This is a genomic window from Cupriavidus sp. UME77, assembly GCF_014170355.1.
GTDB classification, from domain to species: Bacteria; Pseudomonadota; Gammaproteobacteria; order Burkholderiales; family Burkholderiaceae; genus Cupriavidus; species Cupriavidus basilensis.
The window spans coordinates 1-87155 of sequence record NZ_LZZU01000025.1 but is presented as its reverse complement, the minus strand read 5'-3'; the positions used below and the strand labels follow the sequence as shown (position 1 = coordinate 87155).

Annotated in this window: 68 protein-coding genes; 42 read left to right on the top strand and 26 right to left on the bottom strand. The window is 66.0% G+C overall.

What is annotated here, in order from left to right:
- Nucleotides 1-232: transposase (locus A9975_RS10960; RefSeq protein WP_183032710.1), on the top strand; the 232-nt coding region annotated here is incomplete at its 5' end.
- 484 nt (nt 233-716) lie between these two features.
- On the opposite strand, the gene A9975_RS10955 is transcribed toward A9975_RS10960, so the two are convergent.
- From A9975_RS10955 to A9975_RS10920, 8 genes are all read right to left on the bottom strand, one after another.
- A complete protein-coding gene (locus tag A9975_RS10955; protein ID WP_183032709.1) occupies nt 717-2300 on the bottom strand; it encodes a hypothetical protein in 1584 nt (527 codons plus the stop codon).
- 150 nt (nt 2301-2450) lie between these two features.
- Entirely contained in the window at nt 2451-2681 is a 231-nt protein-coding gene (locus tag A9975_RS10950; RefSeq protein ID WP_183032708.1) for a hypothetical protein, read from the bottom strand.
- A gap of 128 nt (nt 2682-2809) precedes the next feature.
- A complete protein-coding gene (locus A9975_RS10945) occupies nt 2810-3346 on the bottom strand; it encodes a hypothetical protein (protein WP_183032707.1) in 537 nt (178 codons plus the stop codon).
- A gap of 34 nt (nt 3347-3380) precedes the next feature.
- The gene (locus tag A9975_RS10940) at nt 3381-3662 is read right to left on the bottom strand and encodes a hypothetical protein (protein ID WP_220810701.1); all 282 of its coding nucleotides are present in this window, start codon (nt 3660-3662) and stop codon (nt 3381-3383) included.
- A gap of 194 nt (nt 3663-3856) precedes the next feature.
- On the bottom strand, nt 3857-4333 hold the full coding sequence (locus A9975_RS10935; RefSeq protein ID WP_183032706.1) for a hypothetical protein: 477 nt from the start codon (nt 4331-4333) through the stop codon (nt 3857-3859).
- Nucleotides 4330-14862, bottom strand: coding sequence for a hemagglutinin repeat-containing protein (locus A9975_RS10930; protein ID WP_183032705.1), 10533 nt, complete (start codon nt 14860-14862; stop codon nt 4330-4332). The genes A9975_RS10935 and A9975_RS10930 overlap by 4 nt, the downstream gene beginning before the upstream one ends.
- A gap of 499 nt (nt 14863-15361) precedes the next feature.
- Nucleotides 15362-16624: a M20/M25/M40 family metallo-hydrolase gene (locus A9975_RS10925; protein WP_183032704.1), complete on the bottom strand. Its 1263-nt coding sequence runs from the start codon at nt 16622-16624 to the stop codon at nt 15362-15364.
- 143 nt (nt 16625-16767) lie between these two features.
- Nucleotides 16768-18027, bottom strand: coding sequence for a glutamate carboxypeptidase (locus tag A9975_RS10920; protein WP_183032703.1), 1260 nt, complete (start codon nt 18025-18027; stop codon nt 16768-16770).
- A gap of 131 nt (nt 18028-18158) precedes the next feature.
- Between A9975_RS10920 and A9975_RS10915 the strand changes: the two genes are divergently transcribed.
- The gene (locus A9975_RS10915) at nt 18159-19262 is read left to right on the top strand and encodes a GlxA family transcriptional regulator (protein ID WP_183032702.1); all 1104 of its coding nucleotides are present in this window, start codon (nt 18159-18161) and stop codon (nt 19260-19262) included.
- 69 nt (nt 19263-19331) lie between these two features.
- Here the strand turns inward: A9975_RS10915 and A9975_RS10910 are convergent, their stop codons facing one another.
- Together A9975_RS10910 and A9975_RS10905 are read right to left on the bottom strand one after the other, a co-directional pair.
- Nucleotides 19332-20063, bottom strand: coding sequence for a BON domain-containing protein (locus A9975_RS10910; RefSeq protein ID WP_183032701.1), 732 nt, complete (start codon nt 20061-20063; stop codon nt 19332-19334).
- Nucleotides 20064-20262: 199 nt separating this feature from the next.
- Entirely contained in the window at nt 20263-20688 is a 426-nt protein-coding gene (locus tag A9975_RS10905) for an OsmC family protein (RefSeq protein WP_150988105.1), read from the bottom strand.
- Nucleotides 20689-21125: 437 nt separating this feature from the next.
- Here A9975_RS10905 and A9975_RS10900 point away from each other — a divergent pair, with 437 nt between their 5' ends.
- From A9975_RS10900 to A9975_RS10865, 8 genes are all read left to right on the top strand, one after another.
- Nucleotides 21126-22211: a calcium:proton antiporter gene (locus A9975_RS10900; protein WP_183032699.1), complete on the top strand. Its 1086-nt coding sequence runs from the start codon at nt 21126-21128 to the stop codon at nt 22209-22211.
- A 145-nt stretch (nt 22212-22356) separates the two neighbouring features.
- Nucleotides 22357-23616, top strand: a complete 1260-nt coding sequence (locus A9975_RS10895) for an NAD(P)/FAD-dependent oxidoreductase (protein ID WP_183032698.1) — start codon at nt 22357-22359, stop codon at nt 23614-23616.
- Nucleotides 23617-23685: 69 nt separating this feature from the next.
- Complete coding sequence (locus A9975_RS10890) at nt 23686-24609, top strand: LysR family transcriptional regulator (RefSeq protein WP_150988114.1); 924 nt, start codon at nt 23686-23688, stop codon at nt 24607-24609.
- A 177-nt stretch (nt 24610-24786) separates the two neighbouring features.
- Nucleotides 24787-25164, top strand: a complete 378-nt coding sequence (hpxZ, locus tag A9975_RS10885) for an oxalurate catabolism protein HpxZ (RefSeq protein ID WP_183032697.1) — start codon at nt 24787-24789, stop codon at nt 25162-25164.
- A 157-nt stretch (nt 25165-25321) separates the two neighbouring features.
- A complete protein-coding gene (locus A9975_RS10880) occupies nt 25322-26395 on the top strand; it encodes a porin (protein ID WP_183032696.1) in 1074 nt (357 codons plus the stop codon).
- Between the two features lie 219 nt (nt 26396-26614).
- Complete coding sequence (locus A9975_RS10875) at nt 26615-27295, top strand: uracil-DNA glycosylase family protein (RefSeq protein ID WP_183032695.1); 681 nt, start codon at nt 26615-26617, stop codon at nt 27293-27295.
- Between the two features lie 223 nt (nt 27296-27518).
- Nucleotides 27519-28076 carry a nucleotidyltransferase domain-containing protein gene (locus A9975_RS10870; protein ID WP_183032694.1) on the top strand — a complete coding sequence of 186 codons (558 nt, stop codon included), beginning with the start codon at nt 27519-27521 and terminating at the stop codon, nt 28074-28076.
- The gene (locus tag A9975_RS10865) at nt 28076-28513 is read left to right on the top strand and encodes a hypothetical protein (protein WP_183032693.1); all 438 of its coding nucleotides are present in this window, start codon (nt 28076-28078) and stop codon (nt 28511-28513) included. The genes A9975_RS10870 and A9975_RS10865 overlap by 1 nt, the downstream gene beginning before the upstream one ends.
- A gap of 215 nt (nt 28514-28728) precedes the next feature.
- Here A9975_RS10865 and phaP read toward each other — a convergent pair whose 3' ends face one another.
- From phaP to A9975_RS10850, 3 genes are all read right to left on the bottom strand, one after another.
- On the bottom strand, nt 28729-29232 hold the full coding sequence (gene phaP, locus A9975_RS10860; RefSeq protein WP_183032692.1) for a phasin family protein: 504 nt from the start codon (nt 29230-29232) through the stop codon (nt 28729-28731).
- Between the two features lie 197 nt (nt 29233-29429).
- Nucleotides 29430-37985 carry a GH36-type glycosyl hydrolase domain-containing protein gene (locus A9975_RS10855; RefSeq protein WP_183032691.1) on the bottom strand — a complete coding sequence of 2852 codons (8556 nt, stop codon included), beginning with the start codon at nt 37983-37985 and terminating at the stop codon, nt 29430-29432.
- Nucleotides 37986-38150: 165 nt separating this feature from the next.
- Nucleotides 38151-38306 (bottom strand): DUF3309 family protein, encoded by a 156-nt coding sequence (locus tag A9975_RS10850; protein WP_183032690.1) that lies wholly within the window; start codon nt 38304-38306, stop codon nt 38151-38153.
- A gap of 873 nt (nt 38307-39179) precedes the next feature.
- On the opposite strand from A9975_RS10850, the gene A9975_RS10845 reads away from it, so the two are divergent.
- From A9975_RS10845 to A9975_RS10790, 12 genes are all read left to right on the top strand, one after another.
- Nucleotides 39180-39974, top strand: coding sequence for a class II aldolase/adducin family protein (locus A9975_RS10845; protein WP_183032689.1), 795 nt, complete (start codon nt 39180-39182; stop codon nt 39972-39974).
- An 82-nt stretch (nt 39975-40056) separates the two neighbouring features.
- Nucleotides 40057-41622 carry an ABC transporter substrate-binding protein gene (locus A9975_RS10840; protein ID WP_150988135.1) on the top strand — a complete coding sequence of 522 codons (1566 nt, stop codon included), beginning with the start codon at nt 40057-40059 and terminating at the stop codon, nt 41620-41622.
- A gap of 31 nt (nt 41623-41653) precedes the next feature.
- Complete coding sequence (locus tag A9975_RS10835; protein ID WP_183032688.1) at nt 41654-42628, top strand: ABC transporter permease; 975 nt, start codon at nt 41654-41656, stop codon at nt 42626-42628.
- Complete coding sequence (locus A9975_RS10830; protein ID WP_174428021.1) at nt 42625-43467, top strand: ABC transporter permease; 843 nt, start codon at nt 42625-42627, stop codon at nt 43465-43467. The genes A9975_RS10835 and A9975_RS10830 overlap by 4 nt, the downstream gene beginning before the upstream one ends.
- Nucleotides 43464-45152 carry an ABC transporter ATP-binding protein gene (locus A9975_RS10825; protein ID WP_183032687.1) on the top strand — a complete coding sequence of 563 codons (1689 nt, stop codon included), beginning with the start codon at nt 43464-43466 and terminating at the stop codon, nt 45150-45152. Before A9975_RS10830 ends, A9975_RS10825 begins: the two co-directional genes overlap by 4 nt.
- Nucleotides 45149-46153: a 2-hydroxyacid dehydrogenase gene (locus tag A9975_RS10820; RefSeq protein ID WP_370564350.1), complete on the top strand. Its 1005-nt coding sequence runs from the start codon at nt 45149-45151 to the stop codon at nt 46151-46153. Before A9975_RS10825 ends, A9975_RS10820 begins: the two co-directional genes overlap by 4 nt.
- A 78-nt stretch (nt 46154-46231) precedes the next feature.
- A complete protein-coding gene (locus A9975_RS10815) occupies nt 46232-47659 on the top strand; it encodes an aspartate aminotransferase family protein (RefSeq protein ID WP_183032686.1) in 1428 nt (475 codons plus the stop codon).
- Nucleotides 47659-48609, top strand: a complete 951-nt coding sequence (locus A9975_RS10810; RefSeq protein ID WP_183032685.1) for a DMT family transporter — start codon at nt 47659-47661, stop codon at nt 48607-48609. The genes A9975_RS10815 and A9975_RS10810 overlap by 1 nt, the downstream gene beginning before the upstream one ends.
- A gap of 4 nt (nt 48610-48613) precedes the next feature.
- Entirely contained in the window at nt 48614-49339 is a 726-nt protein-coding gene (locus tag A9975_RS10805) for a GntR family transcriptional regulator (RefSeq protein WP_183032684.1), read from the top strand.
- Nucleotides 49336-50364, top strand: coding sequence for a histone deacetylase family protein (locus tag A9975_RS10800; protein WP_183032683.1), 1029 nt, complete (start codon nt 49336-49338; stop codon nt 50362-50364). The genes A9975_RS10805 and A9975_RS10800 overlap by 4 nt, the downstream gene beginning before the upstream one ends.
- A complete protein-coding gene (locus A9975_RS10795) occupies nt 50361-51422 on the top strand; it encodes a phosphotransferase (protein WP_183032682.1) in 1062 nt (353 codons plus the stop codon). Before A9975_RS10800 ends, A9975_RS10795 begins: the two co-directional genes overlap by 4 nt.
- Before the next feature lie 20 nt (nt 51423-51442).
- Complete coding sequence (locus A9975_RS10790) at nt 51443-52750, top strand: aspartate aminotransferase family protein (RefSeq protein ID WP_183032681.1); 1308 nt, start codon at nt 51443-51445, stop codon at nt 52748-52750.
- A 63-nt stretch (nt 52751-52813) separates the two neighbouring features.
- Here the strand turns inward: A9975_RS10790 and wrbA are convergent, their stop codons facing one another.
- Nucleotides 52814-53434 carry an NAD(P)H:quinone oxidoreductase gene (wrbA, locus tag A9975_RS10785; RefSeq protein ID WP_150988161.1) on the bottom strand — a complete coding sequence of 207 codons (621 nt, stop codon included), beginning with the start codon at nt 53432-53434 and terminating at the stop codon, nt 52814-52816.
- Between the two features lie 232 nt (nt 53435-53666).
- Here wrbA and A9975_RS10780 point away from each other — a divergent pair, with 232 nt between their 5' ends.
- Together A9975_RS10780 and A9975_RS10775 are read left to right on the top strand one after the other, a co-directional pair.
- On the top strand, nt 53667-53927 hold the full coding sequence (locus A9975_RS10780; RefSeq protein WP_150988164.1) for a UBP-type zinc finger domain-containing protein: 261 nt from the start codon (nt 53667-53669) through the stop codon (nt 53925-53927).
- A 66-nt stretch (nt 53928-53993) separates the two neighbouring features.
- Nucleotides 53994-54515 (top strand): DsbA family protein, encoded by a 522-nt coding sequence (locus A9975_RS10775; protein ID WP_183032680.1) that lies wholly within the window; start codon nt 53994-53996, stop codon nt 54513-54515.
- Between the two features lie 84 nt (nt 54516-54599).
- On the opposite strand, the gene A9975_RS10770 is transcribed toward A9975_RS10775, so the two are convergent.
- The 5 genes from A9975_RS10770 to A9975_RS10750 form a co-directional block, all read right to left on the bottom strand.
- On the bottom strand, nt 54600-55598 hold the full coding sequence (locus A9975_RS10770) for a 2Fe-2S iron-sulfur cluster-binding protein (RefSeq protein ID WP_183032679.1): 999 nt from the start codon (nt 55596-55598) through the stop codon (nt 54600-54602).
- A gap of 266 nt (nt 55599-55864) precedes the next feature.
- The gene (locus A9975_RS10765) at nt 55865-56344 is read right to left on the bottom strand and encodes a heme-binding protein (RefSeq protein WP_174428033.1); all 480 of its coding nucleotides are present in this window, start codon (nt 56342-56344) and stop codon (nt 55865-55867) included.
- Between the two features lie 52 nt (nt 56345-56396).
- Nucleotides 56397-57857 (bottom strand): aldehyde dehydrogenase family protein, encoded by a 1461-nt coding sequence (locus A9975_RS10760; RefSeq protein WP_183032678.1) that lies wholly within the window; start codon nt 57855-57857, stop codon nt 56397-56399.
- 83 nt (nt 57858-57940) lie between these two features.
- Nucleotides 57941-58672 (bottom strand): TenA family transcriptional regulator, encoded by a 732-nt coding sequence (locus A9975_RS10755; RefSeq protein ID WP_183032674.1) that lies wholly within the window; start codon nt 58670-58672, stop codon nt 57941-57943.
- 194 nt (nt 58673-58866) lie between these two features.
- Nucleotides 58867-60405 carry a hypothetical protein gene (locus A9975_RS10750; protein WP_183032677.1) on the bottom strand — a complete coding sequence of 513 codons (1539 nt, stop codon included), beginning with the start codon at nt 60403-60405 and terminating at the stop codon, nt 58867-58869.
- Between the two features lie 328 nt (nt 60406-60733).
- On the opposite strand from A9975_RS10750, the gene A9975_RS10745 reads away from it, so the two are divergent.
- The 8 genes from A9975_RS10745 (at nt 60734) to A9975_RS10710 (ending at nt 66660) form a co-directional block, all read left to right on the top strand.
- A complete protein-coding gene (locus tag A9975_RS10745) occupies nt 60734-61486 on the top strand; it encodes a sulfite exporter TauE/SafE family protein (RefSeq protein ID WP_183032676.1) in 753 nt (250 codons plus the stop codon).
- 76 nt (nt 61487-61562) lie between these two features.
- Entirely contained in the window at nt 61563-62495 is a 933-nt protein-coding gene (locus tag A9975_RS10740) for an ornithine cyclodeaminase family protein (protein WP_183032675.1), read from the top strand.
- 172 nt (nt 62496-62667) lie between these two features.
- Nucleotides 62668-63399 carry a TenA family transcriptional regulator gene (locus tag A9975_RS10735; protein WP_183032674.1) on the top strand — a complete coding sequence of 244 codons (732 nt, stop codon included), beginning with the start codon at nt 62668-62670 and terminating at the stop codon, nt 63397-63399.
- 88 nt (nt 63400-63487) lie between these two features.
- Complete coding sequence (locus A9975_RS10730) at nt 63488-63856, top strand: 2Fe-2S iron-sulfur cluster-binding protein (protein ID WP_183032673.1); 369 nt, start codon at nt 63488-63490, stop codon at nt 63854-63856.
- Nucleotides 63857-63885: 29 nt separating this feature from the next.
- The gene (locus tag A9975_RS10725) at nt 63886-64239 is read left to right on the top strand and encodes a ferredoxin (protein ID WP_183032672.1); all 354 of its coding nucleotides are present in this window, start codon (nt 63886-63888) and stop codon (nt 64237-64239) included.
- Nucleotides 64240-64299: 60 nt separating this feature from the next.
- Complete coding sequence (locus A9975_RS10720) at nt 64300-64635, top strand: 2Fe-2S iron-sulfur cluster-binding protein (RefSeq protein ID WP_183032671.1); 336 nt, start codon at nt 64300-64302, stop codon at nt 64633-64635.
- Between the two features lie 152 nt (nt 64636-64787).
- Entirely contained in the window at nt 64788-66281 is a 1494-nt protein-coding gene (locus tag A9975_RS10715; protein ID WP_183032670.1) for a gamma-glutamyltransferase family protein, read from the top strand.
- Between the two features lie 232 nt (nt 66282-66513).
- Nucleotides 66514-66660, top strand: a complete 147-nt coding sequence (locus A9975_RS10710; protein WP_370564343.1) for an IS4 family transposase — start codon at nt 66514-66516, stop codon at nt 66658-66660.
- A 51-nt stretch (nt 66661-66711) separates the two neighbouring features.
- On the opposite strand, the gene A9975_RS10705 is transcribed toward A9975_RS10710, so the two are convergent.
- The 3 genes from A9975_RS10705 to A9975_RS10695 form a co-directional block, all read right to left on the bottom strand.
- Nucleotides 66712-67623 carry a M35 family metallo-endopeptidase gene (locus A9975_RS10705; RefSeq protein ID WP_183032669.1) on the bottom strand — a complete coding sequence of 304 codons (912 nt, stop codon included), beginning with the start codon at nt 67621-67623 and terminating at the stop codon, nt 66712-66714.
- A gap of 253 nt (nt 67624-67876) precedes the next feature.
- Nucleotides 67877-68563 carry a GntR family transcriptional regulator gene (locus A9975_RS10700; protein WP_183032668.1) on the bottom strand — a complete coding sequence of 229 codons (687 nt, stop codon included), beginning with the start codon at nt 68561-68563 and terminating at the stop codon, nt 67877-67879.
- An 81-nt stretch (nt 68564-68644) separates the two neighbouring features.
- Nucleotides 68645-68893, bottom strand: a complete 249-nt coding sequence (locus tag A9975_RS10695; RefSeq protein WP_183032667.1) for a hypothetical protein — start codon at nt 68891-68893, stop codon at nt 68645-68647.
- Here A9975_RS10695 and pdxA point away from each other — a divergent pair.
- From pdxA to A9975_RS10670, 5 genes are all read left to right on the top strand, one after another.
- Complete coding sequence (pdxA, locus tag A9975_RS10690; protein ID WP_183032666.1) at nt 68892-71318, top strand: 4-hydroxythreonine-4-phosphate dehydrogenase PdxA; 2427 nt, start codon at nt 68892-68894, stop codon at nt 71316-71318. The genes A9975_RS10695 and pdxA overlap by 2 nt on opposite strands.
- A gap of 30 nt (nt 71319-71348) precedes the next feature.
- A complete protein-coding gene (locus A9975_RS10685) occupies nt 71349-72329 on the top strand; it encodes a tripartite tricarboxylate transporter substrate binding protein (protein WP_183032665.1) in 981 nt (326 codons plus the stop codon).
- Between the two features lie 92 nt (nt 72330-72421).
- Nucleotides 72422-73189 carry an HpcH/HpaI aldolase/citrate lyase family protein gene (locus A9975_RS10680; protein WP_183032664.1) on the top strand — a complete coding sequence of 256 codons (768 nt, stop codon included), beginning with the start codon at nt 72422-72424 and terminating at the stop codon, nt 73187-73189.
- A gap of 48 nt (nt 73190-73237) precedes the next feature.
- Nucleotides 73238-74269, top strand: coding sequence for an aldo/keto reductase (locus A9975_RS10675; RefSeq protein ID WP_183032663.1), 1032 nt, complete (start codon nt 73238-73240; stop codon nt 74267-74269).
- 78 nt (nt 74270-74347) lie between these two features.
- Complete coding sequence (locus A9975_RS10670; RefSeq protein ID WP_183032662.1) at nt 74348-75337, top strand: tripartite tricarboxylate transporter substrate binding protein; 990 nt, start codon at nt 74348-74350, stop codon at nt 75335-75337.
- A gap of 39 nt (nt 75338-75376) precedes the next feature.
- On the opposite strand, the gene A9975_RS10665 is transcribed toward A9975_RS10670, so the two are convergent.
- Both A9975_RS10665 and A9975_RS10660 read right to left on the bottom strand, forming a co-directional pair.
- Nucleotides 75377-76564: an OpgC domain-containing protein gene (locus A9975_RS10665; RefSeq protein ID WP_255503156.1), complete on the bottom strand. Its 1188-nt coding sequence runs from the start codon at nt 76562-76564 to the stop codon at nt 75377-75379.
- Nucleotides 76565-76979: 415 nt separating this feature from the next.
- A complete protein-coding gene (locus tag A9975_RS10660) occupies nt 76980-77726 on the bottom strand; it encodes a hypothetical protein (RefSeq protein WP_183032660.1) in 747 nt (248 codons plus the stop codon).
- Between the two features lie 760 nt (nt 77727-78486).
- Here A9975_RS10660 and A9975_RS10655 point away from each other — a divergent pair.
- The 5 genes from A9975_RS10655 to A9975_RS10635 all read left to right on the top strand — a co-directional run bounded on the left by A9975_RS10655 (nt 78487) and on the right by A9975_RS10635 (nt 83964).
- The gene (locus tag A9975_RS10655; RefSeq protein ID WP_255503155.1) at nt 78487-79785 is read left to right on the top strand and encodes an MFS transporter; all 1299 of its coding nucleotides are present in this window, start codon (nt 78487-78489) and stop codon (nt 79783-79785) included.
- A 165-nt stretch (nt 79786-79950) separates the two neighbouring features.
- A complete protein-coding gene (locus A9975_RS10650; protein WP_183032659.1) occupies nt 79951-80442 on the top strand; it encodes a hypothetical protein in 492 nt (163 codons plus the stop codon).
- Between the two features lie 268 nt (nt 80443-80710).
- Nucleotides 80711-82264, top strand: a complete 1554-nt coding sequence (locus A9975_RS10645; protein WP_183032658.1) for a class I adenylate-forming enzyme family protein — start codon at nt 80711-80713, stop codon at nt 82262-82264.
- A gap of 121 nt (nt 82265-82385) precedes the next feature.
- Nucleotides 82386-83552 carry a thiolase domain-containing protein gene (locus A9975_RS10640; RefSeq protein ID WP_150988223.1) on the top strand — a complete coding sequence of 389 codons (1167 nt, stop codon included), beginning with the start codon at nt 82386-82388 and terminating at the stop codon, nt 83550-83552.
- Nucleotides 83553-83556: 4 nt separating this feature from the next.
- Nucleotides 83557-83964, top strand: a complete 408-nt coding sequence (locus A9975_RS10635) for a Zn-ribbon domain-containing OB-fold protein (protein WP_183032657.1) — start codon at nt 83557-83559, stop codon at nt 83962-83964.
- A 425-nt stretch (nt 83965-84389) separates the two neighbouring features.
- On the opposite strand, the gene tcuB is transcribed toward A9975_RS10635, so the two are convergent.
- Nucleotides 84390-85565: a tricarballylate utilization 4Fe-4S protein TcuB gene (gene tcuB, locus A9975_RS10630; protein WP_183032656.1), complete on the bottom strand. Its 1176-nt coding sequence runs from the start codon at nt 85563-85565 to the stop codon at nt 84390-84392.
- Nucleotides 85552-86979, bottom strand: coding sequence for an FAD-dependent tricarballylate dehydrogenase TcuA (gene tcuA, locus A9975_RS10625; RefSeq protein WP_183032655.1), 1428 nt, complete (start codon nt 86977-86979; stop codon nt 85552-85554). Before tcuA ends, tcuB begins: the two co-directional genes overlap by 14 nt.
- Nucleotides 86980-87155 lie beyond the last annotated feature (176 nt).

Here is an 87155-nt window from a genome sequence, read left to right as displayed (position 1 = left end):
CGAAAGTGAGCAAGGCCGGCTGAAGCTGTTCTACCTGCCGCCGTATTCTCCTCACCTGAACCCCGACGAGCAGGTGTGGGCGCACGTGAAGCGGCAAGTCTCCAAGCGTTTAGTCCAGGGAAAGAACGAAATGAAGAAATTGGCGAGAAGTGCGTTACGTCGCATTCAACGACTGCCTGAGTTAGTCAAGTCGTTCTTTCGCCAGCCGGAGTGCCAATACGCTGCGGCCTGACAATACTTTCTGAAAACTTAGTAAGTTTCATTTTTCATACTTCATACAAGACCGAAATATCAACCAAAAACGTTGACTGACATCTCAAAAACGTCTCAAATTCCATCGATGAAACTCATTAAATTATGGGCGAGAAATCCTTCATGATCGGCCGATCATAATATTTCACTTGCCGCCATACGTGCCGCAGACATCAACGACCTGATTGCCTTTTTTCGCTATACCAAAGGGGGAGCGCCGTGACTAACGTAAGCATCGCTACCGCCTTGATATACTTTACGATTTCCGTCAATTCTGGCCACTCGTACGTAGAATTAATAAAAAACCATCTCAAAAACGGGACGAAGATAAGCAAAAAAAATGCTCCCGCAAAGAGATATACAACACCAGAAAGTAAAACAAAATAACTCAGCGCCATCAATTCTTTCTTCAATTTAGACCTCACATCACTTCCCACTTTTAATTATATTTATAGAATTTCCAGTTACTTCCTGCCCGAATGCGCTAACGCCACCGCCAAGCAATGACGGAATCGGGCTCTTTGGAACAGCAGAAGAAATCCCAAATCCAAGGCCTTTCCATTGTGAACGATACCAAGGATTAAAGACCTTGCTTGGTAATTTTCAACTACTGATCCGAACCCATAGCCAACGGCTGTGCCGACTGCTGCCCCCAGCATTCCTCCATTTGGGTTATCCCCCTTAATGCCAGATGCTGCCAATGCGCCGCCAGTATTGGTCAAGAGTGAAGGCAGTAGCCCTGTTCCGTAAGTCAGCGCACCTGTGAGCGTTCCAAATGCGACGTCTACAGGATTCACTGAGCCGTTATTGAACGCTGCCTGCATACTGGCGTTGGCCACGCCTCCAATGGTGCCGCCGGTTGCCATCCCAGCAAGCGTCGGTACTCCACCTGCTGTCACGACACCTAGTCCAATCATTCCCGCACCTGCCAAAGTGGCCCCAACGGGGTCCTTCTTGATATTACTGTCTGCCAACTGACCGGGCGTCTGCCCGGTATTGATCTGTGCGGCGCCGAGATCATATCCCCGCTGATTGGACGCTATGTATTGCGAATTGTAGTTGCGGTTCCCGTAGTTCGAGTCGGTAGCCGACGCATTGCACTCCAGCATTTGGCATCCAAGAATCGAGCGCACCGAGTAATCGTGCACACCTCCGCTGGCTTGGGCAGTTTGCCCATCCACGTTGCGCTGCAGTTCCGCAACAATTCTGCCTTCAGCTTGATCAACAGGAATGCCCAACTTGTCAGCTACTAGCTTTCCATATCGTCTTGCGATGTCATATTCGCCAGGGTGCAACTGGCGATTGTAGGCATCCGCCATCCCAGCCGTAGCCGCCGCAGCACTCCCCTCAGCCCCGCCTCCCCCCACAGCCCCCGCAACCAACATCCCAACGGTCTGCAGCACAGCGTTGCGGTCATCCTCCGATAGCCCCATGCTGCCCAGCTTGTCATTCAGCAACGCAATCGCCGCCGTACCGGCAGCTACTCCCGCGACACCCTTGCCAAAGTCGCCTCCGAGCGCTTGACTGACCAGGCCACCAACCAACGCGTGGACCGCAACCTTGATGGCCTCAGGCTGCCCCTGCAACGCGGTGCCAATACGCTGGTACACCATCGGCATCACCTGCTGCACGATCTGCGCCTGCAGCTTGTTTGCCTCCTGCTGCTCCTTCACCTTCTTCGCATCAAAGATCTTATCGAGAGCCTGGTTAGCGCCATCCGTATCCCGATTCAAGCTGGCAAGCACTTCTTCCACCGTCTTGCCAGTCTTCTCCTTCTGCGCCTCAGCATTGGTGATAGTGACCGTGCCATTGGCAATAGCGCTCTTGGTAGTGCCGGCGGCATCGCCTTCGATTGCCTTTTGCGCACTCCCTGCCGCCGTGGCCGCAAGGGTGTTCACGCCGTTCTTCAGCAGGCTCTGACCACTGTCGAAGCTGCCGGCAATGGTCGACGAACTGCTGCTGTACTCCGCCTTGTTCTCAATATCGCTGGTGGTCAGCGTGCCGGTGGTGAGGCTGTTCTTGCCAGCGTCAGCGGTACTGGCCAGCACCGCCCCCTTCAGGTCCGTGTTCTCCTTGACGTTGACCTGGAAGCCGCCACTGCCCGCATATTTCAGCGCAACCGATGTCGCTGATCTGCAAACACACTCCAATCAGACGATTGAGTCTCGCTCGGCGTATTCGGAAATTTCTCCACATCATCATTCGGGGGACGAGGCACCCTCGCTGATACCTTTGGCCTTCCGTACCGCTTCCAGCCAGTCATTCCAAGCTGCAGGATCGGCTGGGCCATGCCCACCCTCCCACACCTGCCAAGAGAGGGATCCGAGTATTCCCCCGAGCTCATCCGATTTTGTCAACTCGTACTCATGCTCAAGAAAATAGAACATTGCACGATACGCTTGCTCAATGGTCAATTCTGACTCGTTCATTGTCTCCACCTCAGGTGACTGGAACTATTCAGGCAGCGTTCTCGGTGCTTTTCCCGGATGTCCAAAAAGGATCAACCGAACGAGTATCCGCTTCCTTCAAGCGAAGTAACTAGAAACTTACCTTACAGTTATTCACCGGAAAATACAGAGCGAACATGCGAAACCAACCCCAAAAGATCAGCATAGGCTATCGGCCAAAACTCCGGATAGTTCAGTGCCATATAATGACCAACCACCGTGCCAGCGTCGAGAGCGATTTTCCGAGATTCAGATGTTCTCTTTGGATAGATAACCCAGTTTGTTGTTCCCGGAAACATTTCTCGCGAGTGTCCTTCCATGACCCACTCAATCTCTCCGCTGTATGTTTCTACCGCGAATCCAAGTCTATGAACTACTTCCGGGTGTTCATTCTCAAATCGAAAGCTAGTATAAGGCGGCATCGCCGACCTATCTTCCATTTTCGGTTGCTGACCTCTAAATTGAATTTCTGGATACCTGGATTCAAATTTTTGCCAGGCGAGCCGGCCGAGTTCTTCAATAAAATCAAGCAAATCTCGCCCTTGGTTTGTATCTTCTGATCGCACTACTTCCGCCCCTGCTCGCCCTTCACCTTCTGTGCATCGAATATCTTTCCGATAGCCTGGTTGGCGTTGGCCTTGATCCATCTCTGATTATCCGGAATGTAGCTGCCGATTTTGGCTATTGGCTCTTGCGCATTAACTCTTCTATTTCGCGATCAAGTTCTGGCGCAATCGGATCGTCCAAAAATAACTCCACGAATGCCTTACAATCAATTTTTGTGAGCATTGCGCAAAGCCGGTTGAATACATCCACTGCGATAAACCCCGATTCCAATAAACCAGATAGATGGCCGCGCCAGATCAGTGCAACTATCTCAGTTTTTCCACGCCATCCAAGTTGAAATTCTATCTTTTCGCGCAACTCGCTTTCCGTCGGATACCCGTAAACTATAGCTGTCATTGCGGTAACGCCGTAACGTGCACTGCCCCCTGATTAATGATAGTAATATTCTTAATCTTGGCACCAGATCTTGAATCTGCCGAGTATGCACGGTTTAGCGATATCTGCCTGTAAACCCGGCCGATTCCGTGCGTCAATAATAACGTCGGCAAACTGCCCCCGCGCATCCATTGCTGCACTGGATACTGATTGCCTCACTCGAAGGACGGCTTCATCCACAAACCGATGAGTTTCTCCCCTGATAAAGAGGCTCCCACATTTTCTCCAAATCCGATTACTATCTCTGCAGGCTCCTCGGTTCCGGTATAGATCCACCCAGACAAGCTATCAAAATAGGTTTTCCAATCGCCAAATCCAATCAAATCAACTCCCCCTCCGCAAACCAAAATCGATGGATCCATAAGAAAAATTCTCCCACCCTCGAAGATCGGTGTTTTTAGCGTCACCTCTTCCCACCTCGTCGCTGGAAACAAGCCCCAAGGAAACAGTACCTCACCAGTCAAAATTGATAATTCTAATTGCAGAGTTCCAATCGAAATACAACCTGTCCCCACATCACCAACCTTGCTCTTAATATCTTTTTCTTCTGGAATAAAATCAATTGAATAATCAGCACGGTAATACACCAATTGCCCGCTCAGTTTTGACCCAAAATTCCACGCGAATTTCATTTTTTATCAGCTTTAAAAAGAAAATGCAAAACAGTTTTTGTACTCGGATTCACAACCAATTCATACGTACCACGTCTTCCGTTGAGTGTACCAGCGGTGTCCCAGCGTAAGGCGCCGGGAACTCCGCCAGGATCGGGTATTGATGCGGTCGAGTCCATAATACTCTGCATTAATATTCGAGAGTCACCGTATGGGCGGCTCGCGTTCCCGCCACTCATGTCCCCAAGGTGGTTCTGCACGGTTCTGGACAATTGGAGATCCGTCGCCCTGAGCCCGGCATTGTTTGCGATGACACCGCTCTGGGGAGGTTTACCTCCACCAACCGTGGCCCCAAATCCTGGCACCGCGCCAATCCCAATCTCTGCCACCAACTTGGCCGTTTCCTGCTCGCCAAGCGCCGTGCTTCCAGCCAATCTTGCCGCGTTGCCCAAAGCCACACTACGCATCTGATTGATGCTAGTGTCGCCAAAGCGGAGATCAGCATATTCAATGCGTTCAGCCTCCGTCCAATTGCCTGGCCCCTTTGCCTGTAAGTCGGCCATGCGCTGACCTTGTTCCTGCTGCTCAATCCGCAGGGATGTGGCGATAGACAGGCATTCGGACTGGCTCGCACAATTCTCGACGCTCGCGCGATTTTTCTCCCATTCCTTCGCAAATTCCGCCTGCACTTGCTGTCTACAAGCATCGTCTTTGCACTCTGCCTGCGCTTCGGCTCGCTCACGCTTCTGTGCGTGGTTCAGGTAGTTGTTCTCCGTCGCCACTTTCCCAATATTCGCACCCGCAGCAACATCTGCAACCGACCCACCTGCCGCGCCACCGGCCACCCCACCAACCACCAACCCAGCCAACTGCACCAACGCCTTACGATCGCTATCACTCAAACCAGGCTGATCGAGAAGCGCCTTACCAAAAGCCTCCATTGCCAGCGAGGCCGCCGCCCCACCTGCAGCACCCGCAGCGAAGCTGCCGCCGGCCGCCTGGGCAAGCAGACCGCCCACCAGAGCATGGACAGCGGCCTTGGTGTCAGGAGAGGAGCCCACCAGCATGTCGCCGACCTTGCTATAAACCATCGGCGCCAACTGCTGCACCAGTTCGGCCCGGACCTTGTTCTCCTCCTGCTGCTCCTTTACTTTCTTCGCATCAAAGATCTTATCGATCGCCTGATTAGCGCCATCCGTATCCCGATTCAAGCTGGCAAGCGTTTCGTCCACAGTCTTGCCAGTCTTCTCCTTCTGCGCCTCGGCATTGGTGATAGTGACCGTGCCATTGGCAATGGCGCTCCTGGTAGTGCCGGCGGCATCGCCTTCGATTGCCTTTTGCGCATTCCCCGCCGCCGTGGCCGCAAGGGTGTTCACGCCGTTCTTCAGCAGGCTCTGACCACTGTCGAAGCTAGCTGCAATAGTCGACGAACTACTGCTGTACTCCGCCTTGTTCTCAATATCGCTGGTGGTCAGCGTGCCGGTGGTGAGGCTGTTCTTGCCAGCGTCAGCGGTGCTGGCCAGCACCGCGCCCTTCAGGTCCGTGTTCTCCTTGACGTTGACCTGGAAGCCCCCATTGCCCGCGTAGATGCCGCTTTGCTCCCTGACCGAGTTGTAGGTGCTGTCGGTGTTGCCGCTCGACACACTGACGCTGCCGCTGACCGTGGTGCCGTAGCAGATCGGGGGCACGCACAGGCTGGCCTGGAAGCCGGATGACGATTCGCGGCTGTGGTAGTTGTCGGTGTCTTGCCGGCTTTCTACATTGAGGTTGCGCCCCACGTCTGCCCGCACGATGTCGCCGGTGACTTGCGCGCCCTTGAGGTTGGTGTCGCGCCCGCTGGTGATAGTGAGCTGGTCGCTGGCGCTGACATGGCTGTTGTGGTTGGTGACGGAGTCGCCGTCGCCCTTGGCCTTGTTCTGGCTGGCGGCGAGTTCGAGCGTGAAGCCGTTTTGCTGTCCGCCGAGTGCGAGGCCCACGCCGATGCTGGCGTTGCTGCCGCCGCTCTTGCTGCTTTGGCTGGCGGCGTCTTGCGCGCTTTCCAGGTTGACGTCGCGGGCGGCGCTGAGGGTGACGGTTTTGCCGTCGATCTGTACGCCGCGCCCGGTGATGTCGCCGTCGGTGGCGTAGCCGTTGGCGTCCTTGCCGCCGGAGCCGGCGGCGACGATGGTGACGGCGTTGCCGGCCTTGACGGTGATGCCTTGGTTGGCGCTGGCCTGGCTGCGGGATTCGGCCTCGGAGCTGCCGCCGCCGATGCTGACGGTGGCTTTGATCAGCGCGGTGCCGCCGGTGCCGCCGCTGGCGAGGTCCCGGACGGTGCTGACGCCGTTGGCGACCGCGAGCGCGGCCTGCGCCGCGTAGAGCCCGCGCAGGCGGTCGTTCTTGCTGTCTTCCATGCCGCGGGCGGCGTTCTCGATGGTTTGCGCGGCGGTCACCGCGTAGCCGGACAGGGCGAGCGTGACGCCGTACTGGCTGGTTTTGTCGACCTGGTGGCTGTTTGCGGTGTCCTTGCCGGGGTCAAGCACCACGTTCTTGCCGATCAGCGTGACGTCTTTCCCGGCGGCGATGTCGGCGCCGCGTGCGGTGAGGTCGTCCTTGGCGCTGATGGTGACGCTGCCGTTCTGGCTGACCACCTGGCTGCGAATGGTGTTTTCGGTGGTCTGCGCCGTGTCCAGGTGGTGGGACTCGGTGCGGATGCCGACGGTGCCGGTGTAGCCGGTGCCACCCAGGTCGCCGATCTGGCGGCTGCTGCTGTCGCTGCGCTTGGTCTTGCTGTCCTGGCCGGAGAGGATGTCGACCTTGCCTTGCAGGGCGGCTAGCGTGAGGTCGCCTTCGGCGGACAGGCCGCTGCCGGCGATGGTGATGTCGCCGCTGCGGGCCTTGACGGCGACGGTGTTGCCGGTGACCACCGTGGCGTTTTGCCGGGCGGCGCTGGCGTCGCCGCTGGCGCTGGCTTTCTGGTTGCCGTACGGCAGCATGGAGACGCCGCCGTTGTTGGGGCCACCGCCGACAAAGCGGCCGACATCGCCAAGCGAGGGCGCGGCGGTGCTCAGGCTCCAGCCGCTGCTGCTGGAGCTGGTGGCTTCGCGGTAGCTGTCGGTGGAGGCTTGCAGCAGGACGTCGCGCTGGGCGTCGAGGATGGCGGCGGCGCCGGCGCTGACGGTGCTGCCGGCGATCAGGATATTGCCGTCGGTGGCTTTGCCGTTGGCGTCCTTGTCGCCGTTGCCGGTGGCGCGCAGGCGGATATCGCCGGCGGCGGTGAGCTGGCTGCCGCGCTGGGAGATCGATTCGGTCTGCACCTGGCTGCTGCTGCGGTTGCTGCCAAAGGTGATGCCCACCTGCGGCGCGGTGAAGGCGGCGGCGCCGAGTTCATTGAGCGTTTGCTTGGCGCGGGTGACGGTGCTGGGGTTGCGCTGGATGTCCTGGAGGTTGCGCGCCGTGTCGAGCGGCGTGCCGGTGAGCGCCATGGACAGGCCGCTGGAGCGGCTGCTCTGGCTGCTTTCCTGGGTGATGTGGTCCACGCCGGCCAGCACGGCGATGTTCTGCGCCTGGATGTCGATATGGCCGGCGGTGGTGTTGCCTTCCTTGCGCCCGGCGATCAGGTCGCTGCCGAGGATGGTGGCGTCGCGCCCGGCGCTGATGGTGACATTGCCGTTGGTGGCGCCCACCGTGCTGCGCGCATCGCTCTGGGTGACGGCAAGTGCGTGCCCGGCGCTGTTGGCCTGGTTGCTGCCTGCCGAGACGCCGATGCCGCCCTTGCCGGCAAAGGCGGAGAGGCCGGAGGATTTCTGCTCGTGCGCGTAGCTTTCTTCGCGGGTGTTCTGGCCGGCGGTGATCAGCACGTTGCCTTTGGTGGCGGCCAGGGACACGCCGTCGGTGGCGGCGATGCCGCTCTGGCGCACGGTGAGGTCGTTGCCGGCGGTCACGCGCACGGTGTCGCCGCTGACCAGGCTGCCTACGCCAAGGTCGGCATGGCTGCTGGTCTGGTCGTGGCTGGCGCTGCGCGAGAGCAGGCCGCTGCTTCTGCTGCGGCTGTCGTAGCTGGCGTCGTGCACTTCCCGGGCTTCGCCGATGGTGATGTCCTGGGTGGCGACGATGCTGACGCCGGAGCCGCTCACGCCGCTCGCGCCAGTCACGCCGGGCTTGCCGGCGCTGACTTCCGAGCCGGTCAGCGTGACGCTGCCCTTGCCGGTGCCTGTGACCGGCGCGGCGGTGATGCCGTTGGCTTCCAGCAGGCCGGCTGCCAGCGTTGTTTGCCCGGCTGCCAGGGTGGCGCTGGTGCCGCCTTGCACGGTGCTGCCGCGCACGGTTTCGTCATAGGCGGACTGCGTGTAGGACGCGCCCTTGCCGCCCAGCGAGCCTTCGCTGTGGGCGGTGGTGTCTTTCGCGGCCGTGACGGTGAGATCCCGCCCGGCGATCAGGGAGACATCGCCGCCCGCCCCCACCGTGGACCCCGCCAGCGCGGCGTCGCGCCCGGCCACCGCCACCACACTGCCGCCTGCCTGCACCGTGCTGCCGGCCACCGTGCTGGTCTTGTCGTGGGCATAGCTTTGCCCGCCGCGCGAAACTGCATCCTGCGTGGTGCCGAGGGTGACCGCGCCAATGGTGAGGTCGCGGCCGGCGCCGATCAGTGCGCCCTTGCCGGCTTCGAGCACGGCGCCGCTGAGGGTGACATCGCGCCCGGCCAGCACCACGGCGTTGCCGGTTGCCGAAATGGCCGCCACCGCGGCCACGCCCGTGGCGCCCGCGCTGTAGCCGTTGGGCCCGATCGTGCGGACTTCCGTGACGGTCTGCGTTTCGTTGACCACATCGCGCCCGGCTTGCACCAGGACGTCCTGGCCGCCGATGCGCCCGCCCAGGTTGCGCACGTCCTGCAGGGCCTGGACCACGGTGGTGCCGGTGGTGTCGCCAATGGCGCCGCGGTTGACGATGTTGTTGCCAAGCACCTGCGTGGCGACGTCGCCAACGATGCGCCCGCTGTTGTTGACGTTGCCGGTGGCATTGAGCGCGACGCTGTTGCCGGTGACGAGCGCGCCGGTGCTGTTGAGGTCGACCGCGTTGGACTGCGCCAGGTAGACCTTGGGCACCAGCACCGATTGATGCGTGCCGTCGGGCAGTGTCACGTCTTGCGCTACCAGCCAGACCATGTCGGTGGTGAGCTGGCGCATCTGGTCATCGGACAGGCCTACGCCGGGAGACAGGCCGAAGGATTTGGCGTAGGTCACGCCGCTGTTCATCAGGGCCTGGTATTCCTTCAGCTGGTCGGTGTAGCCGGCCAGGAAGGTACGGCCGGTTAGTGCCGTGACCTGGTCGCGGACGAGCTTTTCTTCATAGAAGCCGTCGCCGAGGCGCTTTTGCACCTGCTGCGGGTCCAGGCCGAGGGCGCCCAGCATGTAGTCGCTGGAGAGGAAGGTCTTGTACTGGGTGAAGCGTGAATCGGTCTCGATCAGGTAGGGCGTGGCCGGGGCCGGGCGCAGCGTGAACAGGCCGTTGACGGGCAGCGTCAGGTTGGGGATGCCGCCGGCGGCGGTGCCGAGCGTCTGCGGGCGGTTGGTGGTGCCGGTGGCGGCCGCGACGGGGCCGGCGCCGAGCGTTGGCGCGGCGCCGGCCGTGCCCGCGAGGCTGTCAAGCTGCGTGCCCGAGGCGCTGCCGCCGGCCACGCCGCTGCCAGTGACAGTCTGGCCGACGCGGTTGACGGAGCCGACGGTGATGTCCTGCGCGGTGGTCTGCACCGCCTGGTTGGCGGTGGCAAGGGCCGGCAGCGCGGCTACCGTGGTGGGCGCCTGGGGCGTGGTCGGATACGGCACCGTTTGCTCATCGCTGTTGCCGCCGGATTTCTGGTGCCAGTAGAACGTGGAGGTGTCGGTGGTGCTGACCGTCTGCTGGAGCACCGTGCCGACGTCCTGTACCCCGCCGCCGGCAGCGCGCCGGGACAGGTTGCCGCCGGCGGCCATGATGGACGACTGGTTCAGGATGCTGCCACCGTCGCTATTGATGCGGATCGAGCCCTGGGCCTGGACCTTGGCCGCGGGGGTCGCGCTGACCAGGCGGTCGGTGGCAACAGTGGTGACGGTGGTGCGGGAAGTCTCGCTGTAGTCGTGAACGTCCGGGCCGAGGTCGTAGCGCACGCGCACCTGGTCCGGGCGGAGGTGCTTGGCAGGGTCCCAGTCAGGCCAGAAGGTGATCCTGTAGGTGGTGCCGGTGTCCTGGATGTCCTGGTAGTACTGGGTGGGGTTGGTGGCAAACGGGCGCCCGCCCGGACCGTCTCCGCCGGTGCAGCCGTTGTCGTTGCAGATCGGGCCGAAGTAGCCGCCGTATGTCTCAAAGGGCGGCTCCGTGAAGGAAAGCGTCTTGGCCGTGGTATTGAGATTGACCACCTTGGACTTCGGCACTTCGAGCGTGACCGGGGCGCGCAGCGCGTTGACCATGTCCCCGCTGATGCTTGCCGCCGTAGTGCGCCAGGCCCATCCGGGGAACGTGGCACTTAAGTGACCATTGGTTTCTCCGTCACCCAGCCCGGCGAGCCAGAGCGAGAGCGTCTGCGTCGCCGTGGTCTGCGGCGTGCCCGCCTCGGTCACGATGCTGGTACGCGTGTTGTTGACCGTGCGCGCGGCGATGTCGATATCGCCGTCTGCCTCGATCGTTGCCGAGCGGTTGTTGAGCACGCCGACCTGGTTGGCCAGCATGCCGGTGCCCGGGTCGCGCGTGCCGTCGCGGGCGATCTGCAGGTTGCCGGCGCTGTAGATCAGCGCGCCGTCCAGGTTGGAGACGGCGTTTGACGCATGGATCTTGAGGTCCTGCGCGGCGGCGATGACGGCGGCCGGGCCGGTATTGCTTAACACCGCTGCCTGCACCTGCACGGTGTTGCCGATCACGGCGCCGGTGTTGGCCAGTGCGCCGCTGATGGTGTTGACGGCTTTGCCTTCGATGCGTCCGGCGTTGGTGATGGTGCCGTCGGCCTGGACGGTGGTGGCCTGCGAGTTGATGCCGGCGCCGGCGGCGTTGTTCACATTGGCGCCACGCACGGCCAGGCTGCCGCCGGCCGCCAGCGTGCCGGTGTTGGTGACCGCGCCGCTGGCACGCAGTTGCAGGTCGCCGTCGGCGCGCAGCTTGTTGGCGGCGTCGTTGAGATAGTCGCCCGCTACGTTGAGCGTCAGGTTGCGCCCCGCCGTCATCTCGCCGCTGCCGCTGACGGTGCCGGCGCGGCTGGATACGCCCACGTCCTGGTTGGCGCGTACCGCGCCGCCCTGGTTTGTCATGGATGCGACGGTGAGCTGCACGTCGGTGCCGCCAAGCACGTTGCCGCCTTCATTGGCAAGCGTGGTGCTGGCCTGGTTGAGGGTCAGGCCCTTGGCGCCGTAGATCCTGCCGCTGCGATTGTCCACGCTGCGGGTCACGCCCAGCGTGAGCGCGCCGGCCGCGGCGATCTGCGCGCCGCTTGCGTTGGCAAGATCGGTGGCGGCGAGGGTCACGTCGCCGTTGCCGCCGAGCGTGCCGCTGGTGTTGTCCAGCGCGCCGGCGGCGGTGATGGTGGTGGCGCCGTCGCCCGCGTTGGCAAGCCGCCCGCCGCGGTTGTCGATGCCGGATGCGGAGACGGTGGCCTTGCCGTGCGCGCCGTTGGCGGTGAGCGTGCCGGCGGCGTTGCTCAGTGTGCCAGCGGCTGCGACCGACAAATCGCCGCTGGTCTGCGCCGTGCCGCCGGTGTTGTCCACCTGGCCCTGGCTGGTGAGCGACAGGCCGGACTGGCCGTAGAGCGTGCCCTGGCGGTTGACCAGGTCCGCGCCCGTGGTGACACTGGCGGCGCCTTGCGCGGACAGGTTGCCCCGGGTGTTGTCCAGCGAGGCCGCCTGCACGGCGAGTGCGCCGTTGCTCTGGATGGCGCCGGCTGTATTGCCCAGCGCGTCCCGGCTCGTCAGGGTCAGGGCGCCGTCTCCGGCGTGCGCGATGCGCCCGCCGTCATTGGCCAGCGACTGCGCGTCCACCGTCAGGTTCTTGCCGTTGGTGGCCAGCGTGCCCGCGGTGTTGTCGAAGGCGCCACCCGCGTTGATGACCGTATTGGCCTTGCCGAACTGGTTGATGGCGCCGCCGTTGTTGGACAAATTGCCTGTGGTGCGGATGCCGGCCTGGTCGCCTTCGATGCGGCCGGCGGCGTTGTCCAGCGACGCCGCCGACAGGTCGACGACACCACCGGACAGGGTGCCCTGGCGATTGCTGGCCGCGCCCGACACAGTGGCCGTGAGCGCTTCGCCCGCCGTGATGCTGCCCTGGCCGTTGTCCAGCGACTGTGCATCCAGGCTGGCATCGCCCTTGGCGGTGATCTGTGCATGATTGGCCAGCGTGGCGGCTGCCAGCTCCACCTTGCCGTTGCCGCCGATCCGGCCCGCATTGGCGTTGACCAAGGCTTGCTGCGCCTGGACCCGGGTCAAGCCATCGCCCGCATTGACGATGCGCCCGGCGGTGTTGTCCACGCTCGCGGCGGCAAGTGACATTGCGCTGTGCGTGCCGGCGGTTTCGATCCGGCCGGCCGCGTTGGTCACCGCGCCGGCGGCCCGCAGGTCCAGCGCGCCGTTGGTCTGGATGGTGCCCGCGGCATTGCCCAGCGCGCCACGGCTGGTCACGGCCAGCGTACCGTCGCCCGCGTGCGCAACGTGGCCGCTGTCGTTGGACAGCGACTGCGCGTCCACGGTCAGGTTCTTGCCGTTGGTGGCCAGCGTGCCCGAGGTGTTGTCCAGGACGCCACCCGCGCTGATGCGGGTGTCTGCCTTGCCGAACTGGTTGATGGCGCCGCCCCGGTTGGCCAGGTCGCCCGCCGTGCGCACGCCAACCAGGTCGCCTTCGATGCGGCCCGTGGCGTTGTCCAGCGAGCCGGCGTTGACGGCGAGCGCGCCGCCCGCCTGCAGCTCACCTTGCTGATTGTTGACGGCGCCGGCCGACTGCAGCGTGGCTGCGCCTTGCGCCAGCATCTGTCCGCCCTGGTTGGAGACGCTGCCGGCCGTGATGGTAGTGCTGCCCTGGCTCGTCAACTGCCCCCGGTCGTTGACGAGCGCCCCGCTGGCATTGGCGCTTAGCGCCCCACCCGCCTGGCTGCTGGCGCCGCTCAGGTTGATGTCGCCCGCGCTGGCGGCGAGGCTGAGGTTGCCCAGCGCCGCGTTCTGGCTGCCGGCGAGCTGCAGCGCCGTGCCCTGCAGGCTGGCATTGCCGCCCGCGAGGTGCTTGCCGCTGGCCGACAGCGTGCCGGCCGCCACCACGCTCAGGTCCGCCTGCTGGCCGATCGCGCCGTCGCCGTTGACGCCCGCGCCCAACGTGCCGCTGGAGACCACGCTGCCTGCATTGACGCGCAAGCCCTGCTGCGCCGCCAGCGTGCCGCTGTTGCCGAGCGCGCCTGCGGTATCGAGCGAGACGGCCTGCGCGCCATAGATGGTGCCGCTGTTCTCCACGCCTTCGCGCGCGGCGATGGCGAGGTTGCCGGTGGCGCTGGTCTTGCCGGCGAGTTCCAGCCGGCCCTGCGCGCTGAGCGTCAGGTCGCCGGCCTGCGCGGCCAGCACGCCGCGGTGGCTCACGCCCACGCCAGCCTCGGTGCCGACCAGCAGGATCTTGTTGGCGTACATGCCGCCTAGCTGGCTGACATCGATGCCGATGCCGGGCGCGGGACCGGTCCCGGCAATGGGCCTGGCGGCCAGCGTGGCGCGGTCTACCTGGCTGGCGCCGGCGATGACGTTGAGGTTGTTGGCATAGATGGCCGCGTTGGCGGTGACGCTGCGGGCAATCAGGTCGACCTGGTCGACGTTGCCGGCGTTCAGCCCGGCGCCCTGCACCGAGATCTGGCCGCCGGTGACGCGGAAGGCGTCGAGGCTGCCGGTGCCGCCGTACACGGGCACGCCCGTGGTCAGCGTGGCGCGGCTGGTGTTGATGAAGCCACCACCGTCCACCATGATGCCGTTGGGGTTGGCCACCACCACTTCGGCCCGGGCGCCGGCCACTTCCAGGTAGCCGCGCAACTGGCTGGGCAGCGCGCTGGTGACCTGGTTGACGATGATGCGCGCGTTCTGCCCCGGCAGCAGATTGGGGTTGCCGTTGACGAAACCGGCTTGCTGGGTCGAGACGATGGTGGGCGAGTTGTTGAGGATCGCGCCGCCCTTGGGCACGTCGAACTGGGTGTAGGCGTTGGTGGATACGCCCGCGCCCGAGGGCCGCGTGATGTTGACTTGCGCCAGGCCGTTGCTGGTCTGGATCACGCCGGGGCGGTTGGCGCCGGCATTGGGGTCCGCCACGATCTGGGCAGTGGCCGGGGCCGCCAGCCCAAGCAGGGCAACCGAGGCCAACGAGGCAGTTGAGGCAAACGAAGCAAAGCGCGCGCGCGGCATGGCTGGCAGCGCGGCCGCCGTCGATGCCATCGATGCGCCAGGCGCCGGGCCTTGCCCTGCGCGGCGGCTGCGCCGTTGCGCGCGTGCGCCGCCTTGCTGTCCTTTTCCGATGCTGGCGGCCGATTCTTCAACGGCGACCAGCATCCCGCGATGCCTGCTGTAGACCAGGCGGAAACTGCCCTTGTTCATAATTGGATAGACCCTGAATTAGCGGTGCTTTTCTGATGACTGGCACCCTTGCCGGAATGACTGGCGACAACCGTCACTCTCTTTGAATGTATGGACAATATTTAATGAGGACGGCAATGCGGTCAATCGGACACGTACGAATCTAGGGGTATTGCGAGCGCGCAAGAGCAGGCATTGCACTCCGTCGCACACCGTCGCACACCGCCAATCGACGGCTGCAAGCGGCATAGCGGGAAATTTCGCAGCGCAGGGCGCGCTTTGACCTACTGAAGGGGGATTGAAAAGCAGACGCGCGGCGTGTTATTAGCGCCGGGATAAAAGGCAATTCCTAAGATTAGGACTAGGATTAAGACATTCCTAATCCTAGTCCTAGCCGCCTGAATCAATGGGAATTATCAGAATAGATACATTTCACTAAGAACGGAATTCAGACTATCTCCAACCGTCTCCATTAACGGCAGATATCCGCGATCCTTTAGCGCGCGAGCCGGGCGCGGCGTCAGCTACGCCCGATTTCCTGCAGGATGCGCGTGAGCAGGTAGAGCCGCGGCACGATGGAATCGATCTCGATGTACTCATCGCGCGCGTGGTATCCGAAGCCCGCCAAGCCGAAGCTCTCCACGACCACCGCCTTGCCGGAGCGCCCGGCGAAGCCCGCATCGGTGGCGCCGCCGGTGCCTTCGGCCAGTGCCAGCTGGCGGCCGTCGAGCTCGGCGTAGATGGCTTGCGCGCGCTGCGCCAGCTCGCGGCCGCGTGCGTTGGCGACAAACGGCGGCCGGCCGATTTCCATGGTCACGGTGGTTTGCGTGTCGGGGACGAGCTTGCCTTCGTCTACCTTCTTTTGCAGCGCGGCCTGCAGCTTGCCGGCGCCGTCCTTGACCGTGGTGCGCACGTCGCCGATGGCGGTGGCGTGCTCGGGTATCTGGTTGCGGACCTCGCCGGCCTGCGCGGTGGTCCAGTTGAGCTGGGTGCCCGGCACGGATTTGGCCACGTCGCGCGTTTGCTGCAGCTGGTAGGCCAGCTCGATCAGCGCATTGCGGCCCAGTTCCGGCGCGGCGCCGGCGTGCGAGGCGCGCCCCTTGACTTCCATGACGGCGGTTGCCGTGCCGCTGGCGCCCATCAGCAGGGCCTCGGTCTTGACCACGGCCTTGGCGGCGGTCGGCTCGAACGACAGCACGACGTCGTGCTGGTCGGCCAGTTTGGCGATGGTCTCGCCGGAGCCGATGGAGCCGACTTCCTCGTCGGGGTTGAACAGCACGGTCAGCTCGGCATAGTCGTTCCAGCCGGCCGCCTTGAGGATGGCCAGTGCATGCAGGATCACCGCGATGCCGCCTTTGTCGTCGGCGATGCCGGGGCCGTACAGGCGGTTGCCGTCCTGCTTGATGGGCTGCGTTGCCAGTATGTTGGCCGGATAGACCGTATCCATATGCGCGATCAGCATGATGCGGCGCTTGCCCGTGCCGGTCAGCGTGCCCTTGACCATGATGCCCGGGCCCTTGGTGACCGCGATGCGCTCGGTGCGGGCGCCCAGCGCCGCCAGCCGGCCTTCGGTGTAGCTGGCCATCTGCGCCAGGCCCGCCGCGTTGGCGCTGCCGGACTCGATCGACACCATCTCCTTGAGCGACTGGATCACCGCGGGCTCCGCGGTGCGTGCGGCGGCCAGCAATTGAGTGTCGGCGGCGTGGGCAACGTGGGCGCCGCCGGTGGCGAGAATCAGGGTGGCGATGGCCGCCTGGGTCAGCCGGCGCAGGGAGGGATGCATGGTGTCTCCTGTGGAGGATTGGGTCGTTGCGAAGGCAAGCCGGGATGCCTGCCGGGCGATGCTAGCGCGGGCGCGGGCGGCAGCGCAAGGGTGCTGCCGCCCGCGCCGCAGCGCAAGGGTGCTGCCGCCCGCGCCGCAGCGCCTTAGTTGCGCCCGATTTCCTGCAGGATGCGCGACATCAGGTAGAGCCGCGGCACGATCGAGTCGATCTCGATGTATTCGTCGCGGGCGTGGTATCCGAATCCCGCCAGGCCGAAGCTCTCCAGCACCGTGGCCTTGCCCGAGCGCACGGCGAAGCCGGCGTCGGTGCCGCCCCCGGTCTGCGGCACCAGCGCCAGCTCGCGGTCGATCTCCTTGTAGATCGCCTGGGCTTTTGCCGCCAGCGCGCGGCTGCGCGCATCGCTCACGTAGGGCGGACGCCCGGAGATGACTTTGACCGTGGTTTCGGTGTCGGGGACCAGCTTGCTTGCGCTGACCTTGGCTTGCAGCGCGGCCTGCAGCTTGTCCTGCGCGTCGGGCTGGGTCAGGCGCACGTCGCCCACGGCGCTGGCCTTTTCGGTGATCTGGTTCAGCGGGCCGTTGGTGTTGGCCTGGGTCCAGATCAGCGCGGCGCCCGGCACGTCCTTGGCCACTTCACGCGTTTGCAGCATCTGGTAAGAGAGTTCATAGAGCGCGTTGCGGCCCAGCTCCGGCGCGGCGCCCGCATGCGCGGCGCGGCCCTTCACATCCAGCGTGGCCGTGGCGACGCCGGCTGCGGCCAGCAGCAGCGGCTGGCCCTTCATGACCACCGAGCCCGCGGACGGCTCGCAGGACAGCACCACGTCGTGCTGCTCCGCGAGCTTGGCGATGGTGTCGCCGGAACCAAGCGAGCCCACTTCCTCATCCGGGTTGAACAGCACGGTGATCTGCGCATAGTCCTTCCACCCGGCCGCCTGGAGGATGGCCAGCGCATGCAGGATGACCGCGATGCCGCCCTTGTCGTCGGCGATGCCGGGGCCGTACAGGCGGTTGCCGTCGAGCTTGATCGGCTGGGTGGCCAGCGTGTTGGGACCGTAGACGGTGTCCATATGCGCGATCAGCATGATGCGGCGCTTGCCGGTGCCGGTCAGCGTGCCCTTGACCATGGTGCCGGGGCCTTGCGTCACGGCGATGCGCTCGGTGCTCGCGCCCAGTGCCTTGAGGCGTGCTTCCGTGAAGCTGGCCATTTGCGCCAGGCCGGCGGCATTGGTGCTGCCGGACTCGATCGACACCATGTCCTTGAGCGACTGGATCAACGCGGGCTCGGCCGCGCGGGCGGCGTCCAACAGTTGCGTGTCCGCGGCGCGTGCGCTGCCGGCTGCCCCGAAGGCCAGCGCGAGCGCTGCCACAGCGGTATGGGTAAGTCGGCGCAGGGATGGCTGCATGAAGTCTCCTGTTGCTTGCATCGTTATTGTGGTTTGGGGCGTTTGGGCGGGGGTTCGCCGAGCGACGATGCTAGCCCTTGCGGGCGTGGCAAGGTAGGATCAATCCCGCCAATTGGAATGCCGATCCCGCCATGCCTCCCTCTTCTGCCACTACCGCCCTGCCCGAGCCGCCCTCCACCAGCCGCCCCGTGCCGCTGCACGTGCGCTTGCTGTGGTTGCCCGAGGCCATGCCCGGCATGCTGTTCGGCGCGCTGGATGTGCTGCGCGCCGCGGCCGGGGTGGCCCGGCTGCAACGCCCCGATGCGGACCGCGACCTGAGCTGGACCGTGATTGGCCCGTCTGGCCGCGCGCTGGCCCTGCCCGCACTGGGGCTGGAGCCCGCGCGGCGGCGGCGCGCCACGGAAGACGGCAATGCGCTGGTGGTGGTGCCGGGCGTGCTCGCGCGCAATGCGCCGCACCTGGGCGAGATCGTCGGCGGCGCCAGCCAGGCGCTGCGCTTGCTGGAGCGGCACGCGCAGGCGGGCGGATGGATCGCGGCGGGTGCGAGCGGCATCGCCTTTCCCGCGGAGCTGGGCCTGCTGGATGGCGCGCGCATGGGCGCGCCGTGGACCTTCCAGAGCTGGATGAGCCAGCGCTATCCGCGCTGCGATTTTTCCGCGAGCGAGCCGATGGGCTTGCATCAGCGCGTGTTTGGCTGTGTGGCACCGGCGCTGCAGACGGAGTTCATGCTGCGCGTGCTGGGGCACCTGCATGACCCGGACCTGGCGCAGACCTGCTCGCGCATGCTGCTGTACCAGGCCGAGCGCCAGCAGCTCACGCCGGAGCTGGTGTCGCAACGCTGGCTCAGCAAGACCGCCGACAGCCCCGTCTACCGCGCCATGCGCTGGCTGCAGGCCAATGTGGATGCGCCGTACCGGCTGGCGCTGGTGGCGCAGGCGGCGGCCGTGAGCGAGCGGACCTTGCTGCGGCATTTCCGGCAGGTCAGCGGCATGACGCCGCTGGAATACCTGCACGGGCTGCGCGTGGAGCGCGCCAAGACCCTGCTGGAGGTGACCCTGCATGGCTCGCAGGCGGTGGCCGAAGCCTGCGGCTACAGTGACGCGGCGGCGTTCAGGCGGCTGTTCCAGCGGGCAACGGGGATGTCGATGTCGAGCTACCGGGCGCGCTTTGCGCTGCGCTCGCAGCGGCGCTACTGGCGCGTGGAGGACATGCCGCGCCCGGCGGGCACGGCATGATCCGATCCGGCGATTGAAACTATGAACCTGCGAACCTGCGAACCCGCGACGTGATGTTGGCAGTGGCGCTTAGTTGCTCAGCACGATGCGGTTGACCACGTCCTCGACACCATGCACGTACCAGGCATCGCGCTCCGCCTGGCGTTTGCCGGCCTCGGTGGTGGCATAGCCTTCGAGCGTGACGACGCGGTCCTTGGTCTGCACGCGGATGCGGTCGGCATCGACGAACTGGTCGGTCTCCAGCACCAGCTTCAGCGCTTCCGTGACTTCGTCGTCGCGGTCGGCCTCGGCCGGGGCCACCACCAGCTCGTTGACCACGCAGCGGCAACCTCGCGACCACCACGCCAGCACACCGGCCAGGCGCATGTGCGACAGGCTGATCACGTGGCCGCGCAGGGTCACCACGCCGTCGACGACTTCGATGGCGATCTCTCCGCTGGACTCGCCAACGGCTTCGCGCACAGGTTCGATCCTCCCCTTGGCATGCGCGCAGATGCGGCAATTGCGAAAATCGATCGCCTGCAGCAGCCGTACGCAGATGGCATTGCGCAGTTCGCCGTCGCCAACCGCCGCGCCGCCATCGGCAACGCGCAGGTGATCGATCACGGCGGATACGCCGTCGACACGGCGTACCGACGCGGCAACGCGGCTCTTGTCGACAATATCGGGGACTTCGCCTTCGAGAATCAGCGCGCCGTCGCTCAGGCGCAGGTGGATGGTGGGATGGATGGGATGGCTGTGGAAAGGCACGTGGGCGATGGCCGCCCTAGCCTGAGTCAGGACTGCTTCACTGCTATGCATGATGTCTGCCTTATCTTGGAAGGTCTGGATATAGGAGACGCGTTCAGTCCATTGAACGCCCGCGCGGTCCCGCGCCAGGTGCGGCGCGGGACGGCGAATCTTCATTATAGGTAGCCAGGATGGCCACGCCCGACCTATTGACCTGTTGGTCTATCTGCCTATTGACCACCCGCCGGACCTGGCGCGCGCCGCGGCCGGATCAGGTTTCCACCTTGGCGTCCATGGTGATCTCCGCCTTTAGCAGCTTGGACACCGGACAGCCGGCCTTGGCACCTTGCAGGCATTGCTCCACCGCCGCCTTGTCGGCCCCCGGGACGCGCACCGTCACGTCCAGGTGCACGGCGGTGATGGTGAAGCCGGCGCCGTCCTTGTCGAGCGTGACCGTGGCCTTGGTGGCAATGCTCTCGGCGACCATCTTGGCCTCGCCCAGGATCAGGGACAGCGCCATGGAGAAGCATCCCGCATGGGCCGCCCCGATGAGTTCCTCGGGGTTGGTGCCGGGGCCGCCTTCGAAGCGGGCCTTGAAGCCGTAGGGCGCATCCTTGAGCACGCCGCTCTCCGCCGAGATGCTGCCCTGGCCGTCCTTGATGCCGCCTTGCCATTTAGCCGATCCATACTTTTTCATGAGCACTCTCCATCGTCGAGGGGGGAAAGGTGCGGCGTTCGCCGCACCGGTAATGGGACGCTTGCGGCGCGTCCGGAAACGCTTGTGCTGCCATGGTGCGACGCTAGAATGGCCGGCCGGGTTCACGACTTGCGGAGCCGGGGGGTTCCGGACCACAGGACAAAACCGCGAAATCGCCGCCAACTCCAGCAAATAAACCTTCAATTTCTCTTAATTTAAGCGAATTCCAGGGAACTGAATCCCTGATGCGACTGCCTTACATGCGCGCTGCCGCCCGAGCGGATTGCTGCCGCCCCAAGCTGAACCACAATAGGACGCCAAGGGGAAAACGGCCAGCAAGCCCACTGAGGACGGCACTTTCTCGTCAGCCAAGACGCGCCGCATTAATCACAAAAAAGCTGAATCCACGCATTTCATCAACAAGAAAGGGAGAACGGATGCCATTGACGTCGAATAAATTGCCTGCCTGGACCTTATGGCTGCCGCTGGCAGCTTGGGCCATCCTCGGGGCGGGCATGGCCGCGCCCGGTCAGGCGCTGCTGTTGGTGCTGGCCGGCCTGGCGCTCGCGGGCTCGGTGTTTGCAGCGGTGCACCATGCCGAGGTGGTCGCGCATAAAGTGGGCGAGCCCTTTGGCACGCTGGTGCTGGCGATTGCCGTGACCGTGATCGAAGTGGCGCTGATCGTCTCCGTGATGCTGTCCGCGGGCCCCGAGAAGGCCGGGCTGGCGCGCGATACCGTGTTTGCCGCCGCCATGCTGGTGTGCAACGGCATCGTGGGGATCTGCCTGCTGGTGGGTGGCCTGCGCCATCGCGAGCAGGCTTTCCAGGCGCCGGGCGCTACCGCGGCGCTGGCCGTGCTGGCCGCGCTGGCCGTGCTCACCATGGTGTTGCCCAACTACACCAGTGCAATCCCCGGGCCGATGCTGTCGCAGTCGCAGCTGGCCTTTGCGGGCATTGCCTCGCTGGTGCTCTATGGCAGCTTTGTCTTTGTGCAGACCGTGCGCCATCGGGACTACTTCCTGGTGGAAGGCACCTCCGACGAAAGCGTGCACGCCCCGCCCCCGCCCACGAAGATCGCGCTCGCCAGCGGCGGCATGCTGCTGGTGTGCCTGGTGGCGGTGGTCGGCCTGGCCAAGCTGCTCTCACCCACGGTGGAAGCGGCGGTAGCGAGTGCCGGCGCCCCGCCGGCCGTGGTTGGCATCGTGATTGCCGCGCTGGTGCTGCTGCCCGAGGGGCTGGCCGCGTTGCGCGCCGCGCGCGCCGACCGCCTGCAGACCAGCATGAACCTGGCGCTGGGCTCAGCGCTGGCCAGCATCGGGCTGACCATTCCCACCGTGGCCGCGGTCTTTATCGCGGTTGGCAAGCCGCTGACGCTGGGCCTGGGCCCGACGGAAACCGTGCTGCTTGCGCTGACCTTGCTGGTCAGCACGCTCACGCTGCATTCGGGCCGCACCACCATGCTGCAAGGCGTGGTGCACCTGGTCATCCTGGCGGCGTACTTGTTCTTGTCGGTCGTGCCTTAAGCCAAGAGCAGTCTCTGCGGACCGGGCGAGCTTCTGGCGCATGGCCGCTCCCCGCCGGGCGCACACCGAGCGCACACAATGCGCGCTCGCCATGAGACCAAATCGGTGCTGGTTGCGTGCAGTCCTTTTGCGCAAACTGGCGCCCATGACGCTCATGACGCCCAGGATCCCCACCAAACGCATTGTCATCGTCGGCGCCGGCGTGGCCGGCAGCATCATGGCCCGCGCGCTGGCCATGCAAGCCGGGCTGGAAGTCACCTGCCTGGAGCAGGTTGCACCGGATGACCACGCAAGCGCCGGGCTGGTGATCGGCCCCAACGCCATCAAGGCCTTGCACATGCGCGACCCGCTGCTGGCCAGCGCCATTGGCGAGGCCGGCCTGCCCTGGGATCACTGGCGCGTGTCGCTGTGCAGCGGCGAGGTGCTGCTGGACCTGCCGCTCACGCGCGTGGCGGACCATGGCGGCGTGCGCATCCTGCGCGCCACGCTGTACCGCGTGCTGCGCCAGGCCGCCGGCAACACCGTGCGTTACCGTTGCAAGCTGCTGGAGTGCGGCGCCAGCCCGCGGGATCCGGCGCGCAGCTACGTCGTCTGGGAACAGCATGGCCAACAACACCGGCTTGACGACATCGACCTGCTGATCGCGGCCGATGGCCGTGACTCGCCCACCCGAGGCGCGTTTGACAGCCAGCCCCGGATGCACCAGCTTGGTGCCCTGCTATTCCGCCTCCTGGTGCCGGACGCCGGCGCCGGCCGGATCGACGATTACGAACAATGGTGCAACGGCCCTAACCGCCTGCTGGCCTTCCGCTTGCCGGACGGGCGGATCAATATCGCCGGCAGCCTGCCGCTCGCCCCGGGCGAAAAGACGCAAAAGACGCCTCACGCGGGCATCGGCCCGCAGGCGCTGCGCGCTGCCTACACGCCAGCGCACGCCGGGCCGGGGCCGCAGGCTGGCTGGCTGATCGATACGCTCTGCGCCAATGTGAATGCCATCTGCTGGTACCGCATGCAGGCGTGCGGCATCCGCTTTGCCGAGCCGCATGCGCAGGTGATGTACCTGGGCGACAGCGCCCACGCCATGGCGCCACCGCTTGGCCAGGGCGTGGCGCAGGCCATCGAGGATGCCTGCAGCGCCGCCGAGCTGATTGCCACTTCGCTGGCCGCGGGCGAGACCAGCCCGCGCGCCTGGCTGGCAACGTTTGAAGCGGCCCGGCTTGAACGCCTGCGCTTTGTGATGTCGGTGGCCCCGCACGCCGCTGGCCTCCTGCTGGGCGATGCCACGGAGCAGGACCGGGCGTCGGCGCTGGGCGCGCTGCGCCAGCTCTACTGCCAGGTCGCGTTGCCCCGCCATGGCAGCGGCCCCGTCGTTGGTCCTGTCGCCGGGACGGGGCTGCCCGCGTAGCGTCGGCGCGCGCACGATCCTTGCTAGTGAGAGCGGATCGTTCTCACTAGCGCCCGAGCGCGCACCGCCATGCTCCACCCGCCCCGCCTTTATCTCTATCTTGACGCCGTGGCCCGCGTTGGGTCGATCCGCAAGGCCGCCGAGCAACTCCACGTCGCCTCCACCGCGCTCAACCGGAAGATCCTGGAGGTGGAGCAGGATATCGGCACGGCGCTGTTCGAGCGCCTGCCCCGCGGCGTGCGGCTGACCGCCGCCGGCGAGGTGTTGATCGCCACCGTGCGCCGCAGCCTCGCGGATCTGGATTCGGCCGCCGCGCAGATGGAGCAGTTGCGCGGGCTGGTGCGGGGCACCGTGCGCATGGCGACGGTCGAGTCCGTCGCCACCGATTTCCTGCCTGAAGTCATCGGCCGCTACCAGTCCACCCACCGCGGCGTGCAGTTTCGCGTGACGGTAGGCAACTCCGGTGACCTGCTGGCCGCGCTCAAGGAGGACGAGGCCGACCTGCTGCTGGCGCACGACCCGCCCCCGACAACCTTCCTGCACGAACTGGCGGTGTCCGCCCAGCCCTTCTGCGCAATGATGCGCCCGGACCATCCCCTGGCGAGCCGGCGCACGTTGCGTTTATCCGATTGCCAGCCCTATCCCGTGGCCCTCGGGCCAGAGAGCTTTGGCAGCCGGCGGCTGATCGAGGCGATCTGCGCGCGCAACCGCTTGTCGCTGCGGGTGATGCTGGAAGCCACCACGGTGGAGATGCTGAAGAGCTTTGCGCGCCAGACCGGCGCGATCTGCTTCCAGTTCCAGGCTGGCACGCTGCGCGAGACGCGCCAGGGCACGCTGATTGCCGTGCCACTGTCCGACCCCGAGCTGTGCGGTGGCCGGCTGGTACTGGGCGCCCGCAAGGGCCGCAGCCTGCCGCCCGCGGCGGCGGCGTTTGCAGAGCACCTGAAGGCCGCGCTGACCGGGCTGCACCAGCCGTTGGCCGAGGCCGCCTGATGCGTGGCCGGGGCTTGCATGGCGAGCCGGCGCATGCAACAGCGAGTGCACACAAATTGCGTGCGCCATGAGAAGAAATAAGTGCTGGTTGTATGCAATCGAATTGCCGCAAACTGCATCCATCGCAGTCATGCCAGGCAACATTACCGGGCTGGTCCGGATACCCACGAAAGCAAGATGAGAATCAACGATCCCGCCATCCTCGCCGAGGTGGAAGCCGCCTTCGATGCCTATGAACGGGCGCTGGTGGGCAACGACGTCGCCGAGCTCGACCGGCTGTTCTGGGAAAGCCCGCACACGCTGCGCTACGGCGCGGGCGAGAACCTCTACGGCATCGAGGCCATCCGCGCGTTCCGCGCGGCGCGCCCGGCAAAAGGCCTCGCCCGCGAGATCACCGAGCGCAGCGTCACCACCTTCGGCAATGATTTCGCCGTCGCCAATATCGCCTTTCGCCGCGCCGGCGAGCCGCGCCTGGGCCGCCAGAGCCAGAGCTGGGTGCGGCTGCCCGAAGGCTGGCAGGTGGTGGCCGCGCACGTGAGCTGGCAGCAAGCATGAGCCAGCGGCGCTAGCGTACCGGCGCCATCCTGCGCCAGCCATTTCAAGAGCACGCGTTTTTAGATAGCCGGGGCTTGCCCCCGTAGGGGTGTTGTCGTGCCCAGTGAATGCGACAGAGCCAGCAACGATAGAAAACGGGTCAACCACGGAGGTCTTTATGCAACACAATTTCAAGCCGGTCGTGAAACTGGCGGTCATGGCAGCAGCCTTGATCTGCGGCAACGCCATGGCGCAATCCAGCGTCACGCTTTACGGGATGGTTGACGCCTATGTCGGCGCCACCAAGGCCGGCGGTGCGGACCGCGCCTACGGCGTCAACAGCGGCGGCATGCAAACCTCGTACTTCGGCATCAAGGGCACCGAGGATCTTGGCACCGGCCTGAAGGCGATCTTCGACCTGAACGGCTTCCTGCGCCCGGACACCGGCAAGCAAGGCCGCTTCGACGGCGATGCGCTGTTTACCCGCAACGCCTTTGTCGGCCTGCAGAGCGCAACGCTTGGCACGGTGAAGCTCGGGCGCAACACCACGCCCTACTTCATCTCGACCATCCTGTTCAACCCGCTGGTGGACTCCTATGTGTTCTCGCCGGCGATCTTCCACACCTACTTCTCGGCCAGCAATGGCCGCGTCTATGACCCGGGCATCATCGGCGACTCGGGCTGGAGCAACTCGCTGGTGTACTCCACGCCGAACTTTAGCGGCCTGAGCGCCAACGCGATCTACTCGTTCGGCGAGCAGGCAGGCAGCGTCGGCAAGAACAAGTGGGGCGGCAACGTGCTCTACTTCAACGGCAACTTCGGCGCCACCGTAGCCTTCCAGCAGGTCAAGTTCAACAGCACCCCGGGAGATGTGACCGCGCCCACGGCACTGGCCGGCTTCGACAAGCAGAACGCCGTGCAGGTCGGCGTGAGTTATGACTTCAAGGTGGTCAAGCTGTTCGCGCAGGGCCAGTACATCAAGAGCGACGTCAACAACGCCACGGGCGACATCAAGCACACCAACGGCCAGGTTGGCGCTTCGATCCCGGTGGGCAACGGCAACGTGCTGGTCTCCTATGCGTACGACAAGACCAAGAACAGTGTCGCGGACTTCAAGCGCAACACGGCCGGCCTCGCTTACGACTACAACCTGTCCAAGCGCACCGACGTGTATGCCGCGTACTTCTACGACAAGCTGAGCGACCAGTCGCACGGCGACAGCTTTGGCGTGGGCGTGCGTCACCGCTTCTGATTGGAAGCGGTGATTGGAAGCGGTGATTGGAAGCGGTAGGCAGGCGGGCTGTGCTTCGACGCGGCCCGCTTGCGCTACCCGGGAAGGCTTCGTGGCCGCCCGGCCACCTTCTGTCGTCATTGCGCCCCCCCCTTGCGCACCTGCCTCGTTTGGCAAACCTCGCCGAACTGCATACACTGGGCGCCATCGGCACGACTACCCCATTCACGTTTGCCGGACATGAAGCGCGTCCTTCCCGAAACTCCCGTCACTCCCCTCACTCCCGTAGCGTCCGTCGCTGCTTGCGCCGCAAGCGATGAGGGCAAGACCGACCTCGACACCCTGCTGACCGAGGTACGCGCCTGCCGCCTGTGCGAAGCACACCTCCCGCTTGGTCCACGGCCGGTAGTGCAAGCTGCCGCCAGCGCCCGCATCCTGATTGTCGGCCAGGCACCGGGCACGCGCGTGCATGCCAGCGGCATTCCCTGGGACGATCCCAGCGGTGACCGGCTGCGTGAGTGGATGGGCGTGGACAAGACGGTGTTCTACGATGCCGCGCGCATTGCCATCATCCCGATGGGACTGTGCTACCCGGGCCGTGGCGCCAGCGGCGACCTGCCGCCGCGCAAGGAGTGCGCGCCGTTGTGGATGGATGCGCTGCTGGCGTGCCTGCCGGAGATCGAGCTGACCTTGCTGGTCGGGCAGTATGCGCAACGGCGTTTCCTGGGAGCGGCGGCGCGCGGTGGCGTGACACCTACTGTGGCGGGCTTTGACGCGCACGGGCCGCACTTTATTCCGCTGCCGCACCCATCGCCGCGCAACCAGGGCTGGTTCAAGCACAACGACTGGTTTGCGCGGGACTTGCTGCCGGTGCTGCGCCAGCGCGTGGAGGCCGTTCTCCTGGCACCACCCGCTGGCTGACGCGGGCTTGTCCCGGGCCTCGGCGAAATGCGCCTCAGCCATCCAGAGCCATTGGTCGATGCCGCGCGAGACTTCGGTGAACACATCGGCGGTGTCGGCATCGCCAGGCTCGTCGGCTGACTACTATATTTAATCCCCAAAACAGGGACGTATATCCCTCCATTGAGGATTCACCGAATTATCCCTATAATAAGGACATTTATCCCTATTTAGAGGATTCCCCGTGAGCCTTGCCGACTTTCTCTTCACACCGGGCTTGCAGCGAGTGCTTGGAGCCACACTGCTGCAGCCGGACCGCAGTTTTACGCTACAGGAACTGCTGCGTCTGGCGGACAGTGGGCGCGGAAGCGCTCAAAAGCAGGTGGACCGCCTGGTCGCCGCCGGCGTACTTCGGGAAGACGCCCGACGAGGCCGGCAACGAAGCATCCGGGCGAATACCGAATTCACCCTCTATCCAGAGTTACTTAGTATCGCGCGCAAATCCTTTGCCGTTGTGGAGCCGCTGAAAGAAGCCCTCGCGCCTTTTGCCGACCACATCACCTCAGCGTTCGTGTTTGGCTCCGTGGCCAAGCGCACCGACGGTGGCCAGAGCGACATCGATCTGATTGTTGTCGGCAGCATCCCTCTCCTCGAGCTATCCGAGGCCTTGCACAAGGCCGAACAAGGTCTGCTGCGCCCCGTCAACTTCTCTTTGTACGAGCCTGCTGAATGGGCTGCCCTGGTAGAGTCTGACCCCATCATGGCCCAGATTGCACAAGGCCCTACGCTGAGGGTACTGTGATGCCGCGCGAAGCTGAATACGAAAACCTTATCAAGACGAAAGCCTTTGAGGCGGTCGCCCCAACGCCTGGCGCTATCGCAGGCTTCCTGCGTAATGCAGCGGACTATAGGTCCACAGCCGAGGAGCTAGGCCCCGGCCGACATCTGCAGGTGTTTACTTTGGCCTACGAAGGCTATTTCCAGGTGGTCCAGGCCGTACTGGAGTTCAATGAGGTACGCACCAAAGATGCCGGCCGTAACCTAGCCATCCAGCGTGTGTCCACCTCGCTGGGCGTGGACTCCCAAGAATTTGCCTTCATCACGAAGGCCCACGAGCGTCGCAACGGTACCTCGTACGTTTCACCGTTTCCCCCGGTGTCGAAGGCTGAGGCCGCCACCATGCTGAGCATCTTGGCTAAATACCTTCCCGTTGCGCATACACTGACCGGTACGCCGTGAGGCCCTAATATGCGGAGCAGTTTTTCGCTGAGAGGCAAAATAAAAAATCCTTCGTCAACCCCAGTCGCATGGCTGGGGTTTCGCCGTCCTCACGCTCACAGTGCACGACGACGCAGATCCCGCTTTGTCAGCAAAAAAAACTGCGCCACATGGGCGCAGTTTTCTTGCTACTAGCTTTGGCTTCGCAGCGGCCAGCGGTTTTGCCTGGCTTGGCCTTACTTGGCAGCCGTGGCGGGCATGACCTTCTCGAAGGCGTCGCGCATCGGCTTCATGGCCGTTTCGTAGGCCGCGACCCAGTTCGGTGCGCTCGCGCCGGAAGCCGGGAACGCGCCACCGGCGCTCGACATCAGGTTCTGGCCGAACGACGCCATGGCTTCCTGGGTCTGCGCGGCGTAGGTGCTCATCTGGCGCTGGGCTTCCTGCGCGAACTCTGCGCCGGTGCTGGCGAAGATCTCGTTCATGTGACCAGCATACGCGTTCATCTTCTGGGCAAACCCGTTGGCCAGTTCCGGCTTGAGGCCGGACATGCCGGCGCCAACCGGCTGCTGGCTGGATTCGCGGACGTAGTTCGTGGTATCCGCCAGGCTGGTCTTGACGGCCTGCATGTTCAGCTCGCTGATCTTTTCCGCGCCACGGGCCAGGGGACCGACCAAGGCCAGGAACAGGTCCAGGTTAGCTTGCTGGACGCCGAAGAATTGAGCTTGGGTGGGATGTGCCATGAAGTAGTCTCCTGGGGATGATCCAACGCTGTCGAAGAAGGTTCCGTGAGCGGCATCATCGTTTTGCTGCAATGCAGCAATTGGACACATCATAAGCTTATTACCCGAGGAGTCAAGCGATTCCCGGAAAGACTTCTCTGGCCAAGCCAGATGCATCCCATGCGCCCCATTCCGCCTTGTTCCGCCCTTATACCGCCCTATTCCGCCGCCACCGGGATGCATACCAGCAGCCTGTGCCTGCCATCATCCAGCGGCACGCGCACGGCACCGTCGCCGCATGCCACCGCCAGCCCATCGAGGACGGCATGCGCGCCGCCCGCGCCTGGCGCCAGTGTCTGCACCCGGATGTCGTAGTGGCACGCCCCCAGGGACACCGTCGCCTCAAACCCAGGCCAGGCCGCCGGAATGCTCGGCGCCACGATCAGCCAGCCCGCTTCGCGGCGGATCCCCAGGATGCCTTCCACCCCGGCGCGATACATCCAGCCGGCCGCGCCGGTGTACCAGGTCCAACCGCCGCGCCCGATGTGGGGCGCCACCGAATACACATCGGCCGCGATCACGTACGGCTCGACCTTGTAGCGCTGCACGCCTGCGGGCGTGCTGGCGTGGTGGATGGGGTTGAGCATCGAGAACAGGTCCACGGCCTTTGCGCCCGCGCCGAGCCGGGCGAAGGCAAGGACCGACCACATCGCGGCGTGGCTGTATTGCCCGCCATTCTCGCGCACGCCGGGGGGATAGCCTTCGATGTAGCCAGGATCGGGCGAGGCGCCATTGAAAGGCGGCGCGAACAGCAGCGCCAGGCCGTCGTTGCGCCGCACCAGGTGCTCGGCCATGGATGCCATGGCGGTGGCAGCACGCACCGGATCCCCGGCGCCCGACAGCACGGCCCACGACTGGGCAATGGCGTCGATCCGGCAGGCCGGGCTGGTCTTTGAACCCAGCCAGCTGCCGTCATCGAAGGTGGCACGGCGATACCATTCGCCGTCCCAGCCATCGCGCTCCAATGCCGCGCCCAGCATTGCCCCGTGGGCACGCCAGTGCGCCGCGCGGCCGGCATCGCGCACCTCGGCAAGCGGCGCGAAGAACGCGATCGTGCGCATCAGCAGCCAGCCAAGCCACACGCTCTCGCCCTTGCCGCCGGCGCCGACCCGGTTCATGCCGTCGTTCCAGTCGCCGCCGCCGATCAGCGGCAGGCCGTGCTCGCCGGTCAAGGCAAGGCATCGCTCGATGCCGCGCGCGCAATGCTCGAATAGCGAGGCCTGCGCCTCCCCGGTCATCGGCTGGAAGAAGGCGTCATGCTCATCGGCGCCGAGCACCGGCCCCTCGAGAAAAGGCACCTTCTCATCCAGCACCGCCGCATCGCCAGAGCCGGCAATGTAGGTCGCCGTGGCGAAGGCCAGCCAGACGCAATCGTCGGAGATGCGCGTGCGCACGCCCTGCCCGGTGTGCGGCAGCCACCAATGCTGGACGTCGCCTTCGGCAAATTGCCTGGCCGCGGCACGCAGCAGGTGCTGGCGCGTGGCCGCCGGCTTGGCGAAGGTAAGCGCCATGGTGTCTTGCAGTTGATCGCGAAAGCCATAGGCACCGCTCGCCTGGTAGAAGGCCGAGCGGGCCCAGATGCGGCAGGCCAGGGTCTGGTACAGCAGCCAGCCGTTGAGCATGATGTCCATTGCCCGGTCCGGCGTCCTGACCTGCACGGCGCCAAGCAGGCTATCCCAGTGCCCGGTCACGGCATCGAGCACGGCGTCGAGATCGGCAGCGCGATAGCGGGCTATCAGCGCCCTCGCCGCCTCGGCCGAGCCGCTCTCGCCAAGAAACGCGACGATGTCGAGCGTCTCGCCCGCGGCAAGCTCCACGATGCACTGCACCGCGGCGCACGGGTCCAGCCCCGCGCCCACCGCGCCGGACAACGGCGCGGTGCCAAGCAGGGCCGACGGCGCCTCGGCGCCGCCGTTGTAGCCGAGGAACTCCGTGCGGTCGGCGGTCCAGGCCGTTTGCCTGCCGCCGAGATCGGCAAAGGCGACCCGGCCGGGGAAGGCGCAGCTCCAGGGATTGCGCGCCAGCATCGCGCCGGTGGCCTCGTCGCGCTCGGTCACGATGAACGGCGCCGATGCGCCGCGCGACGTGCCGAGTACCCACTCCACGTAGGCGGTGACGGAAAGCCGGCGGCGCCCGGTGGACAAGTTGCTCAGCGTCAGCCGTGAAATCTTGACCGGGTCTTCCAGCGGGACGAACTGCAGCAGCTCAGCCGCGATGCCGTTCGCGTGGTGCGCAAAGCGGCTGTAGCCATGGCCGTGGCGGGCCGTGTAGGTGCCTGCGTCGCGGATGGGCTGCGCGGTCGGGCTCCAGAGTTCAAGGCTGTCTTCGTCGCGGATGTAGAACGCTTCGCCGGCAGGATCCAGCACCGGGTCGTTGGACCAGGGCGTGAGCTGGTTCTCGCGGCTGCTCTCGGCCCAGGTATAGCCGCTGCCCTGCGCCGAGGCATGGAAGCCAAAGCTGGGGTTGGCGATCACGTTGATCCAGGGCGCGGGCGTGGTGGCGGCGCCATCAAGCACGATCACATACTCCCGCCCGTCCATGTCGAAGCCACCGAGGCCGTTGAAGAACTGGAGCGCCGGCAAGGCCGGCGCTGGCATTGGCGCCGGGCGGGGTGGCGCGCGGCGGCGTACGGGCGCGGCGCGCTGCGGCGCCTGGGGCAGCCGGCCGAGTTGTTCGGCAATGGCCCCCCTGCGCGCGGACAGCACAACGCGGGCCACCGACAAGAGCAGCGCGCGGGCATCGCCGTGCATCAGGTCGGCGCGCAGCGTGTAGACCGAGCCCTGGGCGAGCTCGTCGCCAAAGCGCGGCCGCGACTGGCTGCTGCGCACCGCGGTCTCGATGGCGTTCTGCAGGTCCTGCGTATAAGACGACGCGCGCTCGTTGACGATGACCAGGTCCACGCCAAGCCGCTTCATGCGCCAGTACTCGTGCGCGCGCAGCAACTGGCGCACCTGCGCCATATCCTCGATCTCGTCGATGCGCAGCAGCACGATCGGCAGGTCGCCGGAGATGGCGTGCGGCCAAAGCCCGGACTGCGGGCCCGCGCCGCGGGCAATGGCCCCGGAGGAACCCCGGAAGCGGGGATCGGCGTACAGGATCGGCGCGGCCAGGCGCTGGAAATCCGCCGCTTCGTCGGCGTTGACGTCGAGATGACGCAGCTGGACCTGGGCCTGCGTCCAGGCCAGGGTCTTGGCGCGCTCGAAGGCGCTGCGGTCATGATGCCTGTCGATCAGATCCAGCAGCGCGGCACGCGAGGGCGCCACCAGTGTCCAGAATGCGATGCGCGCCACGCCGCCCGGTGCGACCCGCACGCGCTGCCTGAGCGAAAAGATGGCGTCGAGCACCGTGCCCGTGGTGTTGGACAGCGCACGGCCATGGCGCACGCCGTCCGCGATCCGGCCCGTTTGCCCCGCTTCCAAGAAGCGCGCCCGGTCGGTCTCGTACTGCGGATCCGCTACCACCTCGCCTTCGACGATGGCGAAATGGGCGGCCCATATCGTGGGCTCCGTGGGCGAGCGCGGGCGGCGCGTGGCAACCAGCGCGCCGAACTCGGGCAGGTATTCGGTTTCGACAAACAGCTTGGAGAAAGCCGGGTGCGCGGCATCTGCCGCCGGCACGGTCAGCACCAGTTCCGCATACGAGGTCAGCTCGATCTCGCGCGCGCGCCGCCCGCTGTTGGCCAGCGAGACCCGCCGCACTTCCCCGTCATCCTCGCCGGAGACCAGGATGGAGAGCGTGGTGACCAGGCTGCCGTCGCGGCGGATGAACTCCGCGTGGTCTTCGGCGAAGACCACTTCGCTGCCCTGCTCGCCATCGTCCGTATCGCCGCCGGCAAACTGCGCGCCGGCCGGCCACACGGCGCGGCTTTGCGTATCGCGCAGGAAGATGAAGCTGCCAGCGTCGTCGCGGGTGGCATCCTCGCGCCACCGCGTCACCGCCAGGTCGCGCCAGCGGCTGTAGCCCGCGCCGGCCGCGGTCAGCATCACCGCGTAGCGCCCGTTGGACAGCAGATGCGTGACGGGCGCGCCGGGCGCATAGCCCGCGAGCCTGCGCACCGTGGAATCCTCGCTGCCGGACTCCATCGTGGAGGCTTTCACCTCTTCGGCGCGCGGATGCGCAATGGCGACGTTGCGCGGCATGCGCTCCTGCAACAGCAGCTCGGTGGCCTGGATCATCGGCTCGCGGTGAAAGCGTTCCCGCATCTGCCCACCGTGCAGCGTATTGGCGATCGCCACGATGGTCATGCCCTGGTGGTGGGCCATGTAGCTGCGCACGATGGCGAACGCCTCATCCTCGGGCAACCGGGAGCGGGTGAAATCAATGGCCTCGTAGAAGCCGAAGCGCCCCTTTGCCCCCATCCGCGCGAGACGCGCGAAGTTCTGCTGCGCGCCCTGCGGATCCACCATGGTGGCCAGCCCGCTCGCATACGGTGCGATCACCACATTGTCGGAAAGCCCGCGTTTCAGGCCCAGGCCCGGCACGCCGAAGTTGGAGTACTGGTAGGTGAACTCCAGGTCGCGCGCGTTGTAGGCGGATTCGGACACGCCCCATGGCACGCCCAGCGCGCGGCCGTAGCCTTGCTGGCGCTCCACCACCAGCCGGTTGGTCTGCTCGAGCAGGCTGCCCGCCGGCGCGCGCATGATCAGCGACGGCATCAGGTACTCGAACATCGACCCGGACCACGAAATCAGCGCCGACCCATTGCCCAGCGGCGTGGCCGTGCGCCCAAGGCGGAACCAGTGGCGCGTGGACACATCGCCCTTGGCGATGGCAAACAGGCTGGCAAGACGGGCCTCCGACGCAAGCAAGTCATAGCAGCTGACATCGAGCCGGTTGTCGTCCTGCGAGTAGCCGATCGAAAGCAGCTTGCGCTCTTCGTCAAACAGGAACGCGAAGTCCATCGACAGTGCCATGTCGCGCGCGACGGCAGCCAGCGCTTGCAGGCGCGCGCCGAGCAGCTCCGGCGCTTCGATCCGCTCCACCCGGTCTTGCTCGTGCTCGGCCACGGCCTTGCGCAGCGCCTGCACCCAGAAGGCCAGGTCGCCAAGGCTGTCGTCGCCGGCGGCGGGCAGGATGTCGCTGGCGATCGCGGCGGCTTTTTCCGTCAGCCGCTTGAGCGCGGGCATCAGCATGGCCATGGCCTGCGTGCCCTGCGTGACGTTAAGCTGGGTTTCGACCTGTTCCAGCAATTCGCCGAGCTTGCCGGCGCGCTCGCCGCCCGCCAGCGCCAGCCCGGCAATGGCCTCGCGCGCCAGCGTGACGGTGTCCATCATGCCGAGCCGGAAATCCGGCGTCACCTCGGCATGGGTCCATTCTTCACAGGCGTTGGCCAGCGCAATCAGGTGGCCGGCCAGGTTGCCGCTATCGACCGATGACACGTAGGCAGGCGTCAGGGCGCGCAGATCCTGCGTGCCATACCAGTTGTAGAAGTGGCCATGGCAGCGCTGCAGCTTTTGCATGGCGGCGAAGGCCGCTTCCAGCCGCGCGGCCGTGGCCGCCGTGCCGCTCCAGCCGAAGTCGCGCGCGGCAATGGCCGATAGCAGGTACAGGCCGATATTGGTGGGCGAGGTCCGGTGCGCCAGGACCGGCTTCGGGCTGTCCTGGAAATTGTCGGGCGGCAGCATGTTGTCCGCTGGCGTGACCATGGTCTCGAAATAGCGCCAGGTGCGGCGCGCGGTCAGGCGCAGCTCGCGCGTGTCAGCGTCCGACACCACCAGCCGCCTTGCCACCTTCGGCGCCCGGCTTGCCCACAGCGCCAACATGGGCGCGGCCAGCCAGAGCCATCCAAGCGGCAGCGCGAGCGGCCAGGACGCGCTCGCGAAGGCCAGCGTGCCCGCCAGCAGCGCCAGCGTCAGCAAGACACCGCCCGCCATCTGGCGGTAGGAGCCGGCCAGGTCAAGCCGGGGGCTGGTCATGGACTGGGCGGCCGTGGTCCACTCCAGCAGGTGGCGGCGGGTCAAGCGCAGCCGCACCAGCGTGCGCGCGATGGCGTCGCTCATGCGCCAGGCCGCGTCGGGCAGGAACGCCAGCGTCAGCAGCACCTGCGCCACGGCGGCGCGCAGGTCGTCCCACAGTATCCTCACGTGCGTGCGCAGCTGGATGCCGGCACGATGGGGAATGACGGAAAACACACCGGGCAACAGGGCGGGAATCGCCACGGCCGCCAGCAACAGCAGCGTGCCCCGCAAAGCCGCCCCCGGCGGCAGCAGCCAGCACGCGCCAAAGCACAGCAGCAGCGACGGCGCGAGCACCGAGCGCCGCAGGTTGTCCAGCATCTTCCAGCGGCCGAGCATCGGCACCGCCTGGCTGCCCTTGCGGCCGCGCACGATCCAGCCAAGGAGCTGCCAGTCGCCACGCGTCCAGCGATGCTGGCGCTTGGCGGCCACGTCATAGCGCGCGGGAAAATCCTCGACGACCTCGATGTCCGAGGCCAGCCCGGCACGGGCGAACATGCCCTCGAACAGGTCGTGGCTGAGCACCGCATTCGCCGGCACGCGGCCGCGCAGCGCGGCCTCGAAGGCATCCACGTCATAGATGCCCTTGCCGGTATAGGAACCCTCGCCGAAGAGGTCCTGGTACACGTCCGACGCCGCCGCCGCATAGGGATCGATGCCGCCGGGCGCGGAGAATATGCGCTGATAGAACGAGCCCTCGCTCCCCACCGGCAGAGATGGCGTGACGCGTGGCTGCAGGATGGCGTAGCCGCCGATGACACGTTGCAGCGTTGCGTCGAACCTTGGCCGGTTCAGCGGGTGGGCCATCTTGCCGATCAGCCGGAGCGCCGCGTCGCGCGGCAAGCGCGTGTCGGCATCGAGCGTGATCACGTAGCGCACGTCGGGTGGTACCTGGGGCGCCGCGCCATCGACAGCAGCAAAGCTGGTGTCCGTGGCGCCGCGCAGCAGGCGGTTGAGTTCATGGAGCTTGCCGCGCTTGCGCTCCCAGCCCATCCACTTGCCTTCGCCGGCGTTGAACACACGGTGCCGGTGCAGCAGCAGGAAGCGGTTGCCGGCGGGGCCCGGCCCGTAGCGGCGATTCAGCTCGCCGATGGCTTCGGCCGCCACCGCCAGCAAGGCCGCGTCGCCCGGCATGACGGCCTGGTCGGCGTCGGTGCCGTCGGTGAGCAGCGCAAAGGTCAGGTCACCTCCGGCGCCGGCAAGATGGTGCACCTCCAGGCGCTCGATCTGATCGCGCAGGCTGGCTTCGCCCGATAGCAGCGTAGGCACCGCCACCAGCGTGCGCAGTGCTGGCGGCACGCCCGCCGTGAGCTCAAGCCCCGGCAGGATGGATGCGCCAAAGAGCCAGGCGATGCCGCGGTTGACCACCGCCGTTGCCACCTCGCTGGCTGGGACGAAGCCCAGGCAGCCGATCAGCGCAAGCCAGCCGCCGGAGAGCGCCGGCATGGCAGCCGCCGCAAGCAACCAGAGCGATCCACCGAGCAGCGCAAGGGTGACCAGCAAGATGGCGCCCACATAGCCACCAATGCCCAGCGCGATATTGAGGCGGGAAAACCGCAGCCGCGCCGGGGGACGAAAGCCGATTGCGCGCTCGAAGGCGCGCCGGCCCTGCGCGATCAGGTGATATCCCGGGTCCCCGATGCGCTGCGCCTGCGCCGCATCGGCGGTGCCTGCCGCCGCGGCGCGGGCCGTGGCCAGCGCAAGATCGGCAATCTCCAGCTCCGAGGCGGGCGAGCCGCGCGCGAGCTGCTCGATGGCGCTGCGGTAAAGATTGCGCGTGGGGAAGTCCATTTCGGCATAAGCGCTGCCATCGCGCAAACGCGCGTCGACCAGGCTCACGCTCTCGAACAGTTCGGCCCAGTCGATATCCGATATCAGCCGCATGCTGGTGATGACATTGCGCACGGTCACGTTGGATGCGCCCTGGCGCTGCTGGGCGTGCCGCACCACGTCCTCGATGGACGCGCCCTGCCGGCCGAGCCGCTCTTCCAGCCAGCCCAGGGTTGGCGTGGTCCGTGGGTCCTGGTCCCGCAGGCGCTTGGCCAGCTGCGCGGCGAACAGTTCCGACAACGGCGCGGGGGCGCGCGAGGCGATATCCTTGTCGAGCGCCGAGCGGGCGCAACCCAACTTGAGCAGTTGCCTGGACAGATCGTCCGCGTCGGCACGGGCGATGCGCCCGGCGGTTATCTGCTCGGCCAGGCGGCGCAGGTTCTCGATCAGGACGATGCGCAGCGTGATGGCCACGGCCCACAGCTCGCCGATGGTCAGCGGCTGCACGCGCTGGTAGGCGGCAATGAAGCGCCGCAGGGTGTCCGGGTCGATATGGCTGTCGGTATGCGCGACAAAGGCCCAGGCAAGGCCAAATACGCGGGGATAGCCGGCGAAGGGACCCTCGCTGAGCTTGGGCAACTGACGGTAGTAGCCTGGCGGCAGGTCATCGCGGATCTCGCGGATCTGCGCTTCCACGAGGTGGTAGTTGTCCAGCAGCCATTCGGCCGCGGGCACCACGGCCCGGCCACTCTCCAGCTCCGCCGCGCTGGCCCGGTAGGCCGCGAGCAGTACTTCGGCATTGTCGTTGAGGCGGCTGCGCAGCGTGCGCACGCGCGGGGGCGTCGGGGTAACGGGCTGGGCGGCGGCAAGGCTTTGCGCATGCTGCTCCAGCCGCTCGATGCCGAACAACTCCTCCCGCACTGGCGCCTTGCTGTCCCACGGCGAAGGGGTGGATGCGTACTCGAACCTGCGGCCTAGCACTGAATACATGGGCGCCTTGGTTGCCAACGGGGATCGGGAGACGGGTTCGCCTCCTTAAAAACGGCTGGCCGGCAAGCCCGAGGCCAGCCGGCCATCACGTGATCGCTGCGCGGTCTGTTGCGCCAAGGCGCGCTTTCTCGCCTCTTTCTCGCCTCTTTCTCGGCTCTTTTTCACCTATAAGCGGCCCATCAGCACCAGCACCAGCACCACGATCAGCAGCAGGCCCAGCACGCCGCTGGGCATGTAGCCCCAGGAACGGCTATGCGGCCAGGTCGGCATGGCACCGAGCAAGACAAGCACCAGCACGACCAGTAATACGGTTCCTAACATGGAACGCTCCTTTCCCGACTCCGCGTGATTGGCCAGGCCGCCGCCGATACCTCGCCAGGGGACCGGAATCTTCGAGCCCGATGCGAATGTAGCCGCGCCGTTTGGCATGGACCTGACCGCTACCGGCACGTTGCCATGGACGGCGTGCGGTGTCGGTACGATGACGGACAATTGGCGCCCGCTACCGGGCTTGGGCGTTGGGGCTCGGCGGTTGAGCGGCGCAGGGTTGAGAGCGAGCGGAAAACGCGACGGGCATGACCGCCATGGTGGCCTTGAGGCCAGCGGGAAGGCAGCATGCTTCGGGAAAGAACTGAACCAGGGGCAAGAAGGCCGCAGGCGGAAAGTCGTGGGGTGCGACTGGGGTCAGGTCCAGACAGCCGGCCGCGCGTATTCGCAGCGCCGCTGTGCGCGCATCTTCGCATACTCCGGCCCGGCATCCTGCTTATATTTCCGGCGGCGGCGTTTCTGCACCCCGCGAGCATGCCAGGCCGCGCTTGCTAGCTAGCCATGTGACAAAAGAGACACACGGACACCCTGGCCGGCTATCCCGACGCTGGATTTTCTGCACGCCACCAAACCGTGCGCCGCGCCCTATTCCCGCTCGCCAATCCCGAAACCCGGCTGCCGATGCCCATTTTTTGCGCATGGCACCATCCCCAGGGCAAACCGCCAAAGCCGCCAGGCAGCCTGCCATCCACGCCGGGGCAAGCCCGCATTCCCTTGAAAATCAACGCCTTGCGCATCGCACTGCAACATATTCGGCTGCAAATTGAACACGTGGCCTGAACTTTGCGTAATCGGTATAAGTGCCAACTGTCGACAGCTGACCATCGACCTACAGTGACCTAATCGCCAATCCAAGGAAACCCAAACATGGGCAACAACGTCTCTTCCCGCCTGGTTCCCGCCATCTCCGAGGCCGAGCAACGGGTGCGTGAGGATCTCGCCGCCGCATACCGCCTGGTCGCCCTGTACGGCATGGACGACAGCATCTACACCCATATCTCGGCCCGGGTGCCGGGCACCGAGGACCGCTTCCTGATCAACCCGTTCGGGATGCTGTTCCGCGATATCACCGCGTCCTCGCTGGTGTGCATCGACCTGGACGGGAACATCATCAGCGGGCCGCCGGGGCAAGACGTGAACCCGGCGGGCTTCACCATCCACAGCGCGGTGCATGCCGCCCGGCATGACGCGGTGTGCGTGCTGCATACGCATACCGTGGCCGGCGTGGCCGTATCGTCGCTGGCGTGCGGCCTGCAGCCCTCCAACCAGTGGGCGCTGCAATTCCATGACCGCGTGTCGTACCACGACTTCGAAGGCATTGCGCTGGACCATGAGGAGCGCGTGCGCCTGGTGGCCGATCTCGGCCCGGACAAGCGCGCCCTGATCCTGCGCAATCACGGCCTGGTCACGCTGGGCCGCAGCGTGGCGGAGGCCTTCATCCTGATGCACAACCTGGAGCGCGCCTGCCGCGTGCAGGTGGCGATCCAGTCCACCGGGCAGCGGGTCAATCCGGTGCCGCCAGCCATTTGCGAGAAGACCGCGCGCCAGTACGAGAGTGGCGACACCAACCGCCTGCCCGGCGCGCCCGATCCGTACGCGCGGGAATGGCGCGCCTTGCGGGAGCGGCTGGAACCGGCCGCTGCCACGTCGTTCCGCGACTGACTCGCCATTGCGTCTTGCCAGTTCCGTCGTGCCAGTTCCGTCTTGCCAGTTACCCATCCCTAGCCCCCAGGAGAGTTCCGCAATGAATCGTCGCCAACTGATCAAAATGGGTGTTGCCACCACCGGGCTGTCGCTCGCCGGTGTGCCTTTCCACGTCCTCGCGGCCGGCAAGAAGGGCGGCGTGATCAACGCGCTCGTCCAGCCTGAGCCTTCCGGCCTGATGATCGGCATTACCCAGAACGGCCCCACCCAGCTGATCTCCGGCAACATCTATGAGGGCCTGCTGCGCTACGACGAAAAGCTGGAACCGCAGCCAGCGCTGGCGACCTCGTGGACGGTGAACCCGGCCGGCACCGTGTACACGTTCAAGCTCAAGCCCAAGGTCACCTGGCATGACGGCAAGCCGTTTACCGCGGCCGACGTGGTGTTCTCCGCCGATGTGTTCCTGCGCAAGACCCACGCCCGGCTGCGCGCCAACCTGGCGGCGGTGGAGAGCATCCGCGCCGTGGACCCGCTCACGGTGGAGTTCAAGCTGAAGTACCCGTTCAGCCCGTTTCTAGGCATCTTCGAAGTGGGCACCATGCCCATGGTGCCCAAGCACATCTACGAGGGCACGGATTTCCTGACCAACCCGGCCAACGCCAAGCCCATCGGCACCGGCCCGCTGAAGTTCAAGGAATGGGTGCGCGGCTCGTACATCCAGCTGGTGCGCAACGATGCGTATCACCAGCCCGATGTGCCGCTGGTCGACAGCGTGTACTTCCACGTGATCCCCGATGCGTCGGCGCGCGCCGCGGCGTTCGAGTCCGGCAAGGTCGACCTGGTGCCCGGCGGCGCGGTGGAGTACTTCGACGTGGCGCGCCTGAGCAAGCTGCCCGGCGTGCAGGTCACCACCAAGGGCTGGGAATTCTTCGCGCCGCACTCGTGGCTGTGGGTCAACAACCGCAAGGCGCCGATGGACAACATCAAGTTCCGCCAGGCGCTGGCCTTTGCCATCGACCGCGACGCGATCGCCAAGGTGGCATGGCAAGGCTATGCCAAGAGCGCCACCGGCCCCTTCAACAGCCATATCAAGTACGCCAGCACCGACGTGGCCAAGTATCCGCGCGACCTGGCCCGCGCCAAGCAGCTGCTGAGCGAATCCGGCTACAAGGGCGAAACCCTGCGCCTGCTGCCCCTGCCCTACGGCGAAACCTGGACCCGCTCGGCCGAGATCGTGCGGCAGAACCTGCAGCAGGCCGGCGTGAAGATCGAAATGACCCCTACCGACGTGGCGGGCTGGGGCGAGCGGCTGAACAAGTGGGACTACGACCTGGCCTTCACCTACGTCTACCAGTATGGCGACCCGGCGCTGGGCGTGGCGCGCAACTACACCTCGGACAACATCGCGCAGGGCTCGCCCTTCAACAATGTGGAGGGCTATCGCAACGCCAAGGTCGACGAATTGTTCCAGGCTGGCGCGCGCGAGATCGACCCCGTCAAGCGTGCAGCGATCTACCACGAAGTGCAGAAGATCCTGGTCGACGAGATGCCGGTGGTGTGGCTGCACGAGCTCAACTTCCCCACGCTGTACCGCAGCCGCATCAACAATCCCATCAGTTCCGGCATTGGCCTGAACGACGGCATCGGCCGCGCCTGGCTGGCGTGATGGCAGTCATCTTTATCTCTGGGGCAAAGCCATGAGTCGTACGCAGCGCATGCTAGGCCGGGTGGTACAGGGCGTGATCGCGATCCTGGTCATCGCTACCGTCAACTTCCTGCTGATCCGGGCCGCGCCGGGAGACCCTGTCTCGGTGATGGCTGGCGAGGCCGGGGCCTCCGACCCGCAGTTCGTGGCGCAGTTGCGCACGCAGTTCGGGCTGGATAAGCCGGTGCCGGAGCAGCTTGCCACTTACCTCGGCCACGTGGTGCACCTGGACCTGGGCTACTCCTACCGCCAGCAGCAGCCGGTGCTGGACCTGATCCTGCAGCGCCTGCCGGCCACGCTGATCCTGACCGGCAGCGCCTTCGTGCTCTCCGTGCTGTTCGGCGTGGTGCTGGGGGCGTGGGCCAGCCGGCGCGCGGGGAGCTGGGTGGACAACGCCATCACCCTGTTCGCCCTGGTGTTCTACGCAACGCCCTTGTACTGGCTGGCGATGATGGCGGTGCTGCTGTTTTCGGTCAAGCTCGACTGGCTGCCCGGCTTTGGCTACTTCACCGTGGGGGCGGACCTGCATGGCCTGGCGCTGGTGTTCGACATTGCCACGCACCTGGTGCTGCCAGCGCTCACCCTTGCGCTGTTCTACATGGCGGTATATGCGCGCATGACGCGAGCCTCGATGCTGGAAGTGGCGCAGATGGATTTCGTCAAGACCGCGCGCGCCAAGGGTGTGCGGCCCGGGCGCATCCAGCGCGCCCACATCCTGCGCAACGCCCTGCTGCCGGTGGTGACGCTGGCCGGCATCCAGGCCGGCGGCATGATCGGCGGCGCGGTGCTGACCGAGACGGTGTTCGCCTGGCCCGGCATTGGCCGCCTGATGTTCGACGCCCTGCTGCAGCGTGACTACAACCTGCTGCTGGGCTGCTTCCTGGTCACCGCGGCCATGGCCGTGTTGTTCAACCTGTTGACCGACTTTGTCTACACGCTGGTCGACCCGCGGATCGAGATGCAATGAAAAACACTTTCTGGCGGCGGTTCTGCCGCAACAAGGCAGCCGTGCTCGGCATGGTGGTACTGGTGGGCTTTGCCGTGCTTGCGCTGTTCGGGCCGTGGATGGCCGGGCATGATCCCTGGGACATGGTGCAGCAGCCGTTCCTGCAACCGATGCAGGAACCCGGCTTTGCCATGGGCACCGACACCATGGGGCGCGACATCCTGGCGGGCGTGATCCACGGCGCGCGCATCTCGTTGCTGATCGGCGTGGTGTCCACGGTGGTCTCGCTCTTGATCGGCGTGACACTGGGCGCCATTTCCGGCTACTTCGGCGGGTGGATCGATGCGGCGCTGATGCGCTTCACCGAGCTGTTCCAGGCGGTGCCGAGCTTTGCGCTGGCGCTGGTGCTGGTGGCGATCTTCGAGCCGTCCATCGGCTCCATCGTGGCGGCGATCGCCATCGTGTCCTGGCCGCCGGTGGCGCGCCTGGTGCGCAGCGAGTTCCTCACGTTGCGCCAGCGCGATTTTGTCCAGGCCGCGAAGCTGGCCGGGCAATCGACACCGCGCATCATCTTGTCGCAGATCCTGCCCAATGCCAGCTCGCCCATCGTCGTGATGGCCTCGCTGATGGTGGCGACCGCCATCCTGCTCGAATCCAGCCTGAGCTTCCTGGGTCTGGGCGACCCAAACCACATGAGCTGGGGCTATATGGTGGGCTCGGCGCGCACCGTGCTGCGCCAGGCCTGGTGGATGGCGGTGTTTCCCGGCACGGCCATCCTGCTGACGGTGCTGGCGCTCAATATGGTGGGCGAAGGCCTGAACGACGCGCTCAATGCGCGCCTTGGCGGGAGCGGACGATGAGCACACCGGTACTAGATATCCAGGAACTGAGCATCCGCCTGCCTGCCGGCGGCGACCGCGCGCTGGCCGTGCAGGCAGCCTCGCTGACGCTGGAAGCGGGCCAGACGCTGTGCGTGGTGGGCGAGTCCGGCTCCGGCAAATCCATGATCGCCAATGCGGTGATGGGCCTGCTGCCGCGGCCCCATGTGGAGCCTGTGGCCGGGCGCATCCTGTTCGAGGGCCAGGACCTGCTGCAGCTGGATGACGACGCCATGCGCGAGCTGCGCGGGCAGAAGATCGGCATGGTGTTCCAGGAACCCATGACGGCGCTCAACCCGGTCATGCGCATCGGCGACCAGATCGCCGAAGTGTTCGATGCGCACCAGCGGCTGGGCGCGGCCGAGAAGCGCAAGCGCATCGTGGCGGCGCTGGCCGATGTGGGCCTGCCCGATCCGGAGCTGCTGTACGACAGCTACCCCTTCCGCCTGTCGGGCGGGCAACGCCAGCGCGTGATGATCGCGTGCGCCATGGCGCTGGAGCCGCGCCTGCTGATCGCCGACGAGCCCACCACCGCGCTCGACGTCACCACGCAGGCGCAGATCCTGCAACTGATCCGCGACCTGCAAAAGCGGCGCGGCATGGCCGTGCTGTTCATCACGCACGATTTCGGCGTGGTGTCGGAGATCGCCGACCAGGTGGTGGTGATGCAGACCGGCACCATCGTCGAGGCCGGGCCGGCCGCGCGCGTGCTGACCGATCCGCAGCATCCCTATACGCGCAAGCTGATCAGCGCCATTCCCGGCGGGCACCTGCGCCAGCCGCCGGTGCAGGCAGAGGTCAACCGCGTGCTGCAGGTGCAGGACCTGTGCAAGACCTACCGCACCGGTGGCGGCCTGCTGCGGCGCGGGCGCGAGGTGCAGGCCGCGCGCAACGTGAACTTTGAGCTGCTGCGCGGGCAAACGCTCGGGCTGGTGGGTGAATCGGGCTCGGGCAAATCGACGGTGGGCCGCTGCATCGTTGGCCTGGCGCCGTTCGACAGTGGCCGCATCGTGATCAACGGACGCAACCTGTCGCAAGGCGGCGGGCTGCTGCAGCGCGCGGGCGGCAAGCTGCAGATGGTGTTCCAGGACCCTTACGCCTCGCTCAATCCCCGGCATCGGATCGGTGCGGCCATCGCTGCCGGCCCCATCGCGCAGGGCGTATCGCGCCAGGAGGCACAGGCGCGCACGCTGGAGCTGCTCGGGCTGGTCGGGCTGGGGCCGGAGGCGGCCGAGCGCTACCCGCATGAGTTCTCCGGCGGGCAGCGCCAGCGCATCGGCATTGCCCGGGCGCTGGCGATGCAGCCGGAATTGCTGGTGGCCGACGAGCCCGTCTCCGCGCTGGATGTGTCGGTGCAGGCGCAGGTGCTGGAGCTGTTCGCCAAGGTGCGCGAGCAGTTCAAGCTGGCCATGGTCTTCATCACCCACGACCTGCGCGTGGCCGCACAGATGTGCGACAAGATCGCCGTCATGCAGCGCGGCGAGGTGGTCGAGTACGGCGAGACGGCCCGCGTGCTGAGCGCGCCCGAGCATCCGTACACGCGCAAGCTGATCGAAGCCATCCCGCGCTTGACCCGGGTGCAGGAGGCCACAGAGGCCGCAGAGGCACCAAAGACATCAGAGACACCGGCGCCGGCCCACCTGCAAGCGGTCGGGGGCTACGCATGACCCGCGCCAACCTCGACAACCTGGCCGGGACACTCAACAAGATGGACATGACGACAACCAAGCCCCCCTGCGTGGCATTGCTCAGCGGCGTGCTCGACATGCACTACCTGGTACCCGCCTTCCGCGCGGCGGCGCCCGGGCTGGACCTGCGCGTGGGCCCCGACCTGGGCACGCTTGACGACATCGACGCCGCGGTTTGCTGGGCGCCCCCGCCCGGCTTGCTGGCGGCCATGCCCAAGCTGCGCCTGGTGCAGTCGCTGGGCGCGGGCATCGACCACCTGCACAGCGATCCGGACCTGCCATCCGGGCCAACCGTCTGCCGCATCGTGGATACCGCCATGGCCGGCACCATGACGGCCTACGTGACGTGGGCCGTGATCCAGCACCAGCGCAGCATGGGCGCTTATCTTGCCAGCGCGGCGGCCGGGCAGTGGCAGGAGCAGCCCATCGTGGCGCCGCCGCGGCACCGCGTGGGCATTGCGGGGCTGGGCACGCTGGGCATTGCCAGCGCCCGCGCGCTGCAGGCGGTGGGCTATGCGGTGCGCGGCTGGAGCCGCAGCCCCAAGGCGGGCCTGCCCGAAGGCGTGGAAGCCTTCCACGGCCAGGACGGCCTGGATGCCTTCCTGGCAGGCTGCGACGCGCTGGTTTGCCTGCTGCCGCTGACCGCGCAGACGCAGGGTTTCCTGTGCGCGAACCTGTTCGCCCGCCTGCCGTGCGGCGCGCACCTGATCAACGTAGGCCGGGGCGGCCACCTGGTCGAGCCCGACCTGCTGCGCGCGCTGGACGACGGCACGCTGGGCGCGGCCACGCTGGATGCCTTCCAGCACGAGCCGCTACCATCCGGGCACCCGTTCTGGCGGCATCCGCGCATCAACGTCACGCCGCACGTGGCGGCCCGCACCGATCCGGCGACAATCGCGCGCCAGACGCTGGATAATCTGGCCCAGCTGCGCCGCGGGCAGCGACCTGCCGTGGCAGTCGACCCGGCACAGGGATATTGATATTGACGCGTTTGACCTTGGCATGCCGCTGCCCCAGCGCTCCGACACACCCGATACCAACAACAGGACGTCACTGACATGACCGTCGCCTTGCCCTCTCACGCCGCCCTTGCCGCAGACGATATCGCGGCCCACCTGCACCCCTTTACCAACCTGGCCGCCCACCCCGGCGTCGGCCCGCTCGTCATCACCAAAGGCGACGGCATCTATGTGGAGGACGACCAGGGCAAGCGCTACCTGGAGGGGATGTCCGGCCTGTGGTGCAGCTCGCTCGGGTTCAGCCATGCGCGCGTGATCGAGGCCGGCGTCGAGGCCATGCGCACGCTGCCCTACTATCACACGTTCAACCATCGTTCCAACCCGGCGGCCATCATGCTGGCCGAGAAGCTGGTCGCGATGGCGCCGGTGCCGATGTCCAAGGTGTTCTTCGCCAACTCCGGCTCGGAGGCCAACGACACCGCCGTCAAGCTGGTCTGGTACTACCACAACGCCATCGGCAAGCCGGACAAGAAGAAGATCATCGCGCGCACCAACGCCTATCACGGCGTTACCGTGGCGGCGGCGAGCCTGAGCGGCTTGCAGGCCAATCACCGCGATTTCGACCTGCCCATCGACCGCATCCTGCGCGCCGGCTGCCCGCACCACTACCGCTACGGCGCGCCGGGCGAGAGCGAGGCGGCGTTCGCCAGCCGCCTGGCGCAGGAGCTCGAAGCACTGATCCAGGCGGAAGGCCCGGACACCATCGGCGCCTTTATCGCCGAGCCGGTGATGGGCGCGGGCGGCGTGATCGTGCCGCCGGCCACCTACTTTGCCGAGATCCAGGCCGTGCTGCGCCGCCATGACATCCTGCTGATCGCCGACGAGGTGATCTGCGGCTTTGGCCGGACCGGCGCGATGTTCGGCTCCACCACCTACGGCATGCGGCCCGATATCCTCACCTGCGCCAAGGCGCTGTCTTCCGGCTACATGCCGATTTCGGCGGTGATGGTGTCGGAGACGGTGCACGCGGCCATTGCCGCCAACAGCGGCAAGATCGGCACCTTCGGCCACGGCTTCACCTACTCGGGCCATCCTGTCACCACGGCGGTGGCGCTGGAGACGCTGCGCGTCTACGAGGATGACCACATCCTGGATCATGTGAACGCCATCGCGCCCCGCTTCCAGCAAGCGCTGCGTGCCTATGCCGGGCGAGCCCTGGTGAGCGAGGTGCGCGGGGTTGGCCTGCTGGGCGCGGTCGAGCTGGCGGCGGATCCGGCAGCGCGGCGCGCCTTCGACCCAGCCCTGAAGGCTGGCCCGCGCCTGGCCCAGCTGGCGCAGGAGCACGGCCTGATCGTGCGCGCCATGGGCGACACCATTGCGTTCTGCCCGCCGCTGATCATCACCGAGGCGCAGATCGACGAGCTGTTCACGCGGTTCGAGCGCGCCATGGTGGCGCTGGAGCGTGAGCTCCCTGCCAGCAGCAAGGGCGGCAATGCCGGCCATGGTGATAACAAGGCTGCGGCCTGATGACCGGCCCGGCCAATCCTTCGCTACGGCTCACCACGGCGAGTGCGCGCCGCGATGGCATCGCGCTGTTCTTCTGCGCGCTGGTGGCCTTTGCCAGCTACGACGCCTTCTGCAAATGGATGCTGCGCGATCACTCGGCGCCCATGATGAACCTGACCCGCTATGTGTCGGTGAGCGTCATCGCGCTGGTGTGGCTGCTGCGCGAAGGCGGCCTGAAGCTGTGGCGCACGCCCTGCAAATGGCTGCTGCTGGCACGCGGGCTGGCGCTTGGCATCGTGGCGAGCTGCTTCATGGCGGCACTGGTGCACATGCCGCTGGCAGAGGCCACCGCCATCTACTTCACCGCGCCGCTGATCATGGTGGCGCTGTCGCCGGCGGTGCTGGGCGAACGGGTGGGGCGCGCGCAGTGGGCGGCGGTGCTGGCCGGCTTTGGCGGCATGCTGCTGATCGTGCGGCCAGGCGGTGACCTGCCCTTGGCCGGCACCGTGCTGATGATCGTCTCGGCCGTGTGCTACGCGGCCTTCCAACTGCTGACGCGCCGGCTGGCCGGCGTGGTCGCCGGCCCGGTGCTCTATGCCTGGACCGCGCTGATCTGCCTGGTGGTGACCGGCGTGCCGGCGCTGGCGACGCTGCCTGAGGTCATGCCGCCCGCGCCCGACATCTTGCTGATGATGGCCGGTGGCGCCTGCAGCGGCCTGGCCCAGTTGCTGCTGCTGGCCGCCTTCCGGCGCGTTGCCGCCTCCACGCTCGCGCCGCTCAATTACTTTCAACTGCTGCTCGCCGTGCTGATCAGCACCTTTGTCTTCCAGCGCCCGCCCGATGGCATCGCGCTGGCGGGCATCGTGCTGATCATGCTGTCGGGCGGCTACCTCGCATTGCGCGGGCGGCAGGCGCCGCCCGCGCCGCCGGCGCCGCCGGTAAAGCCGGTCGTAGCCCGACCCAAGGACTAAACCCATGTCTGATTCCGCATTCGACGAATCCTCGCCCTTTGCCTCCATCGAAGTCTCCGACCTGGTGGCGGCGGTGGAGGCGCAACTCACGCAGGCCATCGTCGAAGGCCGGCTCCCGCCCGGCAGCCGCATCGTCGAGGCCGACATCGCCCGCCGCATGAATGTCAGCCGCGCGCCGGTGCGCGAGGCGGCGCGGCGGCTGGAGCGCCAAGGTGTGCTGGTCTCGCGCCCGCGCCATGGCTTTGCGGTGCGCACGGTGACGGTGCGCGAGATCGACGACCTGTTCCAGGTACGGCTGAACCTGGAGCTGATGGCCGCATCGCTCGCCTGCAAGCAGGCGCCGGAGGCCGGGCTGAAGCAGCTCGTGGCCATGGTCGACCGCATGGTGCAGGAGGCCGAATCGCTGCCGCAGATCGAGCGCGTGGCGCGCGACCTGGCGTTCCACACGGCCATCTGCGAGCTGTCCGGCAATGCCTACCTGCATCGCATGTTCTCCATGATGCAAACGGAGATCCGCATGATCGTGGCGCTGATCGACAGCGTGTACCACGATCCGAAGGCCGTGGCCGAGACCCATCGCCCCATTGCCGAGGCGATTGCGCGGCGCGACGAAGCCGCCGCGCAAGCCGCGGTGCGCTTCCATATCGATGACGCCTGGGTCCATGTCCGGGCGGTGTTCATGCAAAAACAAGGCGCCGCCGAGGCGCCCCCCGTGGAGTCCGTCCTATGAAAGTCGTCTACAGCGATCTGCATCTCGACCACGACCCGCACGCGTTCATGGTGCGCGGCAAGATGAAACGCAGCAACGAGCAGCCCGAGCGCGCCCTGCGCCTCCTGGCAGCGGTGCGCGCCGATGGCCACGACGTGATCGCCCCCGCCGATCACGGCCCCGGCCCGCGCGCCGCGATCCACACGCCGGAATACCTGCGCTTCCTGGAAACCGCGTACGACCGCTGGCAACTGCTGCCTGACGCCTCCGAAGAGGTCTTGCCCAACATCCATCCCTTCCCCGGGCAGCCCTGCACCTATCCCGACAGCGTGGTCGGCCAGGCTGGCTTCCACATGGGCGATGCCGCTTGCTCCATCGGGCCCAACACCTGGCGCGCGGCGGTCGGCTCGGCCGACGTGGCCACCCACGCCGCGCAACTGGTCGCCGACGGCGAACGCGCCGCCTATGCGCTGTGCCGCCCGCCGGGCCACCACGCCTATGCGGACCGCGCCAACGGCTTTTGCTACCTGAACAACACCGCCATTGCCGCGCAGCACCTGCGCCGCCACCATGACCGCGTCGCCATTCTCGACATCGACATGCACCACGGCAACGGCACCCAGGGCATCTTCTACCGGCGCAACGATGTGCTGACCGTGTCGCTGCATGGCGACCCGATGCTGTTCACGCCCTTCTTCACCGGACACGCGCACGAGCGCGGCGAGGCGGAGGGCCTCGGCTACAACATCAACCGCCCGCTGGCGCGCGGCACCGGCGACGAGGCCTACCTGGCGGCGCTGCGCGACGTGTGCCAAAGCATCCGTGCCTTCGCGCCCGGCGCGCTCGTGGTGGCGCTGGGGCTGGACGCGCACGAGCGCGACCCGTACCAGGCACTGGCCGTCACCACGCCCGGCTTCGCGCTGATCACCGCGGAAATCGCGCGGCTGGGCTTGCCGACGGTGCTGGTGCAGGAAGGCGGGTATCTCTCCGACGATCTCGGGCCCAACCTGTCCAGCGCGCTGCGCGGCTTCGCGAGCGCGGCATGAACGGGCCGGCAAGCGCGGCACTGGCAGCCTCCGATGTGCTTAGCGAAGGCTCGCCCGACGTCCCCGTGACGTGGGCGATGGCGCTGCTCACGCAGCACTACGGGCTGGCCGGCCGGCTCTCCTCGCTGAGCGGCGAGCGCGATCGGAACTTCTTGCTGGAAACGCCGGCGGCAAGCTACATGCTCAAGGTATCCCACCCGGCCGAGCTACCACTGGTGGCGGACTTCCAGACCCAGGCGCTGCTGCACATCGCGGCGGCCGACCCCGCCCTGCCCGTGCAGCGCATCGTGCCAACCCTGGCGGGCCAGCCATCGCTGATCGCCCAGCCACCCGGGGGCGAAGCGCGCGTGGTGCGCCTGTTCACCTACCTGCCCGGCGTGCCGCTGCCCAAGGCGCAGCGCTCGCAAGCGCAGGCACGGGAGCTGGCGCGCACGCTGGCCCGGCTCGACCTGGCGCTGCGCGACTTGCGCCATCCCGCCGGCGAACTCGAGCTGCCGTGGGACATCCAGCGCGCCGACCGCGTGCGCGGCCTGCTCGACAGCGTCCCGGACGCGGCGCGCCGCGCGCTGGCAAACCGCGCGCTGGATCGCTTTGCCGCCAATGTGCAGCCCCGGCTGGCGCACCTGCGGGCCCAGCCGATCCACAACGACTTCAATATCTATAACGTGCTGGTCGACCCGCAAGACCATGCGCGCATTGCGGGCGTGCTGGATTTTGGCGACATGGTCCATGCGCCCCTGATCGACGACCTGGCCGTTGCCGCCGCCTATCAGGTTGACCCTGCCGGCGACACCATGGCCACGCTGGCGGACTTTGCCGCCACCTATCACGCAGTACTGCCGCTGCAAGCCGATGAGGTAGACGTGCTGTTTGACCTGGTGCAGGCCCGGCTGGTGATGGTGGTAGCCATCAGCGGCTGGCGCGCCGCGCGGCATCCGGAAAACGCGCCTTACCTGCTGCGCAACAACGCGGTCTCCTGGGACCGGCTGGCAGCCTGCGACGCGATCCCCATCGAACAAGCACGCTCCGTCCTGCGCCGCGCCTGCGCGGTGGCGTGACCACGACACCAAGGAATCCGATGACCACGGCAGCAGCCACCCCTAGCGTTGCAGCACTGACCGAGCGGCGCGCCCGCGTGCTCGGGCCGGCGTACCGCCTGTTCTACGAGGCGCCGCTGCACATCGTGCGCGGCGATGGCGTCTGGCTTTACGACGCCACCGGCGAGCGCTACCTCGATGCGTACAACAATGTGGCATCGGTCGGCCATTGCCATCCACAGGTGGTGCAAGCCATTGCCCGCCAGGCGGCGCAGCTCAACACGCACACACGCTACCTGCACGAGGGCATCCTGGATTATGCGGAGCGCCTGCTGGCCACCATGCCGGACGCGCTGGGCCATGCCATGCTCACCTGCACCGGCAGCGAGGCCAACGACCTCGCGATGCGCATCGCGCGCGCCCACACCGGCGCGCAAGGGCTGATCATCACGCGCTTTGCCTACCACGGCGTGACCGCGTCCATTGCCGAGGCATCGCCCTCGCTCGGGCGCTACGTGAAGCTCGGCGACAACGTGCGTACCGTGCCGGCGCCGGACAGCTACCGCGTGGCGCCGGCGCAGCTCGGTGCTGTCTTTGCCGACGGTGTGCGCCACGCCATCGAGGACCTGCGCGCGCATGGCATCCGCCCCGCCGCGCTGCTGGTCGACACCGTGTTCTCCAGCGACGGCATCTTCACCGATCCGCCCGGCTTCCTGAAAGATGCGGTCGCCGCCATCCGCGCGGCCGGCGGCGTGTTCATCGCCGACGAGGTACAGCCCGGCCTGGGGCGCACCGGCGAGGCGTTCTGGGGATTCCAGCGCCATGGCGTGGTGCCGGACATCGTCACCATGGGCAAGCCAATGGGCAACGGGCATCCGCTGGCCGGGCTGGCCGTGCGCCCCGAAGTGCTGGAGGCGTTTGGACGCGAGTGCCGTTACTTCAACACCTTCGGCGGCAACCCGGTGTCTGTCGCCGCCGGCATGGCGGTGCTTGACGTTATCGAGCAGACGCAACTCATGGCGCAGGTGCGGCGCGTGGGCAAGTACCTGCGCGAGCGGCTGGCAGGCGTGGCGGCGCGGCATCCACTGATCGGCGATATCCGCGGGGCCGGGCTGTTCGTCGCGGTGGAGTTTGTTGAAGACGGCGATGCCGCGCGGCCCGCGACCGCGCGCACGGCGCGCATCGTCAACGGCCTGCGGCGGCGCCACGTGCTGGTTGGTGCCACCGGCGAAGCGGCCAACATCCTGAAGATCCGCCCGCCGATGGTGTTCACCGAAGCGCACGCCGACCTGCTGGCCGACACCCTGGACGCGGTGCTGGCCGAGGTGGAGAACGAGCGAGCGGCCTGAACCTGAACCTGAACCCGAAGCTGCAGCTGCAGCCGCCCGCCCGCCATCCGGCCAGCAGCCCGGCTAACGCGCCGCGAGCTTGGCGGCTATGCCGGCCACGTGCCGGCCCTGATACTTTGCGATCGCCAGTTCGTTCTCGCTCGGCTGGCGCGAGCCGTCGGCGGCCGTCAGGGTGGAGGCGCCATAGGGCGTGCCCCCCGTGATCTGGCTCATGTCCAGCAGCCGCGCTTCGGCGTAGGGCACGCCGACAATCACCATGCCCTGGTGCAACAGCGTGGTGTGGAAGCTGGTAATCGTGGTCTCCTGGCCACCGTGCTGGGTGGCGGTGCTGGTAAAGACACTGCCGACCTTGCCCACCAGCCCGCCGCTCATCCACAGCCCGCCGGTCTGGTCGAGAAAGTTGCGCATCTGCGCGCACATATTGCCAAACCGTGTGGGGGTGCCGAACAGGATGGCATCGGCGTCGGCCAGTTTGTCCGGCTCCGCCACCGGCACATGGGCAAAAGCCGCCCGAGCGGCCTTGGCGCCACTCTTTTCCAGCACGGCGTCGGGCACCAGTTCCGGTACCTGGAGCAACGTCACCTCGGCGCCATCGACTTCTCGCGCGCCCGCCGCCACGGCCTCCGCCATTTTGTAGACGTGCCCATACATGCTGTAGAAGACCACCTGGATCTTGCAGGTCATGACATCCTCCTGAGTGCAATGCCAAATACGTAATGACGAAATGACGAAATACGAAATACGAAATCGGGACTTCAGGCCGCAACAGGCCATCCGTTGAGTCTAGGCGACGCAAGCGCGCCGCGCGGTGACTGCCGCGCTTCCCTTCGCATCTTCGCCGCCTACAATAAAAGACCCTGGCTCATCCGCGCGCGGCACGGGCCCGCCCTGCCGGGGCCAACGATGGAGTACGGCGATGACAACGACGTGTGCGCACCTTGCATTGAGCCATCCGGTCACACCCAGCGCGGAAGGCTGCGAGGAATGCCTGCGCAGCGGCGACGAATGGGTGCACCTGCGCTTGTGCCTGTGTTGCGGCCATGTTGGTTGCTGCGACGACTCGCCCAACCAGCACGCCACCCGGCATTTCCTGGCCACGGAGCATCCGGTGATCCAGTCGTTCGAGCCGGGCGAAACCTGGCGCTGGTGCTATATCGACAAGCTGTTCATTCCTTGAGGGGTGCCCGGCGCCCGGCGCGCGCGCAAGCCGACCCCCATGCGCCAATCCTGCAAGGAGAATGTCATGCTGTCGACACCCGTTGAAAAGACCGACCATGTACTGGGGCCCGCCTCGGCCCAAGTCACCGTGGTCGAGTACGGCGACTACGAATGCCAGTATTGCCGCCTGGCCTACGGCGGCGTGAAGATCCTGCTTGCCCGCTACCACGACCGCGTGCGCTTTGTGTACCGCCATTTCCCGCTGACGGCCTGGCACCCGCTGGCGCAAGGCGCCGCGGAGGCTGCCGAGGCCGCGGCGGCCCAGCACAAGTTCTGGCCGATGCACCAGCAGCTCTTCGAGCAACATCACGGCATCAAGCCGGCGATGCTGCGGGAGTATGCCGCTGCGCTGGAACTGGACCTGGAGCGTTATGACTACGACATGAAGTCCCACACCTACCTGCAGCGCGTGCGCGAGCACCAGCAAAGCGGCATGGCCAGCCATGTGCGCAGCACGCCGGCATTCTTCGTCAACGGGGAAATACAGGACGTGACCTTCGGCATCGAACACCTGGACCATGCCATTGCCGTGGCGCTGCGTCACTGAGAGGCTGGGGGCCTGGGCTTGCGGGCCAACAGGCGTGGCCGGCGTCGCCGGCAATCACCGCCCGCAGGATCTGCGCGTGCCGGTTCAGTTGTGCTGGAATGTGAAGCTGTCGGCGTAGATATGCGCGCCGCTGGCGCCGAGCCCGAGAAAGGTCTCGCGGGCGTCGCGGATCATGTCGGGCGAGCCGCACAGGTAGATGGCGTGCTCCGACAGGTCCGGCAGGTCGGCGGCAACGGCGTGCTGCACGTGGCCGCGCCGGCCGCTCCATGCGCCGTCGGCACGCGAGAGCACCGGCACATACTGGAAATCGTAGAGTCGCGCGCCCCACGCCTGGATCTGTTCGTGCAGGTACAGGTCCGCCTGGGTGCGCATGCCCCAGTACAGCGAGACCGGCGGGCAATCCGGATCGTCCATCAGCGACTCGAGGATGCTCTTGATCGGCGCCAGCCCGGTGCCCGTGGCCACCATCACCAGCGGGCGATAGTCGTCCTTGCGGAAATAGAAGCCGCCCAGCGGCAGTTCCACGTCGAGCTGGTCGTCGGAGCGCAGTCCCGCCAGCAAGCGCTCGGTGAAGTAGCCGCCGGGAATACGGCGCACGTGCAGGTCCACCGTGCGGTCCTTGGGAACCGACGCCATCGAGAAACTGCGCGCGATGCCGTCACCGGTAAAGATCTTGAGGTACTGGCCGGGACGGTAGTCAAGCGCCTGCGCCTGCGGCAGCTCCAGCGTCAGGTGCACCACGTCGGCGCTGAGCGGCGCGATCTTGCGGATCACCGCGGTGTGGCGCGCGGGCTCGGCGCATGGCTCGCCGGGGCGCGCCGTGCTGATCACCAGGTCGCTGGTGGGCCGCGCCTGGCACGCCAGCGCGAAGCCTTCGGCCTCTTCTTCCGGGGTCAGGCCCATGGGGTACTCGTCATAGGCCACCGCGCCTTCGACCAGCCTGACGCGGCACGTGGCGCAGCCACCGAAGCGGCAGTCGTGGGCCATCTGCACATTGGCGCGCAGGGCGCCGTCCAGCACCGTTTCGCCGGCGCCGGTTTCGAACGATTGCTGGGATTCGATGAGATGGATGCGGTAGGACATGGTGGACTCGGAATGCGGGGGGATGGGCTTCTGGATCTAAAACCTAAAACCTGAAACCTAACGTCAAAGGCAGTTTCACCACCCCTGCGGGGTGGCGACCTACTTTCTTGTCTTGCCAAGAAAGTAGGCAAAGAAGGCGCGCCGGATGGGGCGACACCCCCGGAGCGCCCCATACGGCCTAGGTAAACCTTGACGGCTCGCTTCGCATCGCGTGACTTTTGCGGTTTGCGCGGGCTGTCGCTAGGTCTGGATTTACTTCTTGATCATTACTTCTTGATATCGGCTTCGGTCAGCACCTTCAGGTCGTCGCCGGCCAGCAGTTCCTGCAGGGCCTGCAGCGCTGCCACGCCTGCGGCGGTGTCCTGTTCGCCGTTGCCGCCGCTCAGGCCGATGCCGCCGATGACTTCGCCGTTGACCACGATCGGGAAGCCACCTACGAACACGGCGAACTTGCCTTCGAAGCTCCACTGGATGCCGAAGGCTTCATTGCCGGGCAGCGCGGGGCCGTTGGGGGCCTGGTTGAACAGGTGGGTGGAGCGCTTGTGGCCGGCGGCGGTGAAGGCCTTGTTCCAGGCGATCTGCGGGCCGGTGATGCGCGCGCCGTCCATGCGCTCCAGCGCCAGCGGGTAGCCGCCGTCGTCGACCACGCAGATCGATTCCAGCACGCCGATTTCCTCGGACTTGCGGATGGCTGCCGCCACCATGTGACGGGCTTCCTTCAGTTCCAGCTTGATGGCTTTTCTCATGTCCTGCTCCTGCTTGATGCGTGAATGCGGGTTGGCTTGCCGGCGCGCCGGGTCAGCAGCCGCGGTAGACGGTCTTGATTTGCGTGTAGAACTCCAGCCCTGCCCGGCCCGACTCGCGGAAGGTAGAGGTGCTGGATTGCTTGAGGCCACCGAACGGCGCGTTGATCAGGTTGCCCGTGGTGGTGCGGTTGATCTTGACCGTGCCCGACTGGATGTCATGGGCGAAGTCGTGCGCATAGCGTGGGTTGCTTGTCACGATGGCGGCCGACAAGCCGTACTCGGTGTCGTTGGCCTTGGCGATGGCGTCGGCGTAGCTGCTCACCTCGATGATGGCGATCACCGGCCCGAAGATTTCCTCGCGGGCAATGCGCATCTGCTGGGTGACGCCGGTAAAGACGGCCGGCGAGACATAGAAGCCCTTGTCGTATGGCTCGCCGCCCAGGCGGTCGCCGCCGCACAGGTGCGTGGCTTCGGCCTTGCCCGCTTCCACGTAGCCGAGCACCGTTTCGAGCTGCTTGCGGGTGGCGAGCGGGCCCACGTCCATGCCGGGCGTCATGCCGCTGCCGATCTTCAGGCTCTTGACCTTGGCCAGCAATTTCTCCGTATAGGCGGCCTTGACCGAAGCCATCACCAGCACGCGGCTGGTGCCGGTGCAGGCCTGGCCGCTGAGCGACAAGCCACCCTTGATAGTGAGGTCCACCGCGCGGTCCAGGTCGGCGTCTTCCATCACGATCAGCGGGTTCTTGCCGCCGAGTTCCATCTGCGTGCGCGTGCTCAGCGACACCGAGCGATGGATATGCTGGCCAGCCGCCGTGGAGCCGGTAAAGGAGATCGCACGCACCGCCGGTGCTTCGGTAATGGCCGCGCCCACGTCGCCGGCACGGCCGGTGATGAAGTTGAGCACGCCCTTGGGGATGCCAGCTTCGACAAACGCCTGCGCCAGCCGGTAGCCGCTCAGCGGCGCGTCAGACGAGGGCTTGAACACCACGGTGTTGCCCGCGATCAGCGCCGGGGCAATCTTGCGCGCCGGGATCGACACCGGAAAATTCCACGGCGAGATCACGGTCACCACGCCCAGCGGCTCGCGCTGGCTGTAGACGATCATGTCGGGATCGTCCTGGGGATAGGTCTCGCCGGAGAAGGACTGCCCTTCCACGGCATAGAAGCGGATGGTCTGCGCCGAGCGCAGCACTTCATCCTTGCTCAGGTTGAGTGCCTTGCCTTCTTCGCGGGTCAGTTCCTCGGCGATCTGTTCGGCGTTGGCTTCCAGGTAATCGGCGGCGCCGTTGAGGATCTTGGCGCGCTTCGAGATGGGGGTTTTCTTCCACGCATCGAACGCGGCCGCGGCGGCGGCCACGGCGGCCTGCGCGTCAACCGCGGTCGAGGCCTGGAAACGGCCGACGATATCGCCGGTATCGGCCGGGTTGACGTTGTCGAAGGTGCGCCCGCTGGCGCTCTTCGACCATTCGCCGTTGATGTAGTTGTTGAATTCGTCTGTCTTTACCACTGCCATGATGTCCAAGCCTTTCATCCGGTCAGGCCCCGGGCGGGGCCGTCAATGCCAATGCGATGCCGCGATGCCGCCCAGGGGCAGGCTCAGGCCGCCATGTCCAGTTCAGGCAGGGGGATTTCCTGCGCGACATAGTCGTGATAGAGGGCGGTGGTGTAGAGCAGGCGCATCTGGGCGCCGATCTCGCAGATCTTGAGGCAGCGCTGCTGCAGCTCCGGGGTGTTGGCGTGTTCCAGCACGATCTGGTAACCGCGCTCTCCGTGGATTTCATCGGAGACGATATGCAGGTCGAAGAATTCGACTTCTTCGTCGGTGAAGTTGTACTTGTCGCGCAGGGTGGGGGTCTGCTTGCGGTAGATCGACGGCACTTGGGATTCCAGCCCGACGACCAGGCCGGCGACGGCCACGATGGGGTCTTCGCGCATGGCCACCGCGTAGCACCAGCTTTGCAGGCCACGGGTGGTGGGCGACATGTTGTCGGGGTCGAGCACGCGCTCGCGGGTGGTGCCGCAGGCCTGGGCAAAGCGGATCAAGAGGTCGGTGTGGCGGTCGCCGCCGATTTCTTCCTCATACATATTGGCCAGCAGGAAGTCCTTGGCTTCGGTGAAGCGGTCGGGGGTGCGAGCGTAGATATAGGCGAGGTAGTCGGCGAAGGGGCCGACGTAGTGATAGTGGTTCTCGGCCCAGCGGGCGAGGTGGTCGCGGGAGAGTTTGCCGCTGGCCCAGGCCACGCTGAAGGGGGCTTTGTTGGCGCTCTTGCCCTTGATGGCGTTTTCAAGGGCGGCACGGAAATCATCACGGTTCATCAGTTCGGCCATCGGGGGCTCCTGGGGGAACGAGTTCAAGGTTGTGGGGGACTGCGTCGCGTGGTCCGGGCGGCTTTATCCGTGCCATCCGATACCTTGATGCCGATTGTATACTGTCTACTGTTTTTTGGAAGGGGGATTCGCGCTTCGGGAATAAAAAAGCGAGGCACGGATGGCCTCGCTCCTTGCGGCTCAATGCGACAGGGTCAGCGCCAGAGGAACATGGCGCAAACGGTGGATACGCACAGCCCGACCAGCACCGGCAACAGCAAGGCGCGCACCGCATCGAGCACCGGCACCCTGGCAAATCCGGCCACCGCAATCAGGGAGGACCATGCGATCAGCGTGCCGCCGCCAGTCCACACCGCGCCCATCTGCCCGATTGCCGCCAGCGTGGCGGAATCGAAGCCCACCACCGGGCCCAGCGCACCGGCCAGCGTGCCGGTCAGCGGCAGGCCCGCAAAACCCGAGCCGTCGATGCCGGTGATCATGCCCACCAGCAGCACGCCAAACGCCACCAGCACATGGTTGTCCGGAATCATGTGCTGGTAAGCCTGGATCAGCTCGAACAGCAGGCTGGGCGCCTTGTCGGCGCTGACGCCCAGGATCTGTGCCGCGGTCTCGCCTGCGCCGACAAAGAAGAAGCCGGCGATTGGCAGCACCGAGCCCATGGCCTTGAAGGCGAAGACAAAGCCATCGGTGATGTGCTCGGGGCACACATCGAGCATCTTGCGCGGGCCTTCCGCCGCCAGCGTGGCCAGCATCATCAGCAGCGCCGCGACGCCGCCAACCAGCGCGGCCGCATCGCCACCCTTCAACTCCGGCAGGCCCGAACCCATCTTCGGCAGCACCATCACGGCCACCACCGCCAGGAAGGCCAGCGGCGTCACCACCGCGAAGCACTTGGACCACTTGACGCGGCGCAGCGCCACCATGGCCAGGCTGCGTTCGATATTGGCATCGGTGACGAGCGGCTCGTCGTGCTCGGTGCCGCGCGCGATCTCGGCCTTGTCGAAGGTGCCGGCGTGCTCGGCCTTTTCCACGGCGCCGCCCGCGCGCGCTTGCCAATGGGTCAGCAAGGCGCCGCTGGCGGGCACGATGTGCTTGCGCATCGACAGATAGGCCAGGGTCAGCGCGATAGCGCCGGTAATGATCGACAGCACCAGCGCGCGATCGGCGACCACCACCGCGCTGACCGCGGCGCCGGCGGCCTTGGCGCTGATCCCGGGCGCCACGCCAATCACATAGTCGGACGAAAGCGCCATGCCCTGCCCCGCAATCGCGATGGCCATGGCGCCCGCCAGCGGCGGCAGGCCCGCCGCGATCGCTGCCGGCAGCAAGATGGCCGAGACCAGCGGCACCGCCGGCGTGGGCCAGAAGAACAGCGAAATCACATAGGTAATGCCAGCCAGGATGAAGAACGCGGAATGGCCGTTCTTCATCACCACCCGGAACGGCTCCACCATGCGGATATCCGAGCGCAGCGTCTTCAGCGAATTGAGCAGCGCCGTCATGAAAGCGATGACCAGGAAGATGTTGAACAACTCCTTGGCCGCCACCAGGCTTGCCGAAAAAATGCCTCCCAGCGCCGAGACCGGGCTACCGGTCAGCGCGAACACCACCAGAAACGTACCCAGAATCGACGGCACCACCACATTGGCCCGCAGGATCATGGTCAGGACGATCACCGCCACGCCCAATAGGTAGATCCAGTGTGCCGCGCCAATCACCGCTTCGTGTTGCATGTATTCCCCTTGGATCTTTATCTGTAGAGACCATCGTTTTGTCTTGCGGGGCTATGGCTGCCCCATGAACGTATACTATATTCTTGATATACATCAAAACAAGCGAAATCTAGCGGGACTAGGGAATCCACCCAATCTGGTGCAAACCCATATTTTTCGCGCTAAAACGGGGAAGGCAGGCACCTTTTGCGAGCCAGCTGCGTCCATTCGACCGATTCCAGATGTCTTCCAATTGAATTTTATGTAGACTGTATACCAAATAATCGCGTCATCAGGATGCCATCACCGATGGCGCAGAGCGCGATCCCTGACTTCAATCCAAGCCACCATGACACTTTCCACCCTTCTTCCCGCCGGCACCACCGCCTGGCAATTCGGCCTGATGGGTGCGCTGATCCTGTGCGGCGCCTGCCTGCAAGGCGTGGGCGGGATCGGCTTCTCCATGGTGTCGGCGCCTGTGGCCGTGCTGTTTTTCCCGCAACTGGCCCCGGGCCCCTTGCTGGCCATGGGCGGGCTGGTCTCGTTGCTGGGTGCGATACGCGAGTTCCGTGCCATTGCCTGGCGCACGGCGGGCAATGCCCTGGCCGGCCGCGCGGCGGGCACGGTGGTGGCAGTGGCGGCGATGACGCAGTTGCCGGCCGAAGTGCTGGCGCTGGTGTTCGCGCTGTCGATCCTGGCTGCAGTGGCGCTGAGCCTGCTGGGCTGGCGGGTGCAGGCATCCGGCCTGAACATGGCGGTGGCCGGTGCCGCCTCGGGCTTCATGGGCACAGTCACCTCGGCGGGCGCACCGCCCTTTGCCATCGTCATGCAGCACCTGCCGCCGCCGCAGCTGCGCGCCACCATCGGCTGCATCCTGTGTGCCGGCGCGGCGTTTTCGCTGGCCATGCTGGCTGCCACCGGCCGTTTCGGGCTGGTGGACCTGTGGCTCAGCCTGAGCCTGTCGCCCATGCTGCTGGTCGGCTTTGCCGTGTCCAATCGCCTCAAGAACCGCTTTTCGGCCAAGGCCGTGCGCACGCTGCTGCTGGCGCTCTGCACAGCCGGCGCCATTGGCGTGCTGGTCAAGCTCGCCCTGCCCGCCTGACGCCTCACCTCGCCTCCTCTCGCCTCACCTTAGACCCTACGCTCCCCACCATTCCCGCTACGCCAGGAAACAGACCATGCTGCATATCACCGACGAGATGATCGACCGCCACGTCAGCCCCGCTGACGCCCAGCAAGTGATGCTGGACGCTTTCCGCAGCTTCGGCCAAGGCAAGGCCGCCATGCAGGAGCGTATCCGCACCGAGGCCGGCGGCGTCAAGCTGTCCACGCTGGGCGCGGTGATTCCCGAGCAGCAGGTGGCCGGCGCCAAGGTCTACACCACCATCAAGGGACAGTTTTCCTTTGTCATCCTGATCTTCTCCACCGACGATGGCCGGCCACTGGCATCCTTCGATGCGGGCGCGATCACCCGGCTGCGCACCGCTGCCTGCTCGGTGCTGGCCGCCCGGTACCTGGCGCGGCCGGGGGCCGAAGTGCTGGCGCTGTTCGGCGCTGGCACGCAAGGCGTGCAGCATGCCCGCCAGCTCGCCGCCGCCCTGCCGCTCAAGCGCATCCTGCTGTCCGACCCGTATGCCGATGCCGCCACGCCCGAGCGCCTGGCGCGGCAGTGCGGCATCCCGGTCGACCTTGCCGAGCCGGACCAGGCCGTGGCCCAGGCCGACATCGTGGTCACCGCCTCGCGCTCCACCACGCCGTTGTTCTCCGGCCATTCGCTCAAGCCCGGCGCCTTCGTCGCGGCCATCGGGTCAAGCCTGCCGCACACCCGCGAGCTGGACGACGTGGCGCTCTCCCGTGCGGCCCGGCTGGTGGTGGAGTGGCGCCCGCAATCCATGCGCGAGGCCGGGGACATCGTGCTGGCGGATCCCGCCGTGCTGCCGGCCGACAAGGTCGTCGAGCTAGCCGATGTGGTGACCGGCAGCGTGAAGCCGCGCGGCAACGACACGGACATCCTGATCTACAAGTCCGTGGGCGTGGGGCTGGAGGATGTGGCGCTGGCGGGCTTCGCCTATCGGCAGATCGAGGCGGCGGGTGGAGCCCGAGCCGCTTGAATGCGATGCGGCCGGCATGCGGGCCGCATATCGGCCCTATTCCCTATTGGCTTTACCGACCACTACACCGACCACTACCCCTTTCTTATAATTGTAGATAGTATACACTTATCAAACGATAGCTACCACGCAGTCCCTCACAACCCTGAACTCGTTCCCCCAGGAGCCCCCGATGGCCGAACTGATGAACCGTGATGATTTCCGTGCCGCCCTTGAAAACGCCATCAAGGGCAAGAGCGCCAACAAAGCCCCCTTCAGCGTGGCCTGGGCCAGCGGCAAACTCTCCCGCGACCACCTCGCCCGCTGGGCCGAGAACCACTATCACTACGTCGGCCCCTTCGCCGACTACCTCGCCTATATCTACGCTCGCACCCCCGACCGCTTCACCGAAGCCAAGGACTTCCTGCTGGCCAATATGTATGAGGAAGAAATCGGCGGCGACCGCCACACCGACCTCTTGATCCGCTTTGCCCAGGCCTGCGGCACCACCCGCGAGCGCGTGCTCGACCCCGACAACATGTCGCCCACCACCCGTGGCCTGCAAAGCTGGTGCTACGCGGTAGCCATGCGCGAAGACCCCATCGTGGCTGTCGCCGGCCTGGTCGTCGGGCTGGAATCCCAAGTGCCGTCGATCTACCGCAAGCAGACCCCCACCCTGCGCGACAAGTACAACTTCACCGACGAAGAAGTCGAATTCTTCGACCTGCATATCGTCTCCGATGAAATCCACGGCGAACGCGGCTACCAGATCGTGCTGGAACACGCCAACACCCCGGAGCTGCAGCAGCGCTGCCTCAAGATCTGCGAGATCGGCGCCCAGATGCGCCTGCTCTACACCACCGCCCTCTATCACGACTATGTCGCGCAGGAAATCCCCCTGCCTGAACTGGACATGGCGGCCTGAAGCAGCCGCCAGATCCTGCGATGACACGCGGCCGGTGCGCATCCGCCCGGCCGCCCCTGACACACCAGACCGCTTGCGGAAACGTTGTATGCCTAAAGTCGTATTTCACAAGAACGGCCAGACCTTCGAGGATGAGGTCAAGCCCAGCACCAACCTGGTGGTGCGCGCCGGGATCAAGCAGTTTCCGTATCCGAACCTGCGCTACGAGTGCGGCATGGGCAAGTGTTCCAAATGCGCGTGCCGCGTGATCGCCGGCGCCGAGCACCTGCCGCCGCCGAACTGGAAGGAAAAGAAGCAGCTCGGAGACCGGCTGGAGCAAGGCTATCGCCTGACCTGCCAGATCTGGCTGGAGCATGACATCGAGCTGATCCAGGACGAACTGCCAGTGCAAAGCACGGCCAGCACCAGCGGCGGGGCCAATGTCCTGCAAGCCAGCACCCCCGGCAACGCGCAGTAATCCACCAGCATCCACCAGGCAGCGCAGTCATGTACGTAATACTCAGCAGCAAGCCGGGGCAGTTTCGCACCGAACTGGTAGAGGGGCTGTTGGCCGTCGAGGCTTACGACTATCTCTTCTACGGCCGCAAGACGGCGCACTTCGTCATCGCCGAAATAGCGCACCCGGTGAAGGTGAAGGTTGTGGAGGAGTTCAGCGAAGACGTCGATGCCGCGAGCCGCCCGGCCCCCACCATCAACTACGTGCCCTCCAAGTTCCTCGAGCAGTTCGACACGCTGCAGGGCGCGCGCGACGAGCTCACGCGCCTGGCCACCTTCGGCAGCATGGACATCACGCTGGTCAAGCGTGATGTCCATGCGCGTGACTGGCTAGCGACCGACTGAATCCACCGAGTATGACCGGCGCAGCGCCGGGCAGCCCCCTCATGCCATCGGACCGTTTCCATGATTGAAATCACCTTTGTCAGCAACGACGGCAAGGTCGTCAGCGCCCCCGAGAACAGCAACCTCCTGCGCGTTTCCCTGCGCGAGAAAGGCGGCATCCCCTTCAAGTGCGGCGGCGGCCTGTGCGGCACCTGCAAGTGCAAGATCGAGCGCGGGCTCGAGTTCACCGACGCCATCAAGCCAAAAGAGCGCAAGCACCTGACGGAGGCGCAATTTGGCGAGGGCTACCGCATGGCCTGCCAGACCTTCGTCACCGGCGACATCGCCGTGTCCTGGGAAGCCCAGGCGAGCCCGGCCAAGGCCGCCGTTCCGGTGGCCGGAACTATGGCCGAATAGGGTCCGCGGCGCCACGCCAGCTACGGCGCCGCTTCGGCGCTGACCAGCAGGCCGCATCGACGGCGTGCGCTGTGGCCTTGCGGCGCTGCGTTGCCGCTCACGCCCGCCATTGTGTCAAACCCGATTGATCTGATTCTCCTGGAGCGCCACGCATGACAACCACAGCTTGCGCCAACCGTGCCAACACCGCCGAGGGCGTGCGCGCGCCGCACTGCATGGTCGCCACCGGCCACCCGCTCGCTGCCGAGGCCGCGCTGCAGGTGCTGCGTGAAGGTGGCAGCGCCATTGACGCGGCGCTCGCTGCCGATGCCATCCTGGGCGTGGTGGAGCCGATGGCAACGGGCATCGGCGGCGACATGCTGGCCATGATCGTCGAGCCCGATGGCCACGCGGTCAGCTACAACGGCACCGGGCGCGCGCCGGCCGCGTTCCCCATGCATGCGCTGGCGGCCCTGCCCGGGCAGCGCATCCCCGAGCGCCACGCCCTCTCGCTGACCACGCCCGGCGCGGTGCGCGGCTGGGAGGACCTGCACCGCCGCTACGGCCGGCTGGACTGGAAACGGCTGTTCGCGCCCGCCATTGCGCTAGCGCGCGACGGCTTTGCGGTCGCGCCGGTAGCGGCGCGGGAATGGGCGCTGTTCGACCGCGTGCTGCACCACGACCCGGTCTGCGCCGCGCTCTATCGCGCCGGCCGCCCACCTGCGGCCGGCGAAACCTTCCGCAATCCGGAGCTGGCCGCCACGTTGTCCGCCATCGCCGCCGAGGGAGCCGATGCGTACTACCTCGGCCAGCCCGCCCAGGCCGCCGAAACAGCCAGCCGCAACGCGGGCGGCGCGCTGGCTGCCGCCGACTTCGCTGCCCACCGGGGCGATTTCTGCACGCCCGTGTCCACGGATTTCCGCGGACTGACGGTGCTGGAATGCCCGCCCAATACGCATGGCGTGGCCATCCTGCACGCGCTGGACGAACTCGGCGAACTCGATCCTGCCATGCTGTCCGAGGACGATCCCGCAGCCGTGCTGCGCACGGTGCGGGCCATGGGCCGCGCCATGCAGTACGCCAAGGAAACCGTGGCAGACCCGGCCGGCAACACCGTATGCACCGTGGTGGTGGACCGCGACGGCCTGGCGGTCACGCTGATGACCAGCATCTTCAAGCGCTTCGGCTCGGGCATCGCCGTGCCCGGCTGCGGCTTCGTGCTGCAGAACCGCGGCTTCGGCTTTGCCGGGCCGGGCCATATCAACAGCCCCGCTGCGGCCAAGCGCCCGTATCACACCGTGGTGCCTGGCGCGGCCCTGCGCGGCGGGCGCTTCCACGCGGGCTTCGGCGTGGTGGGCGGGCTGATGCAGCCGCAAGGCCAGTTGCAGTTGCTGGTAAGGCTGGCGGCCTGGCAGCAACCCCTGCAAGCCGCGCTGGATGCCCCGCGCTGGCGGCTGGAATCCGACACCGCCCTGGCCATCGAAGCCGGCATGCCGCCGGCCATCGTGCAAGCCCTGCGCGATGCTGGCTACAGCGATCCCGCAGGGCTTGGCGAACTGGGCGGGCGCAGCGATTTCGGCGGCGCCCAGATCGTCATGCGCAGTGCGTGCGGCGACCTGCTCGGCGCATCGGACAAACGCAAGGACGGCATCGCGCTGGGCGAATAAGCCTTGCCAGTCATCTCCACAATCCATCCCAACCCGCTGGAGTCCCACCGGTGACCCTGAAGATCTACGGCAGCCCCAGACGGAGCTCTTCTGCAGGGGAATGAATAATCTCATTTCGCGGCGGACGACAGCATAGCTGCTTGGCGCCGGCTGGCTGGCACTCCCTTGAGTGGCAAGCGGCGTTCACTCTCACAGGAAGGAGTAGCCCGAGACGCCGCCAAGTCTCAATGAAGTGGTTCGACTGGTAGCAAGGCTCGGCGGTTTCCTCGCGCGCAAGGGTGATCGCGAACCTGGGCTCAAGACAATCTGGCAGGGCTTGCAACGCTTCATGGACTTCGCCGCCGGCATCGAGTACGCCCGGGAAAATGGTCACGAGTGACTTGTGTCTAATCCAATGCCCCCCTCCAGGGGAGTGCCCCACGCTTATCCATCACTTCTCCTTTACGGGGTCCGAGCCAAGGCAACAGGGATTTGGGCAGTCTGGAACGAACTCTATAATTAATGTTGATGGCGTGATCTTCGTGTAAAGGAAGTTCTCAGGCTTATATATCTGCGTGCCAGCAGAAAAAATACTATTTTCGTCCTCACCCGCCGCGACAAGAAAGTCTTTTAACCATTTTGTTCTGCGCGCGGCGGAGTCCACACCTTGGCTGGCATTTTTCACATAAGATGCAATTACAAACAAATCATGATTTGAGTAGTCATTTTGCAAGCCTTTAATCCACAATGCGAGATTTCCCGCCTCGGATTCACTCAGTTGATCAGAGGCATCTGAGAAGTTTGCGTTAAAATGCTGTTCTGGTTTACAAGCAAAAGCGCTATTTATCGCGAGCAAAAGCACCAAAAGCATCAGGAATCGCGCCATGAACGACAATGTATCCCGCCACATTATCGGCATTTTTAATACACAGATGCGATTTTTTCTGGCATATGCAATTGCATTCCAAAGACTGTAGTAATAATCGGTAGTATCCATTGTATCTTGGAAATGCGAGACCTCATGGGCAATTGTTAACAATTTTGAATCTTGCCTGTCGTCATCATTTTGTATTTCACAGAAACGTAATGCCACCGCGATGGTGTGCGTTCTCACATCTGGCTTGCAGACTGCTGCCAGTAGCTGGCGCCGTTCCGCCCCAGGCTTGGCGACGCACCCAACATACTCAAGGGCGGTCTCAGAGTAGCGGACGAAATTTGAAGGGGTCAGCGTTTCAAAAACGGTTTTCATCCGTCCCAGCCCTTTCACAAGCACTTGCCTCACATTGTCGTTTGCCAGACCAAACCACGTCGCAACGTTCCTTGCATGGCGTCGGGATTGGGACCGCTCTTTTCCGTGCTGCATGGCGCGGGCAACGGCATGATCTCAGTCGCGCGCGGCGTCCTGCCATTGGCACTGTTCGGGGCAAGCGGGTACGGCGCGGTGACGGGAAGGCTTGCGGTGTTTGGGAGGACGGCGCAGGCGTTCGCGCCCATCGCTTTTGCCCTCGTCCTTACGCAATATGGGCCGGGCGCCGCCCTCTGCTTGTCCGGCGCGCTGTCGATGGTGGCGCTGCTGGCACTGCTCCGGCTACGTTCGGGCAGCCGCTGCCCAAGCCCTACAGCGGAAACCGCTGCATGTAATACGCCTGCCACTCATGCAGGTGCTCCTGCATGGCGCGGCTGGCGGCGTCGCCATCGCGCGCGGCCAGTGCGTCGAGGATCTTGCGGTGCTCGGCCAGCGCCTGCGGAATCAGCTCGGCACGCATGCGCAGCTGGTTGAGGCCGTGGTGCAGCAGGCGGTAGCGCAGGATGTCCTCGCGCAGGCGCTTGCTGCCGCAGGCGTCCGCGATGGCCAGGTGAAAGTTGTCGTCGAAATCGGCCCAGCGCACCAATGCCTCGGCATCGTCCACGCTGGCGGCGGCACCGGCATCCATGGCGTCGGCCGCGTCGGACAGCGCCTTGAGCGTGACGCGGTCCAGCTGCGCGGCGGCGATGCGAGCCGCCTCGCTCTCCAGCAGCTTGCGCATATCGAACACCTCGCGGATATCCTCGCGCGAGAAGCGCGCCACCACCGGGCGCCGGTTCGCCTCCTGGGTGACGAGCCCATCCTTGACCAGTTCGCGAATCGCCGTGTGTACCGGCGTGCGGCTGACGCCGAGCTCCTGCGCGAGGCGGATTTCGTTGACCACTTCCCCCGGCTTTAGCTGCCCGCTGATGATGGCCGACAACATGGCCTGGTAGACCCGTTGCGAAAGCGGCTGGTCGTCCTGGTCCGGCGGGAGCGCGGGCAATTCCTGTGACATCTCTGCGATCGACATTTCTGGTGAGAAGAAGACCCGGCATCGCTGCCCTTTGCGGGCGGTTGGACCGGGCTGGCGAAAGCATTATGCAGCAAAGGTCAATGGCTGCGCATTTTTCCCAAGGTGAATGCCAAAGCAAATAATTGCATGCATTTTTTTGATTCGGCGTGTAATATCGGCTGCATGTTGAGATCCACCGCACTGAAACAGCAATAAAAGTGCATTAAAGACCATATCCCACTGAGATACGGCAAACCAGCAAACGAGAGAGGCAGGGGCGAAGGAGACGCCATCCCCCATGCCTTCCCCTTGATTCATCACGCTCAGACTCATGCCAACAGCCGTGCCCCCACCAAGGTTCGCCGCCGTGCGCATCGTTGCCGACGATCTCTCCGGCGCGTGTGACAGCGTGGCGGCGTTCGCCGGCAATGGCAGCGGCGAAGTGCGGATGCGCGCGCAAGATGCCGGTGCAGCTTGCACGGCACGGGAGGGGCGGATCCAGGCGCTCGATGCCCACTCGCGGGCACGCCCCGCCGCCGAAGCCGCGCAGGTGTTCGCCCAGGCCTTTGCCGAAGGCTTTGGCCCGTGCGCGCTGGATAGCGCAGCGGCGTTGGACTGCCTGCATTTCCACAAGCTCGATTCCACGCTGCGCGGCCATATCGGCGCCGAGCTGGTAGCGGCGCGCAACGCCGTTGGGGCCGCTGGCCCGATCTGGGTCTGTCCGGCGTTTCCGGCGCAGGGCCGCACGCTGCGCGAGGGCCGGGCTTACCTGGATGGCAAGCCGCTGTCAGGCACCAGGCTGTGGTCCACGCTGGGCCTCGCCAGCGATCATCTGCCTACGCTGTTGCGCACGGCCGGCCTGCGGGTCAGCGTGCTGACGCTGCCGGCTTTGCGGGCACTGGGCAACGCCGGTGCCGCACCGCTTGGCCTGGATCGCGCATGCGACGCCCTCGTGTGCGATGCGCAAACCGACGACGATCTCGCGTTGCTGGCCACGCTGATCGCGTCCCGCCCCGGGCCCGTGCTGGCCGCTGGCTCTGCCGGGCTCGCGCGGCAACTGGCCGCGCATGTGGCGATGGCGCCCGCGCAAGCAAACCCCGACACCCCACGCGCGGCCGGTGCCACGGCCCAGGCAACCACTGGCCGGCTCGCTGTCATCGGCAGCATGTCGGCACTTGCCGCCGAACAGATCCAGGCGCTGTCCGCCACCTGCCTGCCGGTGCCCTGCTCGCCGCGCCTGCTAGTTGACGGCGCGGCATCCACCGCCTGGCTCGCGCAGCGCCAGCAAGCCGCTAACGCGCTGGCGCTGGGCCGCGATGTGGTGATCCACGTCGAAGGCCCGGCCGACCCGGCATTGGACGGCAGCGCCTTGTGCGCCGCGCTGGCCCGCTTCGCCGCTCCGCTGGCGCAGGTGGCGGCGGGGCTGGTGCTGTCTGGCGGGGAAAGCGCGCGCGCTGTGCTGGAGATGCTGGGCGTAAGCCAGCTCACCAATGTGCGCGCACTGGTGCCCGGCGTGACCAGCGCCCGCGCGCAGCTGCGCGACGCAACGGGCACGGCAGGCTTCGATCACGACAACAACACGGTGCCGGTCTGCATCAAGGCCGGCGCCTTTGGCCAGCGCGACACGCTGCTGGCCTGCATGGCGCACCTGCGCCAGACCACCGCGCTGGCGTCTCCTGCCGATGCCATGCGCGCCAGCCCCACGCATCCGGAGCAGGCCAGCCCTGCCAACACCCGCCTCAGCGAGCCCTCCATGTATCGACCGAGAATTGCCATCACCATGGGTGACGCCGCTGGCGTTGGCCCCGAGATCATCGTCAAGTGCCTGGCCGACGGCACGCTCTATGCGCAATGCCGGCCTTTCGTGGTGGGCGACGCCGCGCGCCTGGAAGACGCCTGCCGCCACACCGGCACCGCGCTGCGCATCGTGCCGGTGACCGACCCCGACGAAGCCACGTTCGAGCCCGGCACCCTCGGCTGCATCGACCTGGCGCTGATCCCCGCCGACACGCCTTACGGCAAGGTCTCGGCCATCTGCGGCGATGCCGCCTACCGCTATATCGCGCGTGCCGTGGAGCTCGTGCAGGCCGGCAAGGTCGATGCAATCTGCACCGCGCCGCTCAACAAGGAGGCCCTGCACCTGAGCGGCCACCGCTACCCCGGCCACACGGAGATGCTGGCCGCGCTCACGGGCACCGACGAGGTCTCGATGATGCTGCTGGCGCCGAACCTGCGGGTGATCCATGTCACCACGCACATCGGCATCCTGGATGCGGTGGAGAAGATCAATGCAGGCCTGGTCGAGCGCACCATCGCGCGCGGCGTGCAGGCCTTGCAAAAGAGCGGCATCGCCCAGCCACGCGTGGCGGTGTGCGGCATCAACCCGCACGCCGGCGAGAACGGCTTGTTCGGGCGCGGCGAGGAAGCCGGGAAAATCGCCCCCGCCGTGGCAGCCTGCCGTGCCCGCGGCTGGCTGGTGGATGGCCCGCTGCCGGCCGACACCCTCTTCTACCGCGCCACCCGCGGCGACTTCGACCTGGTCGTGGCGATGTATCACGACCAGGGCCACGGGCCGGTCAAGGTGCTGGGGCTGGAAGCCGGCGTCAACGTCACCATCGGCCTGCCGGCGGTGCGCACCTCGGTGGACCACGGCACCGCGTTCGACATTGCCGGCAAGGGCGTGGCCGATCCGCGCAGCATGACCGAAGCCATGCTGCAGGCGATCGCGATGGCGCCAAAGCCGCCGCAAACAGCCTGAAAGAAAAACAAAACAACAAAGGAGACAATCATGCTGCGCAAATGGATCACCCTGCTGGCGGCCGCATCGCTCACCGTGCTGGCGCTGCCGGCCAGCGCCGATGGCCCCGCGCCCTGGCCGCAGCGCCCGGTGCGCGTGGTGGTGCCCTATGCGCCGGGCGGTGCCTCCGACGTGCTGGCCCGCCTGCTTGGCAGCAAGCTGCAGGAAACCTGGAAACAGCCCGTGGTGGTGGAGAACCGCACCGGCGCCGGCGGCAATATCGGCACGGACAACGTCGCCAAGAGCGCGCCCGATGGCTACACCTTGCTGCTGGGCGACCTGTCCAACTTCGTGATCGCGCCGGTGGCCTACAAAAACCTGCCATACGATGTGATCAAGGATTTCAGCGCGGTGGTCACGCTGACCTACTCGCCCTACATGCTGCTGGTCTCGCCGCAGACCAAGGCGAACTCGCTCAAGGAGCTGGTGGACTACGCCCGCGCGCATCCGGGCAAGCTCAACTGGGCCACCACCGGCATCGGCAGCGGCCCGCACCTGGCCGGCCTGCAGTTCGCCCGCAAGCTCGGCATCGACTGGCTCTACCTGCCCAACAAGGGCGGTGCGCAGGCCAATGTGGACGTGATGGGCGGGCAGGCTGACCTGATGTTCAACAGCATGGTGGCCAGCGCCTCCTACGTGCGCGGCGGCAAGCTGCGCGTGCTGGCCTTCACCAGCCGCGAGCGTAATCCCGAGTGGCCCAGCGTGCCGACAGTGGCGGAGGCCGTGCCGGGATTTACCGCCGGTGGCTGGCAGGGCATGCTCGCGCCCGCCGGCACCCCGCCCGAGGTGATCCGCAAGATCAACGCCGATGTGGTGCGCATCCTGCAGCAGCCCGATATCCGCCAGCGCCTGGCGCAGCTCGGCGCGGAGCCGGTCGGCAATACGCCCGAAGCCACACAGGCGTTTGTCCGCGAAGAGAAAACACGCTGGGCCGACCTGATCCGCGAGAGCGGCCTGAAGCTGGACATGTGAACGCATCCGCGCATCCGTACGCCGGCACGCCGGCACGCCGGCACGCCAGTACATGGCCGCACCTTCAACAACCGAACCCCCGGAGACTTTCCATGCAACTTCCCGTCAACGCTTTCAAGCAAGCCATCCTCGCTGACCAGCCGCAGATTGGCCTGTGGTGCTCGCTGTCTTCCTACCAGGTAGTGGAACTGGTGGCACGCTCGCAGTTCGACTGGCTGCTGCTCGACATGGAGCATGCGCCCAATGACATCTCCACCCTGCACACGCAATTGATGGCCACCGAAGGCACCAAGAGCCATCCCGTGGTGCGCCCGCCCTGGAACGACATGCTGTGGATCAAGCGCTGCCTGGATATCGGCGCGCAATCGCTGCTGCTGCCCTATGTGCAAAACGCCGAGGAAGCCGCCAACGCCGTGGCGTGGAGCCGTTTCCCCAAGGGCGGCATGCGCGGCGTGGCCAGCGGCACGCGCGCCGGCGGCTTTGGCCGCATCAAGGATTTCCTGCATAACGTGCAGGAGCAGACCTGCGTGCTGGTGCAGCTCGAATCGCTGGAAGCCATCCGCAACGTCGACGCGATCTGCGCGCTGGACGGCGTGGACGGCGTGTTCATCGGCCCGAGCGATCTGTCCGCCGACATGAACCACCTCGGCGACATCCAGCATCCCGAGGTGCAGGAAACCATCGCCGCCGCGATCCGCCGCATCCGCGCCAACGGCAAGGCCGCTGGCATTCTCACCACCGAAGCGCAGGGCCAGCAGTACATCGACATGGGCGCGCGCTTTGTCGCGGTGGGCACCGACATGACCCTGCTGCGCCTGGCCACCGACGCACTGGCGGCGCGCTTCAAGCAGGCGCAATAAGCCGCAACAGGCCCGCATCGCATTTATTTCTCTCCTGGAAGATTCGAGATGTCTGACTTCAAGATGCAATACCGGCGCCTGGGCGCCAGCAATCTGCAGGTGTCCGCCCTGTGCCTGGGCACCATGATGTTTGGCGACCAGACCGACGAGGCCGAGGCCGGCCGCATCGTCGACAGCGCCCGCGCGCATGGCGTCAATTTCATCGATACCGCCGACATGTATAGCCTGGGCGGATCGGAAACGATGGTGGGCAAGCTGCTGGCGGGCGATCGCCAGGACTGGGTCCTGGCCAGCAAGCTGGGCAACCCGATGCAGGCCGCCCCCAACCACTCGCACTACTCGCGCGTCTGGATCATGCGCGCCGTGGAAGACAGCCTGCGCCGCCTGGCCACGGACTATCTCGACATCCTCTACCTGCACCGCGACTACGCCGGCGAGAACCTCGAAGAAGCCGTGCGCGCCATGGGCGATCTGATCCGCGCCGGCAAGATCCGCTACTGGGCCGTGTCGAACTTCCGCGGCTGGCGCATTGCTGAGATCGCGCGCCTGTGCGACATGCTCAATGTGCCCCGCCCCGCGGTCTGCCAGCCCTACTACAACCTGCTCAACCGCATGCCCGAAGTGGAGATCCTGCCGGCCTGCGAGCATTTCGGACTGGGCGTGGTGTCCTACAGCCCGATCGCGCGTGGCGTGCTGACGGGCAAGTACCTGCCCGGCCAGCAACCGCCGCAGGACTCGCGCGCCGGGCGCGCGGACCGCCGCATGATGGAGACAGAGTTCCGCGAGGAGTCGCTGGTGATTGCGCAGACGCTGAAGCAGCATGCGCAGGCACGCGACCTCAAGCTGGGCCAGTTCGCCACGGCCTGGGTGCTCGCCAACCCCATCATCAGCTCGGTGATCGCCGGGCCGCGCACGCTGGCCCAGTTCGAGGACTACTTCGGCGCCGTGGGCGTGGCGATCTCGCCGCAAGAGGAAGCCATGGTCGACGCCCTGGTGCGCCCCGGCCACGCGTCCACGCCGGGCTACAGCGACCCCAGCTACCCGCTCACGGGGCGGCCGGTGGCGGTTTCGGAAGGCTGATCGCGCCGGGCACTGGCTAAAGCAAAAAAGCGCAAAAAGACAGAACTAACCCACCCTGGCAACGGGGGAGGAGACAAGATGACTGCAAGACGATTTCCCGCATTGGCGGCAGCCGCGCTGGCCACGGCCGCCACCGCCCTCGCCTGGATGCCGGCCACCGCCCGCGCCGATGACTACCCCAACCGCCCGATCAAGCTGATCGTGCCCTTCCCGCCCGGCGGCGGCAACGACAATGTGGCGCGCCCGATCGCCCAGAAACTGTCCGACGCGCTCGGCCAGCAGGTGATCATCGACAACCGCCCCGGCGCCGGCACCATGATCGGCGCGGAAGCCGCGGCCCATGCCGCGCCGGACGGCTACACGCTGTTCCTCGGCTCGATTGCCTCGCACGCCATCAGCCCCAACCTGTATGCGCGGGTGCCCTACGATCCGATCAAGGATTTCGAGCCGGTGTCGTTGCTGGCCTCGGCGCCGACACTGCTGGTGGTCAACACGCATACGCCATACAAGACCTTGAAGGATGTGCTGGTGGCCGCCAAGGCCAGCCCCGGCAAGCTGACTTACGGCTCCGCCGGCAGCGGTACGCCGCCGCACCTGTCCGGCGAGATCTTTCGCGGCCAGGCCGGGATCGACCTGCTGCATGTGCCCTACAAGGGAGGATCGGGGCTGCTGCCCGATGTGATCGCGGGCCGGGTCGACATGATCTTCGATACCGCGGCATCCGCCATGCCCCACGTGCGCAGCGGCAACCTGCGCGCCATCGCCATTGCCCGCGCAACGCGCCAGCCGGACCTGCCGGATGTGCCCACCTTTGCCGAACAAGGGTTTCCGAAGTTCCAGACCTCAGGCTGGTACGGCATCCTGGCGCCCGCGAAGACGCCCAAGCCGGTGATCGACAAGCTCTATGCCGCGTTGCAGAAGGCCATGGTGCAGCCGGAGGTGACAAGCCGGCTGAAAACGCTCGGGGTGGATCCCATCGTCAGTACCCCGCAGGAGTTCGGCACCTTTATCCGTGCGGAGCTGGATAAGTACAAGCAGGTAATCCGCCAGGCGGATATCAAGGAATGACGGCGTAACCGCACCCGGACGCAAACCGGCGAAGGCTGCTCAGGCGGCAGCCTTTTGCACTTCTTTTCGTTCTTCCCTTCGCCCTTCCCTGCTCTCTTGCTTGCGCGCTTCCTTGCGTCCCTCCTTGCGCCGCCCATACCAGCCACCAATCACCAGCAACAGCGCCACGGCCACGATATCGCCGCCCAGCGCGATCGGCCGCGACGGCCGGCCGCCGGCAATGCCGTAGGTAGAGCCCTCGATCACCACCGACACCACCGCGCCAAAGACAAAGCAGAACAAGCTGTGGCGGCCGATCTGCACCACCGGCCCCATCACCGTCGCCAGCCGCGCCACCCAGCCCGCGCGGACAGCCAGATAGCACAGCCAGGCCAGCCCGAGGAAGCTCGCGATACGCAGCGCCGCCAGGCTCTTCTTGGGCAGCGGGAAGACCATGGCCGGCAGCCAGGTGGGCAGCCATGGCTCGTACACATGCGGACGCATCCACAGGTAAGCCAGCAGCACGCCGGCCAGCGTCATCGCCACGGCGAGCACCGTCACCACCCAGCGCACCAGCGCCTGGCGCGGCAGGATCACATCGGGGCGCAGGCGCGCCATCAGGCCCAGCCCAAACAGCAGTTGCCACGCGAAGGGGTTGAAGCTCCAGCCGTTGCCATCGCTGCTAGGCAACAGCGGCGTGAGCATCGGCGCCATCAGCCACAGCAGCCCGCTGGCGCCGACAAACGTCAGTGGCATCGCGCGCGCCATGCGGATCGCCAGCGGCGCAAACAGGATGAAGACCGCGTACATCGGCAGCACGTCCGACACAAAGGGCTGCCGCGCCACGCTGAACACCTCGATCAGCGTGCTCAACGGATGCGCCATGAAAATCGGCGCCTCCGTGGACCGGATCGCGGGCGCCGGCACCTTGGCCAGCGCCAGCAACAGGCCGAACACCAGCATCAGCACGCCGGTCAGCACGAACGCCTTGTAGATCTCCCAGCTACGGCGGATCAGGCGGTTCTGCGCGGCGGAGGCGCCGTGCCGCGCCTCCATGGCGACGTAGGCCGCCCCTGCCGAATAACCGGCCAGGAAGACAAAGATCTCCGCCGCATCGAAGAACGCGAAATTGCGGATGGTGTAATCGGCCAGCACGCTGCCGTTCACATGGTCAACCACGATGAAAATCAGCGCGATGCCGCGAATCAGGTCAACTTCAGTTCTGCGCTGGGTTTCGTTCAAGGACAAAAGCAACTCCTGCAATACCTGGCAATCCGGGCGCTCCGACAAAGCGTCCGGATGTCTCCGAGGCCACTTACCAGTGGCCCCTGTTTATTCAATGTGATCAAATCAGCACCCTGTGGCGGCGATCTGGCGCCCGGCAGGCTGCCGGCGCACCTTGGCTTTGTCCCGGATTTCCTGAAAAAGTGCGATGGGGCACGCTCGCGGCCCCAGGACGGCAAAACGCCCGGCGGCGCGACGCCCGGGCGTGATGATACGGCATATTGGGGATTACCCTAGGAAGAGGTCGCCAGGGATTGGAAAGGAAAAAGCAAGCGGGCCTTGTTGCGGCCACGGCCAGCGAATTCCTGGCACCCGTTCGATGATGGGCGCCAGCGCACTGCCGCGGCGCTCGCGCGCGGCAGGATGGCATTGCCAATGCCTATTGCGCCGTGGCACCTGAAGACACAGCGGCGCCTGTGGCCGTTGTCATCTGCTCGATAAATAGCGCCGCGCGCAGTTTCGAGGTCGCAGCCCGCGTGCTCGCGTCCACCGACTTCATCAGGTTGCTATATTCCGGCGCGTCATCCCATTCGCCGGTCACGGGGGTGTTGACAGTCACCGGCTCGTACCATTGCAGCCGATTGGTATGCAGATCGATCAACTGCCCCACCAGCGATACATAGCCCTCCGGGGCTCCCAGCGGCATGAAACCATAGTAGCTACGCGACGTGCCCAGCCAGCGCGGCGCCACCAGCAGCAACCGATCCGCGCCATACTGCTTAGCCAAAGGCCGGTAGTCCATCTCAGCAATACCGTCACCGGAACCTTCCGTAAACTTCTTCAACTGCTCCGTATCCACGGGAGCTGCCACCAGCACGACCTTGACCTGGCGGGACTCCAGCCCCTTTGCCAGTTCCTGCGGCAGCCCCTTTACCAACGAGAAGTCCTGCCGCTGCAAACGCTCCACGATTGCCTGTGCATTGGCCTTGTTGATGGCGTAGTCAAGGATCCCCTGCGCCCCGATCATGTTCTGGTTAGGTTCTGGCAGCTTTTGCACTGCCACCGCGACCGTGCTCGTCCGATCATCAAAGAGCTTTGCCGAAGCAGGAATTGGTTTCTGCACGACAGCACAACCAGCCAACGAACACAACGCCAGGAACAGCCCGGCAAGACGAATACGACCCATGATTCTCCTGCTTTATCTAAGCCACAATTTACGGGGGCGATAAGCACGCCGTTGCCCCGCTTGGATAACGGCGGGAAACCAACTGCCCAATACCCCACCGAAGTCTGGCTTGACGGCTTCCGCGCTCACTCGAGCGCCCTTGCGGCGAGTTAGGGAAGCGCTGCGCCGCCCTTCTCCGGCATTCGCAAAATAGAAGTTAATTCCATTAACAATAATATTAATTAAATTTCTTATTTTTGAAAATTGATTTAACAAATAACAAATAGATACCCAGACCAACAACTCAAAATGTCTCGGCCGATTACGAACACGTGTGCACGGAAACCACCGGGAAACTGCTCATGGAAGTCAGACGCTTATCCACCGCCCTGGACTGGATTGCAGACGCTTGGAACGAACATGTTGCTGCGGGTTCGTGCTAACGGTCACCGCGACACAGGATACCGGGCAGCAATTCAAAGCGCCCCATCAGCCACATGCTCCGGCAACACCACCTGCAACTGCCCGCTCATGCGCATCGGCAACACCATCGGCGTACGCCCTATCGCAATGCCCGCCTGCTGCGCGGCGGCATTCAGCGATTGCGGTCACCGCATCGCTGCGCGCGGTCACGCGCGGCATCAACCTGCCCATCGATGAGGGACTGGCGCTGGCGGCTTGCAAGGCATATATTGACCAGCACAAGCGCGCCCGCGCAGGCTAGCCGACCTTTCGCAAAAGGCGGCGGATAGCCGGGACGGCGCGGCGAAGGAGACTGGCGATGCAAGCGGAAATGGCAGGCGCGGCAGTGCCTGGATCCTCAAAGCTGGGCGCGGTCCTGCGGGTTACCAGCGGCAACTTCCTCGAACAGTTCGACTTCTTCCTGTTCGGCTTCTACGCCACCTACATCGCCCACACCTTCTTTCCGGCAAACAGCGAGTTCGCCTCGCTGATGCTGACCTTCGCCGTGTTTGGCGCGGGCTTCCTGATGCGCCCGCTCGGCGCCATCCTGCTGGGTGCCTACATCGACAAGGTGGGACGCCGCAGGGGCCTGATCGTGACGCTGTCGCTCATGGCCTGCGGGACCATCCTGATCGCGCTCGTGCCGGGCTATGCCAGCATCGGCGTGCTGGCACCGCTGCTGGTGCTGATCGGGCGGCTGCTGCAGGGCTTCTCGGCGGGCGCGGAGCTGGGCGGGGTGTCGGTCTACCTGGCTGAAATGGCCACGCCGGGCCATAAGGGCTTCTATACCGCCTGGCAGTCGGCCAGCCAGCAGATCGCCATCGTGGTGGCAGCCGGGCTCGGCTTCGGGCTCAACCACTGGCTGACGACCGATGAACTGGGCGCATGGGGCTGGCGCATTCCGTTCTTTATCGGCTGCCTGATCGTGCCGTTCCTCTTCGTGCTGCGCCGCTCGCTGCAGGAGACCGAGGAGTTCCGTACCCGCCGCCACCATCCGAGCACGCGCGAGGTATTCGACTCCATGCTGCGCAACTGGCGCACGGTGCTGGCCGGCATGCTGCTGGTGGCAATGACCACCACCACCTTCTATCTGATCACCGTCTATACACCCACGTTCGGCAAGACGGTGCTCAAGCTCAGCACGGCCGACAGCCTTGCCGTCACGCTCTGCGTCGGCATTTCCAACTTTATCTGGCTGCCCATCGGCGGCGCCCTGTCCGACCGCATTGGCCGCCGCCCTATCCTGCTGGCCATTTCGGCCATCGCGCTGGCCACTGCCTATCCCGCATTGTCGTGGCTGGCGGGCGCGCCGAGCTTCGAGCGCATGCTGATCGTGCTGCTGTGGCTGTCCTTCCTCTTTGGCATGTACAACGGCGCCATGGTGGTGGCCCTGACCGAGGTGATGCCGGTGGAGGTGCGCGTGGCCGGCTTCTCGCTGGCTTACAGCCTTGCCACGGCGGTGTTTGGCGGCTTTACGCCGGCGGTCTCGACCTACCTGATCGAGGTGACCGGCGACAAGGCCGCGCCGGGCTACTGGATGAGCTTTGCCGCGGCATGCGGGCTGCTGGCCACCCTCATCCTTTATCGCAAGGCGCGTCCCGTGGCAACGGCATTTTGAGCCTTATAAATAACTTATTACTGCATTTGGCGCCGCCCGCATCACAAAATTACCTGCGTTGCCCTACAGATCTGCTTCACGTGTTCGTTAATCCCGGGTACCCCCAGGTGCGCCGCGCGCGGCCGCCTCCCGTGCGTTCGCGCACTACCCGAAGGAACAAATCCGATGAGCACGATCGATCCGGCGTCCTCCTCCAGCGGCCAGTTTGCCGCCGCCACGGCCCTGGCCGGCGCAGCCAGCCTTGCCACCACCAGCCAGGCAACGCCCGCCAGCCAGTCGGGCGGCGCCAAGCCGTCCAGTGGCATCCATGTCGATCTCTCATCGGCTGGCCGCACGCTGGCGGCAGGCAAGCCGGGCGGCTCCAGCGGCCGCAACAGTGATATCGACAACAGCAACCTGCCGGATACGGCCAAGGACCTGCTCAAGCGAATCCGTGAGTTGCGCGAAGAGCTGGCGCGCAAGCAGCAGGAACTGCAAGCCGTGGCCTCGGCCCAGAACCTCTCCGCCGACCAGAAGCAGGTCCGCCTGGCAGCGCTGAACCAGGCCATGGGTTCGATTTCCGGTGCGATATCCAGCGCCAGTGGCGCGCTGGTCAAGGCCATGGAAAAGACCTCGCCCGAGCAGCAGATGAGCGCGGCGGCCCTGGCCATGGGCTGATTCCGCCATAGGGTGGCTCTCAATCGAGGGCCACCCCGCAAGTTGGTTTTCTCTCCGTCTGCCTGCGCAGCGCCCCTCCCCTCGCTTGTCCCCTGGCTTGCCCCCTGCGCACTAATTTGTGCGTCGCAACAAAGATTCCCGGCAAGCCCCTCTTCCAAAAAGCCAAATTGTCGAACCCGGCACAAGGCGCGACACTCTTTCACAGCTGCGGCAGGCCAGCCATGAATGAGACACCCAAGCACACCCCCAAGAGCCCAACGGCAGCCCTATGTCACCGACAAGCACTGACTTCACCCCTCTCGCCGCCCTCGTCGACGCCCAAGCCGCGCTGCGGCCGCGGCATCCGGCCGTGGTGCTGGACGAACGCAGCGTGGATTTCGCCAGCCTCAACCGGCTTGCCGACCGCGTTGCCGCCGCGCTGCAGCGAGACGGTGTGCCGGCGCAAGGCGCCGTCGCCATCTGCGCCGCGACGTCGATCGAATACGTCGCCGCCTTCCTCGGCTGCCTGCGGGCGGGCGTGGCGGTGGCACCGCTGTCGCCCTCGCTCAACCCGCAGACGCTGCGCGGCATGGTGCAGGACTCGGGGGCGCGCCGGCTGTTGATCGATGCCAGCACGCACCAGGCCCTGCACGGGCTGGAGGCCGAGCTTGGCATTCCCTGCATCGCGCTGGACGACAGCCACGCGGGCCTTGCCTTTGGCCAGTGGCTGGCCCCCGAAGATGCCCGGCCGGCTCCGGTCGACGTGCAGCCCGACTGGGCTTTCAACCTGATCTATTCCTCCGGCACCACCGGCGTGCCCAAGGGCATCATCCAGCCGTTCGGCATGCGCTCGTCGCATGTGCAGCGCGCCACCCAGGGTGGCTACGGCCCGGACACCGTGGCGCTGCTGTCCACGCCGCTGTACTCCAACACCACACTGGTCAGCCTGTTCCCCACCTTGTCGCTGGGTGGCACCGTGGTGCTGATGCGCAAGTTCGATGCCGGCCAGTACCTGGCGCTGGCCGCGCGGCACCGCGTCACCCATACCATGCTGGTGCCGGTGCAATACCAGCGCATCCTGGCCCACCCCGACTTTGCCAGCACCGATCTGTCATCGTTCCGCTATAAGTTCTGTACCAGCGCGCCCTTTGCCGCCGCGCTCAAGGCCCAGGTGCTGGCAGGCTGGCCCGGCGCGCTAATCGAGTACTACGGCACGACCGAGGGCGGCGGGCGCTGCGAGCTGCGCGCGCATGAGCACCCGGACAAGCTGCATACGGTCGGGCGTCCCTCGCCCGACACCGATATGCGCCTGCTGGACGATCAAGGCCGCGAGCTCCCCGCCGATGCGCCGCGCGACACGCCGGGAGAGATCGTCGGGCATTCCCCCGCGATGATGTCCGGCTACCACAATCATCCCGGGAAGACCGCCGAGGCCGAGTGGTTCGACGCCACCGGCAAGCGCTTCATCCGCACCGGCGACGTTGGCTACTTCGATGCCGACGGCTTCCTCATCCTGATGGACCGCAAGAAGGACATGGTCATCTCGGGCGGCTTCAACATCTACCCGAGCGACATCGAAGCGGTGCTGCTCGGGCACCCCGACATCGCGGACGCGGCGGTGGTCGGCGTGCCCTCGGAGCGCTGGGGCGAAACACCCGTAGCCTTCGTGGTGCTGCGGCCCGGCGCCATCGCCCAAGCCGCCGCGCTGCTGGACTGGGTGAATGACCGGCTGGAGAAAATGCAGCGCCTGGCCGCGCTGGAGCTGTCGCAGGAGCTACCGCGCAACGCCATCGGCAAGGTGCTCAAGCGCGATCTGCGCGACCAGTACGGGCGCGCGCCTTGACGCTCGCGGCACCAAACAAGAACACAAGACTTCGGCTATATCCATAGTCCATAGCCCATCGTCCATCGTCCATCGTCATCACCGCACACCAACGTATCCGGGACAACAACCAGGGAGACCCATGAGCATCAACGGCAAGGCATATATCGTCGGAGCCTACGAGCATCCGACCCGCAAGGCACCGGACAAATCCGTCGCGCAACTGCACGCCGAATCCGCCAAGGGCGCGCTGGAAGACGCCGGCCTCACCCTGCAGGACGTGGACGGCTACTTCTGCGCGGGTGACGCGCCTGGCCTTGGCGCGCTCAATATGGTCGATTACCTCGGCCTGAAGGTGCGCCACGTCGACTCCACCGATACCGGTGGCTCGGCGTATATCGTCCACGTCTCGCACGCCGCGCAGGCCATCGCCGCCGGCAAGTGCAATGTGGCGCTGATCACGCTGGCAGGCCGCCCGCGCTCGGAAGGCTCGAGCGGCACGCAGGCGCGCAACTGGGGCGCCAACCTGCCCGACCAGCCGTTCGAGGCGCCGTTCAGCCCGGTGACCGTGAACCTGTACGCGATGGTGGCGATGCGCCATATGTTCCAGTACGGCACCACTGCCGAACAGCTTGCCTGGATCAAGGTGGCGGCCTCCCACCATGCGCAGCACAATCCCCACGCCATGCTGCGCGATGTGGTGACGGTGGAGGACGTATTGAATTCGCCGATGATCTCGGATCCGCTGCGCAAACTCGACTGCTGCGTGGTGTCCGACGGCGGTGGCGCGCTGATCGTCGCCCGCCCGGAAATCGCGGCCAAGCTCAAGCGCCCCATGGTGAAGATCCGTGGCGCCGGTGAAGCCGTCAAGGGCCAGCTCGGCGGCATGGTCGACCTGAGCTGGTCGGGCGCCGCCATCTCCGGCCCGATCGCGTTTGAAGAGGCCGGCATCCGCCCGTCCGACATCAAGTACGCCTCGATCTACGACAGCTTCACCATCACCGTGCTGATGCAGCTGGAAGACCTGGGTTTCTGCAAGAAGGGCGAAGGCGGCAAGTTCGTGGCCGACGGCAACCTGATCTCCGGCGTGGGCAAGCTGCCCTTCAACACCGACGGCGGTGGCCTGTGCAACAACCACCCGGCCAACCGCGGCGGCATCACCAAGGTGATCGAAGCGGTGCGCCAACTGCGCGGCGAAGCCCATCCCGCCGTGCAGGTCAAGAACTGCGACCTGGCCCTGGCCCAAGGCACCGGCGGCTACCTCGGCTCGCGCCACGGCAGCGCCACCGTCATCCTGGAACGGGAGTAATAAGATGAGCACACCTTACACCGCCACTCCCCTCAAAGCGCCGCAGGTTGCCCCGGACAACACCGAGTTCTGGGAAGCCGCCCGCGCAGGCCGCCTGCTGGTCAAGCACTGCAAATCCTGCGGCAAGCCCCACTGGTACCCGCGCACGCTGTGCCCGTTCTGCATGGGCGAGACAGAATGGAAGCAGGCCTCGGGACGGGGCACCATCTACTCATTCAGCGTCACCCGCCGTGCCGGCCCCACGCCCTTCTGCATTGCCTATGTGACGCTGGAAGAAGGCGTGACCATGATGACCAACATCGTGGATTGCGACCTGGATACCGTGCGCATCGGGCAGGAAGTAAAGCTGACGTTCACGCCAACGGACGACGGGCCGCCGGTGCCGACGTTCACGCCGGTGAGCGCTAGCTGAAGCAAACAGGAGCGCGAGGGACATCGCAATAGCGAGCACCCGCCCTCTACCCCGCCCCTCTCCCACAAGTGGGAGAGGAGAGCCAACCAGCGGCAAGTTCAACCCATGGTGGTAGCCGTGTGAAGCGCCCGAAGGGCGGGCCACACCCCAACGCGATGCGAAGCGAGCCGTCAAGGTGTACCTAGGCCGTATGGAGCGCCTCGGGATTCGGCGAAAAGTGCGGAAACGAGGGACCCATGTCTGAGTATCGCCTTAAGGCGATGCGAGTTTGGGTCCCGGCCGCTCTTTTCGCCGAAGCCCGAGGGGGTAGTCGCCCCATCCGGCGCGCCTTCTTTGCCTACTTTCTTGGCAAGACAAGAAAGTAGGTCGCCGCCCCGCAGGGGTGGTGAAACTGCAGTTGCTTTTGACTTCCAGCCCACAACACCTCAATCGGGCCGACCAAGCGCCAGGTTGCTGGGCCGGCCTTTTTCGATATTCCACTTGAGCAGCGCCGCGCAGCGGTAAATGCCGTGCGCGAACTTGCCGTAAGGCAACGTCAGGAACAACGCCATCACCACGCCCAGGTGCACCGCCAGCAGCAGCGCCATGGCCGCGGTGTCGCGCCAGGCCAGCAGCGCCAGCCCGGTCAGGCTGGTGAAAAACAGCAGCGCGATAAAGCCGCGGTCCATTGGCTTCTGGGCGGCATCGCCGGTGCGCGGGTCGCGCTTCAGGTTGAGCCAGAGCAGGCCCGCCGGGCCGATCAGCAAGCCGATGCCGCCGGCCGTGCCCAGCAGCACCGGCAGGCTGGTGGGCGCATACGGTGCGTGCAGGCCCAGCAGGTAGTGGTACAGCGTGGCGACCGCCGTGGCGGCAAAGCACAGCATGAAGCCATAAAACGTGAAATGGTGGAAGCGCCGGCGCCACAGGGTGAACGCGTCGTCCGCGTTGTTGCAGCCCTGGCCGTGGCCGCCGCCCAGGTAGCGCAGCCGCAATGCATCGTGCGCCGCGCCGCCGATGGCCGGGCCGCGCGCCTCGCCCTGCAGCTCGCCGGGCGAGACCCTGCGCCAGAAACGCGTCACGCCCACGCCCAGCGCCAGCACCGCGCAGCCGAACACCATGCCGAACATCGCCGCCAGCAGGTTGTGCGGGAAGATGGCGTAGAAGTTGCCGGCCAGCGGTGCGTGCAGCAGGCTGCCACGCATGGCAAGCACCATCACCAGGAACAACCCCAGCCCGGCTGCCAGCGCCAGCGCGGTGGCCAGGCCGGCGCGGCGGTACAGGCCACCGAGGGCGGCGGGCCAGGCGTAGTCGGAGTATGTCTGGACACGCACCTTGGCCATGGCCTGCGGCACGTTGACCGCAAACTCGTGCGGCGGCGCGTACTGGCAGGCGTGGTAGCAAGCGCCGCAGTTGTGGCACAGGTTGGACAGGTAGTGGATATCGGCCTTGCCGAACTCCAGCCGGCGCGTCATGGCGGGAAACACCGCACAAAAGCCTTCGCAATAACGGCAGGCATTGCAGATCTGCATGACGCGGCCGACCTCGGCCTCGTCCCCGGTGAGCGGCAGCACGCCCTGGGCCAGCGCCGCCGCTTCGCGCGTCAGCGCTTCAAGATGTTGCATGCTGTTTTTCCTGGAATACGTTGTGACCGGGCCGCCCGAGCGCGGCGGCGGCGGCCTGGGTGCCGGCGATGCGCCCGAAGGCGGTGCCGATGGCCATGCCGACACCTGCCGTATAGCCCTTGCCGAGCACGTTGCCGGCCATCATCTCGCCAGCCACGAACAGGTTGGCGCTGGGCTTGCCGCCGAAGTGCACGGCGGCGTGCTCGTTCACCTTGAGGCCGAGGTAGGTAAAGGTGATGCCGGGGCGCAGGGCATAGCCGAAGAACGGTGCGGTATCGATCGGCCGCGCCCAGTGGGTCTTGGCCGGGGCAATGCCCTCGGTGTGGCAGTCGTCCAGCACGGTGTGGTCGAAGGTGCCGACGCGGCACGCCGCGTTGTAGTCCGCGATGGTGCGCATGAAGGTGGCCTCGTCCAGCCCGAGCTGGCGCGCCAGTTCCGGCAGCGTGTTGGCGCGCACGCCCGGGAATACCGGCGGCATGAAGCGGCCCACGGCCTTGGCGTCGATGATCGAATAGCCGATCTGCCCGGGCTGCTGCGCGACCAGCCGCCCCCAGATGGCGTAGCGCTTGGGCCAGAAATCCTCGCCTTCGTCGTAGAAGCGCTCGGCATTGCGGTTAAGCATCACGCCCAGCGAGACGCAGTCCACCCGCGTGCAGATGCCGCCGTCGTACAGCGGCGCGCGCGCGTCGATGGCCACGCAGTGCGATTGGGAAGGGTCGCCGATGGCGTCCGCTCCGGCTTCGATCATGAACTTGAGCAGCACGCCCATGTTGAAGCGCGTACCGCGGATCAGGAAGTTGTCGGCCGGCCAGTCACCGTCGGCGTTCTGGCCCCAGGCCTCGCGCAGCCATGCGCGGTTGGACTCGAAGCCGCCGGCGGCCAGCACGCAGCTGCGCGCCTCGATGCGCTCGCTGCCGATGCGGGCGGCCTTGAAGCGGTCGCCGTCCATCTCGATGGCGTCCACCGGGGCGTTGTAGCGCACCTTGACGCCAAGGGCTTCGGCGCTGCGGAAGTACGCGTTGACCAGCGCCTTGCCGCCGCCCATGAAGAAGGCATTGGTGCGCGCCACATGCAGCGCGCCTGACAGCGGCGGCTGGAAGTGCACGCCGTGGCTGCGCATCCAGTCGCGGCAGGTCGACGAGGCGCGAATGGCCAGGCGAGCCAGCCGCTCGTCGGTCAGGCCGCCGGTGACCTTGAGCAGGTCTTGCCAGTATTCCTCTTCGGGATAGGCATCGACCAGCACGTCTTGTGGCGCGTCGTGCATGCAGCGCAGATTGCGGGTGTGCTGCGAGTTGCCGCCGCGCCACTCGCACGGGGCGGCTTCCAGCAGCAGCACGCTGGCGCCTGCTTCGCGCGCCATCAGGGCCGCGCACAGGGCGGCATTGCCGCCGCCGATGACCAGGACGTCGATCATGGGCGTGCGCCTCGGGCAAGGCTAGGGATAGCCGGCAGGGACGGCTCCCGGATTTGAATAATGGACAGCACGATGAGGGTTCCGGTGGGGATGCCCGCACTGTAGCGGCCCGCCGGCGTCCTGCTAAGCCCCCGGATCGCATGGGGGCATCACGAATCGTGATACCCCAGGGGGGG

What these genes read in the sequence shown, in the direction of transcription:
- A9975_RS10950 (WP_183032708.1), bottom strand. Translation starts at nt 2,681, where the DNA reads ATGAACGAGTCAGAATTGACCATTGAGCAAGCGTATCGTGCAATGTTC.
- A9975_RS10945 (WP_183032707.1), bottom strand. Translation starts at nt 3,346, where the DNA reads ATGGATCAAGGCCAACGCCAACCAGGCTATCGGAAAGATATTCGATGC.
- A9975_RS10940 (WP_220810701.1), bottom strand. Translation starts at nt 3,662, where the DNA reads ATGACAGCTATAGTTTACGGGTATCCGACGGAAAGCGAGTTGCGCGAA.
- A9975_RS10935 (WP_183032706.1), bottom strand. Translation starts at nt 4,333, where the DNA reads ATGAAATTCGCGTGGAATTTTGGGTCAAAACTGAGCGGGCAATTGGTG.
- A9975_RS10930 (WP_183032705.1), bottom strand. Translation starts at nt 14,862, where the DNA reads ATGAACAAGGGCAGTTTCCGCCTGGTCTACAGCAGGCATCGCGGGATG.
- A9975_RS10925 (WP_183032704.1), bottom strand. Translation starts at nt 16,624, where the DNA reads ATGCATCCCTCCCTGCGCCGGCTGACCCAGGCGGCCATCGCCACCCTG.
- A9975_RS10920 (WP_183032703.1), bottom strand. Translation starts at nt 18,027, where the DNA reads ATGCAGCCATCCCTGCGCCGACTTACCCATACCGCTGTGGCAGCGCTC.
- A9975_RS10915 (WP_183032702.1), top strand. Translation starts at nt 18,159, where the DNA reads ATGCCTCCCTCTTCTGCCACTACCGCCCTGCCCGAGCCGCCCTCCACC.
- A9975_RS10910 (WP_183032701.1), bottom strand. Translation starts at nt 20,063, where the DNA reads ATGCATAGCAGTGAAGCAGTCCTGACTCAGGCTAGGGCGGCCATCGCC.
- A9975_RS10905 (WP_150988105.1), bottom strand. Translation starts at nt 20,688, where the DNA reads ATGAAAAAGTATGGATCGGCTAAATGGCAAGGCGGCATCAAGGACGGC.
- A9975_RS10900 (WP_183032699.1), top strand. Translation starts at nt 21,126, where the DNA reads ATGCCATTGACGTCGAATAAATTGCCTGCCTGGACCTTATGGCTGCCG.
- A9975_RS10895 (WP_183032698.1), top strand. Translation starts at nt 22,357, where the DNA reads ATGACGCTCATGACGCCCAGGATCCCCACCAAACGCATTGTCATCGTC.
- A9975_RS10890 (WP_150988114.1), top strand. Translation starts at nt 23,686, where the DNA reads ATGCTCCACCCGCCCCGCCTTTATCTCTATCTTGACGCCGTGGCCCGC.
- hpxZ (WP_183032697.1), top strand. Translation starts at nt 24,787, where the DNA reads ATGAGAATCAACGATCCCGCCATCCTCGCCGAGGTGGAAGCCGCCTTC.
- A9975_RS10880 (WP_183032696.1), top strand. Translation starts at nt 25,322, where the DNA reads ATGCAACACAATTTCAAGCCGGTCGTGAAACTGGCGGTCATGGCAGCA.
- A9975_RS10875 (WP_183032695.1), top strand. Translation starts at nt 26,615, where the DNA reads ATGAAGCGCGTCCTTCCCGAAACTCCCGTCACTCCCCTCACTCCCGTA.
- A9975_RS10865 (WP_183032693.1), top strand. Translation starts at nt 28,076, where the DNA reads ATGCCGCGCGAAGCTGAATACGAAAACCTTATCAAGACGAAAGCCTTT.
- phaP (WP_183032692.1), bottom strand. Translation starts at nt 29,232, where the DNA reads ATGGCACATCCCACCCAAGCTCAATTCTTCGGCGTCCAGCAAGCTAAC.
- A9975_RS10855 (WP_183032691.1), bottom strand. Translation starts at nt 37,985, where the DNA reads ATGTATTCAGTGCTAGGCCGCAGGTTCGAGTACGCATCCACCCCTTCG.
- A9975_RS10850 (WP_183032690.1), bottom strand. Translation starts at nt 38,306, where the DNA reads ATGTTAGGAACCGTATTACTGGTCGTGCTGGTGCTTGTCTTGCTCGGT.
- A9975_RS10845 (WP_183032689.1), top strand. Translation starts at nt 39,180, where the DNA reads ATGGGCAACAACGTCTCTTCCCGCCTGGTTCCCGCCATCTCCGAGGCC.
- A9975_RS10840 (WP_150988135.1), top strand. Translation starts at nt 40,057, where the DNA reads ATGAATCGTCGCCAACTGATCAAAATGGGTGTTGCCACCACCGGGCTG.
- A9975_RS10835 (WP_183032688.1), top strand. Translation starts at nt 41,654, where the DNA reads ATGAGTCGTACGCAGCGCATGCTAGGCCGGGTGGTACAGGGCGTGATC.
- A9975_RS10830 (WP_174428021.1), top strand. Translation starts at nt 42,625, where the DNA reads ATGAAAAACACTTTCTGGCGGCGGTTCTGCCGCAACAAGGCAGCCGTG.
- A9975_RS10825 (WP_183032687.1), top strand. Translation starts at nt 43,464, where the DNA reads ATGAGCACACCGGTACTAGATATCCAGGAACTGAGCATCCGCCTGCCT.
- A9975_RS10820 (WP_370564350.1), top strand. Translation starts at nt 45,149, where the DNA reads ATGACCCGCGCCAACCTCGACAACCTGGCCGGGACACTCAACAAGATG.
- A9975_RS10815 (WP_183032686.1), top strand. Translation starts at nt 46,232, where the DNA reads ATGACCGTCGCCTTGCCCTCTCACGCCGCCCTTGCCGCAGACGATATC.
- A9975_RS10810 (WP_183032685.1), top strand. Translation starts at nt 47,659, where the DNA reads ATGACCGGCCCGGCCAATCCTTCGCTACGGCTCACCACGGCGAGTGCG.
- A9975_RS10805 (WP_183032684.1), top strand. Translation starts at nt 48,614, where the DNA reads ATGTCTGATTCCGCATTCGACGAATCCTCGCCCTTTGCCTCCATCGAA.
- A9975_RS10800 (WP_183032683.1), top strand. Translation starts at nt 49,336, where the DNA reads ATGAAAGTCGTCTACAGCGATCTGCATCTCGACCACGACCCGCACGCG.
- A9975_RS10795 (WP_183032682.1), top strand. Translation starts at nt 50,361, where the DNA reads ATGAACGGGCCGGCAAGCGCGGCACTGGCAGCCTCCGATGTGCTTAGC.
- A9975_RS10790 (WP_183032681.1), top strand. Translation starts at nt 51,443, where the DNA reads ATGACCACGGCAGCAGCCACCCCTAGCGTTGCAGCACTGACCGAGCGG.
- wrbA (WP_150988161.1), bottom strand. Translation starts at nt 53,434, where the DNA reads ATGACCTGCAAGATCCAGGTGGTCTTCTACAGCATGTATGGGCACGTC.
- A9975_RS10780 (WP_150988164.1), top strand. Translation starts at nt 53,667, where the DNA reads ATGACAACGACGTGTGCGCACCTTGCATTGAGCCATCCGGTCACACCC.
- A9975_RS10775 (WP_183032680.1), top strand. Translation starts at nt 53,994, where the DNA reads ATGCTGTCGACACCCGTTGAAAAGACCGACCATGTACTGGGGCCCGCC.
- A9975_RS10770 (WP_183032679.1), bottom strand. Translation starts at nt 55,598, where the DNA reads ATGTCCTACCGCATCCATCTCATCGAATCCCAGCAATCGTTCGAAACC.
- A9975_RS10765 (WP_174428033.1), bottom strand. Translation starts at nt 56,344, where the DNA reads ATGAGAAAAGCCATCAAGCTGGAACTGAAGGAAGCCCGTCACATGGTG.
- A9975_RS10760 (WP_183032678.1), bottom strand. Translation starts at nt 57,857, where the DNA reads ATGGCAGTGGTAAAGACAGACGAATTCAACAACTACATCAACGGCGAA.
- A9975_RS10755 (WP_183032674.1), bottom strand. Translation starts at nt 58,672, where the DNA reads ATGGCCGAACTGATGAACCGTGATGATTTCCGTGCCGCCCTTGAAAAC.
- A9975_RS10750 (WP_183032677.1), bottom strand. Translation starts at nt 60,405, where the DNA reads ATGCAACACGAAGCGGTGATTGGCGCGGCACACTGGATCTACCTATTG.
- A9975_RS10745 (WP_183032676.1), top strand. Translation starts at nt 60,734, where the DNA reads ATGACACTTTCCACCCTTCTTCCCGCCGGCACCACCGCCTGGCAATTC.
- A9975_RS10740 (WP_183032675.1), top strand. Translation starts at nt 61,563, where the DNA reads ATGCTGCATATCACCGACGAGATGATCGACCGCCACGTCAGCCCCGCT.
- A9975_RS10735 (WP_183032674.1), top strand. Translation starts at nt 62,668, where the DNA reads ATGGCCGAACTGATGAACCGTGATGATTTCCGTGCCGCCCTTGAAAAC.
- A9975_RS10730 (WP_183032673.1), top strand. Translation starts at nt 63,488, where the DNA reads ATGCCTAAAGTCGTATTTCACAAGAACGGCCAGACCTTCGAGGATGAG.
- A9975_RS10725 (WP_183032672.1), top strand. Translation starts at nt 63,886, where the DNA reads ATGTACGTAATACTCAGCAGCAAGCCGGGGCAGTTTCGCACCGAACTG.
- A9975_RS10720 (WP_183032671.1), top strand. Translation starts at nt 64,300, where the DNA reads ATGATTGAAATCACCTTTGTCAGCAACGACGGCAAGGTCGTCAGCGCC.
- A9975_RS10715 (WP_183032670.1), top strand. Translation starts at nt 64,788, where the DNA reads ATGACAACCACAGCTTGCGCCAACCGTGCCAACACCGCCGAGGGCGTG.
- A9975_RS10705 (WP_183032669.1), bottom strand. Translation starts at nt 67,623, where the DNA reads ATGCAGCACGGAAAAGAGCGGTCCCAATCCCGACGCCATGCAAGGAAC.
- A9975_RS10700 (WP_183032668.1), bottom strand. Translation starts at nt 68,563, where the DNA reads ATGTCACAGGAATTGCCCGCGCTCCCGCCGGACCAGGACGACCAGCCG.
- pdxA (WP_183032666.1), top strand. Translation starts at nt 68,892, where the DNA reads ATGCCAACAGCCGTGCCCCCACCAAGGTTCGCCGCCGTGCGCATCGTT.
- A9975_RS10695 (WP_183032667.1), bottom strand. Translation starts at nt 68,893, where the DNA reads ATGAGTCTGAGCGTGATGAATCAAGGGGAAGGCATGGGGGATGGCGTC.
- A9975_RS10685 (WP_183032665.1), top strand. Translation starts at nt 71,349, where the DNA reads ATGCTGCGCAAATGGATCACCCTGCTGGCGGCCGCATCGCTCACCGTG.
- A9975_RS10680 (WP_183032664.1), top strand. Translation starts at nt 72,422, where the DNA reads ATGCAACTTCCCGTCAACGCTTTCAAGCAAGCCATCCTCGCTGACCAG.
- A9975_RS10675 (WP_183032663.1), top strand. Translation starts at nt 73,238, where the DNA reads ATGTCTGACTTCAAGATGCAATACCGGCGCCTGGGCGCCAGCAATCTG.
- A9975_RS10670 (WP_183032662.1), top strand. Translation starts at nt 74,348, where the DNA reads ATGACTGCAAGACGATTTCCCGCATTGGCGGCAGCCGCGCTGGCCACG.
- A9975_RS10660 (WP_183032660.1), bottom strand. Translation starts at nt 77,726, where the DNA reads ATGGGTCGTATTCGTCTTGCCGGGCTGTTCCTGGCGTTGTGTTCGTTG.
- A9975_RS10655 (WP_255503155.1), top strand. Translation starts at nt 78,487, where the DNA reads ATGCAAGCGGAAATGGCAGGCGCGGCAGTGCCTGGATCCTCAAAGCTG.
- A9975_RS10650 (WP_183032659.1), top strand. Translation starts at nt 79,951, where the DNA reads ATGAGCACGATCGATCCGGCGTCCTCCTCCAGCGGCCAGTTTGCCGCC.
- A9975_RS10645 (WP_183032658.1), top strand. Translation starts at nt 80,711, where the DNA reads ATGTCACCGACAAGCACTGACTTCACCCCTCTCGCCGCCCTCGTCGAC.
- A9975_RS10640 (WP_150988223.1), top strand. Translation starts at nt 82,386, where the DNA reads ATGAGCATCAACGGCAAGGCATATATCGTCGGAGCCTACGAGCATCCG.
- A9975_RS10635 (WP_183032657.1), top strand. Translation starts at nt 83,557, where the DNA reads ATGAGCACACCTTACACCGCCACTCCCCTCAAAGCGCCGCAGGTTGCC.
- tcuB (WP_183032656.1), bottom strand. Translation starts at nt 85,565, where the DNA reads ATGCAACATCTTGAAGCGCTGACGCGCGAAGCGGCGGCGCTGGCCCAG.
- tcuA (WP_183032655.1), bottom strand. Translation starts at nt 86,979, where the DNA reads ATGATCGACGTCCTGGTCATCGGCGGCGGCAATGCCGCCCTGTGCGCG.